This window comes from Pseudonocardia sp. CA-107938, assembly GCF_050936315.1.
Classification (GTDB): domain Bacteria; phylum Actinomycetota; class Actinomycetes; order Mycobacteriales; family Pseudonocardiaceae; genus Pseudonocardia.
The window spans coordinates 3331519-3442781 of the sequence record NZ_JBNJNA010000001.1; the positions used below are offsets into that span (position 1 = coordinate 3331519).

111 protein-coding genes, 2 tRNA genes and 1 pseudogene (2 of these 114 only partly in view) are annotated in these 111263 nt (G+C 73.2%); 58 read left to right on the forward strand and 56 right to left on the reverse strand.

Features of this window, described 5'->3' with window-relative positions; genetic code table 11:
- A protein-coding gene (locus ACQEVB_RS16635) for a class I SAM-dependent methyltransferase (RefSeq protein ID WP_432971677.1) crosses the window boundary here: on the reverse strand, window positions 1-641 show its 5' portion. Its footprint begins 532 nt before the window's first position; 641 of the gene's 1173 nt are visible here — the first part of the coding sequence; its start codon is at window positions 639-641; its stop codon lies beyond the left edge, outside the window.
- Window positions 642-734: 93 nt separating this feature from the next.
- Here ACQEVB_RS16635 and ACQEVB_RS16640 point away from each other — a divergent pair, with 93 nt between their 5' ends.
- Window positions 735-2285 (forward strand): DUF4139 domain-containing protein, encoded by a 1551-nt coding sequence (locus ACQEVB_RS16640; RefSeq protein WP_432971680.1) that lies wholly within the window; start codon window positions 735-737, stop codon window positions 2283-2285.
- Here the strand turns inward: ACQEVB_RS16640 and ACQEVB_RS16645 are convergent, their stop codons facing one another.
- Window positions 2286-3506: an FAD-dependent monooxygenase gene (locus ACQEVB_RS16645; RefSeq protein ID WP_432971683.1), complete on the reverse strand. Its 1221-nt coding sequence runs from the start codon at window positions 3504-3506 to the stop codon at window positions 2286-2288. It lies immediately after the preceding gene.
- Between the two features lie 70 nt (window positions 3507-3576).
- On the opposite strand from ACQEVB_RS16645, the gene ACQEVB_RS16650 reads away from it, so the two are divergent.
- Together ACQEVB_RS16650 and ACQEVB_RS16655 are read left to right on the forward strand one after the other, a co-directional pair.
- Window positions 3577-3996: a MarR family winged helix-turn-helix transcriptional regulator gene (locus ACQEVB_RS16650; protein WP_432971686.1), complete on the forward strand. Its 420-nt coding sequence runs from the start codon at window positions 3577-3579 to the stop codon at window positions 3994-3996.
- 26 nt (window positions 3997-4022) lie between these two features.
- Window positions 4023-4691, forward strand: a complete 669-nt coding sequence (locus ACQEVB_RS16655; protein ID WP_432971689.1) for an O-methyltransferase — start codon at window positions 4023-4025, stop codon at window positions 4689-4691.
- Here the strand turns inward: ACQEVB_RS16655 and fdxA are convergent.
- From fdxA to ACQEVB_RS16675, 4 genes are all read right to left on the reverse strand, one after another.
- Window positions 4666-5007, reverse strand: coding sequence for a ferredoxin (fdxA, locus tag ACQEVB_RS16660; RefSeq protein ID WP_432971692.1), 342 nt, complete (start codon window positions 5005-5007; stop codon window positions 4666-4668). The genes ACQEVB_RS16655 and fdxA overlap by 26 nt on opposite strands.
- Before the next feature lie 75 nt (window positions 5008-5082).
- Complete coding sequence (gene boxB / locus ACQEVB_RS16665; protein ID WP_432971695.1) at window positions 5083-6495, reverse strand: benzoyl-CoA 2,3-epoxidase subunit BoxB; 1413 nt, start codon at window positions 6493-6495, stop codon at window positions 5083-5085.
- 1 nt (window position 6496) lies between these two features.
- Window positions 6497-8179, reverse strand: a complete 1683-nt coding sequence (gene boxC / locus ACQEVB_RS16670; protein WP_432971698.1) for a 2,3-epoxybenzoyl-CoA dihydrolase — start codon at window positions 8177-8179, stop codon at window positions 6497-6499.
- A gap of 83 nt (window positions 8180-8262) precedes the next feature.
- On the reverse strand, window positions 8263-9708 hold the full coding sequence (locus ACQEVB_RS16675) for a S8/S53 family peptidase (protein WP_432971701.1): 1446 nt from the start codon (window positions 9706-9708) through the stop codon (window positions 8263-8265).
- A gap of 89 nt (window positions 9709-9797) precedes the next feature.
- Here ACQEVB_RS16675 and ACQEVB_RS16680 point away from each other — a divergent pair, with 89 nt between their 5' ends.
- Window positions 9798-12437, forward strand: coding sequence for a CHAT domain-containing protein (locus ACQEVB_RS16680; protein WP_432971704.1), 2640 nt, complete (start codon window positions 9798-9800; stop codon window positions 12435-12437).
- A 72-nt stretch (window positions 12438-12509) separates the two neighbouring features.
- On the opposite strand, the gene ACQEVB_RS16685 is transcribed toward ACQEVB_RS16680, so the two are convergent.
- Entirely contained in the window at window positions 12510-14063 is a 1554-nt protein-coding gene (locus ACQEVB_RS16685; protein ID WP_432971707.1) for a benzoate-CoA ligase family protein, read from the reverse strand.
- Window positions 14064-14247: 184 nt separating this feature from the next.
- On the opposite strand from ACQEVB_RS16685, the gene ACQEVB_RS16690 reads away from it, so the two are divergent.
- The 3 genes from ACQEVB_RS16690 (at window position 14248) to ACQEVB_RS16700 (ending at window position 18036) form a co-directional block, all read left to right on the forward strand.
- Window positions 14248-15372, forward strand: coding sequence for an NDMA-dependent alcohol dehydrogenase (locus tag ACQEVB_RS16690; RefSeq protein WP_432971710.1), 1125 nt, complete (start codon window positions 14248-14250; stop codon window positions 15370-15372).
- A gap of 31 nt (window positions 15373-15403) precedes the next feature.
- Window positions 15404-17233 carry an AAA family ATPase gene (locus ACQEVB_RS16695; protein ID WP_432971713.1) on the forward strand — a complete coding sequence of 610 codons (1830 nt, stop codon included), beginning with the start codon at window positions 15404-15406 and terminating at the stop codon, window positions 17231-17233.
- 203 nt (window positions 17234-17436) lie between these two features.
- Window positions 17437-18036 (forward strand): hypothetical protein, encoded by a 600-nt coding sequence (locus ACQEVB_RS16700; protein ID WP_432971716.1) that lies wholly within the window; start codon window positions 17437-17439, stop codon window positions 18034-18036.
- Here ACQEVB_RS16700 and ACQEVB_RS16705 read toward each other — a convergent pair.
- Window positions 17984-18763: an ABC transporter permease gene (locus ACQEVB_RS16705; RefSeq protein WP_432971719.1), complete on the reverse strand. Its 780-nt coding sequence runs from the start codon at window positions 18761-18763 to the stop codon at window positions 17984-17986. The genes ACQEVB_RS16700 and ACQEVB_RS16705 overlap by 53 nt on opposite strands.
- Window positions 18764-18867: 104 nt before the next feature.
- Between ACQEVB_RS16705 and ACQEVB_RS16710 the strand changes: the two genes are divergently transcribed.
- Complete coding sequence (locus ACQEVB_RS16710) at window positions 18868-19677, forward strand: PIG-L family deacetylase (RefSeq protein ID WP_432971722.1); 810 nt, start codon at window positions 18868-18870, stop codon at window positions 19675-19677.
- Here the strand turns inward: ACQEVB_RS16710 and ACQEVB_RS16715 are convergent.
- On the reverse strand, window positions 19661-20164 hold the full coding sequence (locus tag ACQEVB_RS16715) for a VOC family protein (RefSeq protein ID WP_432971725.1): 504 nt from the start codon (window positions 20162-20164) through the stop codon (window positions 19661-19663). The two genes, ACQEVB_RS16710 and ACQEVB_RS16715, sit on opposite strands and share 17 nt — an antisense overlap.
- Window positions 20165-20303: 139 nt before the next feature.
- Here ACQEVB_RS16715 and ctaD point away from each other — a divergent pair, with 139 nt between their 5' ends.
- From ctaD to ACQEVB_RS16735, 4 genes are read left to right on the forward strand one after another with little or no spacing between them, the layout of a single operon-like run.
- Window positions 20304-22058, forward strand: a complete 1755-nt coding sequence (ctaD, locus tag ACQEVB_RS16720; RefSeq protein ID WP_432971728.1) for an aa3-type cytochrome oxidase subunit I — start codon at window positions 20304-20306, stop codon at window positions 22056-22058.
- 5 nt (window positions 22059-22063) lie between these two features.
- Window positions 22064-23302, forward strand: a complete 1239-nt coding sequence (gene serB / locus ACQEVB_RS16725; RefSeq protein ID WP_432971731.1) for a phosphoserine phosphatase SerB — start codon at window positions 22064-22066, stop codon at window positions 23300-23302.
- Window positions 23299-23988, forward strand: coding sequence for a peptidyl-tRNA hydrolase (locus tag ACQEVB_RS16730; protein WP_432971734.1), 690 nt, complete (start codon window positions 23299-23301; stop codon window positions 23986-23988). Before serB ends, ACQEVB_RS16730 begins: the two co-directional genes overlap by 4 nt.
- A gap of 20 nt (window positions 23989-24008) precedes the next feature.
- Complete coding sequence (locus ACQEVB_RS16735) at window positions 24009-26147, forward strand: YecA family protein (protein WP_432971737.1); 2139 nt, start codon at window positions 24009-24011, stop codon at window positions 26145-26147.
- 268 nt (window positions 26148-26415) lie between these two features.
- Here the strand turns inward: ACQEVB_RS16735 and ACQEVB_RS16740 are convergent, their stop codons facing one another.
- Complete coding sequence (locus ACQEVB_RS16740; protein ID WP_432971740.1) at window positions 26416-26865, reverse strand: MarR family winged helix-turn-helix transcriptional regulator; 450 nt, start codon at window positions 26863-26865, stop codon at window positions 26416-26418.
- 34 nt (window positions 26866-26899) lie between these two features.
- Between ACQEVB_RS16740 and ACQEVB_RS16745 the strand changes: the two genes are divergently transcribed.
- Window positions 26900-27403 (forward strand): hypothetical protein, encoded by a 504-nt coding sequence (locus ACQEVB_RS16745; protein WP_432971743.1) that lies wholly within the window; start codon window positions 26900-26902, stop codon window positions 27401-27403.
- Window positions 27404-27550: 147 nt separating this feature from the next.
- Window positions 27551-28375, forward strand: a complete 825-nt coding sequence (locus ACQEVB_RS16750) for a hypothetical protein (RefSeq protein WP_432971746.1) — start codon at window positions 27551-27553, stop codon at window positions 28373-28375.
- An 81-nt stretch (window positions 28376-28456) separates the two neighbouring features.
- Here ACQEVB_RS16750 and ACQEVB_RS16755 read toward each other — a convergent pair whose 3' ends face one another.
- Both ACQEVB_RS16755 and ACQEVB_RS16760 read right to left on the reverse strand, forming a co-directional pair.
- Window positions 28457-29368 (reverse strand): SDR family oxidoreductase, encoded by a 912-nt coding sequence (locus ACQEVB_RS16755; RefSeq protein ID WP_432980403.1) that lies wholly within the window; start codon window positions 29366-29368, stop codon window positions 28457-28459.
- Window positions 29308-31332: an ATP-dependent DNA helicase gene (locus tag ACQEVB_RS16760; protein ID WP_432971749.1), complete on the reverse strand. Its 2025-nt coding sequence runs from the start codon at window positions 31330-31332 to the stop codon at window positions 29308-29310. Before ACQEVB_RS16760 ends, ACQEVB_RS16755 begins: the two co-directional genes overlap by 61 nt.
- An 86-nt stretch (window positions 31333-31418) precedes the next feature.
- Between ACQEVB_RS16760 and ACQEVB_RS16765 the strand changes: the two genes are divergently transcribed.
- Together ACQEVB_RS16765 and ACQEVB_RS16770 are read left to right on the forward strand one after the other, a co-directional pair.
- Window positions 31419-32303 (forward strand): thioesterase family protein, encoded by an 885-nt coding sequence (locus ACQEVB_RS16765; protein ID WP_432971752.1) that lies wholly within the window; start codon window positions 31419-31421, stop codon window positions 32301-32303.
- A gap of 129 nt (window positions 32304-32432) precedes the next feature.
- Window positions 32433-33323, forward strand: coding sequence for a type IV toxin-antitoxin system AbiEi family antitoxin domain-containing protein (locus ACQEVB_RS16770; protein WP_432971755.1), 891 nt, complete (start codon window positions 32433-32435; stop codon window positions 33321-33323).
- A 72-nt stretch (window positions 33324-33395) separates the two neighbouring features.
- On the opposite strand, the gene ACQEVB_RS16775 is transcribed toward ACQEVB_RS16770, so the two are convergent.
- The 4 genes from ACQEVB_RS16775 to ACQEVB_RS16790 form a co-directional block, all read right to left on the reverse strand.
- The gene (locus tag ACQEVB_RS16775) at window positions 33396-33881 is read right to left on the reverse strand and encodes a DUF4188 domain-containing protein (RefSeq protein WP_432971757.1); all 486 of its coding nucleotides are present in this window, start codon (window positions 33879-33881) and stop codon (window positions 33396-33398) included.
- Window positions 33882-34281: 400 nt separating this feature from the next.
- Window positions 34282-34815, reverse strand: a complete 534-nt coding sequence (locus tag ACQEVB_RS16780) for a DUF4262 domain-containing protein (protein WP_432971760.1) — start codon at window positions 34813-34815, stop codon at window positions 34282-34284.
- Complete coding sequence (locus ACQEVB_RS16785; RefSeq protein WP_432971763.1) at window positions 34812-35360, reverse strand: isochorismatase family protein; 549 nt, start codon at window positions 35358-35360, stop codon at window positions 34812-34814. Before ACQEVB_RS16785 ends, ACQEVB_RS16780 begins: the two co-directional genes overlap by 4 nt.
- A gap of 1 nt (window position 35361) precedes the next feature.
- A complete protein-coding gene (locus tag ACQEVB_RS16790; RefSeq protein ID WP_432971766.1) occupies window positions 35362-36663 on the reverse strand; it encodes a nicotinate phosphoribosyltransferase in 1302 nt (433 codons plus the stop codon).
- Window positions 36664-36718: 55 nt separating this feature from the next.
- Between ACQEVB_RS16790 and clpS the strand changes: the two genes are divergently transcribed.
- From clpS to ACQEVB_RS16805, 3 genes are read left to right on the forward strand one after another with little or no spacing between them, the layout of a single operon-like run.
- Window positions 36719-37015 (forward strand): ATP-dependent Clp protease adapter ClpS, encoded by a 297-nt coding sequence (gene clpS / locus ACQEVB_RS16795; protein ID WP_432971769.1) that lies wholly within the window; start codon window positions 36719-36721, stop codon window positions 37013-37015.
- A 4-nt stretch (window positions 37016-37019) separates the two neighbouring features.
- Window positions 37020-37580: a DUF2017 domain-containing protein gene (locus ACQEVB_RS16800; protein WP_432971772.1), complete on the forward strand. Its 561-nt coding sequence runs from the start codon at window positions 37020-37022 to the stop codon at window positions 37578-37580.
- A 45-nt stretch (window positions 37581-37625) separates the two neighbouring features.
- Entirely contained in the window at window positions 37626-38402 is a 777-nt protein-coding gene (locus ACQEVB_RS16805) for an SAM-dependent methyltransferase (RefSeq protein ID WP_432971775.1), read from the forward strand.
- 92 nt (window positions 38403-38494) lie between these two features.
- Here ACQEVB_RS16805 and ACQEVB_RS16810 read toward each other — a convergent pair whose 3' ends face one another.
- Window positions 38495-38821 carry a hypothetical protein gene (locus ACQEVB_RS16810; RefSeq protein WP_432971778.1) on the reverse strand — a complete coding sequence of 109 codons (327 nt, stop codon included), beginning with the start codon at window positions 38819-38821 and terminating at the stop codon, window positions 38495-38497.
- A gap of 410 nt (window positions 38822-39231) precedes the next feature.
- Between ACQEVB_RS16810 and ACQEVB_RS16815 the strand changes: the two genes are divergently transcribed.
- Window positions 39232-39792 (forward strand): hypothetical protein, encoded by a 561-nt coding sequence (locus ACQEVB_RS16815; protein ID WP_432971781.1) that lies wholly within the window; start codon window positions 39232-39234, stop codon window positions 39790-39792.
- Window positions 39793-39937: 145 nt separating this feature from the next.
- On the opposite strand, the gene ACQEVB_RS16820 is transcribed toward ACQEVB_RS16815, so the two are convergent.
- Window positions 39938-41578, reverse strand: a complete 1641-nt coding sequence (locus ACQEVB_RS16820; protein ID WP_432980406.1) for a bifunctional metallophosphatase/5'-nucleotidase — start codon at window positions 41576-41578, stop codon at window positions 39938-39940.
- A 147-nt stretch (window positions 41579-41725) separates the two neighbouring features.
- Entirely contained in the window at window positions 41726-42049 is a 324-nt protein-coding gene (locus ACQEVB_RS16825) for a YrdB family protein (RefSeq protein WP_432971784.1), read from the reverse strand.
- A gap of 154 nt (window positions 42050-42203) precedes the next feature.
- On the opposite strand from ACQEVB_RS16825, the gene ACQEVB_RS16830 reads away from it, so the two are divergent.
- The 6 genes from ACQEVB_RS16830 to murI all read left to right on the forward strand — a co-directional run bounded on the left by ACQEVB_RS16830 (window position 42204) and on the right by murI (window position 46725).
- A complete protein-coding gene (locus tag ACQEVB_RS16830; protein WP_432971787.1) occupies window positions 42204-42983 on the forward strand; it encodes an ACT domain-containing protein in 780 nt (259 codons plus the stop codon).
- Between the two features lie 51 nt (window positions 42984-43034).
- Complete coding sequence (locus tag ACQEVB_RS16835) at window positions 43035-43571, forward strand: Mov34/MPN/PAD-1 family protein (protein WP_432971790.1); 537 nt, start codon at window positions 43035-43037, stop codon at window positions 43569-43571.
- Window positions 43572-43620: 49 nt separating this feature from the next.
- Window positions 43621-43917: a MoaD/ThiS family protein gene (locus ACQEVB_RS16840; protein WP_432971793.1), complete on the forward strand. Its 297-nt coding sequence runs from the start codon at window positions 43621-43623 to the stop codon at window positions 43915-43917.
- A gap of 6 nt (window positions 43918-43923) precedes the next feature.
- Complete coding sequence (locus ACQEVB_RS16845) at window positions 43924-44871, forward strand: PLP-dependent cysteine synthase family protein (protein ID WP_432971796.1); 948 nt, start codon at window positions 43924-43926, stop codon at window positions 44869-44871.
- A 401-nt stretch (window positions 44872-45272) separates the two neighbouring features.
- A complete protein-coding gene (locus ACQEVB_RS16850) occupies window positions 45273-45887 on the forward strand; it encodes a rhomboid family intramembrane serine protease (RefSeq protein WP_432971799.1) in 615 nt (204 codons plus the stop codon).
- A gap of 10 nt (window positions 45888-45897) precedes the next feature.
- Window positions 45898-46725 (forward strand): glutamate racemase, encoded by an 828-nt coding sequence (murI, locus tag ACQEVB_RS16855; RefSeq protein ID WP_432971802.1) that lies wholly within the window; start codon window positions 45898-45900, stop codon window positions 46723-46725.
- A gap of 18 nt (window positions 46726-46743) precedes the next feature.
- On the opposite strand, the gene ACQEVB_RS16860 is transcribed toward murI, so the two are convergent.
- The 3 genes from ACQEVB_RS16860 to ACQEVB_RS16870 all read right to left on the reverse strand — a co-directional run bounded on the left by ACQEVB_RS16860 (window position 46744) and on the right by ACQEVB_RS16870 (window position 48230).
- Window positions 46744-47262, reverse strand: coding sequence for a pyridoxamine 5'-phosphate oxidase family protein (locus tag ACQEVB_RS16860; RefSeq protein WP_432971805.1), 519 nt, complete (start codon window positions 47260-47262; stop codon window positions 46744-46746).
- A 19-nt stretch (window positions 47263-47281) separates the two neighbouring features.
- Window positions 47282-47866, reverse strand: coding sequence for an NADPH-dependent FMN reductase (locus ACQEVB_RS16865; RefSeq protein ID WP_432971808.1), 585 nt, complete (start codon window positions 47864-47866; stop codon window positions 47282-47284).
- Between the two features lie 70 nt (window positions 47867-47936).
- Window positions 47937-48230, reverse strand: a complete 294-nt coding sequence (locus ACQEVB_RS16870; RefSeq protein WP_432971811.1) for a hypothetical protein — start codon at window positions 48228-48230, stop codon at window positions 47937-47939.
- Window positions 48231-48315: 85 nt separating this feature from the next.
- On the opposite strand from ACQEVB_RS16870, the gene ACQEVB_RS16875 reads away from it, so the two are divergent.
- Entirely contained in the window at window positions 48316-48927 is a 612-nt protein-coding gene (locus ACQEVB_RS16875) for a TetR/AcrR family transcriptional regulator (RefSeq protein WP_432971814.1), read from the forward strand.
- Here the strand turns inward: ACQEVB_RS16875 and ACQEVB_RS16880 are convergent, their stop codons facing one another.
- Window positions 48928-49248 carry an ArsR/SmtB family transcription factor gene (locus ACQEVB_RS16880; protein ID WP_432971817.1) on the reverse strand — a complete coding sequence of 107 codons (321 nt, stop codon included), beginning with the start codon at window positions 49246-49248 and terminating at the stop codon, window positions 48928-48930.
- An 81-nt stretch (window positions 49249-49329) separates the two neighbouring features.
- On the opposite strand from ACQEVB_RS16880, the gene ACQEVB_RS16885 reads away from it, so the two are divergent.
- On the forward strand, window positions 49330-50502 hold the full coding sequence (locus tag ACQEVB_RS16885; RefSeq protein ID WP_432971820.1) for an MFS transporter: 1173 nt from the start codon (window positions 49330-49332) through the stop codon (window positions 50500-50502).
- A 26-nt stretch (window positions 50503-50528) separates the two neighbouring features.
- Window positions 50529-51068, forward strand: a complete 540-nt coding sequence (locus ACQEVB_RS16890) for a DinB family protein (protein ID WP_432971823.1) — start codon at window positions 50529-50531, stop codon at window positions 51066-51068.
- Window positions 51069-51129: 61 nt separating this feature from the next.
- Here ACQEVB_RS16890 and ACQEVB_RS16895 read toward each other — a convergent pair whose 3' ends face one another.
- From ACQEVB_RS16895 to sbnA, 6 genes are read right to left on the reverse strand one after another with little or no spacing between them, the layout of a single operon-like run.
- Entirely contained in the window at window positions 51130-52209 is a 1080-nt protein-coding gene (locus ACQEVB_RS16895; RefSeq protein ID WP_432971826.1) for a M28 family metallopeptidase, read from the reverse strand.
- A 2-nt stretch (window positions 52210-52211) separates the two neighbouring features.
- The gene (gene sbnB / locus ACQEVB_RS16900) at window positions 52212-53228 is read right to left on the reverse strand and encodes a 2,3-diaminopropionate biosynthesis protein SbnB (protein WP_432980408.1); all 1017 of its coding nucleotides are present in this window, start codon (window positions 53226-53228) and stop codon (window positions 52212-52214) included.
- A 23-nt stretch (window positions 53229-53251) separates the two neighbouring features.
- Window positions 53252-54241 (reverse strand): TauD/TfdA family dioxygenase, encoded by a 990-nt coding sequence (locus ACQEVB_RS16905; RefSeq protein WP_432971829.1) that lies wholly within the window; start codon window positions 54239-54241, stop codon window positions 53252-53254.
- A gap of 38 nt (window positions 54242-54279) precedes the next feature.
- Window positions 54280-56724 carry a non-ribosomal peptide synthetase gene (locus tag ACQEVB_RS16910; RefSeq protein WP_432971832.1) on the reverse strand — a complete coding sequence of 815 codons (2445 nt, stop codon included), beginning with the start codon at window positions 56722-56724 and terminating at the stop codon, window positions 54280-54282.
- A gap of 17 nt (window positions 56725-56741) precedes the next feature.
- Window positions 56742-59795 (reverse strand): Pls/PosA family non-ribosomal peptide synthetase, encoded by a 3054-nt coding sequence (locus ACQEVB_RS16915; protein ID WP_432971835.1) that lies wholly within the window; start codon window positions 59793-59795, stop codon window positions 56742-56744.
- A 3-nt stretch (window positions 59796-59798) separates the two neighbouring features.
- Window positions 59799-60797: a 2,3-diaminopropionate biosynthesis protein SbnA gene (gene sbnA / locus ACQEVB_RS16920; protein WP_432971838.1), complete on the reverse strand. Its 999-nt coding sequence runs from the start codon at window positions 60795-60797 to the stop codon at window positions 59799-59801.
- A 196-nt stretch (window positions 60798-60993) separates the two neighbouring features.
- On the opposite strand from sbnA, the gene ACQEVB_RS16925 reads away from it, so the two are divergent.
- From ACQEVB_RS16925 to ACQEVB_RS16935, 3 genes are read left to right on the forward strand one after another with little or no spacing between them, the layout of a single operon-like run.
- Window positions 60994-61359 (forward strand): hypothetical protein, encoded by a 366-nt coding sequence (locus ACQEVB_RS16925; protein ID WP_432971841.1) that lies wholly within the window; start codon window positions 60994-60996, stop codon window positions 61357-61359.
- Entirely contained in the window at window positions 61352-61750 is a 399-nt protein-coding gene (locus tag ACQEVB_RS16930) for a hypothetical protein (protein WP_432971844.1), read from the forward strand. The genes ACQEVB_RS16925 and ACQEVB_RS16930 overlap by 8 nt, the downstream gene beginning before the upstream one ends.
- 9 nt (window positions 61751-61759) lie before the next feature.
- Entirely contained in the window at window positions 61760-62548 is a 789-nt protein-coding gene (locus ACQEVB_RS16935) for an MBL fold metallo-hydrolase (protein ID WP_432971847.1), read from the forward strand.
- A gap of 87 nt (window positions 62549-62635) precedes the next feature.
- Here ACQEVB_RS16935 and ACQEVB_RS16940 read toward each other — a convergent pair whose 3' ends face one another.
- Entirely contained in the window at window positions 62636-63274 is a 639-nt protein-coding gene (locus ACQEVB_RS16940; RefSeq protein WP_432971850.1) for a TetR/AcrR family transcriptional regulator, read from the reverse strand.
- Window positions 63275-63470: 196 nt separating this feature from the next.
- On the opposite strand from ACQEVB_RS16940, the gene rph reads away from it, so the two are divergent.
- On the forward strand, window positions 63471-64217 hold the full coding sequence (gene rph / locus ACQEVB_RS16945; protein ID WP_432971853.1) for a ribonuclease PH: 747 nt from the start codon (window positions 63471-63473) through the stop codon (window positions 64215-64217).
- The gene (gene rdgB, locus ACQEVB_RS16950) at window positions 64214-64807 is read left to right on the forward strand and encodes an RdgB/HAM1 family non-canonical purine NTP pyrophosphatase (RefSeq protein WP_432971856.1); all 594 of its coding nucleotides are present in this window, start codon (window positions 64214-64216) and stop codon (window positions 64805-64807) included. Before rph ends, rdgB begins: the two co-directional genes overlap by 4 nt.
- Before the next feature lie 95 nt (window positions 64808-64902).
- Here rdgB and pcaC read toward each other — a convergent pair whose 3' ends face one another.
- Window positions 64903-65274, reverse strand: a complete 372-nt coding sequence (pcaC, locus tag ACQEVB_RS16955; protein ID WP_432971859.1) for a 4-carboxymuconolactone decarboxylase — start codon at window positions 65272-65274, stop codon at window positions 64903-64905.
- 35 nt (window positions 65275-65309) lie between these two features.
- Here pcaC and ACQEVB_RS16960 point away from each other — a divergent pair, with 35 nt between their 5' ends.
- Complete coding sequence (locus ACQEVB_RS16960) at window positions 65310-65960, forward strand: TVP38/TMEM64 family protein (RefSeq protein ID WP_432971862.1); 651 nt, start codon at window positions 65310-65312, stop codon at window positions 65958-65960.
- Window positions 65961-65963: 3 nt separating this feature from the next.
- On the opposite strand, the gene ACQEVB_RS16965 is transcribed toward ACQEVB_RS16960, so the two are convergent.
- Window positions 65964-66037, reverse strand: a tRNA-Leu gene (locus ACQEVB_RS16965).
- A 19-nt stretch (window positions 66038-66056) separates the two neighbouring features.
- Window positions 66057-66524 (reverse strand): thioredoxin-dependent thiol peroxidase, encoded by a 468-nt coding sequence (bcp, locus tag ACQEVB_RS16970; protein WP_432971865.1) that lies wholly within the window; start codon window positions 66522-66524, stop codon window positions 66057-66059.
- Between the two features lie 92 nt (window positions 66525-66616).
- Here bcp and ACQEVB_RS16975 point away from each other — a divergent pair, with 92 nt between their 5' ends.
- A complete protein-coding gene (locus tag ACQEVB_RS16975) occupies window positions 66617-66838 on the forward strand; it encodes a DUF3618 domain-containing protein (RefSeq protein WP_432971868.1) in 222 nt (73 codons plus the stop codon).
- 80 nt (window positions 66839-66918) lie between these two features.
- Here ACQEVB_RS16975 and ACQEVB_RS16980 read toward each other — a convergent pair whose 3' ends face one another.
- Genes ACQEVB_RS16980 through ACQEVB_RS16990 form a run of 3 tightly spaced genes read right to left on the reverse strand, consistent with a single transcriptional unit; the run spans window position 66919 to window position 69363 of the window.
- A complete protein-coding gene (locus ACQEVB_RS16980; protein ID WP_432971871.1) occupies window positions 66919-68130 on the reverse strand; it encodes an NAD(P)/FAD-dependent oxidoreductase in 1212 nt (403 codons plus the stop codon).
- Window positions 68131-68146: 16 nt separating this feature from the next.
- Complete coding sequence (locus tag ACQEVB_RS16985; RefSeq protein WP_432971874.1) at window positions 68147-68926, reverse strand: SigB/SigF/SigG family RNA polymerase sigma factor; 780 nt, start codon at window positions 68924-68926, stop codon at window positions 68147-68149.
- Entirely contained in the window at window positions 68923-69363 is a 441-nt protein-coding gene (locus tag ACQEVB_RS16990) for an ATP-binding protein (RefSeq protein WP_432971877.1), read from the reverse strand. Before ACQEVB_RS16990 ends, ACQEVB_RS16985 begins: the two co-directional genes overlap by 4 nt.
- A 373-nt stretch (window positions 69364-69736) precedes the next feature.
- Between ACQEVB_RS16990 and ACQEVB_RS16995 the strand changes: the two genes are divergently transcribed.
- From ACQEVB_RS16995 to ACQEVB_RS17005, 3 genes are all read left to right on the forward strand, one after another.
- Entirely contained in the window at window positions 69737-70360 is a 624-nt protein-coding gene (locus tag ACQEVB_RS16995; RefSeq protein ID WP_432971879.1) for a hypothetical protein, read from the forward strand.
- Window positions 70361-70474: 114 nt separating this feature from the next.
- Complete coding sequence (locus ACQEVB_RS17000; RefSeq protein WP_432971881.1) at window positions 70475-70747, forward strand: hypothetical protein; 273 nt, start codon at window positions 70475-70477, stop codon at window positions 70745-70747.
- Window positions 70747-71766 (forward strand): saccharopine dehydrogenase NADP-binding domain-containing protein, encoded by a 1020-nt coding sequence (locus ACQEVB_RS17005; RefSeq protein WP_432971884.1) that lies wholly within the window; start codon window positions 70747-70749, stop codon window positions 71764-71766. Before ACQEVB_RS17000 ends, ACQEVB_RS17005 begins: the two co-directional genes overlap by 1 nt.
- A 53-nt stretch (window positions 71767-71819) precedes the next feature.
- Here ACQEVB_RS17005 and ACQEVB_RS17010 read toward each other — a convergent pair whose 3' ends face one another.
- From ACQEVB_RS17010 to ACQEVB_RS17020, 3 genes are all read right to left on the reverse strand, one after another.
- Window positions 71820-72113, reverse strand: a complete 294-nt coding sequence (locus tag ACQEVB_RS17010) for a WhiB family transcriptional regulator (RefSeq protein ID WP_432971887.1) — start codon at window positions 72111-72113, stop codon at window positions 71820-71822.
- A gap of 235 nt (window positions 72114-72348) precedes the next feature.
- A complete protein-coding gene (locus tag ACQEVB_RS17015; protein ID WP_432971890.1) occupies window positions 72349-72717 on the reverse strand; it encodes an STAS domain-containing protein in 369 nt (122 codons plus the stop codon).
- A 147-nt stretch (window positions 72718-72864) separates the two neighbouring features.
- Entirely contained in the window at window positions 72865-73641 is a 777-nt protein-coding gene (locus tag ACQEVB_RS17020) for a DivIVA domain-containing protein (RefSeq protein WP_432971893.1), read from the reverse strand.
- A 114-nt stretch (window positions 73642-73755) separates the two neighbouring features.
- On the opposite strand from ACQEVB_RS17020, the gene selD reads away from it, so the two are divergent.
- The 5 genes from selD (at window position 73756) to ACQEVB_RS17045 (ending at window position 79607) form a co-directional block, all read left to right on the forward strand.
- A complete protein-coding gene (gene selD / locus ACQEVB_RS17025) occupies window positions 73756-74778 on the forward strand; it encodes a selenide, water dikinase SelD (protein ID WP_432980411.1) in 1023 nt (340 codons plus the stop codon).
- Between the two features lie 23 nt (window positions 74779-74801).
- Window positions 74802-75887, forward strand: a complete 1086-nt coding sequence (locus ACQEVB_RS17030; protein WP_432980414.1) for a PLP-dependent cysteine synthase family protein — start codon at window positions 74802-74804, stop codon at window positions 75885-75887.
- Between the two features lie 124 nt (window positions 75888-76011).
- The gene (locus tag ACQEVB_RS17035) at window positions 76012-77415 is read left to right on the forward strand and encodes an alkaline phosphatase PhoX (RefSeq protein WP_432971896.1); all 1404 of its coding nucleotides are present in this window, start codon (window positions 76012-76014) and stop codon (window positions 77413-77415) included.
- A gap of 117 nt (window positions 77416-77532) precedes the next feature.
- A complete protein-coding gene (locus tag ACQEVB_RS17040) occupies window positions 77533-78048 on the forward strand; it encodes a PH domain-containing protein (RefSeq protein WP_432971899.1) in 516 nt (171 codons plus the stop codon).
- Window positions 78045-79607, forward strand: coding sequence for a PH domain-containing protein (locus ACQEVB_RS17045; protein ID WP_432971902.1), 1563 nt, complete (start codon window positions 78045-78047; stop codon window positions 79605-79607). Before ACQEVB_RS17040 ends, ACQEVB_RS17045 begins: the two co-directional genes overlap by 4 nt.
- 56 nt (window positions 79608-79663) lie before the next feature.
- Here the strand turns inward: ACQEVB_RS17045 and ACQEVB_RS17050 are convergent, their stop codons facing one another.
- From ACQEVB_RS17050 to ACQEVB_RS17070, 5 genes are all read right to left on the reverse strand, one after another.
- Window positions 79664-79828, reverse strand: a complete 165-nt coding sequence (locus ACQEVB_RS17050) for a hypothetical protein (protein ID WP_432971905.1) — start codon at window positions 79826-79828, stop codon at window positions 79664-79666.
- Window positions 79825-80439 carry a ferric reductase-like transmembrane domain-containing protein gene (locus ACQEVB_RS17055; RefSeq protein WP_432971908.1) on the reverse strand — a complete coding sequence of 205 codons (615 nt, stop codon included), beginning with the start codon at window positions 80437-80439 and terminating at the stop codon, window positions 79825-79827. The genes ACQEVB_RS17050 and ACQEVB_RS17055 overlap by 4 nt, the downstream gene beginning before the upstream one ends.
- The gene (locus tag ACQEVB_RS17060) at window positions 80436-81845 is read right to left on the reverse strand and encodes a HAMP domain-containing sensor histidine kinase (RefSeq protein ID WP_432971911.1); all 1410 of its coding nucleotides are present in this window, start codon (window positions 81843-81845) and stop codon (window positions 80436-80438) included. Before ACQEVB_RS17060 ends, ACQEVB_RS17055 begins: the two co-directional genes overlap by 4 nt.
- Window positions 81842-82510 carry a response regulator transcription factor gene (locus ACQEVB_RS17065; protein WP_432971914.1) on the reverse strand — a complete coding sequence of 223 codons (669 nt, stop codon included), beginning with the start codon at window positions 82508-82510 and terminating at the stop codon, window positions 81842-81844. The genes ACQEVB_RS17060 and ACQEVB_RS17065 overlap by 4 nt, the downstream gene beginning before the upstream one ends.
- A gap of 123 nt (window positions 82511-82633) precedes the next feature.
- On the reverse strand, window positions 82634-83680 hold the full coding sequence (locus ACQEVB_RS17070; protein WP_432971917.1) for an amidase family protein: 1047 nt from the start codon (window positions 83678-83680) through the stop codon (window positions 82634-82636).
- A gap of 166 nt (window positions 83681-83846) precedes the next feature.
- Between ACQEVB_RS17070 and ACQEVB_RS17075 the strand changes: the two are divergent.
- Window positions 83847-84884: pseudogene (locus ACQEVB_RS17075) on the forward strand (MFS transporter); the annotation flags it as partial.
- Window positions 84885-84976: 92 nt separating this feature from the next.
- Here the strand turns inward: ACQEVB_RS17075 and ACQEVB_RS17080 are convergent.
- Window positions 84977-85072 (reverse strand) — tRNA-Sec (locus ACQEVB_RS17080).
- A 9-nt stretch (window positions 85073-85081) separates the two neighbouring features.
- Window positions 85082-85474 carry an STAS domain-containing protein gene (locus tag ACQEVB_RS17085; RefSeq protein ID WP_432971920.1) on the reverse strand — a complete coding sequence of 131 codons (393 nt, stop codon included), beginning with the start codon at window positions 85472-85474 and terminating at the stop codon, window positions 85082-85084.
- Window positions 85475-85617: 143 nt separating this feature from the next.
- Here ACQEVB_RS17085 and ACQEVB_RS17090 point away from each other — a divergent pair, with 143 nt between their 5' ends.
- Window positions 85618-86907: a competence/damage-inducible protein A gene (locus tag ACQEVB_RS17090; RefSeq protein ID WP_432971923.1), complete on the forward strand. Its 1290-nt coding sequence runs from the start codon at window positions 85618-85620 to the stop codon at window positions 86905-86907.
- An 81-nt stretch (window positions 86908-86988) separates the two neighbouring features.
- On the opposite strand, the gene ACQEVB_RS17095 is transcribed toward ACQEVB_RS17090, so the two are convergent.
- On the reverse strand, window positions 86989-87579 hold the full coding sequence (locus tag ACQEVB_RS17095; protein WP_432971926.1) for a superoxide dismutase: 591 nt from the start codon (window positions 87577-87579) through the stop codon (window positions 86989-86991).
- A gap of 209 nt (window positions 87580-87788) precedes the next feature.
- Between ACQEVB_RS17095 and ACQEVB_RS17100 the strand changes: the two genes are divergently transcribed.
- Window positions 87789-88985 (forward strand): FIST signal transduction protein, encoded by a 1197-nt coding sequence (locus tag ACQEVB_RS17100; protein WP_432971929.1) that lies wholly within the window; start codon window positions 87789-87791, stop codon window positions 88983-88985.
- A 73-nt stretch (window positions 88986-89058) separates the two neighbouring features.
- On the opposite strand, the gene ACQEVB_RS17105 is transcribed toward ACQEVB_RS17100, so the two are convergent.
- Window positions 89059-90186 carry an epoxide hydrolase family protein gene (locus ACQEVB_RS17105; protein ID WP_432971932.1) on the reverse strand — a complete coding sequence of 376 codons (1128 nt, stop codon included), beginning with the start codon at window positions 90184-90186 and terminating at the stop codon, window positions 89059-89061.
- 49 nt (window positions 90187-90235) lie between these two features.
- The gene (locus ACQEVB_RS17110) at window positions 90236-90988 is read right to left on the reverse strand and encodes an IclR family transcriptional regulator (RefSeq protein ID WP_432971935.1); all 753 of its coding nucleotides are present in this window, start codon (window positions 90986-90988) and stop codon (window positions 90236-90238) included.
- Between the two features lie 70 nt (window positions 90989-91058).
- Here ACQEVB_RS17110 and ACQEVB_RS17115 point away from each other — a divergent pair, with 70 nt between their 5' ends.
- The 4 genes from ACQEVB_RS17115 (at window position 91059) to ACQEVB_RS17130 (ending at window position 94146) form a co-directional block, all read left to right on the forward strand.
- The gene (locus tag ACQEVB_RS17115; protein ID WP_432971938.1) at window positions 91059-92240 is read left to right on the forward strand and encodes a 4-hydroxybenzoate 3-monooxygenase; all 1182 of its coding nucleotides are present in this window, start codon (window positions 91059-91061) and stop codon (window positions 92238-92240) included.
- A complete protein-coding gene (pcaH, locus tag ACQEVB_RS17120) occupies window positions 92237-92962 on the forward strand; it encodes a protocatechuate 3,4-dioxygenase subunit beta (RefSeq protein WP_432971941.1) in 726 nt (241 codons plus the stop codon). Before ACQEVB_RS17115 ends, pcaH begins: the two co-directional genes overlap by 4 nt.
- Window positions 92955-93512, forward strand: a complete 558-nt coding sequence (pcaG, locus tag ACQEVB_RS17125) for a protocatechuate 3,4-dioxygenase subunit alpha (protein ID WP_432971944.1) — start codon at window positions 92955-92957, stop codon at window positions 93510-93512. The genes pcaH and pcaG overlap by 8 nt, the downstream gene beginning before the upstream one ends.
- A gap of 157 nt (window positions 93513-93669) precedes the next feature.
- Window positions 93670-94146 (forward strand): GtrA family protein, encoded by a 477-nt coding sequence (locus ACQEVB_RS17130; protein ID WP_432971947.1) that lies wholly within the window; start codon window positions 93670-93672, stop codon window positions 94144-94146.
- 3 nt (window positions 94147-94149) lie between these two features.
- On the opposite strand, the gene ACQEVB_RS17135 is transcribed toward ACQEVB_RS17130, so the two are convergent.
- From ACQEVB_RS17135 to ACQEVB_RS17145, 3 genes are read right to left on the reverse strand one after another with little or no spacing between them, the layout of a single operon-like run.
- Window positions 94150-95028, reverse strand: a complete 879-nt coding sequence (locus ACQEVB_RS17135) for an alpha/beta hydrolase (protein ID WP_432971950.1) — start codon at window positions 95026-95028, stop codon at window positions 94150-94152.
- Window positions 95025-95669 carry a TetR/AcrR family transcriptional regulator gene (locus tag ACQEVB_RS17140; protein ID WP_432971953.1) on the reverse strand — a complete coding sequence of 215 codons (645 nt, stop codon included), beginning with the start codon at window positions 95667-95669 and terminating at the stop codon, window positions 95025-95027. The genes ACQEVB_RS17135 and ACQEVB_RS17140 overlap by 4 nt, the downstream gene beginning before the upstream one ends.
- Before the next feature lie 19 nt (window positions 95670-95688).
- Window positions 95689-96831 carry an acetyl-CoA hydrolase/transferase C-terminal domain-containing protein gene (locus ACQEVB_RS17145; protein WP_432971956.1) on the reverse strand — a complete coding sequence of 381 codons (1143 nt, stop codon included), beginning with the start codon at window positions 96829-96831 and terminating at the stop codon, window positions 95689-95691.
- Between the two features lie 38 nt (window positions 96832-96869).
- Between ACQEVB_RS17145 and ACQEVB_RS17150 the strand changes: the two genes are divergently transcribed.
- Together ACQEVB_RS17150 and ACQEVB_RS17155 are read left to right on the forward strand one after the other, a co-directional pair.
- Complete coding sequence (locus tag ACQEVB_RS17150) at window positions 96870-97856, forward strand: glutathione S-transferase family protein (protein ID WP_432971959.1); 987 nt, start codon at window positions 96870-96872, stop codon at window positions 97854-97856.
- Window positions 97857-98150: 294 nt separating this feature from the next.
- Window positions 98151-99281: a glycoside hydrolase family 3 N-terminal domain-containing protein gene (locus ACQEVB_RS17155; RefSeq protein ID WP_432971962.1), complete on the forward strand. Its 1131-nt coding sequence runs from the start codon at window positions 98151-98153 to the stop codon at window positions 99279-99281.
- A gap of 82 nt (window positions 99282-99363) precedes the next feature.
- On the opposite strand, the gene ACQEVB_RS17160 is transcribed toward ACQEVB_RS17155, so the two are convergent.
- Window positions 99364-104994, reverse strand: a complete 5631-nt coding sequence (locus ACQEVB_RS17160) for a carboxyl transferase domain-containing protein (RefSeq protein ID WP_432971965.1) — start codon at window positions 104992-104994, stop codon at window positions 99364-99366.
- Window positions 104995-105148: 154 nt separating this feature from the next.
- Between ACQEVB_RS17160 and ACQEVB_RS17165 the strand changes: the two genes are divergently transcribed.
- From ACQEVB_RS17165 to ACQEVB_RS17175, 3 genes are read left to right on the forward strand one after another with little or no spacing between them, the layout of a single operon-like run.
- Window positions 105149-105997 (forward strand): alpha/beta fold hydrolase, encoded by an 849-nt coding sequence (locus ACQEVB_RS17165; RefSeq protein ID WP_432971968.1) that lies wholly within the window; start codon window positions 105149-105151, stop codon window positions 105995-105997.
- Window positions 105998-106009: 12 nt separating this feature from the next.
- Window positions 106010-106546, forward strand: coding sequence for a carboxymuconolactone decarboxylase family protein (locus ACQEVB_RS17170; protein WP_432971971.1), 537 nt, complete (start codon window positions 106010-106012; stop codon window positions 106544-106546).
- Window positions 106546-106926, forward strand: coding sequence for a VOC family protein (locus ACQEVB_RS17175; protein WP_432971974.1), 381 nt, complete (start codon window positions 106546-106548; stop codon window positions 106924-106926). The genes ACQEVB_RS17170 and ACQEVB_RS17175 overlap by 1 nt, the downstream gene beginning before the upstream one ends.
- Before the next feature lie 4 nt (window positions 106927-106930).
- On the opposite strand, the gene ACQEVB_RS17180 is transcribed toward ACQEVB_RS17175, so the two are convergent.
- Both ACQEVB_RS17180 and ACQEVB_RS17185 read right to left on the reverse strand, forming a co-directional pair.
- A complete protein-coding gene (locus ACQEVB_RS17180; RefSeq protein WP_432971977.1) occupies window positions 106931-107371 on the reverse strand; it encodes a winged helix-turn-helix transcriptional regulator in 441 nt (146 codons plus the stop codon).
- Window positions 107372-107511: 140 nt separating this feature from the next.
- On the reverse strand, window positions 107512-108942 hold the full coding sequence (locus ACQEVB_RS17185; RefSeq protein WP_432971980.1) for an MFS transporter: 1431 nt from the start codon (window positions 108940-108942) through the stop codon (window positions 107512-107514).
- A 219-nt stretch (window positions 108943-109161) separates the two neighbouring features.
- Between ACQEVB_RS17185 and ACQEVB_RS17190 the strand changes: the two genes are divergently transcribed.
- Window positions 109162-110466 (forward strand): ATP-dependent 6-phosphofructokinase, encoded by a 1305-nt coding sequence (locus ACQEVB_RS17190; protein WP_432980417.1) that lies wholly within the window; start codon window positions 109162-109164, stop codon window positions 110464-110466.
- A 105-nt stretch (window positions 110467-110571) separates the two neighbouring features.
- Here ACQEVB_RS17190 and ACQEVB_RS17195 read toward each other — a convergent pair whose 3' ends face one another.
- Window positions 110572-110751: a hypothetical protein gene (locus ACQEVB_RS17195; RefSeq protein ID WP_432971983.1), complete on the reverse strand. Its 180-nt coding sequence runs from the start codon at window positions 110749-110751 to the stop codon at window positions 110572-110574.
- Between the two features lie 88 nt (window positions 110752-110839).
- Between ACQEVB_RS17195 and ACQEVB_RS17200 the strand changes: the two genes are divergently transcribed.
- Window positions 110840-111263, forward strand: the start of a protein-coding gene (locus ACQEVB_RS17200; RefSeq protein ID WP_432971986.1) for a LysR family transcriptional regulator. It continues 455 nt past the right edge of the window; only the first 424 of its 879 coding nucleotides appear in the window; it begins with the start codon at window positions 110840-110842; its stop codon lies beyond the right edge, outside the window.

Here is a 111263-nt window from a genome sequence, read left to right on the forward strand (position 1 = left end):
GCCAGGTCGTGGTCGATGCCGGGCGCCGCCTTCACCCCGACGGCGCCGACGCGCTCGACGAGCGCCGCGCACCACGCCAGCGGCGGCTCGCTCTCCCCGACCCGGTGCCGGCGCCCGCCGGCGCGGCGCGCGGGATCGACGAACACCGCGTCCACGCCGGTGAGGTCGACCTCGCGCACGTCGGCCTCGACGGTGGTGACCCGGTGCCCGAGGCCGTGCGCGGCCGCGTTGCGGGCCGCCATCCACAGGTGCACGGGATCGCGGTCGACGGCACGGACGTCGTGGTCCGCGGCGAGGGCGAGCAGGTCGCCGCCGATGCCGCAGCACAGGTCGGCGACCGCGCCGGCGCCGGCGAACCGGGTGCGGCGGTGCTGCGCCACCACCTCGGTCGAGGCTTGCTCCAGCCCCGCGCGGGTGAACCACATCGCGTCGGCGCGGGCGAACTTGGCGCGCGCGGCGGCGCGCAGCTCGGCCTGCCCGAACGCGTCGACGACCAGCTCGGTCGGGTACCGCGCACGCAGCTGCGCACCGAGCCGCAGGCCGGCGGGGCCGGTCAGCTCGGCCGCGTCGAGAGCGGCCAGCTCGGCCAGCACGGCCTGCCCGTCCGGGGCGGCCAGCGCGTCGAGGCGCTCGGTGGTCACGACGGCGAGTCTCCCGTCCCGTTCGGTGGGTCCTGCGATCCGGTGTCCCCGAGCACCCGCCGCAGGCACCCGGGCTCGCGTACCTTCGCGGCCATGGAGCAGCCCGTGACCCTCGACGCGCCGATCGTCGCCGTGACCGTCCACCCCTCGCGGGCGCGCATCACCCGCCGCGGCCGGGTAGCGGTGCCGGCCGGCATCGGCGAGGTCGTGGTGGCCGACCTGCCTGGAGAGCTGGTGGAGGAGTCGGTGCGGGTCGCCGCCCGGGGTGCGGGGATCCGCGTCGTCGGCGTCGACGTGCGCCACCGCGACCTCGCGACCGTGCCCGATGCGCGGGTCCGGGCCGCCGAGGCCGCGCTGCGCGACGCCGAGCGGGCGCTGGCCGCCGTGGACGCCGCGGACGCCGGTGCCGCCGCCCGGCAGGAGCTGCTCACCCGGCTGGCCGACCGGAGTGGTGCCCGGCTCGCCGCCGCCCTGGCCGACGGCACGGCGCAGCTCTCGCGCATCAGCGAGATCGGGGAGTCGGTGGCCGCCGAGGTGGCCGAGGTCGCGACGCTGCGCCGGCAGCACGCCGAGCAGCGCACCGAGGCCCAGCACGCCGTCGACGCGGCGCGCGCCGAGCTGGACCGCCTCCGGCACTCCGGGCGCAGCCGCCGCGAGATCGCCGTCGGGATCGAGGCCGAGGCGGCCGGCGAGCTGGAGCTCGACGCCGTCTACCAGGTCCGGCAGGCCGGGTGGAGCACCGCGTACGACGTGCGGCTCACCGGCGCCGACACCGTGGCGCTGACCTGGTACGGGATGGTCTGGCAGGCCAGCGGCGAGGAGTGGCCGGCCTGCGAGCTGACGCTGTCGACGGCCCGTCCGGCCGTGTCGGCGACGGTGCCGGAGCTGGATCCGTGGTGGGTGGCGCCGCAACCGCCGCCGCAGGCGGTGATGCGCGTGGCGATGCCGATGGCGGCCGGGGCGGCGAAGGACCTGGCCTACACCGGAGCCGCGATGGAGGCCGCCCCGGTGCCCGACGACTCCGAGCACGCGGTGGCGGCGACCTGGCGGCTGCCCCGCCCGACGGCGGTGCCGGGTGACGGCGCCCCGCACCGCACCACCGTCACGACGGCGGAGCTGCCCGCGCGGCTCGACCACGTCGTCGCGCCGGCGGTGTCCACCGACGCGCACCTGCGCGCCACCGTCACCAACACCGGCGGGCACGTGCTGCTGGCCGGACCGGCCTCCTGCTTCCTCGACGACGCCTTCGTCGGCACCACCGCCGTCGAGCAGACGGCCCCTGACGGCGAGTTCGAGCTGGCCCTCGGCGTCGACGACCGGGTGGTGGTGGAGCGCGAGCTCGCCTCCCGCACCGCCCACAAGGCGCGGTTCGGCGCCAACCGGGCCTCGGTGGAGGAGTGGACCACCACCGTCACGAACCGGCGCGCCAACCCCGTCCGGCTGGTGGTGCGCGACCGCGTCCCGGTCACCCGCAGCGCCGACGTCAAGATCGTCGACGTGGCCCTGAAGCCCGAGCCGACCGAGCGCGACGACCTCGGCCGCGTCGAGTGGCGCACCACCGTCGCGCCGGGCGCGCAATGGAGCGCCACCGCGCGCTTCGGGGTGGAGGCGCCTCGCGACCTGCCGCTCACCGGCTGGAGGTGATCAGGCCGGCACCGGTGCGGCGACGGGCGCGTCCCAGTCGATCTCGTAGCGGTGCAGCCAGGCCAGCGAACCGGTGCCCGAGCCGGCCGCCCGGCGCAGGATGATCGGCAGCACCAGGTCGCGCAGGACCCGGCCGACCGGGCCGGCCGCCTTCTGGTTGCTCGACCGGGCACCGGCGGCCACGACGCGCTCCACGCGCTCGCGCCGCAGCCCGACGTACGCGGTGAACGCCGTCTCCGGGTCGGGGTGGTCGCGCAGGCAGCGGGCCAGCTCGACGGCGTCCTCGATCGCCATCGACGCGCCCTGCCCCGACGACGGCGACGTCGCGTGGGCCGCGTCGCCCACCAGCACCATGCGGCCCCGGTGCCAGTGCGGCACCGGCGGCATGTCGTAGGTGGCCCAGCCGCGCAGCTCGCCCGGTGTGGCGGCGACGATGCGGGCGGCGGGGGTGCGGTCGTCGGCGAACAGGTCGAGCAGCCAGGTCCGCCACTGCTCGGTGGTCATCGCCGCCAGCTCGCCCGGGGCGGGCTCGTCGCGCCGCGGCGGGTTCGCGAACCACCACACCGTGCCGTCCGGCGCCGGCCCGTAGCCGAAGAACGCGCGCTTGCCGAAGACCATCTGGAACTCGCCGGCCGGCAGGTCGACGTCGGGCACGCGGGCGAACCCGCCGACGTTGAGCACCGGCACGTAGCGGGCCGACGGGGCGTTCGGATCGATCGCGGTGCGCACCCGGGACCGGATGCCGTCGGCGCCGACCAGGATGTCGGCCGTCGCGGTGGTGCCGTCGGCGAACACCGCGGTCACGCCGTCCGGCGCCTCCCGGACCTCCACGAGCCGCTTCCCGTACGTGACGGTGAGACCACGCCGCTCCGCCTCCGCGCGCAGCACGCGGTGCAGATCGGCGCGGGCCACGGTGACGCCGACCGTGCCGTCGGGCAGCGGCTCGCCGGTGCCGACGGCGCCGAGCACCTTGCCCGATCCGCTGCGGAAGCTCATCGAGGTCGTCGCGAACCCGACCCCGGCCACGGCCTCGCCCGCGCCGATGGCGCGCAGCGCGGCGATGCCGTTGACCTGCAGGGTGAGGAACGCGCCCAGGTCCTCGTCGGGGTCGGTGCGGGCCTCGTGGACGGTCGCCGAGATCCCGGCCTTCTGCAGCGCCATGGCCACCACGGGCCCGGCGACGCCCCCTCCGATCACCAGTGCCGTGCGTGCCGCAGTCATGTCTTCTCCCGTAGAGTAGCTCGAACCAGCAAGTATCTTGGCCAACCAAGTCTCTTGGAGATCCGAGTTAATGTCAAGCGCTCTGCATGCCGAGATCGGCGTCGCCCTCCGGCGGTTCATCGCGAACGTCGTGCTGTTCAACCACCAGGTCGCGCAGGTGCTCGGGCTCGGCGCCAGCGACTCGCAGTTCCTGACGCTCCTTGAGGTGCACGGCCCGCTCACGCCCGGCCGACTCGCCGAGCTGACCCGGCTGACGACCGGCACCGTCACGGGCGTGCTCGACCGGCTGGAGAAGGGCGGTTACGTCCGCCGCGAGCGCGACCCGCACGACCGGCGCAAGGTCGTCGTCACGCTGCTGCCGGACCAGCTGGCCGGCGTCGGCGAGCACTACCAGGCGCACGCAGAGCACCTGGAGGCCGTCCTGGCCCGGCACAGTGACGCCGAGCTGGAGGTGATCCGCCGGTTCCTGGCCGAGATGCTGGAGGGCTGACCACGACCCGGTGGGACGATGGCTCCGTGCTGACCGTCATGAGCTCCGGCGCCCCGTCCGACGTGGTGAGCGAGTACCTCACCGACCACTCCACCCCGGCCGACGACGTGCTGCGCGACCTCGCTGCCGAGACCGTGCAGCGGTTCCCCGACGCCGCCGGCATGCAGATCGGACCGGACGAGGGCGCCCTGATCGGCATGCTGGTGCGCCTGGTGGGTGCGCGGACCGCGGTCGAGGTGGGCGTGTTCACCGGCTACTCGGGCCTGTGCATCGCGCGGGCGCTGCAGCCCGGCGGTCGGCTGCTGGCCTGCGACGTCAGCGAGGAGTGGACGTCCGTCGCCCGCCGCTACTGGGCGCGGGCCGGTGTTGCCGACCGCATCGACCTGCGCATCGGCCCGGCGCTCGACACCCTGCGCGCACTGCCACCCGACCCGGCCATCGACATCGCGTTCGTCGACGCCGACAAGTCCGGCTACCCCGACTACTACGCCGAGCTGGTGCCGCGCCTGCGCCCCGGCGGCCTGCTCGTGCTGGACAACGTGCTGATGGGCGGCCGGGTCCTCGATCCCGGCCAGGTCGACGCCGGCACGGAGGCCGTGCGCCGGCTCAACGACGTCATCGTCGCCGACGAGCGCGTCGAGTCGGTGATGCTGCCGGTGCGCGACGGCGTCACGCTGGCGCGTCGAGTCGGTTGACGAGCTCGGTGTCGACCCCGACGACGCCCAGCGCGGACGCCCCGCCCGGGTCGCCCAGCGGCGCGTCCCGGCCGGGCAGGACGGTCGTGAAGAATGCCTCGTTGTCGGCCAGGTGCACCTCCTGGTCGGGCTCCAGGGCCCGGTCCTGGCTGATCGCCTCGACCGGGCACGCCGGCTCGCACGCCCCGCAGTCGATGCACTCGACGGGGGAGATGTAGAGCTTGCGCGCGCCCTCGTAGATGCAGTCGACGGGGCATTCGTCGATGCAGGAGCGGTCCATCACGTCGATGCAGGGACCGGCGATCACGTACGGCATGAGGCCTCCAGTGGGCAGGCCGACGGCACGCGCGCCTGAGGGCGCGCGCCTTCCGGAGCGGGGTTCAGCTACTACTCAGGGGAAGTGCACGTACTCGTACTCGAACGGCTTGCCGTTGATGCCCTGCGAGGGCGGGGCGATCCAGCTGGCGATCTTCCCCGGCTCGTAGACGGGTCGCATCAACGAGCGGACGTGGGTCTTGTCGGCCTCGGTGGGCAGCCAGCGGTCGCGGTTGGCCTCCCACACGTCCGAGCTGACGAGGTCGCCCTTCGGGGTGATGTGGTGCTCGCTGAAGAGCCCGACCTGCCGGTTGAACCCGACGTGCGGCAGGGTGAGCCGGAAGTCGATGCCGTTCTGCTCGAGGATGCGGTTCCAGCGCTTCATGCCGCCGCGGCAGTCGGCCACGTACTCCGAGCGCAGGTCGTGGTTGAGCGCGAGCAGCGCCGGCACCTGCTCGGTGGTGACCTGCCCGTCCTTGACGACGTCGATGTCGGCGGCGTCCTCGGTGAGCACGTGGTCGTCCTTGCGGCGTTCCTCCTGCCAGCGGCCCTTGAGCCCGGCGGTGAAGTAGTTGGCGGCGTTGGTGCTCTGCTCGGAGCCGAACAGGTCGAGCGAGACGGAGTAGTGGAAGTTCACGTACTTCTGGATGACGTCGAGCGGGATGCCACCGTGCGGGGCGATGTCGTCGGTGTCGTGCTCGCGCATCAGCTCGGCGGCGCGCTGCACCACGCGGTCGACACCGGTGGTGCCGACGAACATGTGGTGCGCCTCCTCCTTGAGCATGAACTCGCAGGTGCGCGACAGCGGGTCGAACGCCGACTCCTTCAGCGTGCCCAGCTGGTACTTCCCGTCGCGGTCGGTGAAGTAGGTGAACATGTAGAACGACAGCCAGTCCGGCGTCTCCTCGTTGAACGCGCCGAGGATGCGGGGGCTGTCGAGGTCGCCGGAGTTGCGGTGCAGCAGCGCCTCGGCCTCCTCGCGGCCATTGCGGCCGAAGTAGGCGTGCAGCAGGTACACCATCGCCCACAGGTGGCGCCCCTCCTCCACGTTGACCTGGAAGAGGTTGCGCAGGTCGTAGAGGGAGGGGGCGGTCTCGCCGAGGCGGCGCTGCTGCTCGACCGACGCCGGCTCGGTGTCGCCCTGGATGACGATCAGCCGTTGCAGGTCGGCGCGGTACTCGCCGGGCACCTGCTGCCAGGCGGGCTCGCCCTTCTGCTCGCCGAACGCGATCCGCCGGTCGGTGTTGCGTTCGGCGAGGAACACGCCCCACCGGTACTCCTCCATGGCGACGTGGTCGAAGTGCGCCCAGCCCTCCCGGCCGACGGCGACGGCGGTGCGCAGGTAGACGTCCTCGGTGGGGATCGCCGGCCCCATCGTCTTCCACCAGGTCAGGAAGTTGGGCTGCCACGACTCCAGCGCGCGTTGCAGCCTGCGGTCGCCGGCGAGGTCGACGTTGTTCGGGATCTTCTCCGAGTAGTCGATGGACATGTCACACACGCTTCCGGTCGAAGTCGGCCTTGCGGCCCGTCCCGTACCTGCGCAGGGCCCCGTCCGGGCCCGACGCGTTCGGTCGCACGAAGATCCAGTTCTGCCACGCGGTGAGCCGGGAGAAGATCCGCGACTCCATCGTCTCCGGGCCGACGAACCGGTGGTTGGCCTCCATGCCGGTCAGCGCGTCGGGGGAGAGGGAGGCGCGTTCCTCCAGCATGATGCGGATGTCGTCGGCCCAGTCGATGTCGTCGAACGCGTCGGTGACCAGGCCCAGCTCCGCGGCCTCGACGGCCTCGATGCGCCGGCCGGTCTCCTGGCGCAGCTTCGCGACCGCGTCGTCGTCGCCGTAGAAGCGGCTCTCCAGGCGGGCGAGCCCGTTGCTCATCGGGAACGTGCCGAAGTTGGACGCAGAGAGCACGATCTGCGCGGGCTCGCCCTCCTCGTCGGCGTCCTCCATGAAGCCTTCGAGCATGTACTGGCGGTCGCACGCGAACGCCAGCTCCAGGAGCGCGCCGGCGAAGCACGAGCCCGGCTCGATCAGCGCGATCAACGACCGCGACGTGACGTCGAGCCGCTTGAGCACGCGCTTGAAGTAGTGGCGGATCTCGTTGACCAGCCAGTCCGTGCCGCTGTACTGCTCGATGACGCGCTCGAACGCCAGCGCGTCCTCGATGTCGCCCTTGGTGCGGAGCACCCACGTGCCCAGCTCCAGCTCGTTGGTGCGCAGCCGCAGGATCAGGTCGTCGAGCTCGCGGGTCATGGCCAGCGGCCAGAAGTCGGCGCCCAGCTCGTGCACGCGCTCGACGGTGTCGGGCACGTCGCCCTCCGGCCCGAACACCGTGATCTCGACGAGGCCCCGCGCGCGGTCGAGAGACGCCTCGACGTGCCGGTACTTCACGCCGTCCGCGGTCTCGGTGCGCTGCAGCGGCGGTAGGGCGATCCCGCTCGCGTCGGCCGGCCGGGTCGAGCGGGAAGCGGCCTCGGCGGCCCGCTCGGCCACCTTCTCGTTCCACAGACGCTTGGGGATCACCTCGTCGACCAGCTTCCACTCGACGGCCTGCTGGCCGCGCACCCCCTCGGGGCGGGTGGCGAACACGTCGGCGCGGTCCTTGCGCACCTTGCGCTTGTCGGTGACGCGGGTGAGCCCGCCGGTGCCGGGCAGCACGCCCAGCAGCGGCACCTCGGGCAGCGACACCGCCGACGAGTTGTCGTCGACGAGCAGGATCTGCTCGCACGCCAGCGCCAGCTCGTACCCGCCGCCCGCGGCGGTGCCGTTGACGGCGGCGATGTACGTCTGGCCGGAGTGCGTGGTGGCGTCCTCGATGCCGTTGCGGGTCTCGTTGGTGAACTTGCAGAAGTTCACCTTCCACGGGTGGCTCGACTGCGCGAGCATGCGGATGTTCGCGCCGGCGCAGAAGTTCTTGTCCTTCCCGCTGGTCACCACCACCGCGCGCACGCCGGGGTGCTCGAACCGCAGCCGCTGCGTCGCGTCGTACAGCTCGATGTCGACGCCCAGGTCGTACGAGTTCATCTTCAGCTCGTAGCCCGGCACGATCCCGCCCGCCTCGTCCACGTCGAGGCGCAGCGTCGCCACCTCCCCGTCGACGTCGAGCGTCCAGTGCTTGTAGGACGCCGGGTCGGTGTCGAACGAGACGGTGGGCGTCGGTTCGGGCTCGGGCATGGCGGGCTCCTCTGCGCGTCGACGGTAACTCTACAATGTCGTCGCACGGCGCGCCAGTTATGTAGAACGTCAGTCGTGGTCCGTCAGTGGATGACCTTCGTCAGGACGAAGCCGTCCTCGGCGTCGACGACCGATGGCAGGGTCCTCAGCAGGGCGCGTGCGGCGACCCTTGCGTTCTTCTCGCCGGTCGCGTGCATGAACGCCGCGATCCGGCCTGCCACGTAGGGCGTCGAGAACGACGTGCCACTCCATTCGGCCATCCCGTCGAACTCCTGCTCGGAGTGCTGCGGTGGCGCATCGGTGCACGAGCAGCCGCCGTACAGGGCCGGGGTGTAGTAGCGGCATGCGGGGGCGCCGGTCGCTGACAGCTGCGGGGGATCGATGTAGCGGTAAGTGCCCTTGAGATAGGCGTTGACCAGCCGCTCCCCGGGCGCGTACACGCTCACCCAGTCGCCGTAGTTCGTGAAACACGCCCGGCCCCAGCCGTCCCCACGCAGTGCGCCGACGCCGACGACCATGTCGGGCCGGTCCACCGCCAACGCGGCCGGATAGAACTTGTGAGTCTCGCCCTCATTGCCCGCGGCTGCGACGAGCAGCGTCGTGCAGTCGGGTCGCTCCATCTCGGTGAAGAATGCTCGCAGCCCGGCGTAGGGCAGGTCGCAGAATGTGGCGCTGCCAGCCGAGAGGCTGATGATGTCCGGCGGGTCGCCCTGTTCGATCGCCTGGACGAGCCCGCGAACCATGTCCTGGCCGAGGGTGTCCTCCATGACTGCGCCCGCCCATGCCAGGGCGTTCGAGACGAACACCCTCGTGCCGGGTGCGACGCATCGCAACACGCCGGCGACGAAGACGCCGTGCCCGACGTACTCGCCGATGACACCATCGACGATCGTCCCGGATCGCTTGTTGCCCCCGACCTCGAGCCGTCCGAGGCCACCACCCGACCGCGGGACTCCCGTCACCTCCTCGACGTCGAGGCCGGACGCGTCGTGGAACCAGGGTCGGCCGTCACCGAAGCCGTCCCAGATCCCCGTGTCCACGACCTGCACGAACACGCCGTCGCCGGCATCGTCGGGGCTCTGCCGCGGTAGCGGCTTCGCCGCGCCGTCGACCCGGATCGGTTCGGTGGCCGGGCAGACGCAGCCGCCCGTGATCGAGATCAGGTGGTTCGGCCGGAGAGCTCCACGCTCGACGCCGTCGCGCTCCAGCCGCTCGATCGTCTCAGGGGCGCGGTCGCCACCTGTGTTGACGAGGAGGAGGTCGTCGTCGGTGTTGCGGTCGGCGCGCGGTGAGCTGACCCCGCGCCCGCTGACGGCGTTGCCGCGGAGATCAGCGGGGAGGGAGTCGACGTATCGGGCGGGGACGAGGATCGCGTCGTGCTCGAAGAGGAGGTCGGGGGTGAGGGTCTCGCGATCCCGGCCTGGGGACCACTCGTAGCCGATGGTGATCCCCCGCTCCGCCGCCGCGGCCATGACGATGTCGAGCTGCGTCCAGAACCGTGGGTCGCGTGTCCGATCGGGGCTGGCCATGATTCCTCCGCTGGATGTGATGATGCGTACGACGTTCTGAACCCGAAGACCAGCATCTGATACCGGTTTCGCCCGGATAGCATGCTGGCGTGACGGCGGAGCCGCGGGAAGCCTTCACTCCCGAAGCGCTGTTGCTGATGGTGTTCGACCGGCCGCACGAGGCGATGACGGCGGCGCAGCAGGTGCTCGCGTCCCAGCCGGACCCGGTCGCCGCGTCCGGAGCCCACCAGGCGGTGGGGCTCGTCCATCGCGAGTTCGGAGATCTGCCACTGGCGATCCGGCACCTGCGCACGGCGGTGCGGTTGGCGCGGTCGGCCGGGTCGCGGGCACGTGAAGCGGACGCACTTGCAACGCTCGGCCACGCGCTGGTCCATGCCGGGCGCAGCGCGGCCGGCATCGCGACCCTCGACGAAGCACTGCGCCTCGCATCCGGCGTCGAGAAGGCGCGTATCCGGTATCGACGCGGGGCGACGTTCGAAGTCCTCGGCCGCCACGAAGAAGCGCTGTCCGACCTGCGGCTCGCGATCAAGGCGCTGCGCGATGCCGGTGACGACATCTGGACGGCACGGGCGCTCACCTTTCGCGGGCTGATCAGCCTCGCCGGCGGCCACATCGATCGGGCCGACCGCGACTTCCGGTCCGCCGAGGAGATCCATGGTCGGACCGGGCAGCGGCACGAGTACGCCGTGGCCCGCTGGAACCGCGGGCTCGTCGCGTACCGAGCAGGCGATCTACCTGCCGCGTTGGAACTGCTCGACGATGCAGATCAGCGCTGTCGTGCAGCGGGCGTCATGCCGCCCGACCTCGTCGCGGATCGGTGTTCCGTCCGGCTCGCCGCCGGGCTCGCGCCGGAGGCGCTCGCCGCGGCCGATCACGCCGTCGCCGACCTCGTCGAGAGGCGCGGGATGGCGACCCGCAGGGCAGAGCTGTTGTTCGTCGCAGCCCGTGCGGCGTACGCGTCGGGGGACCACGCCGGGGCCATCGCGCGTGCGACCGCGGCCGCCGACGCCTTCCGAAGACAGGACCGGCCCTGGTGGCGCGAGCACGCCAACCTGCTTTCACTACAGGCCAGGTTCCGGGCCTCCGGTGCGTCGCCGCGGCTCGGGATGAAGGCGCTCGGAGCGGCGGAGCGGCTGCGCGCAGTCGGCTCTCCCGAGTGCGTGCAGGCCGACCTGCTCGCCGGTCGGATCGCCATCGCCGTCGGTCGGCTCGACGACGCCGGTGCACATCTCGGCCGGGCCGCGTTGGCGCGCCACGGTGGTCCCGCGGTCTCCCGCGTCACGGGGTGGCTGGCCCGTGCCCTTCTGGCGGAGGCCGAGGGCCGGCAGGCGGACATGCTCGCCGCGTGCCGGCGGGGTCTCGCGGTCCTCGACGACTACCGGCTGACCCTGGGAGCGACGGAGCTGCGAGCCCGGGTGACGGCGCAGGGTGCCGAGCTGGCCGAGCTGGCGCAGCGCGCGGCGGCCCGAACCGGGACAGCTCGGCAGGTGCTCCTCTGGAGTGAACGATGGCGGGCGACAGCCTCCTCGGTCCCGCCCGTGCAGCCGGCCGAGGGCGAGGCGAGCTTCGTCGAGCTCGTCGCCTTGCGCGATGTCACCGCCCGCATCGACCAGGCCAGGAGGAACGGCGAGCCGTTCGCGGCACTCGCGCGGGATCGAGCACGGCTCGAGGCGCGGGTCCGGGACAGCGCGCTGCGCACACCGGCGAGGCTCGGCGTCGACAGGCTGCCGGCGGGGCTCGCGCTGCGTGACCTCCTCGACGAGCTCGGCGGCGCGCGTCTGCTGGAGATCGTCGAGATCGACGGGGACCTCCACGTGCTGGTCTGCGGCTCCGGCCGGGTGCGGCGGGTCGTCGCCGGGCGAGCTGCAACCGCAGCGAAGCTGGTCGAGCAGGCGCGATTCCTGCTGCGCTCGGCCGCGCACGCTGATCCGGACCGGGCAGGGGCGCTGGCGGCCCGGATGAGCAGCCTCGGTGTCAGGCTCGAGGCCGAGCTGCTGGGCTCGGCGTCAACCGACCTGGCCGACGAGCACGTCGTCGTAGTCCCGCCCGGTCGTCTCCACCACACTCCGTGGGCGCTGCTTCCCGCGCTCGCCGACCGTGCCCATGCTGCGGCACCCTCCGCTCGGGCCTGGCTGTCGGCGCGCCGCACCGCCCCGCCCCGGTCTCCGTCGGTCGTCCTCGTCCGTGGACCAGAACTCGGCAGCGGCGAGGCGGAGATCGACGCCATCGCCCGGATTCGCCCGGAGGCGACGGTGCTGAGGTCGGGGACTGCAACGGTAGGTGCTGTCATCGATGCGCTCGAGTCGAGCTCACTGGCGCACATCGCCGCACACGGCGAGTTTCGCGCAGACAGCCCGCTGCTGTCGTCGTTGCAGATGGACGACGGTCCGCTGACGGTCTACGACCTGGAACGGTTGCGCCGGGCGCCGCACCGGATCGTCCTGCCCTGCTGCGACTCCGCGCGACTGCAGCCCGTGGGCGCCGACGAGCTGCTCGGACTTGCCACAGCTCTGCTCCCCCTCGGCACCGCGGGAATCGTGGCCGGGGTGATCCCGCTCAACGATCTCGCGGCCGTGCCTGTCATGGTCACGCTGCACGAGGGACTCGCCGCCGGCGAGACCATGGCCGAGGCGTTGCTTCGGGCTCGTCGCGCCGCCGTCGGTGATCGTGGGCGCAGCGCGACGGCCAGCGCGACGGCCAGCGCGCTGGTCGCGTTCGGAGCTGCCTGACGCCGATGCCGCGGGCGTCCGGATGGAGGTCCGGCCTGCACCACCTGCGTGGTCGCGTCCTGTGTGCGGTGACTAACCCGAGCCCCGCGCCGCCTCCCGCAACCGGAACCGCTGGATCTTCCCCGTGGCGGTCTTGGGCAGCTCGCTGACCTGCACGACCTTCCGCGGCCGCTTGAACGAGGCGAGCTCCAGCTTGCAGAACGCGATGAGGTCGGCCTCGTCGACGGTCTGCCCGGGCATGGGCACGACGAAGGCGACGGGTTTGTCGAGGCCGTCCTCGTCCGGCACGCCGACGACGACGGCCTCCGCGACGGCGGGGTGGGCGAGGACGCGGGTCTCCACCTCGGTGGGGCTGACCCAGATGCCGCCGACCTTGAGCACGTCGTCGGCGCGGCCGAGGCAGGACCACGAGCCGTCGGCGTTGCGCACGTAGGTGTCGCCGGTGCGCATCCACTCGCCCTGGAACACCGCGCGGTTGACGTCGGTGCGGCACCAGTAGCCGGTGCAGATCGACTCGCCCGCCACGTACAGCATGCCGGGCTCGTCGGGCACGTCGATGACGGTGCCGTCGGCGCGGCGCAGCTCCACGCGGTAGCCGGGGACGGGGAAGCCGGAGCTGCCGGGCACGACCTTGCCGGGCACGTTGGAGATGAAGATGTGCAGCGCCTCGGTGGAGCCGATGCCGTCGAGGATCTCGAAGCCGTACTGGTCGCGGACGCCGTGCAGCATCCGCGCGGGCAGCGCCTCCCCGGCCGACACCCCGGTGCGGACAGTCGCGAACGTGTCGGTCGGCAGCTGCGCCGCCATGAGCGGGCCCCAGAAACTGGGGGCGGCGAAGAACAGCGTGACGCCGTGCTCCCGGGCGAGCTCGCCGTAGCGCTGCGGGGTCGGCCGGCTCGGCTCCAGCACCGCGCTCGCGCCCACCGACAGCGGGAAGAACATCGAGTTGCCGATGCCGTACGCGAAGAAGAGCTTGGCCGCCGACAGGCAGACGTCGTCGCGCTCGATGCCGAGCACCTGCATCCCGTAGGTCTCGGCGACGTAGCGGATGTCGGTGTGGCGGTGCATCGCGCCCTTGGGGGTGCCGGTGGTGCCGGACGTGTAGAGCCACAGGGCCGGCGACTCGTCCCACGTCGGGTACGCGGCCGGCATCGGCTCGTCGGCGACGAGGTCGGCGAACCGCAGCCCGGGCAGGCCGGGCACGTTCGGCGCTTCGGGACCGGACAGCACCACGTGCGCGAGGTCCGGGCCGGCCGCGGCCGCCGCCGCGGTGACGGACGGGGCGAACTGCGGGCTGCCGATCAGCAACCGAGCCCGCGAGTCGACGACGAGCTTCGCCAGCTCGCCCCCGGTCAGCATCGTCGAGCACGGCACGGCGACGGCGCCGAGGTACATCGTCGCCAGCACGGCGACGGCGAGGTCGACGTCGTCGGCCATCGCGAGGACCACCCGCTCCTCGGGGTGCACGCCCAGCGCGGCGATGCCGGCGGCGACCCGGCGGACCTGCTCGGTGAGCTCCGCGTAGGTCGTGCTGCCGCCGGGGTGGTGGAAGGCGACGCGGTCGCCGTCCCCGGCGGCGAGCCGGCGTTCGGTGAGGTACACGGCGGCGTTGAACGGGTCGGTCATGGTGCGCGCTCCACGTCCGGTTCGGGGTGTTGTCACTCTACGTGGCGATCGACCGGCGTCAAGGTTTCGTAGAAGATCTTGGCCTGTTCCCCAAGTGGGAACGGGATCTTTTCAACATATGCGCATGCTGCTAGGACTGGCTGTGGTCGGGCACACACGCCGAACGTTCAAGGGAGAACAGAGGATGCAGACCCGAGGAGCAGTCATCCGTCAGGCGCCGGGCAAGTACGAGGTGGTCGACCTCGAGGTCGACGACCCGGGACCGGGCGAGATCCAGGTCAAGATGGTGGCGTCGGGGCTGTGCCACTCCGACGACCACGTCGCGACGGGCGACATCCCGGTCGGCGTCTACCCCTTCGCGGGCGGCCACGAGGGTGCCGGCGTCGTGGCCAAGGCCGGCGCGAACAACAAGGGCATCAAGGAGGGCGACCACGTCGTCTTCTCGTTCCTGCCCTCGTGCGGGCACTGCCGCTGGTGCGCCAGCGGCATGCAGAACCTCTGCGACCTGGGCGCCGGGCTGCTCGCCGGATCCCGCTGGGAGGACCCCACCTCGTACCGGCTCAAGCTGGCCGGCACCGACACGCCCGTCGGCCAGATGTGCGGCATCTCCACGTTCGTCGAGACCACGACGGTCGCCCAGGACTCGTGCGTGAAGGTGCCGGAGGACATCCCCCTGGAGGTCGCCTGCCTCGTCGGCTGCGGCGTCGGCACGGGCTGGGGTTCGGCCGTCAACTCCGGCGAGGTCAAGCCGGGCGACACCACGATCGTGATGGGCATCGGCGGCATCGGCATCAACGCCGTGCAGGGCGCGGCGCACGCCGGCGCGTCCAACATCATCGCCGTCGACCCGGTGGCCTTCAAGCGCGAGAAGGCCCAGGAACTGGGCGCCACGCACGCCGTGGAGACGATGGAGGAGGCCACCGAGCTGGCCCACCAGTTCACCAACGGGCAGGGCGCCGACCAGACGATCGTCACCGTCGGCGTGGTCAAGCCGGCGATGATCGGGCAGGCGATGGCGTCGATCCGCAAGGCCGGCACCGTCGTCGTCACCGCGCTGGGCAACATCGCCGACACCGAGCCGCTGCCCGTCTCGCTGGCCGACATCACGCTCTTCCAGAAGCGCATCCAGGGCGCGCTGTTCGGGGCGTCCAACCCGAACTGGGACATCCTGCGCCAGCTCGAGCTCTACCGCTCGGGCGTGCTGAAGCTCGACGAGCTGGTCACCAAGACCTACTCGCTCGACGAGGTGGCGCAGGGCTACCAGGACATGCACGACGGCAAGAACATCCGGGGCGTCATCCACTACTGAGTGACCCGCCCACTGGCCGAAGGGATAGCCGTTGTCGACGCCCGTCGTGGGGCTGCGCCGGGAGCGCGAAGTGCTCACCGTCGCGCTCGCGACGGGCCGGCACGTCGTCATCGAGGGGCCGCCGGGCACCGGCAAGTCGACGCTGCTGCGCGCCGTCGCCCGCGAGGCCGGGCAGGGCGTGGTGTTCGTCGAGGGCAACGCCGAGCTGACCCCGGCCCGGCTCGTCGGCCAGTTCGACCCCGCGCAGGTGCTGGCGTCGGGCTACCGGCCGGAGCACTGGGTGGACGGGCCGCTGCTGCAGGCCATGCGCGAGGGCTCGCTGCTGTACGTCGAGGAGCTCAACCGCATCCCCGAGGAGACGCTGAACGTCCTCATCACCGTGCTCACCGAGGGCGAGATCGCGGTGCCCCGGCTGGGCACCGTCGCAGCCGGCAAGGAGTTCCGGCTGATCGCGGCCATGAACCCGTTCGACGCCGTCGGCACCGCGCGGGTCAGCCAGGCGATCGCCGACCGCATGTGCCGCGTCGTGCTCGGCTACCAGGACGAGGACGGCGAGCGCGCGATCACCACGTCGGTCACCGGGCTGGACGGCGAGTGGACGGCGTTCGCGGTCGCGCTGACCCGTGCCACCCGCAGCCACCGTGACGTGCGGATGGGCTCGTCGGTGCGCGGCGCGATCGACCTCGCGCTGCTCCTGGGTGCGCTCGCCGAGCTGCGCGGCGAGCCGGCGCCGTCGCGCGAGACGGGGCGCGACGCCGCGTACGCCGCGCTGTCGGGCCGCATCCGCGTGGCCGACGGGGTGGACCGCACCCCCGAGTCGATCCTGGACGAGCTGCTCGACGCGAACTGGCCGACCGATCCGGCCGATCCGACCGATCCGGGCGAGGCGGACGACCCGGGAAAAGCTGACGGCCTGCCGACCCCCTCGGCAGGCTTCCAGCCCCGGCAGCGACCCGGCCGCGAGCACTCCGCGCGCACGCAGAGCCGGCAGCTGATCGCCGCCCGCCACCCGGACCTCGAGGAGGTGTCGCCCGAGGCCGGGCAGCTCGACGTCGACGCGTTCGAGGCGCTCGCCGCGCGTGACCCGGACGCGGCCGCCGCCCTGCTCGCCGACCTCGCCGTCGCCACGGACGCGTCGCTGCGGGCAGCCGCGCGCCGGCTGGCCGGGCGGGTGTTCCTGCGGCTGGGCCGGATCGGGCCGGCCCGCTCCCGCGGCACGCGGCGCCTCGGCCACACCCGCGACCTCGACGGCGACCTCGACCTCGACCGCACCCTCGACGGCTGGAACCCGACGCACGCCCGCCGGCCCGGCGCCGACGACGTCGTCACCCGCGGGTGGACGGCGCACCGCCGGGCCGTCTGCCTCGCGGTGGACATGTCCGGGTCCATGGAGGGCCTCGCCGTCGCGCTGGCCGCCGTCGCCGCGGCCGGCGTGGTGGTGGCGAACGAGCGCGGCGCCCCGGCTCTGCAGCCGTCGGTCGTCGCGTTCGCGGCCGGGGTGCGGGTGCTGCAGGCGCAGGGGGTGCGCCGGCCGCCGGAGGAGCTGCTCGCGGACCTGGTCGGGCTGCGCGGGCACGGCACCACCGACCTCGCCGGTGCACTGCACGTGGCGTCGGCGCAGCTCGCCGCGGCCGTCGCCGACGAGCGGATGGTGGTGCTGTTCTCCGACTGCCTGCACACCACCGGTCGCGACCCCGCCGAAGCCCTCGGCGGCATCGACCGCCTGCACGTCCTCGTCCCGCTCGGGGGCGCGGAGGCCGAGGCAGCAGCGGCGGCGCTCGCCGCGCGGGGTGGTGGCCGCGCCCAGACCGTGCGACGGCTGGCCGAGATCGGCCCCGCCCTCACCCGCATCCTGTCCTGACCACGCCGTCGCCCGCCCCGTCCTGCGCCGGCGGTACGCGTCGAGAACGACGTTGTGGTGATCGAACTGCCCTGTTGATCACCGTAACGTCGTTCTCGACGGGGGTGCCGTCGAGCGTCGGCAACGGGAGGGTGGGCGAGCCACGTCCCCTTGAGTAGTCCACTACACATGCGCGGAGGCCGCGCGCGCGTCATCCTGAGCAGGTGTCCGGTTTCGGCCGTGTGGCGGCCTCCTCGAGCGTCCTGGCGGGCATCGCGGCGGCGGGGGCGAACGCGTTGCTGGTGGCCTACCTGGTGCTGCAGTTCCTGCGGCCGGGCGACGTCTCGACGAGTCTCGGACCGCTCGCGGGCGGGCTCGGCGCGTTGGGTGCCGCGCTGCTGATCCCGGTCGCGGTGGCCCTGGGTGAGGGGCTGCTCGCGGTGCTCGGGGTGGCGGCGATGGTGGTACTGGCGGTCGCGTGGGCGCTGGTCGCCGGCCAGGTGCTCACGCTGTGGGCGGCGGCGCCGGTCGTCGCCGGGGCGGCGACGCTGCTGGCGTGCTGGCTGGTCGTCGTCAACGACCGGACGGAGCGGCTGCCACCGCACCTCATCCGGTTCGGTCGCCGCAGCGGCGCCGCCGCGTTCGCGGGCTCGCTGGTGATCGTGCTGGCGCTGGCCCTGCTGCCGCCGATGTCGACGGTGCAGCTGGGCGCGCTCGCCGTCGGCGGGGTGCCGGCCGGGTTGGCGTGGCTGGCGGTGCCGGCGTGGTCGATCAGCGTCGGCCGCGCGCTGGGTCGGGCCCCGACGGCCGAGCAGCCCGGGTGATCCATCCCCGGCACACCAGCTCCACCACGACGGCGACGGCGAGGGTCTCGACGAGCAGCAGCAGGATCAGCACCAGCAGCTGCACCGCACCGGCCTGCACCGGGGACGCGCCGCCGAGCAGCATCCCGACGAACGCGCCGGGCAGCGTGACGAGCCCGACGGTGCGGGTCTGGTCCAGGGCGGGGGACAGCGCCTGCGCGGCCGTGGGCCGGGCGACCTCGATCGCCGCGTCGCGGGGGAGCAGCCCGAGCGACAGCGCGGCCTCCACCTCGCCGCGCCGCGTCGTCAGCTCGTCGAGGGCGCGGCGCCCGGCCAGCACCGTCGCCGTCATGGCGCCGCCGACGAGGATGCCCGCGGTGGGCACGATCGCGAGCCCGGTGGGCGGCACCACCCCGCCGACGACCAGCACGGCGACCACCGGCAGCGGCAGCACCACGGGCAGCAGCGCCCACCAGCCGCTGCGGTGCCGCGTCATCCGCCGGGCCCCGGTGCCGCCCGCCACCAGCACCATGACCAGCACGAACGCCGCGCTGAGCCAGACCGAGCCGATGATCGCGCCGATGAGCAACGAGACGGCCGCCAGCTGAACCGTGGCCCGGACCGCCGCCGTCACCGTCGCCCGTCCGGTGCCGAGCCGGGCCCAGACCGCGGCCAGCGCGGCCAGCGCGGTGGCGAGCACCCCGGCCACGGCGAGCGGCCATCCGAACAGGACGGTGGTGGACCCCACCGGCGAAGCCTAGTAGCGCGCTGTAGAGCTCGGGCCTACTGCGCGACGCTCCCTACGGCCGGAGCTTCTCAGCACCCTCCTAGGCCGCTCATTAGGGTGGGCCCGTGGGCACCATCGTGAGTTTCCATGCGCATCCCGACGACGAGTCGATCGCCTGCGGCGGCACCCTCGCGCGCGCCGCAGCAGCCGGCCACCGGGTCGTCCTCGTGTTCGCCACCCGCGGTGAGCTGGGTGAACCGGTTCCGGGTGTGCTGGCGGACGGCGAGCCGCTGTCGATGCGCCGCTCCGCCGAGTGCTACACGTCGGCGGCGGCGCTGGGCGCGAAGCGCGTGGAGTTCCTGCCGTTCACCGACTCCGGGATGATGGGCGAGCCGTCCAACGACGCCCCGTTCTGCTTCTGGAAGGCCGACGTCGAGCACGCGGCCCGCATGCTCGCGGTGATCCTCGACGAGGAGGACACCGACGTCCTCACGATCTACGACGACAACGGCGGCTACGGCCACCCCGACCACATCCAGGTGCACCGGGTGGGCCGCCGCGCCGCCGAGCTGTCCGCCGTGCCCGTCGTCGCGCAGAGCACGATCAACCGGGACTGGCTGACCCGCGGCATGAAGGGGATGGCCGACTCGGGCACCCTGCCCGAGGGATGGAGCGTCCCCGACGGGCCCCCGCCGGAGTTCGGCAAGCCGGAGTCGGTGATCACCCACCGGGTCGAGGCCGTCGACTTCACCGAGCAGAAGCGGGCCTCGATGCGCGCGCACGCGAGCCAGATGGGCCCCGACCACTTCATGCTGGCCATGCCCGACCCGATCTTCGCCATGGGCATGGGCACCGAGTTCTTCATCGTCGACCCGCTGCCCAGCCCCGCCGCGACGCCGGACGTGTTCGAGGAGCTGTTCACCCCGCTGCGCTGAGCGGCACGCTCTCGTCGACGGTGTCGATCCGCGCGTGCGGTCCGGGATCGTGGACGCGTCGGCGCTGCCCCGGCGCGAGGGGTCCGTCGTAGGTCTCCCACGTGTAGAAGCGCAGCTCGTGGCCGTCGGGGTCACGCAGCATCGGGAGGATCCAGCCCACCGGAGTGGCGTGGACCCCGCCGTGGTGCTCGCCGCACGCGTCGAGCCGGGCCGCGAGAGCGCGCATCGCCTCCTCCGATGCGACGGCGATCGCGAAGTGGTCGAAGCCGGCGGCGCGGGCGGCCCACTCGGGGTCGTGCCGCAGTGCGATCGGCGGGCCGCCGGCCGGGTGCGCCATCGCCAGCCCGGCCAGCCGCCCCTCCTCCACGAACTCGACCTCGATCCGGTAGCCGAGGACGCGCCGGTACCAGGCCAGCGAGCGGGCGAGGTCGGTGACCGGCAGTTTCAGGTGGTGAACCCCGTCGAGGGCGGGCACGTCGTCGACCATGCGGTGATACTGGCCCGACGCGGGTCGCCGCAGCACCGGACGCGCTGCCCATATCGGTCTGCTCCGGCCCCGGGGCGCGCCTTCGACAACGGGTAGAGCTACGATCGGGCCCACCACCTGGACGTTGGAGGATGGACCCGTGACAGACGTCGCCCCACAGCCGATCGCGTCGCGTCCGTACCCGGCGCGCCGGACGGCCAAGGGCTCCGTGTTCCTCAAGATGCTGCGGACGACGGACCCCAAGGACATCGCGATCCTGTACCTGGTCACGTCGTTCGGCTTCTTCCTCGCCGGCGGCGCGATGGCGCTGCTGATGCGCGGCGAGCTGGCCGTGCCGGGCATCCAGTTCCTGTCCAACGAGCAGTACAACCAGCTGTTCACCATGCACGGCACGATCATGCTGCTGCTGTACGCGACGCCGATCCTGTTCGGCTTCGCGAACTACATCGTGCCGCTGCAGATCGGCTCGCCCGACGTGGCGTTCCCGCGGTTGAACGCGTTCTCGTACTGGCTGTTCCTCTTCGGTGGCCTCACGGTCCTGTCGGGCTTCCTCACGCCGGGCGGCGCGGCCGACTTCGGCTGGTTCGCCTACACCCCGCTCGCCAACGCGATCCACTCGCCGGGCGCCGGCGGCGACCTCTGGATCGTCGGTCTGATCGTCGCCGGTCTGGGCACCATCCTCGGTGGCGTCAACTTCATCACCACGATCGTCTGCCTGCGCGCGCCGGGCATGACGATGTTCCGGATGCCGATCTTCACCTGGAACATCTTCGTCACGGCGATCCTGGTCCTGATCGCGTTCCCGGTGCTCACCGCGGCCCTGTTCGGCCTGCTCGCCGACCGCCACCTCGGCACGCACGTGTTCGACCCGGCCAACGGCGGCGTCATCCTGTGGCAGCACCTGTTCTGGTTCTTCGGCCACCCCGAGGTCTACATCGTCGCGCTGCCGTTCTTCGGCATCGTGTCGGAGATCTTCCCGGTGTTCAGCCGCAAGCCGGTGTTCGGCTACAAGACCCTGATCTACGCCACGATCTCGATCGCCGCCCTGTCGGTGGCGGTGTGGGCGCACCACATGTACGCCACGGGCGCGGTGCTGCTGGCGTTCTTCTCCTTCACCACGTTCCTCATCGCGATCCCGACGGGCATCAAGTTCGTCAACTGGATCGGCACGATGTGGAAGGGCCAGATCACGTTCGAGACGCCGATGCTGTTCTCGGTCGGCTTCCTCGCCACGTTCCTGTTCGGTGGCCTCACCGGCGTGCTCCTGGCCAGCCCGCCGATCGACTTCCACGTCTCCGACACGTACTTCGTGGTGGCGCACTTCCACTACGTGCTGTTCGGCACGATCGTGTTCGCCACCTACGCCGGCATCTACTTCTGGTTCCCGAAGATGACGGGCCGGATGCTCGACGAGACGCTCGGCAAGGTCCACTTCTGGCTGACGTTCTTCGGCTTCCACATGACGTTCCTCGTGCAGCACTGGCTGGGCAACGAGGGTGCGCCGCGCCGCTACATCGACTACCTGCCCATCGACGGGTTCGCCACGCTGAACCTGATCTCGTCGATCGGTGCGTTCGTCCTGGGCGCGTCCACGCTGCCGTTCATCTGGAACGTGTTCCGCAGCTACCGCTACGGCAAGGTCGTCACGGTCGACGACCCGTGGGGCTTCGGCAACTCGCTCGAGTGGGCCACCAGCTGCCCGCCGCCGCGGCACAACTTCACCGAGCTGCCCCGGATCCGTTCGGAGCGTCCGGCGTTCGAGCTCCACTACCCGCACCTGGTGGAGAAGTTCCGGGCCGAGGCGCACATCGGGCACCAGCCCGATCCTGGTGAGCTCGTCACGCAGTCGGTCGGCCCGGAGTCGCAGCCCGACAGCGACCCGAAGTCCCGCTGAGGCCGGTGCCCACTCCCGCAGGCACCAGCGTTCTCGTCACCGTCACGGGCCCGGACCGGCCCGGCGTCAGCTCCGTCCTGTTCGCGGCACTGATCCGGCACGGGGTCGACCTGCTCGACGTCGAGCAGGTGGTGATCCGGGGCCGGCTCACGCTGGGTGCGCTGGTCTCCACGCAGCACGATCCCGAGGCCCTGCAGGAGGCCGTCGAGCAGGCGATGGCGTCGATCCACATGCACGTGGAGACGTCGGTGCAGCCGGCGGAGGACCCGGCCGAGCGGCGCCACCCCACGCACGTCGTCGTGATCACCGGGCAGCCGATCACGGCCCGCGCGTTCGGGGCGATCGCGCAGGCCCTGGCCGACGTGGGCGCCAACATCGACGCGATCCGGCGGGTCGCGGACTACCCGGTGACGGGTCTGGAGCTGCTCGTCTCGCCCGATCCGGGGCGGGGCAGCGAGCACTACCCGCCGGGCACGCTGCGCAAGCGGCTCGTCGACGTGGCGCGCACGGCCGGTGTCGACGTCGCCGTCGAGCGGGCCGGGCTGGCGCGGCGCAGCAAGCGGCTGATCGTGTTCGACGTCGACTCCACGCTGATCCAGGGCGAGGTCATCGAGATGCTCGCCGCGCGGGCGGGCGCCGAGGCCGAGGTCCGCGCCGTCACGGAGGCGGCGATGCGCGGTGAGCTGGACTTCGCGGAGTCCCTGCGCCGGCGGGTCGCCGTGCTGGCCGGGCTCCCCGAGTCGGTGCTGGCGGACGTGGCCGGCGAGCTGGAGCTCACCCCCGGCGCCCGCACCACCATCCGCACGTTGAAGCGGCTGGGCTTCCGCTGCGGCGTGGTCTCCGGCGGGTTCACGCGGGTCATCGAGGGTCTGGTCGACGAGCTCGGCATGGACTTCGTCGCCGCCAACGAGCTGGAGGTCGTCGACGGGCGGCTCACCGGCCGCGTCCTCGGCGAGATCGTCGACCGGCCGGGCAAGGCCACGGCGCTGCAGCGCTTCGCCGACGAGTCCGGGGTGCCGCTGGAGCAGTGCGTGGCGGTCGGCGACGGCGCCAACGACATCGACATGCTCTCGATCGCCGGCCTGGGCATCGCGTTCAACGCGAAGCCGGCCCTGCGCGCGGTGGCCGACACCGCGCTCTCCCACCCGTACCTGGACGTGGTGCTGTTCGTCCTCGGCATCACCCGGGACGAGGTGGAGCGCGCGGACGCGGCCGAGGGCGTGCTCCGTAGGGTGCCCCTGTGACGTCTGTGCTGGAGCCCGTGGCGGCGCGCTACCTCGCTCGGGTGCGGCACGTCCCGCCGGAGCCGGACGGGATCGTGCGCGCGATGCCGATCGTGCTGCGCCTCGAACGCCCGCCGGCCGCCCGCACCGAGGTGCTGGAAGCTGCCGCGGCAGCCGCGCTGGCGCTGTGCCTCGACCCGCGGTCGGAGCCCGGCGGCGAGTGGCACGAGCCCGTCGCGACGTGGATCGAGAACCGGATCCGCAAGATCGCCCGCCGCGCACGGGGCGCGCACTGGGCGGCCGTCGAGCAGCTGCCGGGCGTCACGTGGACCGTCGGCGACGCGCAGGCCCGCGCGCTCGTGCCCGGCCCGGTCGACGACGTGCCCCGTGAGGTGTCGCGGCTGCAGATCGGCGGCACCGAGCTGGCCCCCGACGAGCCCGGTGCACCCGCGCCCGGAGCGCCGGTGATCTGGGTGAACGCCGCACTGGGGATGACCGTCGGCAAGGCCGCGGCGCAGGTCGGGCACGCGTCGATGCTGTACGCGGCCGCCCGCGGGCTCTCCGCCGTGCCCTCGTTCGCGGTGCGGGACGCCGAACCCGACCACTGGGCGTACCTCGTGGAGCAGGAGTCGTCGGTGTGCGTCCGCGACGGCGGGTTCACCGAGGTCGCGCCGGGCACGGTGACCTGCCTCGCCGTCGACCCCTGAGGGCTGACTAGCCTCGCGGCGTGGCATCCCCAGAAAGCCCGCCCGACCTCGACGACCGCCTCCGGTTCCTGTTCGGGAAGCTGCCCGCGGCTGCCGACCGGGTCGGGCCCGAGCAGTGGACCTACCTGCTGCTGGACGACCGGCCCGAGATCGGCGACAGCATCAGCGGGATGATGCTGCGGGTGGGCATCGCCGCCCGCCTGCTGCGCGCGGACCCGACGGGCACGTGGGCCGAGGTGCAGCGCCGGCTCGCCGCCGGCACCGAGCGGCACGCCGTCATGGACGAGCTGGTCGCCGAGCTGACCCCGCTCTTCGACGCCGCCTACGACGCGTGCGTCGAGCTGGTGCAGGCGCAGGGCGTGATCGCCGGTGCCGACCTCGAACGCGCCTTGCACGAGCGTCTGGCCCTCGACCCGACCGACCCGATCACCGACGCGGTGCTGCGGGACGCGCTGGAGCGGCTGCTCCTCGACCCGCACTCGGACGTCGCAGGCGTGCCGTCCGGTGCGCTCGTGCACGTGCCGACGCTGCTGGGCGGGTGCGTGCTCACCCACCACTTGTCGGACGTCGAGGCCGCCGAGGGTCGGCTCGTGTTCGATCCGGATCTTGCGGTGTTCGGCGTGGCCGAGGAGCTGCGCACGGCGGCAGGCCCGCTCGCCGCCGAGGTCGACGAGGCCGGCCTCCTGCAGTGCACGGGTCCGGCGGGTTGGCTGCCGCAACTCGGCGCGGGCGAGGTGCTCACCGTCCGTACTGGGGACGGCGGGCTGGAGCTGGGGACCGCCCCGGGGGACCTGCCGGCGCCGCCCGAGCTGGTGAGCGCCCTGCGGGCGGTGTACGACGGCCAGATCGCGGACCCCCCGCTGCCGCTGACCGGCGACCTCCTCACCCTGGGCGTGCTCGCCGCCGACCCGGCCGCGTTCGCGCAGCCCGTCGCGCCGCTGGCGGAGCTCGCCGCGGCCGCCGGCCTGCAGCAGCGCGGCCGCGAGTTCGGCCACTCCGACGACGCGTGGACCGCCGCCGAGCAGCTCGCCCAGTCGAACCGGCTGGCCGCCCGCCTCGACGATCACCAGGTCGCGCGTGCGGAGGCCGCGCTGGACCTCGTCGCCGCAGGGGCGCCCACCGACAACGACCTGCGCACCGTGCTCGGCCTGCTGGACGACGCCGACGTGCTGCTCGCGGTGGCCGACGAGCTGCTGGGATCCGACGGTGACGCCGAGCAGGTCGCGGCTGCTGTGGCGCTCGGCGACCGGTTCGTGAGCGCGGCCGGCAGCTCGGCGCGGTCCGCCGCCGCCCACGCGTTCGCGTCGCTCGCGGTGGAGCGGGCCGGCCGGCTCGACGACGCCGAGTCGCACCTCCGCGCGGCCGCCGCGGTGAGCCAGTGGTGGCTCGTCGACGAACGCCTGGCCTGGTACGCGTCCGACCGCGGCCGCGCCGCCGAGGCGCTCGGCTACCTGCAGGACGCCGGGCTGACCGAGGCGCACCAGCCCGTCGAGGTGCTCACCCGGTACGCCGTGCCCGTCGCGGTGCCGGGGCGCAACGACCCGTGCTGGTGCGGGTCGGGTCGCAAGTTCAAGCAGTGCCACCGCGACCAGCCACCGCTGCCCCCGCTCGCCGAGCGGGTGCCCTGGCTGGAGCAGAAGACCTTCATGTACCTGGATCTCCGCAGCGGCGCCGCCGACGTCCTCGTCGACGGGCTCGCCGACGTGCTGGCCGGCGGCGACGGCGACCCGGAGAGCGTGCTCGACGATCCACTGCTGGCCGACGTCGCGTTGGTCGAGGGCGGCTGGCTGGCCCGGTTCGTCGAGGAGCGCGGACCGCTGCTCCCGCAGGACGAGGCCGTGCTCGCCGCCGCGTGGGCGGCGACGTCCCGGAAGATCTACGAGATCGTCGGCATCGGGTACGGCACCGGCGTCACCGTGCGTGAGATCGGCGCGGACGGCGACGGCGTCCGCGTGGCCGACCAGGACGTCGCGAAAGCCGTGACAGCGGGCGAGCTCGTCAGCGGCCGCGTCGTCGCGGACGGGGCCGGCGGCCTGCGCTTCTCCGGCGTCGTCACGGCGGTCCCGCGCGGCCGCGAGGACGAGCTGCGCGAGGTCCTCGACGCCGGCGACCCGTACGCGGTGCTCGACTGGCTCGCGGAGGCGGAGTACCTGGGCTGAGGTCCGCAGGGGTTGCGGCCAACCCCCGCGAGTCGTGGTTCCGGTGCCCGCGAGTTGCCCGTCTTGGTTCGGCGAGTTGCCCGTCTTGGTTCGGCGAGTTGCCCGTCTTGGTTCGGCGAGTTGCCCGTCTCGGTACGGCGAGTTGCCCGTCCTGGTTCGGCGAGTTGCCCGTCTCGGTACGGCGAGTTGCCCGTCTCGCCGGGCACGAAATCCGCAACTCGCGGGCACCAGACCCACGACTCGTCGGCGCCGGAGCCACGACTCGCGGTCAGGTGCCGCGCTCGGCCCGGCGCAGGGCCGCCGCCAGGGCGGCGAGGGTGGTGGCGGCACGGGTCAGGTCGTCGGGCGTGAGGCCGGCGTCGTCCAGGACCGCGAGGCGGGCGGGGCGGCTGCGGGTCCACAGCCGGTCCAGCCGGGCGGCACCGGCCGGCGTGATCTCCAGCAGCGGGGACCGCGCGTGGTCCGGGTTCGACGCGGTGCGGACGTCGCCGCGCGCGCGGAGGTCGTCGACGACCCGCTGCACGGACTGGCGGGCTTGGCCGAGCCGCCGCGCGACCTGCGGCGCGGTCGCCCGCCCGCCGGAGAGAACGCTGAGCACGTGCCACTGCGCGGCCGTGGCGCCCTCGGCGGCGGCGTCGCGGTCGCTCTGCCGCCGCGAGAGCCCGGCCAGCTCGTAGACGTGCGCGACGAGCGTGCGGTACGCGGTGTGCGGATCCACGCCGTGAAGCGTAGCAACCTGTCATACTGACAGCATGCTGTCATTTCCGACCGAGGTGCTGCTCTCCGCCGACCCTCGCCCCGACCTGCCGGGAGCGGAGGCGTTCGCGCCGCTCATCGGCAGCTGGGACCTCACCGTCACCGACATCGCCGACGACGGCACCGAGACCGTCCGCGACGGCGAGTGGCACTTCTCCTGGGCACTCGACGGGCGCGCGCTGGTCGACGTGTGGATCAGCCCGCGCCGCTCGGCCGACCGCGATCCTGCGGGCGAGTGGGGGATGTCGGTGCGGTACCCCGACCCGGGGACGGGCCGGTGGCGGTCGACGTGGCACGGGCCCGCCCGCGGGTGGCTGATCCCGTTCGAGGCCGCCGTCGACGGCGCGCCGGTGCTCACCAGCGAGCTGAACGGGATCACCCGGCGCTGGATCTTCTCCGACGTCACGCCCAGCGGGTTCCGGTGGCGGGCCGAGGAGAGTGACGGGGGCGGACCGTTCCGGGTGCGCCAGCGGTTCGTGGCCACCCGACCGAGCGGCTGAGCGGCTGCGCACCGTCGCCGGCACTGGGCCGAACGGGTCCCGGGTGACGCTCGGGCCGGGTATCATCGCTGGTCAGCGCCTTGATCGTCGCTAGTGTCCTGTTGTACGTATGCCGTGCGCCGGGTGTCGACGAGAGAGGACCCGTCCGTGGCGCTTCGAGGTGCGCAGCCCTCCGACGATCCCGAGCTGGACGGGATCGTCCGCCTCGCCGCGCACGTCGGCGGCTCGCCGGCCTTCGTGGCGCTCGGCGCGCGCTCCGCCCCCGGACCCCGGACGTGGCTGCTGCGCGGGCTGGACGGCGAGGTCCGTGGCAGCCTGACCGTGGGGGCCGGGGCTCTGGACGCGACGCGCCGGGCAGGGCTCGACCTCGTCGCCGCTCAGGCAGGTGCGCTGCTCGAACGCCGCGACCGCGAGGAGCGGATGCTCGACGTCATCGACGTGCTGCAGCACGGCGACGACCAGCTCACCACCGTCGTCGACCGGGTGGGGACCGAGCTGGAGGGCGAGCTGGCCGCCGTGCACGGACACCTCTCGCTCGCGAGCGGCCCGCTGCGCGGGGAGGCCCCCGCGGCCGCGTGCGTGTCCGCCGCACTGGGCGCGATCGACCGGATGCGGCACCTCGTCGTGGAACTGCTCGGCAGCGCGGCCGCCGACCTGCCCCCGTCGACGGACCTGCGCGCGCTCGTCGCGGAGACGCTCGGGCACGACCCGGACTACGCCGGCCCGGAACGGGTCGGCGGCGATCCCGACGCGCTGCGCGACCTGGTGCGGGCCCTGCTCGGGTCCTCCCCCGACGGCCGGGTGCGCGCGGGGCTGCGCGGCGGCGGTGGCTGGTGGATCGAGGTGGCCCCGGCCGACGGTGCCGAGCCGGACGCCTGCGTCCGCGCCGCCGAAGCGGCCGGTGGTGTGCTCGACCTCGCCGAGCAGCCCGACGGCACGACGGCCGTACGGGTCACGTTCCCGCCTGGATGACCCCGGTTCCCCGGCACCCCCGGCCGGGATGAGCGCCGCCGTCCGTGTCGTCGTCACCGGGCGGCGGCGCTGCGTCGGGGGTCACCGGGTGAACGCAGCGGCGTGCTCGGCGAAGAACACCTCCATCGGGCGCGCCGGCCGTCCGGTGACGGCGGCGACGTCGGGGGAGACCTCCGCCGCCTCGCCCCGGGCGTAGTGGGCGTAGTCCTCCAGGAGTCCGGCGAGCTGCCACGGCGGGAGCACTCCCCGCAGCTGCTCCTCGAACACTGCCGGCGGAAGGTCGGCGAAGGTGATCTCCTGGCCGGTGGCGGCGCTGATCGCGGCAGCGATCTCCGCGTGCGTGACGGCGGCCGGCCCGGTGATCGTGTACGTCGCCCCGCCGTGGCCCGGCTCGGTGAGGGCGGTTGCGGCGACGGCCACGATGTCGCGCACGTCCACCACGCTCACCCGCGCCGCGCCGATCGGCGCCGGCAGCACGCCCATGCCCTGCACGATCGGGCCGAAGTCGAGGAAGGCCTGCAGGAACAGGTTGGGCCGCAGGAACGTGAACGGGATGCCGAGCTCGCGGACCCGCTGCTCGACGGCGGCGTGGTAGCGCAGGAACCGCACCGGCGAGTCGGCGCTCGCCGCGTACTGCGACAGCTTGACCAGGTGGCTGACGCCGGCCGCCGCGGCGAGCTCGACGAACTGCAGCTGCTGGGCCTCTGCCCGCTCCGAGGAGCGCGTGACGAGGTACGCGCGGTCGACGCCTTTGAGCGCTGCGCCGACGGCTGCCGCGTCGTCGAGATCGGCCTCGACGAGCTCGACCCCTGGCGGTAGCCGGGCAGGGTCGGTGCCCGGCCGCACCATCGCGCGCACGCCCGTCCCGCGCCGCAGCAGCTCGTCGACCAGCGGCCGGCCGGTGTTGCCCGTCGCGCCCGTGACCAGGACCGTCAGGCGCCGCGGAGGCGGCGCAGCGCCGCGTGCACGACCTCGCGGTCGTCGGTGGGCCAGAACGGCGGCAGCGACGCGCGCAGGAACCCGCCGTACCGGGCCGTGGCCAGGCGCGGGTCGAGGATCGCGACCACGCCGCGGTCGTCCATCCCGCGCAGGAGCCGGCCGGCGCCCTGCGCGAGCAGCAGCGCCGCGTGCGTGGCGGAGACGGTGAGGAAGCCGTTGCCGCCGCGCGAGTCGGTGGCCTTCTGCCGCGCCGCGACGAGCGGGTCGTCCGGGCGCGGGAACGGGATGCGGTCGATGATCACGCACGACAGCGACGGGCCGGGCACGTCGACGCCCTGCCACAGCGACAGCGTGCCGAACAGGGTGGTGGCCTCGTCCTCGGCGAACCGCTTGACCAGCAGCATCGTCGAGTCGTCGCCCTGGCACAGCAGGGGAGTGGAGAGCTTGCCGCGCAGGGCCTCGGTGGCCTGCTTGGCCGCCCGCATCGACGAGAACAGGCCCAGCGTGCGCCCGCCCGCGGCCTCGACGAGCCCGGCGATCTCGTCGAGGTAGGCCTGGGGGAGGCCGTCGCGGCCGGGCGGCGGCAGCTTCTTCGCGACGTACAGGATGCCGCTCTTGGCGTGCACGAACGGCGAGCCGACGTCGATGCCGGTCCAGCGCGGCGCGTCGGGGTCCGGCACGGGGTCGGTCTTGTCGGTGCTCTTCTCCGGCGGCAGGCCCCACTGCCGGGCCAGCGCGTCGAACGTGCCGCCGAGGGTGAGGGTGGCCGACGTGAGCACCACGGTGGAACGGCCGAACAGCCGCTCCCGCAGCAGCCCACCCACCCACAGCGGGGCGATGTGCAGGACCTTGTGGCGCGCCGAGTCGGGGCCCTGCTCGCCCAGCCACACGACGTCGCGGCGCTTGGCGGGGTCCGGCTCCTCGAACGCGCCGAGCAGCCGGGTGGCGGTCTCGGCGATCTCGTCCAGGGCCGCCTGCGCGATCTTCCGGCCGGTCGCGGCGTCGGGGTCCTCGCGGCGTTCGGAGCCCATCGAGCTCTTCGCGTCGGCGGTGGCGTTGGCCAGCGCGGTGAGCGCACCGGCCGCTGCCTGCGGCAACGCCTCCCAGCGGGCGACGGGCAGGTCGTCGAGGATCGCGCCGATGCCCTCGCCGGCCTCGGCCAGGCGGTCGGCGACGGCCTGGTCGACGAGCTTGCCCAGCCGTCGCGCGGCGGCCAGGACCGAGCCCGCCGAGAGCTCGGCGGTGGCCACCCCGGTGACCCGGTCGACCAGCTCGTGCGCCTCGTCGATCACCACGACGTCGTGCTCGGGCAGCACCTGCCGCCCCTCCATCGCGTCGATGGCGAGGAGCGCGTGGTTGGTGACGACGATGTCGGCGCGGCCGGCCTCCTGGCGGGCGCGCTCGGCGAAGCACTCGTCGCCGACCGGGCACTTGGCGGCCCCGAGGCACTCCCGCGCGCTCACCGACACCTGCCGCCACGTGCTGTCGGGCACGCCGGGGACCAGCTCGTCGCGGTCGCCGGTCTCGGTGTCGTCGGCCCAGTCGTGGATCCGCTTCACGGCCCGGCCCATCGCCGAGACCTGGAAGGGGTCGAACAGCTCGTCGGCCGGGTCGACGTCGTCGGGGCCGTGGAGCTTGTTGAGGCACAGGTAGTTGCGCCGGCCCTTGAGGATCGCGAACGACGGCGCGCGTCCCAGCAGCGGCTTGAGCGCCTTCGCCACGCGCGGCAGGTCGCGGTCGACGAGCTGGCGCTGCAGCGCGATCGTCGCCGTGGAGATCACGACGGTGGTGTCCTTCGCGATCGCGTGCCGGATCGCGGGCACCAGGTAGGCCAGCGACTTGCCGGTGCCCGTGCCCGCCTGCACGGCCAGGTGCTCGCCGGTGGTGAGGGCCTTGCGCACCGCGTCGGCCATCGTGTCCTGGCCCTCGCGGCGGGCGCCGCCGACCGCCGTGACGGCCGCCTCCAGCAGCTCGGCGACCCCGGGCAGATCGCGGGTGGAAACGGGAGCGGCGGCCACCTCGCGAGGTTACCGGGCACGTCCGACAACCTGGGGTGGTCACCCTGCACCGCCCGTGACCTGCGCAACAGGTCAGAATGTCTGGAGTGACGACTTCGCAGACCGCTGCTGCGCGCCCCCGCCCGGTACCGGCGGACTTCCCCGTCCTCATCGAGGAGACGCCCCGCTACAGCGATCTCGACTCCAGCCGGCGCATCGGTCGCGACGCGCTCGTGCGCTGGTTCGAGGACGCCCGCGTGGCCGTCGAGTACCGCTCGTTCGGCGCCGACATCACCTCCCGGGAGCGCAGCCAGATCCGGCTGCTGCTCGCGTCGGTGCAGGTGGAGGTGCTGGCACCGCTCACCGTGGCCGGCTCGTACCGGGTCGGGGTCGGCATCACGCACATCGGGCGGTCCTCGTTCACCTACTCGTACGCGGTGTTCGCCGGCGCCGAGTGCGTGGCCACCGGGTCGTCGGTGAGCGTGCACGTCGGCGACCTCGGGGCCGCTCCGCTGCCCGACGGGCTGCGCAGCTCGCTGGAGACCCTGCGCACGGGGACCGAGGGCGAGACCACCCGGCCGCTGCGCGAGCCGGCGCGGCTGGTGCGCGAGAACTACCCGTTCCGCCTCGACGTGCGCACGCGCTTCAGCGACGTCGACACCAACCGGCACGTCAACAACGTGGCGCTGGCCCGCTGGTACCTCGACGGGCTCGCCGAGCTGCACCTCGACGTGCTCGGCTACCCGACGGGCGGCCCGCTCGACGGCCTGTCGCCCAGCTCGCTGCGCGTCGACTACCTCGCCGAGGTGCACTACCCGGGCATCTACCAGCTGCGCGTCGGCGTCGCCGCGATCGACGAGAGCACCGTGCGGTACCTGTGCGGCCTGTTCGACGGGCCGCGGTGCGTGGGCCTGGCCGAGGCCACGGGCGCGCACCGGGCAGAGGGTGTCGGGCTGGCCGACAGCCTCGCGCCGTGGGCGATGCGCGGCTGATCCACCTCACACAGCGCGCGGCCACGTCACACAGGTTGTGACGTGTGTGAGGTGGCCACGCGCTGTGTGACGTCGACCGGTTTCGGCGAAGCCGCCCGCGGGTCGCCCTCGGCCGGGCACCGTGTGCGCATGAGCATCTTCCTGCGGGCCCACCTCCTCCACGACGGCTTCTCCGAGAAGGAGGTGCGCCGGCTGCGCAGCGCCGGGCACCTGTGCTCGATCCGGCGAGGCGCCTACGTGCACGGCCCGCCGCCCGACGACGCCGTGGAGCGGCACGTCCTGCTGGTTCGCGCCGCGCTGCCGCACCTGAACAGCCAGGCGGTCGTCAGCCACGTGTCGGCGGCCGTGCTGCACGGGCTGCCGCTGTGGGGGCTCGGGCTGGACCGGGTGCACGTCACGCGGCCGGGGCGGCGTCGCGGCGGCCGCTGCCACCCGCTGGTGCACGTGCGCACCAACACGCTCGACCCGGCCGAGGTCGTCGTGATCGACGGCATCCCGGTCACCTCGATCGAGCGCACGGTCGTCGACCTGGCCCGTGCCGTCCCGTTCACGCAGGCCGTCGTCGCGGCGGACGGGGCGCTCGCCCGGGACGCCTTCGACGTGCAGCGGGCGTGGGGGCTGCTCGGCGAGATGAAGCGGTGGCCGGGGGCGCCGGCGGCGCGGCGGGTGTTGGAGTTCGCCGACGGGCGCAGCGAGAGCGTCGGCGAGTCGCGCAGCCGGGTGCTGATCGCCGCGGCCGGGCTCCCGGACCCGGTGCTGCAGTGGAACGTGCCCGGCACCGGCTTCGAGACCGACTTCGGGTGGGAGAAGCTGCGCACCGTCGGCGAGTTCGACGGCCGCGTCAAGTACGGGCGGCTGCTGAAACCCGGCCAGGACCCCGGCGACGTCGTGTTCGAGGAGAAGCGGCGCGAGGACGCCATCCGGGACACCGGGCTGGCCGTGGTCCGCTGGACGTGGGCGGAGCTCGACGAGTTCGGCGCGGTGGCGCAGCGCCTGCGCCGCAGGTTCCGGCCGGGCTGAACGACCTCACACAGCGCGTGGCCACGTCACACAGGTTGGGCGGTGTGTGCGGTGGCCGCGCGCTGTGTGAGGTCACCTCTTGCCGGCCGCGAGGCGGTCGCGGGCCTGCCGCATGCTGCCGCTGACCGGCACCGACCCGACCGCTGCCGCCAGACCCACCACGGGCATGTCCACGTAGACGCTTTCGGCCGCCGCCACCGGGAACGTCTCGTGCCACACCCCGACGGCGTCCGGCGCGGCGCGGGCGGCCTTGTTGAACCGCGCCCACGCCGACCGGTGGTGCGCGTCGGTGGCCGAGGCGTACCGGTAGAGCGACTCGGCGTCACGCCAGTACTGGACGATCACCGGCCCGGTGCGCCCCACCAGCGTGCGCGTGCCCAGCACGCCCAGCTCGGGACGGCGGTGCTGCTCCACCAGCATGGGCAGCATCGCGACGAACGTCGGCCACCACCGGTCCGGCCGCCACCACTTGGTGACGGTCATGCCGATGAGGAACACCACCATCCCCTCCGGGACCGCGGCGGAGTCGTGCGTCCATCGGCCGGCTCGGGTGCGCATGCAGCCATGGTGGGCCGGAATGTTGCCACTGTCAAGATTGCGGATCGCCGGCAACGCGGGCCCAGCTCGGTCTGCGGCCGCCACCGCAGCCTTCCGCCCGCCCACCACCCGGCCGCGCACCCGCCCCTGGCGCGTTGATCATGGGCAAAACGTTGCCGACGAAGATCGACTGACGACGTTCTGCCCATGATCAACGCGGCAGAGCGGAGCAGGCCGGCCCGAGCCTCTCCGCGGCCCTGCCCGGCCGCACCGCGCTCGACCCGGGCCCGGCCACCGTCGGCACGGCGCGCGGCCGGGCGACTCCGTGATCAAGGACAAAGTGTTGTCGCACAAGATCAACCAGCGACATTCTGCCCTTGATCACCGCAACCGCCGCCGCAACCGTGCCGCCACCGCCACCTCAGTCGGCCTGCGACGGCTGCGGGAAGCCGTGGTACTCCGGGTCCTCCGGCCAGCGGCCCCAGCGGTCGGGCAGGACGAGCTGCAGCGCCTCGAAGTACGCGCGGTGCACGGCCCAGTGCGCCAGGGTGAGCAGGCCCTGGCGGGGTTTCACGCCGACGTCGTCGAAGCGGACGACGTAGTCCTCGAGCACCTCGGTGGAGGTGTCGCCGGGGGAGAAGCGGTGCCCGTCGCGGACGAGGTCGCCGACGGCGTTGAGGAAGTGCCCGGCCGCGCTCCACCCGCCGACCAGCAGGATCTCGGGGTGGCCGTACCGCGGGGTGAGGCCGACGGTGTACGCGAAGGTCGCGGCGTAGGCGGCCTCGACGCGCGGGTCGTCGTGGCGGACGGCGTCGTGGGAGTGGTCGAGGTCGCCCTCCGCGCAGTACTCGCAGTTGCCGTGCACCATGCAGACGTGCCAGCCGTGCTCGCGCACGTTGGTGACGACGTCGGCCTCGATCCAGTCGGTGGGCTCCGGCAGCCCGAGCGGGATCATCGGACCGTGACGCCGGCGGCGCGCAACTCCCCGATCGCGCGCTCGGTGGACTCCGGCGCCACCCCCGCGCACAGTTCCAGCAGCACCGTGACCTGCAGGCCGGCCGCGGCGGCGTCGAGGGCGGTGGCGCGCACGCAGTGGTCGGTGGCGATGCCGACGACGTCGACGTCGGTGACCCCGCGGTCGGCCAGCCACTCGAGCAGCGCCGTGCCGCCCGGCTCAGTGCCTTCGAAGCCGGAGTACGCGGCGGTGTAGGCGCCCTTGTCGAAGACCGCCTCGATCGGTGCCACGTCCAGCTCCGGGTGGAACGACGCGCCCGGCGTGCCGACGCGGCAGTGCGGCGGCCACGAGTCGACGAAGTCGGGGGTGGCGGAGAAGTGCGCACCCGGGTCGACGTGGTGGTCGCGGGTGGCCACGACGTGGTCGTAGCTCGCGGTGCGCAGGTGCTGCGACACGTCCTTCGCCACCTGCGCCCCGCCCGTCACGGCGAGCGAGCCGCCCTCGCAGAAGTCGTTCTGCACGTCGACGATGATCAGCGCACCCATGTCAGAACCCTTCGAAGACGGTCGGGATCGCGGGCTCGCCGCGGGAGAGCTTGAGGCCCTCCCACGGCACCGACACCAGCGCGCGGCGCAGGTGTTCCCGGGACTGTTCCAGGCTCGGCAGGTCGGGCACCAGCTCACCGCCGCGGATCAGCGGCACCTGGACGGGACGGTCGTGCTCACCGGCCTCGACGGCGTGCCCGACCGGGTGCACGACCTCCTCGATCGCGGTGCCCGTCGGCTTGAACCGGCGCAGCGCGCCCTTGCGGCCGCCGCGCGACTCCTTCGACGCGCTGCGCTTGGCCACCGGCCGCCCGTCGACCTCGACGAGCTTGTAGACCATGCCCGCGGTCGGCGCGCCCGAGCCGGTGACCACCGAGGTGCCGACGCCGTAGGAGTCGACGGGTTCGGCGCGCAGCGCGGCGATGGCGTACTCGTCGAGGTCACCGGAGAGCACGATCCGCGTGCTGGTGGCACCGAGCTTGTCGAGCTGGTCGCGGGCCTGGCGGGCGAGCTCGCCGAGGTCGCCGGAGTCGATGCGCACCGCGCCCAGCTCCGGCCCGGCCGCCTCGATGGCCAGCTCGATGCCGCGGCGGATGTCGTAGGTGTCGACGAGCAGCGTCGTCTTCGGGCCGAGCGCCGCGATCTGCGAGCGGAACGCCGACAGCTCGTCGTCGTGCAGCAGGACCCAGGCGTGCGCCGCGGTGCCGGCGGTGGGGATGCCGTGGCGACGCTCGGCCTCCAGGTTCGACGTCGTGGCGAACCCAGCCAGGTACGCCGCCCGGGCGGCCGCCACGGCCGCGGCCTCGTGGGTGCGCCGCGAGCCCATCTCGATCAGCGGCCGGCCGGCGGCGGCGGTGACCATCCGCGCGGCCGCCGACGCGATGGCCGAGTCGTGGTTGAGGATCGACAGCGCGAGCGTCTCCAGCAGCACCGCGTCGGCGAACGTGCCGGTCACGGTGAGGATCGGCGAGCCGGGGAAGTACAGCTCGCCTTCGGGATAGCCGTCGATGTCGCCGGAGAAGCGGTACGCGGCGAGCCGGTCGAGCGTGTCGGAGTCGACGATGCCGCCGAGCGCGTCGAGCTCCTCGGGGCCGAAGCGGAACCGGGTGATCGACTCGAGCAGCCGGCCGGTGCCGCCGACGACGCCGTAGCGGCGGCCGTCGGGCAGGCGGCGGGCGAAGACCTCGAAGACGCACTGCCGCTGCGCGGTGCCGTCGGCGACCGCTGCGGCGAGCATCGTCAGCTCGTAGCGGTCCGTGAGCAGGGCGGTGCTCACGCCCGTCGACGAGGGGCTTCCAGTCATGGAGCAAGCGTATGGGGCCCTGCGCGGTGTCGGGGCGGGGTGTCACCATAGGGGTATGGCCGGACCGCTCTCCGCCCCCACCACGCAGGTCGACCCGGTCGTCGAGGACAGCGCAACGCCGGATCTGCCCTGGCAGGCGGTGGTCTGGAACGACCCGGTCAACCTGATGTCGTACGTCACCTACGTACTGCAGAAGATCTTCGGCTACCCCGAGCCCAAGGCCACCGCGCTGATGCTCGACGTGCACCACAAGGGCAAGGCGGCCGTGTCGGCCGGCGACAAGGACAAGATCGAGGCCGACGTCGCCAAGCTGCACGCCGCCGGGCTCTGGGCCACGATGCAGAAGGCATGACCTGGTGAAGGGCTGGAAGAAGACCGGCCGCGGCGAGCGTCAGGTGCTCGTCACGGAGTTCGAGCCGCAGGAGATCGCGGTGCTGCGCGGGTTGCTGCGCGAGGTCCGGCAGATGCTGGAGGGCCGCGCCGGAGAGGCGCCCGTCGACGAGCTGGCCGAGCTGACCGGCATGCGCACCGGACCGTCGAAGCGACCGGCCGACCGGGTGGTCGCGCGGCTGCTGCCCGACTTCACGTTCGAGGACGCCGACCTCGCCGCCGGGCTGCGCTCGCTGCACGAGCCGGAGCTGATCACCGCGAAGCTCGAGGCCAATGAGCACGTGCTGGCGTCGCTGCCGGAGGCGGGTGGGCGCGTCGAGCTGCGACCCGACCTGGCCGACGAGTGGCTCACTGCCCTCAACGACGTCCGCCTCGCGCTGGGCACCGCCCTCGACGTCAGCGAGGACATGCCCGACGAGCTGCCCGACGGAGACCCGCGGGCCGAGCACCTCGGCGTCTACCAGTGGCTCACCTTCGTGCAGGACTCCCTGGTGCATGCCCGCATGCGCATCCGCGACCCTCGCTGACCGACACGATGGTGTGACGGCGCGGTGGCTTCTACGCTACGCAACGTGGCCGACGCGACAGAGCTGAGATTCGACATCCCCCATTCCGCCCGCGTGTGGAACTACTACCTGGGCGGCAAGGACAACTACCCGGCGGACCGCGAGCTGGGCGATGCCGTGATCGCCAAGTTCCCCGAGATCAAGCTGATCGCCCAGCACGCGCGCCAGTTCCTGGTCAGGGCCGTGCGGTACCTGGCAGGGGAGGCCGGCGTCGACCAGTTCCTCGACATCGGCACCGGCCTGCCGACGATGCAGAACACCCACGAGGTGGCGCAGTCGATCGCGCCCGCCTCCCGGATCGTCTACGTCGACAACGACCCGCTCGTGCTCGCGCACGCCCGGACCCTGCTGGTGAACACGACCCCCGAGGGCGTCACGACCTACGTCCACGCCGACGTGCACGAGCCCGAGCAGATCATCGCCGACGCGCGGAACGTCCTGAACTTCAACCGGCCGATCGCCGTGCTCCTGCTCGGCATCCTCGGGCACACCGCGCCGGAGTTCGCCGACATGCTCTCGATCATCCGGCGGCTGGTGGACCCGCTGCCGTCGGGCAGCTACCTCGTCCTGCTGGACGGCGCCGAGGCCGGCGCGGCAGCGCAGGCAGCGTCCACGGTCAACGGCTACACCATGCGCACGCTCGACGAGTTCCGCGAATGCTTCGCAGGCCTCGAGATCATCGAACCGGGGATCGTCCAGACGCCGCAGTGGCGGCAGGACCCGAGCGTCCTCGGCTCGGTGCCCTCGATCGACTCCTACTGCGCGGTGGGGCGCAAGCCGTAGCCCGCGCTCGCCGTCAGGGTGACTGCCTCGGCACGTGGTCATGCGCCGTCCCTCGGTGAACTCGCCGGTGAAGCCGTCCGGGTCCCGCACCTTCATCTGCCGTTCCCATGGCCGGTCCTCGGCGGGCGCACCGGCAGGCCGCGGGCGAGCAGTTCCTGGTACAGCCCGTCGAGGTCGTCGGTGAACAGTTCGACCTGCACCAGCCCGCGCAACCCGCGGGCCATGTTCTCCGCGTCGGCCACGACCGGGCCGACGCGGAGCAGGCCGATCGGCGCTTGAAGGATCGTGGGGGACCGATTGGCGACGAAGGTGCGCCGTTCCAAGGACAGCCGTGTGGAACTCCAGATCGAGAACGAGCCGTGGCGTGCCGAGCACGTCGCCCTCAACATCGAACGGCGTTCCGACAGCGTGCGGCGCACCGCACGATCCGCCGATCCGCGACGTCGAGTTCCTCGCTGACCTCCCGGGGCCTGGCCTCGTCCAGTTTCATCGCGGCGTGGCCGACTGCTCGGCGGGCGGTCGGCGAGCATCGACATCCTGGAGTTCGTCGAGCGCTGCCCCGACCTCGGCGCGCTGGAGCTGGACAGACGCGGCATGATCGACTCACTCGGTCCGCTGCGTGGGACGAACGACTCCGAGCAGCGGGACAGAGGAATCGGCCGACCAGAGTTTCCGTATGTTCGGCCGCGCAATCGATCATTTTCGAACAGGCGTCGATCCGCGGATTTCCCGACACCTCGACCTCCGAACAGCTGTGCCGACGTGTCGCGGGCTCCGCCGGCAGCGCGGTCTGCGATCATGGTCTGATCCGGCGTGGCACGATCCGCACGTGGATCTCTCGACCGTGCTGCCCTACGTCAAGCCTGCCCTTGACCCGAGCGCGCCGCGCGGAAATCCGGTCGGACTGCACGACGGAGGCGTGCCTGTTTCGCGGCCGTTCGTCGGTTCGCTGCTGACGACCTACGTGGTGGATGAGGGTGACTGGTTCCGATACGTCACCGACACTGACATGAGGGCGGTCGGACACTCGGTCGAGCAGCTGCACGGACATGCGGTGGAGAACTTCGCCCGTTTCGCTACAGGCCGGCTCGACATGCCTCGCTACGGTGCGATCACGCCGGTGCTGTTGGACGGCAACCTCGAAGTGAGCGTCATGTTCCTCGACGACGTCTGGGAGTGGTGCGCGGCGGAGTTCGGCACGGCTGAGATCGTGGCCGTGGCGCCGTGCCGCGAGGTCCTTGCGTTCTGTCCCGCAAGCAGCGTCGACGGGCGGGCCGAGCTGGAGGAGCTGATCGAACGCGTCTGGTGCAGCGCCGACCATCCGCTCACGAAAGACTTCTACCGGCGTGCCGGCCGAACCTGGGTGCTTGACAGCGGCTCCACTGCATGACGCACTCGCACGCGGGACTGTCTCGTTGACAGTCTCTGGGCTGCGTGGACTTCGGGCCGGAGTTCCCGGACCCGCCGCAGGTCAACCGGGGCGACGATGGTCGCGCACCCGACCCGTCGTGCTCGCCTACCTCGGCCGGCGGCTGTCAGGGGGTCGTCGTGATCCGGTCGGCCGGCGGCGGGGCGAGCCCGGGGTGCGCCTTCAGGTACTCCAGCAGCGCGTCCAGGTCGACCGGGCCGCCCTGCAGGCCGGTGCCCTGGGCGAAGACGGTGAAGTTGTCGCCGCCCGCCGCCAGGAAGTTGTTCAGCGCGACCCGGTAGTTGGCGGCGGGGTCGACGGGCGTCCCGTTCACCGTGATCGCGGTGATCTTGTTGCCGGGTTGCGCCGACTGCGACCAGGTGAAGTGCAGCGTCGAGGACACCTGCAGGATCCGCGGGCTCGACTGGCCCTGCCACTGCTGCTCCAGCACCGCCTTGAGCTGGGCGCCGGTGAGCGTGATGGTCTGCATGATGTTGCCGAAGGGCTGCACGGTGAACGCCTCGCCGTAGGTCACCACGCCGTCCGGGGCGAACGGGATGTCCGCGCGGATGCCGCCCGGGTTGGTGATGGCGACCTGCGCCCCGGTCGCGCGGCTCGCCTCGAGCTGGGCGTCGGCGATGACGTCGCCGAGGCTCGACTCGCCGCTCGGCCCGCCGGCCCGCAGCAGGTCGGCCGTGATCGACCCGACGGGCCGGTTCGCGATCGGCGCCGCCTTCGACTTCGCCTCGTCGACGATCTTCTGCACGGCGGGGTCGGCCGGCACGTCGCGGCCGACGATCTCGTTGCGGGCCGCGGTGCGGTCGCGCACCACCTCGTCCGTACCCGGGTCGACGGCGAGGTCGACGACGGAGAGCAGCCGCCCGAACGACAGCCCCTGCACGAGCGGCCGCTTGCCGCCCGCCGGGTCGGTCACGGTGCACACGTACTGCTGGTGGCTGTGCGCGCTGAACACCGCGTCGACGGCGGGGGAGACCTTCGTCGCGATGGCGGTGGCCGCGCCGTTCGGCTTCACCGCGCAGTCGGACGGGGCGCCGCCCGCACCCTCGTCGCCCTGGTGGACGACCACGATCTGCGCGTTCACGCCCTGCTTGGTCAGCTCGGCTGAGGCCTTGTCGATCGCGGCGACCTCGTCGCCGAACTGCAGCCCCTTGATCGCCTCCGGGGTGACGACGCTGGGCAGGTCGCGCAGGGTGGCGCCGATGACGCCGAGCTTCACCCCGCCGACCTCGACGACGGTGCTCGCCGGCAGTGCCGGCGCCCCGTTCGCGTCGGTGACGTTCGCGCCGAGGATCGGGAACTTCGCGCCCGGGAAGTCCGGGCGGAAGGCGCAGCCGTCGGTCGGGTGGCAGCCGCCCTTCTGCATCCGCTGGAGCTCGGCGAAGCCCTCGTCGAACTCGTGGTTGCCGACGGCGGACGCGGCCACGCCCAGCTCGTCCATCACGTCGATGGTGGGCTCGTCGTGGAAGAGCGCCGACGCGACGGGCGAGGCGCCGATGTTGTCGCCCGCGGACACGAGCACCGAGTTCGGCGTCTGCGCCCGCAGCTGGGCCACCTTCGTCGCGAGGAACGCGGCGCCACCGGCGTCGACGCTCGCGCCGCCGCCCTGCTGCACCTTGCCCGACGAGCCGCTGGGCGGTTCCAGGTTGCCGTGCAGGTCGTTGAAGGCGATCACGCGCACCGCGACGGGTTCGCGACCGGCAGCGGCCGGTGCGGCGGCGTTCACGCGGTTCACCTCGATCGCGACCATCGCGGCGACGATCAGGACGGCAACCACGCCGAGCACCACGATGGCACGGCGGGAGATCTTCGCGTCGGGCACGGCGGCAGTATCGCGAGTCGGCCGGCGTTGCTCCACCCGGACCAGCCCGAGATCACACGGTTGCCGGCCCTCGGCTCAGGCGAGCAGCCGATCGGCCACCACGACGACGGCGGCGACGACGCCCAGCGCCGACGCCCACCAGCCGCCCCCGACCGACCACCACGCCACCGCCGCCCCGACGAGCACGACGAGCTGGAAGATCAGCAACGCCGGATCGGCCAGGCGGGTGGTGGAGGTCGGTGCGGCGAGGAAACCCCAGGCCACGGCCATCGCCAGCGGCGCGGCGACGACGAGCAGCCAACTGCTCCAGCCGCTGCCCACCCGCCAGCCCCAGATCCCGAGCGCGACCAGCGCGGCCAGCTCGCACAGGAAGAACAGGCCGTCGTTCACGGGCTTCACCGGGCCACTGTTCCGCATGGTCGCTGCCCCGTCAGCCGGACGGGTCCGGGATCACGCCGCCGCCGACGTCGATCAAGGGGAGATCGTCGTCGCCGAAGATCCACTGGCGACGTTCTGCCCTTGATCACCGCAACGCCGCCACTACCGTGGAGCCGTGCGCGACCTGAAGCCCCACCTGCACGACGGCGTCCACGTCTTCGCGTCCGTCCCGCCCGGCACCCCGGTTGACGCCCCGGTCGTCGCGGCGATCGAGGAGGCGGAGGGCCGCACGGTGGTGCTGCGCGAGGAGGACGCGCGCCGGCTGGGGCTCGCCGCGCAGTACCCGTCGGCGCGGATCACCCTCACCGCCGCCACGGCGCTCTCCGACGTCGGCGTCCTCGCCGGTGTGACGGCCGCGCTGGCCCGCGCGGGCATCAGCGTCAACCCGTTCGCGGGGGTGCACCACGACCACCTGTTCGTGCCGCACGAGCAGGCCGCGGCGGCGATGGCGGTGCTGCAGGGCGGCGGATCGCGGCGCACCGCCGCCGGCGACTTCGAGACCGACGACGACCCGGCGCGCATCGACCGCGACGTCGTGTGGGGGTACCTGTCCACCGAGGCGTACTGGGGCCGGTCGCGGGTCCGCGCCGACGTCGAGGCCCAGCTCGACTCGGCGTGGAAGGTCGTCGGCGCCTACCGCCGCGGCACCGGCGAGATGGTCGGGTTCGCCCGCGCCGTCGGCGACGGCGTCTCGTTCGCCTACCTCGCCGACGTGTTCGTGCTGTCGTCGGCACGGGGCGCCGGGCTGGGGAAGGCGCTGGTCGCGGCCATGATCGACGACGGGCCGCCGCTGATGCGCTGGACGCTCTTCACTGACGACGCCCACGGCCTGTACGCCCGGTTCGGGTTCGTCGCCACCGATGCCACGGCGATGGTGCGACCGCCGCAGGTGTGAGACGTCCCGCCGGAATGTCCGTACAGGCCACGCACCACGTACGCTGGGGGCGTGCTGCGGATCCGAGCCGATCTCGTCGACGAGATCGTCGCGCACGCCCGTCGGGAGCACCCGAACGAGGCGTGCGGCATGGTCGCGGGTCCTGAAGGCAGCGACCGCCCCGAGCGGTTCCTGCCGATGCGCAACGCGGCGGCCGATCCCGACTACCCGGGCCTGCCCAACACGCGGACCGACCCCGAGACCGGCGAGCGGATCGAGGAGCTGCGCTTCGGCGACACGTTCTTCGTCTTCGACTCGAAGGAGCGCCTCGCGCTGCACCGGGACATGACCGCGCGCGACGAGGAACCGGTGGTCATCTACCACTCGCACACCCAGACCTACAGCGAGGCCTACCCGTCGGCCATCGACGTCGAGAGCGCGCTGGAGCCCCACGCGCACTACGTCATCGTCGGCACGAAGGACCCGGTCCGCCACGAGCTGCGGTCGTTCCGCATCCTCGACGGCGTCGTGACCGAGGAAGAGATCGACGTCGTGGAGAGTTACATGTTCGCCCACACAGGTGCGGACGACGTCCCTGACCGGGACTGATCTCTCGCATCGCTCGTCCGATCCACCTTCTTCCCTGGGAGTTTCCGGCATGGCCACCGTCTCGATCCCCACGATCCTGCGCACGCACACCGGGGGTGAGAAGACCGTCGAGGCGAAGGGCGCCACCGTCGCGGAGATCATCTCCGACCTCGACGCCAACCACTCCGGCATCGCCGGACGCCTGGTCAACGACGGCAAGCTGCACCGCTTCGTCAACATCTACGTCGACGACGAGGACGTGCGCTTCTCCGGCGGTCTCGACGCGCCGGTGAAGGAGTCGTCCACGGTGACGATCCTTCCGGCTGTCGCCGGGGGGACGATCCTCCCGGCTGTCGCCGGAGGCTGATCCGCGGTGCGGTACGACTCGCTGCTGCACGCGGTCGGTGACACGCCGCTGGTGGGTCTGCCGAACCTCGCCCCGGCGCCGGACGTGCGCCTGTGGGCCAAGCTCGAGGACCGCAACCCCACCGGCTCCGTCAAGGACCGGCCCGCGCTGGCCATGGTGGAGCAGGCGGAGGCCGACGGGCGGCTCACGCCCGGGTGCACGGTCCTGGAGCCGACGTCCGGCAACACGGGCATCTCGCTGGCCATGGCCTGCAAGCTCAAGGGCTACCAGCTCGTCTGCGTGATGCCGGAGAACACCTCCACCGAGCGGCGCCAGCTGCTGGAGATGTACGGCGCGCGGATCATCTCCTCGCCCGCTGCAGGCGGCTCCAACCAGGCCGTCGCCGTGGCGAAGCAGCTGGCCGCAGAGCACGACGACTGGGTCATGCTCTACCAGTACGGCAACCCGGCCAACGCCGACGCGCACTACCGCACCACCGGCCCGGAGATCCTGCGCGATTGCCCGGAGATCACCCACTTCGTCGCCGGGCTCGGCACCACCGGCACGCTCGTCGGCACCGGCCGCTACCTGCGCGAACACAAACCGGACGTGCAGATCGTCGCCGCGGAACCGCGCTACGGCGAGCTCGTGTACGGGCTGCGGAACCTCGACGAGGGCTTCGTGCCCGAGCTGTACGACCCCGAGGTGCTGACCGGGCGCTACTCCGTCGGCTCCTACGACGCGCTGCGCCGCACCCGCGAGCTCGTCGAGAAGGAAGGCATCTTCGCCGGCATCTCCACCGGCGGCATCCTGCACGCCGCCCTCGCCGTCGCGGAGAAGGCCGCCGGGGCGGGGGAGCGCGCCGACATCGTGCTCATCGTGGCCGACGGGGGCTGGAAGTACCTCTCGACGGGTGCCTACGCCGGCACCGTCGAGGAGGCGGCGGAGCGGATCGACGGGCACCTCTGGGCCTGATCGGGGAAGCAGTAGTGATCACGCGGGCCGCCGTCGCGGTTGCGGAGCTGGGCCCGGGCTGCGGCCGAGGCTGATGCGCGGGAACGACTGGACCGCTTCCGCGACGTTCCGCACACCGACGCGATGGCGCTGCGGACCGACGTCGACGCGAGTCGCGCGTTCTGCCGGGCGAGTCGCGCGTTCTCCCGCGCGAGTCTTGCGTTCTCCGGGGCGTGTTCGGCGTTCCGCCCGGCGGCGGCCGCCGCGTCTTGGCCGGGTAACCGCGGAACTCGCCCGGCAGAACGCAAGACTCGCCCCGCGATACGGGGAACTCGCCCGGCAGAACGCGAGACTCGCGGCGCGGCGCGGCGCGGAAACCTGAAGATCCGCTGCTCGGCGCGGGGTTCTGGCACTCTGGACCCATGACCGCACCCGTCGCGCCGCGCCGGCTCAACCGCGTGCTGCCGCCGCACCCGGTGTCCGCCGCGCTCACCATGCTGGTGTTCACCGCGGCGCTGTACGTGGTGGAGGTGCTCGACCTCGCGAGCGGGGGCACGCTGGAACGCGAGGGCGGCATCGTCTCCCGCGAACCCGACGGCCTCGACGGGATCGTGTTCTCCCCGCTCCTGCACGGCAGCTGGGATCACCTGTGGGCCAACACCGTGCCGTTCCTGATCTTCGGCTTCCTCGCGATGGCCGGTGGCATCGGGCAGTTCGTGATGATCACCGCCACCATCTGGGTGCTCGGCGGGGCCGCGGTGTGGGCGTTCGGGCCGGACGGCGTGTACACCGTGGGCGCGTCCGGGGTGATCTTCGGCTGGCTGGCGTTCCTGCTGGTCCGCGGCTTCTTCGCGCGGAGCGTCAAGCAGATCCTGCTGGCCGTCGTCCTGTTCCTGATCTGGGGCGGGGTGCTGTGGGGCGTGCTGCCCACCGACCCGCACGTCTCGTGGCAGGCGCACCTGTTCGGGGCGCTGGCCGGGGTGCTGGCGGCGTGGCTCGTGGCGCGCGCCGACCGGCCCGGGGCGCGCGCTCACTAGACTCGACGGCGTGCCGCAGCCCCCACCTGACGTCGACGCCCCGATCGGGATCTTCGACTCCGGGGTGGGTGGCCTGACCGTCACCCGCTCGATCATCGACCAGCTGCCCGCCGAGCGCGTCGTGTACGTCGGCGACACCGCACACGGTCCCTACGGCCCGCTGCCGATCGCCGAGATCCGCCGGCACGCGCTCGCGCTCGGCGACATGCTGATGGACCGCGGGGTGAAGGCGATGGTGGTCGCGTGCAACACCGCGTCCGCGGCCTGCCTTCCCGACATCCGCGAGCGCTACCCCGTGCCCGTCGTCGAGGTGGTGCGACCGGCCGTGCGGCGCGCGGTGGCCGCCACCCACACCGGGCGGGTCGGCGTCATCGGCACCGTCGCGACGATCGCCTCGGGCGCCTACCAGGACTCCTTCATGGCCGCCCGCGACGTCGAGGTCACGGCGGTGGCGTGCCCGCGGTTCGTCGACTTCGTCGAGCGCGGCATGACCACCGGCCGGCAGATCCTCGGCCTCGCGCAGAGCTACCTGGAACCGCTGCAACGAGCGCGGGTCGACACCCTGGTGCTGGGCTGCACCCACTACCCGCTGCTGTCCGCGGTCGTGCAGCTGGCCATGGGACCCGACGTCACGCTCGTGTCCAGCGCCGAGGAGACGGCGAAGGACCTCGTGCGGGTGCTGATGGAGCGCGACCTCGTCCGCGAGGCGGGCAGCCCGCCCGCCGGCCCGCACGAGTTCGTCGCCACCGGCGACCCCGAGCCGTTCGAACGGCTGGGCCGGCGGTTCCTCGGCCCGGAGATCGGCCGGGTGCTCGGCGTGGAGCCGGCCGCCACCTGACCGCTGTGCGAGATCGGTTCACGGCCGGAAGCGCCAGCGGGTCGCGCTGAACCCGTCCTCCTTGCCGAACGCGAACACCTGCGCGGGCTCGACCGCGTAGACGTGCTGCGGATCGGAGAGGTCGGTGTCCGCCGGGTCGTGGAGCTCGCCGTCCCTGACGAACGGGTGCCACCACGGGTACTTGGGCGGGAACAGGTCCGCGATCTCCTGCAGCCGGGCGGCATCCCGGACGAGGTGGGCGGTCCCGTCGACGATCACGTCGAGGTCCTGACCCGGCACCGTGACCGTGCACCTGGCGTTCCGGGTGAGGTTGCGGACCTTGCGGGACTGCCGCGAGGTGACGAAGCAGACCGCTCCGCCGTGCCACACCGCGAGCAGGGGCACGACGTGCGGTTGCCCGTCCCGGCCGGTGGTCGCGAGCAGGTAGTCGCCCGCCCCAGCCACCCGGGTCTGCGCGTCGTCCCAGCTGAGCGCGGTCAGAGGGGTGCCGCGCGGGCTGGACAGCGGCTCGATGGTCGGCGTGGCGTGGGTCGTCATGCAGCCACGCTAGGTGCGTTCATCGCATCGGGAAAAGCGATGAATCCCGATCGAGGCGATCGCCCGCACCTATGCTCTCGCGGGCCCGGGTCACCAGCTCGTCGAGCACGGCGATGAGGCCCTGTTCCTGCGCGTCGCGCGGGCTGAACCGTGTGTGGTCCGCGAAGTCCTCGCGGAGCGTCAGCGCGACGGCCGGTTCCACGCCGGAGACGCCGACGTCGCCCATGACCCGGCGCAGGTCCTCCACAGCGCGGCGGCCTCCGTGGATCCCGTAACCGACGAAGCCCGCGACCTTGTCGTTCCACTCGGCGTAGAGGAAGTCGATGGCGTTCTTGAGGACGCCGGGGATCGAGCCGTTGTACTCGGGAGTGACGAACACGAAGGCGTCGAACGACCTGATGCGCTCGGCCCAGCCGTGGGTGTGGGCGTGGGTGTAGCGGCCGGCGCGGGGTGGGACAGGTTCGTCGAGGTGGGGCAGGACGTGGTCGGCGAGGTCCACGACCTCGAACGTCGCGTCGTCACGTCGGGAAGCGACGGCGAGGATCCATCGGGCGACGACGTCGGCCTTGCGGCCCGGACGGGTCGTGCCGACGACGATCGCCACGCGGGGCACGGTCGGGCCTGTTGGTGATGTCATGATCAACTCTCTGAGGTCGTACGGCGGGTGCGGCAGGTCAGTGGAAGCGGTAGGCGCCGACCTCCTGCAGCACGGCCGTGACGGGCGGTTCGACGCACGCCTGGGCCAGCTCCGTCCGGTAGCGCTGGAACGCGGGGAGCTGCTGCAGCGTCTGCGGGCCGTGCTCCAGCTCCACGAACGACACCAGGCTGACGCCGTCGTCGAGCTGGAAGCTCGCGTAGCGCAACCCGTCCGGCTCGACCGTCGCCAGCTCCTCGTAGACGGCCCGGAGCAGCTCCAGCACGCGCTCGACCTCTCCGGGCTTGATCGTGCATCGGGTCATCACCTGCATGGGCTGCTCCTCGGGCGGTCGTTCATTTCGGACAACAGCCTGTATTTCAGAATTCGGTCTGTCAAGCGAATGCTAAGGTTGAGCCGTGGCCCGCAAGTACGAGCAGCGCCTGCGCGCAGAGGCGGCGGAGGAGACGCGCCGGCGCATCCTGGACGCGGTGTACGCACGACTGCGCGAGGCGCCCGGGGAACCGGTGAGCATCGACCGCATCGCCACGCTGGCGCGCGTGGCGCGCCCCACCGTCTACCTGGTCTTCGGGTCCCGGTCCGGGCTGTTCGACGCCGTGGGTGCGGACCTGCTGCAGCGCGGCGGGTTCGAGCGCGTGCTCCAGGTGTCGGCCGATCCGGACGGCCGGGAAGCCCTGCGCGGCACCATCCGCGCCGTCGTCGAGATGTACGCGGTGCACGGCGACGTGCTGCGGGTCCTGTCCGCGATGGCGCTGCTGGACGCCGCCGCGGTCGGCGGGGCGATCCGACGCCTCGAGGACGGTCGCGCCGCCGGCATGGCCAGGCTCGCGCACCGCCTGGCCGAGCAGGGGGTGTTGCGCCCCGACGTCACGGCCGACCGGGCTGCCGACGTGCTCTGGCTGCTGACCAGCTTCGACGGCTTCGACCTGCTGCACACCGGCAGGCAGCGACCCGTCGACGAGGTCGTGACGGCGCTGATCACGACAGCTGAGCGCAGCCTGCTGCGCTGATCAGTGCGGCGCCGCGAGCACCCCGTCGAGCAGGCCGGGGAAGAGCGCGTCGAGGTCGGCCCGGCGCAGCTGGGAGATCTTGCGCGTGCCGAGGGGGATCGTGGAGATCACGCCGGCCTCACGCAGGGTGCGCAGGTGGTGCGTGCGCGTCGACGGGCTGACGGTCAGCGCGACCTCGCCGCACGCGATGCCGTCGGGCCGCGGGGCGAGCGCGCGGACGATGTCGAGGCGCACGGGATCGGCGAGCGCCGCCAGTACGGCCTCGATGCGGATCTCCGCGCGACTCGGCTGCGGCAGCGGTGCCGCCTCGATTGTTCCCACGTCAGGAATATTACGAAATCCATCGTACTTTGACCAGTGTCGTAGTACGGTCGTCGTCGAAGTTCGATGACAGGAGTATCTGTGTCCGCTCGTACGATCCTGCTCGCGGCCGGCGCGTTCGCCGTCGGCACGAGCGCCTACGTCGTCGCCGGCGTGCTGCCGGAGATCAGCGCCGAGACCGGGGTGTCGGTCGGCGCCGCCGGCCAGCTCGCCACCGCCTTCTCCCTGGCGTACGCCATCGGCGCGCCGATCGTCGCGACCGTGGCCGGGCGCTGGGACCGCCGCACGCTGCTGGTCGCCGCCCTGCTCACCGCCGCGGTCGGCAACGCGATCACCGCACTCGCCCCCACCTACCCGCTGCTGTTCGCCGGCCGGATCGTCGCCGCCCTCGGCGCGGCGGCCTACACCCCGGCCGCCACCATGGTGGCCACGTCGTTCTACCCGCCGGAGCACCGCGGCCGGGCCGTGTCGATCGTGTTCGGCGGGCTCACCGTCGCGCTCGCGCTCGGCGTTCCCGCAGGGTCGATCCTCGGCGCCTCGCTGGGCTTCCGCGGGGTGTTCGCGCTGGTCGCGGCGGCCGGGCTGGTCGCAGCGGTCGGGGTGCAGCTGCTCGTTCCGGCTGTCGCCGCGCCGCCGCACGTCACGCTGCGCGAGCGGTTCTCGGTGATCCGCGACCGCACCGTGCAGACCGTCCTCGTCGTCACGGTGTTCGGCGTGCTCGGCGTGATGAGCGTCTACACCTACGTGGTGCCGCTGCTCGCCGCCTACACCGGCGTCACCGGCCCGCTGACCAGCGCCCTCCTGCTCGTGTACGGCGTCGGCGCGCTCATCGGCAACAACCTCGGCGGACGGGCCACCGACCGGTTCGGGGCGCGGCGCACGGTGCTCGTCGTGCTCTCCGCGACGATCCTCGCACTCGCCACCCTGCCGCTCACGCTGAGCACGGTGCCGGGCGCGGCGCTCGCGCTGTTCGTGTGGAGCGTCGCCACCTGGGCGTTCAACCCGCCGTTCCAGAGCCTGATCCTGGAGGTGGCGGGGGAGCAGGGCGCGCTCGCCCTGTCGCTCAACGCCTCGGCGATCTACTTCGGCGCCGGGCTCTCCGGCGTGGTCGGCGGGCTCGTCGTGAGCGGGCCCGGCGTGGCGGTGCTGCCGATCGTCGGGGCCGCGCTGGGGCTGGTCGGCGGCGCGGTGTTCGTCGCCAGCTCGCGCAGCCGGGCGCGCGTCGAGCGGGAGCCCGCGGTGTCGCTGGGCTAAGAATGCCCTCTAGCTACGTTGGCGGCATGGACTACACCGACGTCGCGCCGGCGGCGGAGTGCGTCGACGGGCCGGAGAAGGACATGCTGGCCTTCGCGCTCGACCGGGTGCGTGCGCAGTTCGCGTGGAAGACCGGCGGGCTGACCGCCGAGCAGCTGCGCCGCACGCACCCGCCGTCGACGCTGACGATCGCCGGTCTGATCAAGCACATGGCGTTCGTCGAGGAGCGCTACACCCGCATCCACCTGCAGGGACGGGCGCCGGGCCGGCCGTGGTCCGAGGTGGACTGGAACGCCGACCTGGAGTGGGACTGGCACTCCGCGGTCCACGACGAGCCGGACGAGCTCTACGCGCTCTGGTACTCGAGCGTCGCCCGGGCGCGGGCGATCTGGGCCGAGACCGACCTCGATGCCCCGTCGACCCTCATGGCCGAGGGCACGCCGGCCAGCGCCCGCCGCCTCCAGATCGACGTGCTGGAGGAGTATCTGCGCCACACCGGCCACGCCGACCTGCTGCGCGAGGCGATCGACGGGCTCGTCGGCAACGACCCGCCCCGGCGGGACTGACGAGACGGTGCCGACGGGCGCGACCGGTCCCGGATCCCCACCGGTCGCGCCCGTCGGCTGCTCAGGTGCGCGTCGTCGCGAGCTGCAGCACGGTGGCTGCGGTCGCGTCGACGCTGCGGTCGAACGCCACCGCGTCGACGTTGGCGATCGTGTCGCAGGCCTTGTGGTAGCAGCGGTCGAACGGCTCGCCCTGCTGCCCGCCCCACCGCGCGGCCTGCTCGCCGGACTTGCGCTTCTTGTCCCCGGACTGCAGGGCGCCCGTCGGGATGCCGGCTTCGACGAAGGCGGCGAAGTCGGAATCGCCGTCGAGCCGGACGTTCTCGGCCGGGACGCCGACCGCGGCCAGCTGCTCGACCAGCACCTTCGCCACGGCGGCCGAGCCAGGTGGACCGGCCTCCTCCCCGGCGTCGCCGACCCCGCCGAGCACGAAGAAGCCGGGGTTGGGGGAGGCGAGCATGTCGAGGTTCACGTAGGCCGCGATCTGCTGGCGCTGCGCAGGCGGCAACGCGGCCACGTACGCGGTGGAGCCGTACAACCCCAGCTCCTCGCCGCCCCAGAACGCGAAGCGCACCGCGTTCGGCGTGTTCGGTGAGCCACCCATGGCGGTGGCGGTCTCCAGCAGCGCCGCGACCCCCGTGCCGTTGTCGTTGATCCCCGGGCCGTCGGGCACCGAGTCCAGGTGGGCGCCGGCCATCACCACGCGCGCCGGGTCGCCGGTGCGGGTCTGGGCGATGACGTTGAGGTCGGTCGTCGGAGCTGCATCGTCATGGTCGCCGTCGCCGGTGTGCGTGAACGTCTCCGTGCGCACGTCGAACCCGGCCCGCTGCAGCACGCCGACCACGTAGTCGACGCTCGCCCGGTAGCCCGGGGTCCCCGACGCCCGGTTGCCGCCGTTGGCGTCCGCGATGCGCTGCAGCGCCTCCAGGTGCGTGCGCGCGGACGCGCCGCTGACCTGGGCGGCGATCCCGGTCTGCGGCCCGGCAGGCCCGAGGGGGGTCGCCACCGACCGCGGCGTGGAGACGGCGTGCGCGAACCCCCAGCCGACGCCCAGGACCAGCAGCCCGGCGACGGCGACGAGCGCGATCAGGCCGCGCCGGCGCGGCCGCCTGCGGTCAGGGGCGGGGGCGGTCAGGGTGTCCATGGCTACCCGTGCCGGCTCAGGTCGTGGAAGAAGTCGGCGATCACGTTCAGCTCGCCCGCCTGGACCACCGCGTCGTAGACGTGCTTGCCGACGGCGAGGTCCAGCACGCCCAGCCCGAACGGCGAGAACACCACGGTGCGGTCGGCCGGGATCGCGACCGTGCCGGTCATGACGTCGTCCAGCGTGCCGGCCAGGAAGTCCCGGTTGCCCGTGAGCTGCTCGACGAGGTGCGGCGACGTGTTGGCCTTCAGGCAGTGCTCGACGTCGTCGACGATGTTGACGGCGTCGAGCAGGATCTCCGGCGCCAGGTCGCGCAGCGAGATGTGCAGCACCAGCGGGTGGTGGTCGAACCACGCCGGGTCGCTGACGTGCGGCGTGGCTGCCACCGTCGCGAACACCACCAGGTCGGACGAGCGGATCAGCGACTCGGCGCTGTCGTGCACGGTCACCGCGTCCGCCCCGGACTGCTCCAGGTAGCCGGAGAACCCGGTAGCGCTCTCCGCGTGCGTGTCGTGCACGCCGATCTCGTCGAACGTCCAGCCGGTGCCGGCGAGGAACGTGTGGATGTAGCGGGCGATGAGCCCGGTCCCGATGAACCCGACGCGGCGCGGCCGCGGCCGACCCGCCGACAGCACGTCGGCGCCCAGCGCGGCCGAGGCCGCGGTGCGGGTGGCGCTGATGATCGAGCTCTCCAGGCAGGCGAACGGGTAGCCGGTGTCGTGGTCGTTGAGGATCAGCACGGCCGAGGCGCGCGGGATGCCGGCTGCCACGTTCTCCGGGAAGCTGGAGATCCACTTCAGGCCGTCGACCCGCACCTTCCCGCCCAGCGACGCGGGCAGCGCGATGATGCGTGCCGTCGGGCGGTCCGGGAACGTCAGGAAGTACGACGGCGGGTTCACCGAGTCGCCCTCGCCGTGCCAGCGGTACGCGCCCGCGACGACGTCGACGATCTCCTGCTCGCGACCGGCGAGCACGGCCTGCACCTGCGCCCCCGGGATCACGGCGAACGGTGGTGGCATCTTCTTCTCCCCCTCAGTGTTCTTCACGCCGACACCCGCATGGGCTCGGCCATCCCGACCAGCACCTCGCGCCGGCCCTCGAACGCCTCGCGGCTGTGCGCGGTGCGGATGTTGTCCACCAGCAGCAGGTCGCCGGGCTGCCAGGCCTCCCGGCGGGTGTGCGCGGTGTAGACCTCGCCGATCAGCTCGACGATGCCCTTGTTGACCGGCTCCCCGTTGCCGAACAGCGTGGTGAACGGCAGGCCCTGCGGGCCGTAGCTCTCCACCAGGAACTCGCGGACGTCGGGATCCATCGTCCACTCGTTGAGGAACGCGATCTGGTTGAACCAGCAGCGCCGCCCCGTGACGGGGTGCACGGTCACCGCGCGCCGCCGCTGCCAGGTGCGGAGGCCGCCGTCGGGCTGCCACTGGAAGTCGATCTTGTTGGCGCGGCAGTACGCCTCGACGGCCTGCGGGTCGTCGGTGCCGAACGCGTCGGCGACGGAGGCGCCGATCTCCTCGTTGTAGTTGCGGGCCAGCACCCAGCCCTCGCGCTCGAACCGCTCGACGAGCGGGCGCGGCAGCGCGTCGAGCACGGCGGCGGCGTCGGCGACGCCGGTGGCGCCGCCCGAGGTCGCGGCGGTGAGCGCGGCGAACATCATCAGGCGCGGCACGTCGAGGGCGTAGCTGAGCTCGTGGTGCATGCACATCGGCTGGTTCGCCGGCCACGCGCTCGACGAGTAGACGCCGCTCGGGAACCGCTCGCGCGCCGCGAACGCCTCGCGCTCGGTCATCAGCTCGCCGCCGAACAGCCGGAAGACGGCGGCGACCTGCTCCTGGCTGCGCAGGCCCAGGCCGCGGACCAGCACGGTGCCGAAGTTGGCGAGCACGTCGCGCAGCGCGCCGCGGTGGTAGGCGATCCAGCCCTCGGCGTCGGGCCCGCAGTTGGCGAGCACGAGCGGCGGGCGGCCGGGTGCGGTCTGGACGGGCAGGGCGGGCCAGGCGGTCGGCGGCGCCTGGTGGGTGGCGGTCATCGGGTTCTCCTTGCTCGTTCCGTACTGGGGTGAGGTGGTCATGCGGAGGTGCGCGCGTCGACGAGGGCCGCGAGATCGGCGAGCACCGGGGCGCCGGCGATGTCCTTCAGCGACACCGCGCGGCTGGTCGCGATGGCGAGCTTCACCGCGGTGAGGGAGGTGCCGCCGAGGTTGAAGAAGTGGTCGGTGCGCCCGATGCGGGCCACCGGCACGTCGAGGACCTTGGCGAACGCCGCCGCGAGCAGCCGCTCGGTGGGCGTGGCCGGGGCCGTGGCGCCCGCGGTGTCGGCGCCGGCGTCGGCCAGCTCGACGGCGAGCGCCCGCAGCGCCTTCGTGTCGATCTTGCCGTTGGCGGTGAGCGGCAGGGCGTCGCGCTGGTGGAACTGCGTGGGCACCATGTACTCGGGCAGCTTGGCGCCGATGTGGGCGGCCAGCGCGTCGGCGGCGATCGGCGCGTCCGCGGCGAGGAACGCCACCAACTGCTTGCTGCCGTCGGCCCGCTCGGCCACGACGACGGCCCCGTCGCGGACGCCGGGGAAGGCGAGCAGCGCGTTGTCGATCTCGCCGATCTCGATGCGGAAGCCGCGGATCTTGACCTGGTTGTCGCGGCGGCCGAGGAACTCCAGCTTGCCGCCGGGCAGCCAGCGGCCGTAGTCGCCGCCCAGGTAGAGCCGCGCGCCGGGCTTGTGCGGGTCGTACATGTAGCACTGGCGGGTGCGCTCGGGGTCGTTGATGTAGCCGCGGCCCACGCACACGCCGGAGAACGCGATCAGGCCGGGCGCGCCGAGCGGCACCGGGTCGAGGTTCTCGTCGACGACGTACACGCGGACGTTGCGCACGGCCGGGCCGAGCGGCACCCGACCCGACTCCGGCACCGTCCGCATGACCTCGTGGTTGGTGTCGTCGGAGGTCTCGGTGAGGCCGTAGGCGTTGACCAGCGGAACGCCCGGCATGAGGGCGAACCACCGCTGGATCAGCTCGAACTTGAGCGCCTCGCCGGTGGCCGAGATCGCGCGCAGGTCGGGCAGCTCCCGCGGGTGCTGCTCCAGGTAGGTCGCGACGACCTCCAGGTAGGAGGGCACCAGCTGCAGGATCCCGACGCGCCGGGCGGCGATCTCCGCGACGAACCGCTCGACGTCGAGGATCGTCTCCTGCGCGACGATCACCGTGCGGCCGCCGACGAGCAGCGCCGACACGAGCTGCCACAGCGAGATGTCGAAGCACTGCGGCGCCGTCTGCGCGACGGCCTGGCCCTCGACGAACCCGAAGTCCTCGATCTTGGCGTAGAGGTGGTTGAGCATGCCGGCGTGCTCGCACATGGCGCCCTTGGGCTCGCCGGTGGAGCCGGACGTGAAGTAGATGTAGGCGAGCTGGTCGGCGGCGACGGGGATGCCGAGGTCACCGTCGGGGTGCTGCTCGGCGTAGGCCTGCTCGAACGGCACGACGAGCGCGCCGGGCGCCAGCTCGAGTGCCGCGCGCAGCGTGGTGTCGCTGCCGGTCTCGGTCAGCACCAGCTGGGCGCCGGAGCGGGCGAGCGTCTTCGCGATCCGGTCGGCCGGGAAGTGCGGCTCGATCGGCAGGTACACGCCGCCCGCCTTGAAGATGGCGATCACCGCTGCCATCCAGTCGAGGTTGCGCTCGGCGACGACCGCCACCACGCCCTCCCGGCGCAGGCCGCGGACCAGCAGCGCCCGGCCCAGCCGGTTGGCGCGGGCGTTCAGCTCGGCGTAGGTCCACTGCCGGCCTCCGTGCTCGGCGGCGATCGCGTCCGGGTGGGCGGCGACCCGCGCCTCGAACAGCTCGTGGAAGCGCTGCGCGGGCAGCTCCCGCGCCGGCCCGGCGAGCCCGTCGATCTGGAAGGCGCGCTCGGCGGCCGACACCAGGTTGGCCGGCAGCGCGTCGGGGGCGGCGACGAGCTGGAGCAGCGCCGTCACGTGGTAGCCGGCGACCCGCGCGGCGGCGTCGGCGTCGATCAGGTCGGACCGGTAGCTGACGTGCAGCGATCCCGAGCGGAGCGCGACCCGCCATACCGTGCCCGCGGCCAGCGGGCCGGCACCGCCGTCGAGGTCGAGCTCGGCCTCGAACAGCGGGCCGGTGCGGCCGAGCTCGGCGGCCAGCGCGTCGACGGGGAAGTCCCGGTGGGCGTGCAGGCGCTGCTCGGCGTCAGAGGCCGCGGCGGCGATCTGCCGCCACGACGCCGACCCGGTCGCGATCCGCATCGGCAGCGCCACGGCGCCGGCGACGTACCCGGTGGTGACATCGCGCTCGCCGCTCACTGCCGCCAGGACGGCAGCGTGCGCGGCGATCATGACGCCGGGGATCCCCAGCACCTCGGTGAGGTGCGCGGGAAGCGGCTCGACGTGCTCGGCGACGCCCGGCACGGGCGCGGCCGTGAAGCGCGGCACCGCGGTCAGGCCGGCGCCGTCCAGCACGCGCTGCCAGTAGGCGCGCCGGGCGTCCGGTGTGGTCTCGATGATGGTCATGTCAGGCTCCCGGGAGGTCAGTGCGCGCGGGTGGGGATGAGTTCGATCGCGGGGTTGCCACCCCACCTGGTGTTGGCCGGCATCTCCTCGCCCTTCATCAGGAAGGAGTCGGCCTCGAGGACGGACGCGTCGCCGAGCTGCGTCCCGTAGTGGACGAAGGCGCCCACGCCGACGGTGACGCCCGAGCCGATCGTGACCCGGTCGGACTTGAACGCGTCGTTCTCCTGCGAGTGGCACTGGACGACGCTGCGCTCGTTGAGCATGCAGTTGTCGCCGAGGGTGACGAACTTGCGCTCGGTCATCATGCAGCCGTCGTCGTAGAGGCGGCGGCCCACGCGGACCCCGAGCGCCCGCCACATCGCGCCCTTCAGCGGGGTGCCGTTGAGCAGCGTGAAGTAGCTGTCCTCGGCGACCTTCCAGTAGCGCTCGTGCCGCCAGAACGTGCGGTCGTAGATCGACACGCCCTGCGGCTCGTGCGCCGCCATCCAGCGCACGGCCGCGTCGAGCAGGATGAAGTAGCCGAACGTCAGCACCAGCTCGGCGGCGCCCAGCACGGCGATCGCCGCCGGCCCGAACGTCGGGTGCAGGTCCAGCGCGACGCGGAACAGCAGCACGAACAGCGTGAGGTACACCCACCGGCTGAGCAGCATCAACGCGATGCTCAGCAGGTTGTGCCGGGCCTTGACGGCGACGCCGCGGCGGCGCTGCTCCGGGCCGAGGGCCAGCCGCGCGTCCCGGTCGACGCCGCGCGGGATCACGAAGCTCGGCGATCCGAGCAGCCCCACGTTCTGCCGCACCGGCCCGTCGACGGGCACCATGACCTTCGTCGCGAGCAGGACGTTGTCGCCCACGCGCGCCCGGGCCGGGTAGAAGATCGCGTTGCCGAAGAAGCTGCGCGCCCCGATCCGCACCGGCGACGCGACGAAAGCGCTGCTGGAGTAGTCGGTGTTGAGCATCGTGAGCCCGTCCGCGACGACCGTGCCGCTGCCGACGTGGCAGAGGAACGGGACGTCGTGCGCGACGGCCGTGCCGAAGTTGGAGCCCGTCTGCTCGACCCGCCCGAACTTGTAGCCGATGGCCCGCAGGTAGCCGACGATGTAGGAGCTGTCGCCGAACACCCGCGTCGCGAACTTGCTGTTGGACAGGCGGGTGATCGTCCGCAGCGCCCAGTAGGAGATGCCGTACAGGCGGTGCACCCGGTCGGGCCGCACCAGCAGCGCAAGCACCCGAGGCACGATCGTGATCACCAGCAGACCCAGCAGCAGCGCGCCGACGAAGATCGTGCTCGACAGGATCAGCACGTCCAGGTACAGCGGCACGTTCCCGGCGGCGGTCTCGTAGTCGACGAGCAGCGTCTGCACCTGCGGGACCTCCCGCACCAGCAGCGCGAGCCCACCGATGCCCAGCGGCAGGACGACGCCGAAGAGCGTCACCAGCTGCACGACCGAGTAGGCGAACCGGCGCAGCGCGCTCCCACCCACGGTCGGGACGGCGCGGTAGTCCACCGAGGTCGGCTCCGCGGGTGAGCCGTGCCAGCGCTGGCCGGCCGGGATCGACTGCCCGGCGTGCAGCGCGGAGGTGTGCCCCAGCTGGGCGTGATCGCCGATCGAGCTGCCGACGTCGAGGACGGTCGCCTCGCCGACCAGTGCACCCGCGCCGATCGTGACGCGGCCGGTCTCGATCATGCCGTTGTGGGCGCGGTAGCCGGTGAACGACGACGCCTTGCGGATGATCGTGCCGGCCCCGATGGTCAGCAGGTCGGTCGCGACCGGAACGGTCGGCGACAGGATCGTCACGCCCTTGCCGATCTTCGCGCCCAGCAGGCGCAGGTAGAACGGGTAGAGCGGGGTGCCGACGAACCGGACCAGCGGGTTCGTCCTGATCATCGTCTTGACCAGCCAGAACCGGTAGTACCGCAGGCTCCAGACGGGGAACTGCGTCGCCTTCCAGCGCCCGACCAGCAGCCACTTCACCGCGATGGGCAGCAGCGCCGTACCGAGGAACAGACCACCGGCGACCTCGGTCGAGCGCACGTAGATGTCGAGCGGCGTGGCCGCGGTGAGCACCCACTGCGCACCGACGGCGAAGGCGTAGGAGACCAGCGCCGGGTAGCCGAGCAGGAACAGCAGCTGCAGGGTCCCGCACAGCAGGTAGCCCAGCGTGCCCACCCGCTTCGGTGCTGCGACCGGCGCGGCCGGCTCGTTCAGCAGGGCGAGCGCGAGCTTCACCGTCGCCGGGTCGAGGTCGGCGGGCGTGGGGGAGGGCCGGCCGGGGCCCACCACGGACACCGGGAGGGCGTGCGTCCCGGTCGCCACGGCCGCGGCCTGCACGACCTTCGCGCCCCCGGCCGCGGCCAGCGCCGCGACCGTCGGGGCCTGGTAGATGTCCTTGATCGCGACGTTGGGCAGGTCGGGCCGGTTGCGCACCTTCGCGCAGAAGCGGGCCATGACCATCGAGTCGGCGCCGAGGTCGTCGAAGAAGTTGCTGGTGGGCGCCACCTGCGGGACGCCGAGGACCTCCGCCAGCACCGCCGCGTAACCGGCTTCGAGACCGCCCGGGGCGGCCTTGGCCGCCGGCGCGGGAGCGGGCTTGGCCGCCGGGGCCGGGGCGGGCTTGGGCGCCGGCAGCCGCGGCGGCGTCGGCCGCACGATCGCCTGCGCGATCGGCCGGGCGACCGGCCGCGCGACCGGCTGCGCGACCGGGCGCGCGACGGGCATCGGCGCCTGCGGGCGGCGGGTCGGGGCCTGTGGCTGCGGACGGACCGGGGCGGGCCGCGGGACGATCGCCGTCGGCTGGGCGGACGGGTCGGGGCGGACCGGGGCGGCCGGCGCCGGGCGGGTGGCCGGAGGCGGGAGGGACACCGTGCGGTCGGGGTCGCCCTCCAGCCGCTCCAGCTGCTGGAGCAGGCCGGCGACCTCCGCGCGGAGCCGACCGACGGCCGCGCGGGCGGCGGTCAGGTCACCGGCGAGGTCCGTGCGGTCGCCCTGCTCGGCGAGGCGCAGCTTCCGCATGCGGGGCACGACGACGGTCTCCTCCTCGGCGGGAGGAACGGGCGGAGATGCGGAGGTCATGGCTCAGGCCGCCTGGATGGGCTGGGTGAGGTGCGGGTCGGCGAGGGTGTGGCGGCCGAACTCGGCGCTCACCCACTCGTCGTCGTAGACGGTGTCGAGGTAGCGCTCGCCCATGTCGGGGGCGATGGCGACGGCGGTCAGACCCGGCGCGCCGTACTCCTTCAGCCAGCGCATCGCGCCGCTGACGACGGTGCCCGTCGAGCCGCCGAACAGGAAGCCCTTGGTGGCCATGCGGCGGCAGGCGCGGATCGTGTCCGGCTCCTCGACGTGGACGACCTCGTCGATGTAGGACTCGTCGAGCTGCGCCGGGCGGACGCTCGTGCCCAGGCCGGGGATCATCCGCGGCGCCGGCGGGGTGCCGAACGTGACCGAGCCGACGGCGTCGACGGCGACGATGTGCACCCGACGGTTCCACGCCCGGTTGCGCTGCTTGAAGAACCGCGCGCAGCCCATCAGCGTGCCCGTGGTGCCGGCACCGACGAACAGCACGTCCAGCTGCGGGAACTCCCGCGCGATCGCCGGGGCGGTGGTGCGCATGTGCGCGCCCCAGTTGTTCGGGTTGGCGTACTGGTTGAGCCAGACGTTGCGCGGGTCGGCCACGCACAGCGCCTGCACGTAGTTGATGCGCGCGCCCAGGAAGCCGCCGTGCGGGTCGGGCTCGCGGACGACGTGGACCTGCGCCCCGAGCACCTCCATCATCTGGCGGGTCGCCGGGTTGCAGCGGGAGTCGGTCACGCAGACGAACCCGTAGCCGCGGGTGGCCGCGATCATCGCGAGCGCCACCCCGAGGTTGCCCGACGACGACTCCACGATCACCGAGCCCGGCCGCAGCACACCTGCGCGCTCGGCTGCCTCGACCATCCCCAGCGCCGCCTTCACCTTGATGGAACCGGCGAAGTTGAAGCCTTCGCACTTCAGGTAGAGGCGCCGCCCGAAGGTTTCGGACAGATCGACGAAGAGCTGCTCCGCGTTGAAGTCCAGCGGACTTGAGATGACTGCCATGACCTTGCCCCCTTCTCGTCGGTGGCTGTGCCCCGAGCTCGAACTGGCCGCCCGGTGAGTCCCCTGACGTGACTCCCATCGTGTCTGCGGCGCCTCGGCGCAGACAGATCCGCGATGGGCAGGAAGCGACTGCAAGGGGGTAGTGATCACCTATCCATCCGGCAACCCCGCGGCGCGCTCCGGTACCGTCGCGCCCGTGATCACGGCCCTCGTCGTCGCACTGTGGGTGGCCACCGGCGCGCTCGCCGTCTACGGGCTGGCGCTCAGCGCGACGCGCCGACCCCTGCCGGGCCACACCCGCATCGCCGTCGGCGTCGTGGTCGCTCTGCTCGTCGTCCAGGCGGCGATCGCGGCGGTGCAGCTCGCGACGGGCGTCCGGGTGGCCGATCCCACCGAAGTGCTCATCTACCTGGTCGTGGCCATCTGCGTGCTGCCGTTCGTCACGCAGTTCGCGCTGGCCGAGCCCGACAACCGGTGGGGCGGCGCGATCATCGCCGCGGGCGCGATCGCCACCGGCATCGCCGTGTGGCGGCTGCAGGTCCTGTGGGTGCCGCTTGCCTGACCGCCCCGCCACCGCCACGGGGGCCGGCCGGGTCCTCATCGCCGTCTACGGCCTGTTCGCCGTGGCCGCGACCGCCCGTGCCGGCTACCAGATCGCCACCAAGTTCGCGGTCGCGCCGCTCGCGTACACGCTCTCGGCGGTCGCCGCCGTCGTCTACGTGCTGGCGACGGTCGGGCTCGCCGCACGCGGCTCGTGGGCCCGCCCGCTGGCCTGGGCCGCGGTGTCGTTCGAGCTGCTGGGGGTGCTCGTCGTCGGCACCCTCACGCTGCTCGACACCGGCGACTTCCCCGCCGACACCGTGTGGTCGATCTACGGTCGCGGGTACGGCTTCGTGCCGCTCGTCCTGCCCGTCGTCGGTCTCTGGTGGCTGCGGCGCACGCGAGCGGGTTAACGTTCCCGAATGCTGTTGACGGTGCTCGGATGTTCGGGGAGCGGACCGGGCCCGGAGGGTCCGGCGTCGGGGTACCTCGTGGTCGCCAACGGGGTCGCGGTCACCCTCGACCTGGGCAACGGCACGTTCGGCGCGCTGCAGCGCCACCTCGATCCGTGGGCGCTCGACGCCGCACTGCTCACGCACCTGCACCCCGACCACTGCTCCGACGTGTCGCCGCTGGTGGTGTGGCGGCGCTACCACCCGCGCCCGCCGTTCGACGCGCTGGAGCAGCGGTTGCCCGTCCTCGCCCCGGCCGGCGCGGCCGACCGCCTCGCGTGGGCGTACGCGGCGTCCCGCCAGGAGCTGGGGGAGACCGACCTCGCCGACGTGCTCGACTTCCGCGCCATCACCGACGGCGGGAGCACCGCCGTCGAGACCGTCACCGTGCGGTCGGCGCTGGTCGACCACCCCGTCGAGGCGTACGCGCTGCGGCTGGAGCACGGCGGCCGGTCGCTGGTGTACAGCGGCGACACCGGACCCAGCGCCGGGCTCGTCGAGCTCGCCCGGGGCGCCGACGTGCTGCTGTGCGAGGCGACCTGGCCGCACGTCATCCCCGGCGGGTGGGAGGAGCCACCGCCCGGCGTGCACCTGTCGGGACGGCAGGCCGGCGAGCACGCCGCCGCGGCCGGGGTGGGCCGGCTGCTGCTCACCCACGTGCCGGCCTGGTTCTCCGCCGCCGACCTGCTCACGGAGGCGAAGGAAGCCTTCGACGGCCCGGTCGAGGTGGTCCGGCCGGACGCGTCGTACGAGATCTGACCCGGGGGCCCGCGTCGAGAACGACGTTGTGGTGATCAACAGGTCTATTTGATCACCACAACGTCGTTCTCGACGGGCGCTTGGGCCTCAGCCGGCGGGGGCCAGCCAGATGCTCGTGACCGCGTCGATGATGCCCGTGCCGGCGTCGGCCCAGGTCGCGCGCGGGGTGGGGGTGCCGTCGGCGAGCGCCCGCTCGCGCTCGGCCGTCATGTGCACCATCAGCAGCCGCGTCATGGCGGCGCGTTCCAGCTGGACGTCGTCGGGCAGGGCGGGCAGGCAGGCCCGCAGCCGATCGCGGATCTCCGTCAGCGCCGGTGAGGCGAGCGACTCCTCGGCCATGATCTCGCGCAGCGCGGGGTCCGTCGTCACTTGAGCGACGAACCGCGCGAACCAGGTCGGGCTGCCCAGCTCGGCGAGGTGGTCGGTGATCGGGCGGACCATGCAGGCCGCCCAGTCGCGCACCTCCCGCGAGTCCGCCATCGCGGCGACGAGTGCGGCGCGGCGGTGCTCGATGTCCGCGTTGTGCTTGCGCGCGATCGCCCTGACCAGGTCGGTCTTGGTGCCCACGTGGTAGCCGACGGCGGCGTTGTTGCCCTGACCTGCGGCTTCACTGATCTGCCGGTTGGAGACGGCGAAGACGCCGTGCTCGGCGAACAAGCGCTCCGCGGTGGCCAGGATGAGGTCGCGGGTCGCGCCGGCCCGGTCGGTGCGCGCTCGTGCAGCCATCTCCACCCCTGTTCTCCTGATCGTCCGGATCGTCCCCGGGCCGCCCACGTGACTGCGCACCGGCCCGGCGTTGCGGCTGTGAGCCGACGTCACACAGCGCGCGGCCACCGCACACAGGTTGGGCGGTGTGTGAGGTGGCCGCACTCTGTGTGACGTCGCCGGCGGCGCGTCCGCGTGCCGGTTCTATGGTGGCGCGGTGACCCGAGCAGACGGCCGATCCGACGACGAGCTCCGCCCCGTGACCATCACCCGCGGATTCCAGAAGCACCCGGCGGGCTCCGTGCTCGTCGAGTTCGGCGACACGAAGGTGCTGTGCGCGGCCAGCGTCACCGAGGGCGTGCCGCGCTGGCGGAAGGGTTCCGGCCTGGGCTGGCTGACCGCCGAGTACGCCATGCTGCCCTCGGCGACGAACACCCGCAGCGACCGCGAATCGGTGAAGGGCCGCATCGGCGGGCGCACGCACGAGATCAGCCGGCTGATCGGGCGCTCGCTCCGCGCGTGCATCGACCTCAAAGCGCTCGGCGAGAACACCATCGCCCTGGACTGCGACGTCCTGCAGGCCGACGGCGGCACCCGCACCGCCGCCATCACCGGCGCCTACGTGGCGCTCGCCGACGCCGTCATGTACCTGGGTGCGCGGGGCAGGCTCTCCGACCCGAAGCCGCTGTCGGGCCGGGTCGCCGCCGTCTCCGTCGGGGTCGTCGACGGGCGGGTGCGGCTGGACCTCCCGTACGAGGAGGACTCCCGCGCCGAGGTGGACACCAACGTCGTCGCCACCGACGCCGGCACGCTCATCGAGGTGCAGGGCACCGGCGAGGGTGCCACGTTCTCCCGCGCCACCCTCGACACCATGCTCGACGTCGCACTGGGCGGGATCGCGCAGCTCGTGGAGCTGCAGGCCGAGGCGCTCGCCCAGCCGTACCCGGGGGAACTGCCGGCATGACGAAGGTGCTGCTCGCCACCCGCAACGCCGGGAAGCTCGTCGAGCTGCGGCGGCTGCTCGACTCCGCCGGCATCGAGGTGCTCGGGCTCGCCGACGTCCCCGAGTTCCCGGAAGCGCCGGAGACCGGCGCGACGTTCGCCGAGAACGCGCTGGCCAAGGCACGTGACGCGGCCGCCGCCACCGGCCTCCCCGCCGTCGCGGACGACTCCGGCATCGCCGTCGACGCGCTCAACGGCATGCCGGGCGTGCTGTCGGCGCGCTGGTGCGGCCGGCACGGCGCCGACCTGGAGAACCTGCAGCTCGTCCTCGGCCAGCTGCAGGACGTGCCCGACGAGCGCCGCGGCGCGCGGTTCGTGTGCGCCGCCGCGCTCGTGCTGCCCGACGGCACGGAGACGGTGGTGCACGGCGAATGGCCCGGCCGGCTCGTCCGCGCCCCGCGCGGCACCAACGGCTTCGGCTACGACCCGATCTTCGTGCCGGACGGGGAGGAGCGCACCTCCGCCGAGCTCTCGCCGGAGGAGAAGGACGCCGCCTCGCACCGGGGCCGGGCGATGCGCGCGCTCGTCCCGCACCTGCGCGCGCTCGCCTGACGTCACGCGGCCGCCGCGTCCGGCCGACGTCACACACCCCGCGGCCGCTTCACACAGGTTGCAACCTGTGTGAAGCGGCCCCGCGCTGTGTGAGGTCATTCCTCGGCGAGCACCGCCCGCGCCACGCGAAAAGCCGAGTTGGCCGCGGGCACCCCGCAGTAGATCGCCGACTGCAGCAGCACCTCGACGATCTCCTCCCTGGTCAGCCCGTTGCGCAGGGCTGCGCGCAGGTGCAGCTCCAGCTCCGCCCAATGCCCGTGCGCGACGAGCGCGGTGAGCGTCACGGCGCTGCGCATGCGGCGGTCCAGGCCCGGCCGCGTCCAGATGGCGCCCCACGCGTAGCGGGTGATCAGCTCCTGGAAGTCGGTGGTGACGTCGTCGGCTGCGGCCAGCGCCGCGTCGACGTGCTCGGCGCCGAGCACCTCGCGCCGCACGGCCAGCCCGTCGGGATCGAGAGAGGGGGTCACAGGGGCACGTTAGTGCGCCCGGTAACGTCGAGCGGGTGACGACGTGGGGGCGGGTGCTCGCCGGCGTGGCGCTGACGGCGCTCGTCGGCGTCGGCGCGCTGCTCGCGTGGCGGCTCGGCGGGGCCGCCGACATCCGCGCGACGGTCGCGGCGGCCGGCATGTGGGCGCCGCTGCTGTTCCTCGGCGTGCACAGCCTGGTCACGGTCAGCCCGTTCCCGCGCACGATCTTCACGGTGGCCGCCGGGGTGCTGTTCGGCTCCACCGCCGGCCTGCTGCTCACCGTCACCGCCACCATGGTGTCGGCGGCCGCGGCGTTCTGGCTGGTCCGCGCCGCCGGTGCGGGGTTCGTCGAGCGGCACGCCCCGCGCGCCGCCGTTGCCTGGGTGGGCGAGCGCGTGGAGCGCCGCGGCCTGCTCGCGATGGTGTCGCTGCGGCTGATCCCGATGCTGCCGTTCTCGGTGGTCAACTACGCGTCGGCGCTGTCGGGGGTGCGGTTCCTGCCGTTCCTCGTCGGCACCCTGGTCGGCGTGCTGCCGGGCACGGTCGCGGTCGTCGTGCTCGGCGACGCCGCGCTCGGCGGCAACCCGCCGCCGGCGCTGCTCGCGGTGTCGGTGGCCGGCGCGCTGGTGGGTGTCACCGGCGCGGTGCTGGCGGCACGCCGCCCGGAGCCCGTGGTGGCCGAGTAGGGGTGCCGGCGGCGGGAGTCGAACCCGCACTGTCGGGTACCTAAAACCCGTCCCTCTGCCTGTTGGGGTACGCCGGCGTCGGCCCCAGCCTATCGGTCAGACCGCGAGGTCCTTGCGCAGCTTCGCGACGTGCCCGGTGGCGCGCACGTTGTACTGCGCCTCCTCGACCTTCCCCTCGGCGTCGATCACGAAGGTGGAGCGGATCACGCCGGTGACGGTCTTGCCGTACATCTTCTTCTCGCCGAACGCGCCGTACGCCTCGAGCGTCGCGCGGTCGGGGTCGGACAGCAGCGGGAAGGTCAGGCCCTCCTTGTCGCGGAACTTCGCGAGCTTGGCCGGCTTGTCCGGCGAGATCCCGACGACGTCGAGGCCGGCGTCGTTCAGCTCGGCGAGGTTGTCGCGGAAGTCGCACGCCTGCTTCGTGCAGCCCGGCGTGGACGCGGCCGGGTAGAAGTAGACGACCACGCGGCGGCCGCGGTAGTCGGCGAGCGAGACCTCCTTCTCGTCGGCGTCGAGGAGGGTGAACGAGGGGGCGGTGTCGCCCGGCTGAAGGCGGGTGGTCATCGCCAGATCGTGGCATCCTGCACCGACAGGGGCGCCCTCACCCTCTACGGTGTGCGCTACGCACTACCGGTACCACCCAGAGGAGAGACGTCGTGGCGCGCGACCCGGACACCATCCAGCGAGAGATCGAGAGCGCCCGTGACGCGCTCGCCGAGACCCTCGACGTGCTGGGCGAGAAGGCCAGCCCCCGCCGCCTCGCGGACAACGGCAAGCAGGCCGTCCTCGCGAAGTTCGAGGACCCGAAGATCAAGTACGGCCTGATCGCGATCGGCGCGATCCTGGCGCTGGCGATCCTGCGCAAGCTGTTCCGCTGAGCGCTCCGTCGAGAACGACGTTGTGGTGATCAAATAGCCCTGTTGATCACCACAACGTCGTTCTCGACGCGGCGATCGGGTCAGCTGAGGGCCGCGCGCGTGTGTTCCAGGGCCGCCCGGTCCGCCCCCTCCGCGACGAGCGGGCGGTAGCGCGCGATGAACCGCGCGGCGCCGAACCCCGCCACCGCGACGAGCCGGTCGCCCGCCAGGTAGCCCGCGACGGTGCCGCGGACGGGGCCACCGTCGAACCCGGACCCGTGCAGCGGGACGACGGAGTCGGCGAGCTCCGGCCGGCCGATGAGCTGGATCTTCAGGCCGAACTGATCCGACCAGAAGTAGGGCACGGCAGGGGGCGGCAGCTCCGCACCGAGGATGTCCCTGGCCACGACGGCCGCCTGGTCGCCGGCCGACGTCCAGTGCTCGTGCCGGTGTCGTCGCCCCTCGCGGTCGGTCCACGAGGCGACGTCGCCGACGGCCCACACCCCGTCCAGCCCTTCGACGCGGCCGGTGGCGGTGCACGGCAGCCCGGCAGTGGTGTCGACACCGGTGTCGGCGAGCCAGTCCAGGTCGGGCCGCCCGCCGATCCCGACGACGCCGAGGTCGCCGCGCACCTGCTCGCCACCGGCGAGCTCGACGGCGACGCCGGCCTCGCCCGGATCGGTGAAGCCGGTGATCGACACGCCGGTGCGCAGGTCCACCCCGGCCTCGGCGAACAGCCGCGCGGCGACCGCGGCGACCTCGGCGCCCAGTGCCCGCTCGGCCGGCGCGGCCGCCGCCTCCAGCACCGTGACGTCGACGCCGCGTCCACGCGCCGCGCTCGCCACCTCGGCGCCGATGAACCCGGCCCCGACGACCAGCGCCGACGCCGCCTTCTCCAGGTCGGTGCGCAGGGCCAGCGCGTCGTCGAGCGTGCGCAGCGTGTGCACCTGCGCGGGCTGGCCGGGCAGGGTGCGCGCGACCAGCCCGGTCGCGACGACGATGGCGTCGGCGTAGAGCGACGCCCCGTCCGACAGCTCCACCTCGCCCGGCCGCAGCGCGACCGCGCGCAGCCCCAGGTGCGTGCGCACGCCGAGCTCGTCGAGCCCGTCCTCGGTGCGCAGCACCACCCGCTCGGCCGTCCAGTCACCGGTGAGCAGCTGCTTCGACAGCGGTGGCCGGTCGTACGGCGGGTGCACCTCGGCCCCGGCCAGGCTGATCCGGCCCTGGTAGCCCGCGGCGCGCAGCTGCTCCACGGTGCGCAGCCCGCCGAGCCCGGCGCCGACGACGAGGACGTGCTCGGGTTGTGCGGTCATGTCGTCCCCCGTCTGGTCAGCCGCTGCGCGTCTCGGGATCCAGCCGTTCCCGCAGCCGGTCCAACGTCTGGGAGAGCAACCGGGACACGTGCATCTGCGAGATGCCGACCTTGTCGGCGATCTGCGTCTGGGTGAGGTTGCCGAAGAACCGCAGCATGACGATGGTGCGCTCGCGCTCGGCCAGCTCGGCGAGGAGCGGCCGCAGGGTCTGCCGGAACTCGACGCGGTCCAGCGCGGCGTCGGCCTCGCCGACGAGCTCGCCGACGGTGGCGGTGCCCTGCTCGGAGGAGAGCATCTCGTCCAGGGACGAGCTGCGGTAGGCCTCCGACGCCTCCAGCCCTTCCAGCACGTCCGCGACCGGGATGTCGAGGTGCTGCGCGATCTCCGACGGCTTCGGGGCCCTGCCGAGGTCCTGCGACAGCTGCGACACCGCCGCGTTGATCGACACGTGCAGGTCCTTGAGCCGCCGGGGCACCCGCATCGACCAGCCGAGGTCGCGGAAGTGCCGGCGCACCTCGCCGCTGATCGTGGGCACGGCGAAGGAGAAGAAGTCGGCACCCCGATCGGGGGTGAACCGGTCGATCGCGTGGATCAGCCCGACGGTCGCGACCTGCACGAGGTCGTCGATGGGCTCTCCGCGGTTGGCGAACCGGCGGGCGATGTGCTGGGCCACCGGCAGGTACCCCGTGACCAGCTGTTCCCGCAGAACCTCCCGGGCCGGGTCGTTCTCGTCGAGCGACGAGTACTGCTCGAGCAGGGGCGCCAGGTGCCCGTACTCCTCGTCCGAGCTCGTCACCGCGACAGGTCGCCCGCCCGCTTGTCGAGCCGGATCCCGAGGACTGCCGAACCGCCGTTCCCCTCGCTGCGCTGGGCCTCGACGTGGTCGGCGAGGGTCTGCAGGACGCGCCAGCCGAACGTGTCGGTGGAGACGGCGATGCCGTTCTGCGCCGCCTCGACCTGGGCGTTCACCTCGATCCGCTCGGCCTGCACGCGGAAGATGCAGGTGAGCGAGCTCGTCGGGGCGGCGAGGTCGACGAGGGTGGCGCACGCCTCGTCGACCGCCATGCGGAGGTCGGAGATGGCGTCGAGGTCGAAGTCGGCGCGCGCGGCCAGATCGGAGGCGACGGCCCGGATGGTCGGGATCAGCGCAGCGCTGGCGGCGGTGCGGACCTCCACTGTGGACGTCCCGTCGGCCGGATCGGCCACGGTCGGAGAATCGTCCGGCTCGGTCACGCTTCCGGGCCCTCCCTCTCTGGCGACGGTGCGGCGTCCGACCGGTCGTGATCAGCAGCGACATCAGCAGCGACGCCGGCTGGACCGGGTGGAGCACCGGAATCACCCTACCGTTCCCGCCCGGAGCCGCCGCGGACGACCGCTGGCCGCGCAACCCGCCGATCGGCCCCTGCAGAATATGTGACCGCACACACATCTGGCTTCCGCTCGCGGATCCGCGCCTGCCGCTGGGCGTAATTCATCGGGCCATTACGTCGTCGGAGGCTTCGTGTGGAGTTGACTCCGCCGCAGGTGCGGATGTCGTGGACGGCGACGCCGGCGTGCAGGGGAAGACAGGGTCGGGATGGTCGCGCTACCTGAGGGGTGTGCTCCGGTGCACACCGCCTCCGTCGGCGACTCCGCCGCACGGCTCGAGCCGGTGGCGGGTCGTCGGGTCGTCGCGGTCGTCGTGAGCGCCACCGAGCTGCTGCGCCCGCGGTCCGACCTCGCGAGGATCCTCGAGTCGTTCGACGAGAGCGACGTCCTGTTCGTCGCCGACGAGGACCGGCACGGCGGCGGAGTGGTGGCCCTCCCCGTCGCCGGCGTCGACCAGGCGGTCACGGAGCTCGCCGACCTCGACGACACGTTCGACGACGATCTCGGCGATGACGATCCGGACGATGACGATCAGGACGACGACGTGGATCCCGGCGAGGAGCTGGACCGCGCGGTCGCCGCGCTGGGCCTGCCGGACGTGCGCGCCCACCGCCTCGGGCTGCCCCCCACGTTCGGCGGGGAGGCGGAGCCCGACATCGTCGCCGCACTGAGCGAGCTCGTCGGGTTCGACCCCGAACCCGGCGTGTACTGCCTCGCACCGGCGACCGTCGGCGGCGACTCCGCCGGGAGCACGGTCACCCGTGCCGCCCGGCGCATCGCGCAGGTCTACGGCCTGCCGCTGCTCTCCTACCGCTGCCTCGAGCTCGCCGTGGTGGACGGGGAGCGCGCCGACCGCCGGTAGGAGCTCGGCTGTAGCCGCGTCCAGCGAGATCTCGCCGGGTTCGAGCTCTGGTCGAGGAGCGGACGGCGGACAGGGGTGCGCGCGTGCGCGCTGCCGCCGCGGGGGGAGCTGTTCGTGCGCAACGGCTACGCGGCGATCGCCGGCCGGGCCGGCGTTGCCGTGCAGACGCTCTCATCGACCTGGCTGTCGCCGGGCACGCCGATCAGGTGGCGACACTCGACCGGCGACGTCGCGACGGGGATGCTCGCGCCCGAGATGTACCTCCACTTCGTCGGGGATCGCGGCTGGCTGCCCGAGGAGTGGTGGCGATGGGCGCCGGACGCCCTCTCTGCTCTGCTCCGCCCGCGCCGTTCGGCCAGAGCATCGCTCAGTATGAAGGTGGAGTGATGAACGCGTCCCGGATCCTCGTCGTCGGCGGTTACGGTGCGGTCGGCTCGTCGGTCGCCGCCGAGCTCGGACGCCTGTACCCGGGCCGGGTGTGGGTCGGCGGCCGCGATCCACGGCGAGCCCGACCGGCCCCCGGCGTCGCAGGAGCACTGCGCGTGGACGTGGCAGACGTCGCCGGCTTCGGTCGCCTGCTGGACCGCGAGCGCATCGCCGTGGTGGTGATGTGCGTCGAGCCGGCCGGTGCCGACGCCGTGTCGGCTTGTGTCGGCCGCGGCGTGCACGTCGTCGACCTCGGCGCGTCGGACGAGAGGTTGGCGCTGATCGAGGCGGTGGACGCCGGGTCGGCGACGGTGATCCTCAGCGTCGGTCTCGCCCCGGGGATCACGAACCTGCTCGCGAGACGGGCGAGCGAGCGGTTGGGCGGGGCCGAGTACGTGGACATCGCGATCATGCTCGGCGCCGGCGAGCGGCACGGCCGGGAAGCAGTGCGGTGGACGGTCCGCGGCCTCGCCGCGCCGGCGTCCGGGACCGCGCGGATCAAGGTGGGTCTACCGGGGATCGGGCGGCGGACGGCGTACCCGTTCCCCTTCTCCGATCAGCACACGCTGCGGCGCACCCTGGGCGTGGACCGGGTGACGACCCGGCTCTGCCTGGAGAGCGAGGCGCTGGGGGCCGCCCTGTTCGGAGCCCGGAAGCTGGGCGTGTTCCGGCTCGCCCGGCAACGACGGGGGGAGGAGCTGCTGACCGGCGTGCTCCACGGCGCGCACCTCGGTGGAACCGATGCGTTCGCCGTCCGCGTCGACGCCCGCCGCGGGCGCCGACGCGTGGCCTGCGGCATGAGCGGGCACAACCAGAGCCGCATGACCGCCCGCGTCGCGGTGGAGGTGATGCGCCTCCTCGAGGAGGGCGCGCTACCGCCCGGCGTGCAGCACATCGACCAGGTGCCGGTCCTGGCCGAGATCCCCGATCGGCTCGCCGGTGCCGGGACGACGTCCTGGACGTTCGACGAGACGGCCTGACCCCTAGGAGGGTGCTGAAAAGCTCGCTACGGCCGGAGCTTTTCAGCGCGCTCCTAGCTCGCGATCGCGATCCCGCGGCTCTCCAGGATCGTCTTGCGCTCGGCCTCGGCGAGGCCGCCCCACACGCCGAACGGCTCGCGGGTCTGCAGGGCGAACTCGCGGCACTGGGCCATCACGGGGCAGCGGCCGCAGATCTCCTTGGCGTGCGCGGTGCGCCGGGCACGTGAGGGGTTGCGCTCGCCGTCCGGGTGGAAGAAGACGGCGCTGTCCATGCCCCGGCACGCCCCCAGGCGCTGCCACTGCCAGGCGTGATCCATGGGACCGGGAAGCCGGGACACGTCGCTCATCGTCACCTCACGTCCGTTCGTGCCCGATGTTTGGCCGGGCGGTCGACGGCGGCATTCCCGGCGGCATGGCCTGCCAAACGTCCGTCATGGACGGTCGGGGCAGCACGGGACCGCCGTGGCGCCTCCCGGATCGGTCGGTGACGGCAAAAGTGCAGCTCAACGTCGTTCACTTGGCAGGTCTGACCGCACACCTTCAGTCGAATGTGATGCGGGTCACATCCGATCGGGGTGTGGGTCAGGTCGAGCGGGCGCTCTCCACGCTGTCGCGCACGTCGAACAGGCCCACGAGACCGGCGATCGTCAACGGTCGCAGCACCCGACGGGTGGTGCACACCAACCGCAGCGGCACGTCCGCGGCGCGCGCCGCGTCGCGCAGCTCGACGAGGACGGCGAGCCCGCTGGTGCCGAGGAAGGTGATGCCCTCCATGTCCACCACGAGCAGGGCGGCCGACTGCAGCTCGTCCAGGAGGAGCGTGCGCAGCTGCGGCGAGGTGAGCATGTCGACCTCGCCGCCGATCGAGACGATCCGGACGCCGTCGTCCTCGGCGCGGGTCGTGAGGGTGATCTGGCCGTCCGTGTCGGCGGGCGGTCGCACCGAAGTCATGTGTGCTCTCCCGGGTCGGCGACGGCGACCACGGTAGGACGCCCGCTGCTTCCGCGCATCTTGGGAGCGTCGGCCGCGAACACGAAGATCGCGCCGGGCCCGAGGTCGGAACCTCGGGCCCGGCGCGATGTCGGGCTGTGCGCGGGATCAGCTCGTGCCGGAGCTGATCTCCTTCGTCTCGGCCACGATCGGGGAGGCCTTCTCGATCTCGCTGCCCAGCAGCTTGTGCAGGCGCGCCATCTCGGAGCGGACGCCGTCGTGCAGGCCCCCGATGCGGCGCAGCTCGTGCTCGGCGGCCTCGCGGCGGCGGCGGGCCTCCTGCTCACCCCGGGAGCGCAGCTCCTCGGCGCGGTTGCGGGCGTCCGTGACGAGCGCCTCGGCCGAGCGCTGGGCCTCCTCGGTGATGCGGGTGGCGTCCTCGCGGGCGGCGGCCAGGGTGACCGCGGCCTGCTGTTCGCGCTCCTGGATGGCGACGTTGCGCTGCGCGGCCTCCTGGTCGAGCTCTGCGGAGCGGGCGATCAGCTTCTGCTCGACCTCGTGCCGGTGCCGCTCCGCCTCGGCGCGGGCCTGCTCGACCAGCGCGGTGGCCTCGTTGGCGGCGCGGTTGCGCACGTCGGCGGCCTCGTGCTCGGCCAGGCGCAGGATCTTCTCCGCGCGGAAGCCGAAGCTCTCCTGGGACATCGCAGGCTCTGGAGTGGCCACCTGGCTGCGCGCCGCGCGCAGGTCGCTCTCGAGCTTCTGGGCGTGCTGCTCGGCGGACTGGCGGGCCGATTCCGCGGCGGCGACGCGGTCGCGCATCTCGCGCAGGGCACGGTCGACCTGGTCGCGGTCGTAGCCGCGTCGAACGACCTCGAAGGACGAGCCGGCGGGTGTGGGTACGCCACCACTGCTCTGGACTGGCTGTTGCGCCGGAGTAATCGTCACGTGGCGGAGTGTCTTACCCCGATCGGGGGCCGGGCCACTGCCCTTCGGCGGGCGGCCCCGTCGAAGCGGTCGACGGTGAGTGGTCACCGTAGGCTCCTGACCGTGTCCACGTCACTGTCCGGTCGTCGCCTCACAGCGTTCAGTCACGGCGCGGGGTGCGGCTGCAAACTCGCCCCTGGCCTGCTGGCGGACGTGCTGGGACAGGTGGCCGTGCCGGCCCACGGCGACCTGCTCGTCGGCACCGAGACGGGTGACGACGCCGCGGTCTGGCGCATCGCACCCGACCGGGCGCTCGTCGCCACCACCGACTTCTTCACCCCCGTCGTGGACGACGCGCGCACGTGGGGCCGGATCGCCGCGCAGAACGCCGTCTCGGACGTGTACGCGATGGGCGGGCGCCCGCTGTTCGCGCTCAACCTCGTCGCGTGGCCGAGCGTGGACCTGCCGGTCGCGCTGCTCGGTGAGGTGCTCGCCGGTGGGGCGGAGATCGGTCGCGAAGGCGGGTTCCCGATCGTCGGCGGGCACTCGATCGACGATCCCGAGCCCAAGTACGGGCTCGCCGTCGTCGGCGAGGTCGACCCGGCGCACCTGCTCACCAACGCCGGCCTGCGCGACGGGGACGCACTCGTGTTGACCAAGGCGCTCGGCGTCGGCGTCGCCACCACCGCGATCAAGGCGGGCACGGCGACCCCCGAGCTGGCTGCGGCCGCGATCGCGTCCATGACCGCGTCGAACGCGGCCGCCGCTGCGGCGGCGCGCGCTGCGGGTGCCACCGGAGCCACCGACGTCACCGGCTTCGGCCTGCTCGGGCACCTCACGAAGATGGCCGCGGCGTCGGGCGTCGACGCGGAGCTCGATGTGGCCGCCGTCCCGTTCCTGGACGGGGTGCGCGAGCTGGCGGCGGCCGGCACGGTGCCCGGCGGGTCGCGGCGCAACCGTGACTGGGTCGCGGCGGCCGTCGACGCGGGGGAGCGCAGCGAGCTGGACGTGCTGCTGCTCGCGGACGCCCAGACCTCCGGCGGGCTGCTCTTCGGCGCGGCACCGGAGCGGGCCGCCGCGGCGGTCGCGGAGCTGGGTGCACCGGCAGCCGTCGTCGGCCGGGTGCGGGCCGGTTCCGGGAAGGTGGTGCTGACGTGAGCGAGCTTGCAAGCGAACCATCGATGCGGTCGCGCGACTGGGTGATCGAGGCGATCCGGCGGGTCGAGGCCGACGCCAACCGCTCCGCCGACACGCACCTGCACGTCCTGCCGCTGCCCGCGCAGTGGGGCATCGACGTCTACCTCAAGGACGAGTCGGTGCACCCCACCGGCAGCCTCAAGCACCGGCTCGCCCGCTCCCTGTTCCTCTATGCGCTGGCCAACGGCTGGATCGTCGAGGGCACCCACGTCGTGGAGGCCAGCTCGGGCTCCACCGCCGTGTCGGAGGCCTACTTCGCGCAGCTGATCGGGGTGCCGTTCACGACGGTGGTGCCGCGCTCGACCAGCGCGGAGAAGATCGCGCTCGTCGAGCGGTACGGCGGGAAGTGCCACTTCGTCGACAAGCCGCTGGAGATGTACACCGAGGCGCAGCGGCTGGCCGCCGAGTGCGGCGGCCCGCAACGGGGCCACTACATGGACCAGTTCACCTTCGCCGAGCGGGCCACCGACTGGCGCGGCAACAACAACATCGCCGAGTCGATCTTCGAGCAGCTGGCGCTGGAACCGCACCCCGTGCCGGAGTGGATCGTGATGGGCGCCGGCACCGGCGGCACGTCCGCGACGATCGGGCGCTACCTGCGCTACCGCCGCCACCGCACCCGGCTCGCCGTCGTCGACCCGGAGAACTCGGCGTACGCGCCCGGCTGGGCGGCCGGCATCCCCGACTACGCCACCGGCATGCCGTCGCGGATCGAGGGGATCGGCCGCCCGCGCATGGAGCCGAGCTTCATGCCGTGGGTGATCGACACGATGATCGCGGTGCCCGACGCCGCGAGCGTCGCCGCCGCCCGGCACCTGCTCGACACCACCGGCCGGTTCGTCGGCGGCTCCACCGGCACCAACCTGTGGGGCGTCTACCAGCTCGTCGCGCGGATGCTGGCCGACGGCGTGCGCGGCAGCATCGTCACGCTGATCTGCGACGGCGGCGAGCGCTACCGGCACAGCTACTTCGACGACGAGTGGGTCGCCGCGCAAGGCATGGACCTGCAGCCCTACCGCGAGACGATCGAGCGGTTCCTCGTCACCGGGGAATGGGCACCACCGGCCTGACGTGTCATCTCGGACACAGGCCCGCCGCCGTTGGCCCGCCGTTCACCTTCCCGTCGTCCGGGTGGGCGAACGTGGCGCCCGGCCGGGCGACACGCGCCCGCCGGCCAGCGAACGGGAGTGATCCATGAACGTGTCCCGGCGGGGACTGCTGCGGGGCGCCGGCGCCGGCGTCCTGCTCATCGGCAGCACCGAGATGCTCGCGGGATGCGCCCCCGCTGCCTCGACTGCCCCCGGCGCGGTCGGGGCGGGGGAGACCTTCACCGGCTACGGCGAGCTCGTCGCCGACCCGAAGGGCATGCTCGCGCTGCCGAAGGACTTCCGGTACACCGTCGTCACCCACGCCGGTGTCACGAAGCTGGACTCCGGCGAGCCCACACCGCGCAACCACGACGGCACCGGCGCGTTCGCCCGTCCCGGCGGCGGCGTCGTGCTCGTCAACAACCACGAGATCCGCGACGGGTTCGGCACCGAGCTGCCCGTCCCCCACCACGACGGACTCACCTACGACCCGGGCGCCGCCGGCGGCTGCACCGTGGTCAGCACCGACGCGCAGGGCAACCGCACCGGCGAGATCGTCGGCGTCGCCGGGACCGCCACCAACTGCGCGGGCGGCGTCTCGCCGTGGGGCACGTGGCTGACCTGCGAGGAGATCGACGCGCTCGCCGGCAAGGACAGCTTCCAGAAGGACCACGGCTACGTCTTCGAGGTCGACCCGTTCGACGCCGCCGCCAACCGCGACCCGCAGCCGATCAAGGCGCTGGGCCGGTTCGAGCACGAGGCCGTCGCCATCGACCCGCAGCGCGGCCACATCTACCTCACCGAGGACTCGTCCAAGCCCAACGGCATGCTCTACCGCTGGACGCCGCCCGCCGGCTACTCCGCCGGCAAGGGCGCGCTGCGCAAGCTGGGCCCGACCGACGGCGAGCTGGCCGTGATGAAGGCCAGCGACGGGCAGGGGCGGCACGTGTCCGACCTGTCGATGGCCACCGCCGTCGGCACGCAGTACAAGCTCGAGTGGGTGCCGGTGCCCGACCGGGACGGCCGCACCAAGCCCGTCCGGCAGCAGTTCGGCGACGCCGACGCCACCCGTGCCCGCAAGCTCGAAGGCGCCTGGTGGGACGCCGGCGGCGCGTGGATCGTGGCGAGCTACGCGCGGGAGGAGAGCCCGGTCGCGCACGACGGGCAGGTGTGGTTCTACGACCCCGCCACCTCGATGCTGACGCTCAAGCTGCTGCTCGCCCGCAACCCCGCGCCCGGCAGCGACGGCTCCTTCGACGGCCCGGACAACATCTCGATCTCCCCGCACGGCGGCGTGATCATCGCCGAGGACGGCGAGGGCGTGCAGCACCTCATGGGGGCGACGCCCGCGGGAGCCACGTTCCCGGTGGCCCGCAACGACTTCACGGACAAGACCAAGGACGTCGAGTTCACCGGGCCCGTCTACTCGCCGGACGGCAGCATCCTGTTCGCCAACATCCAGGAGCCCGGCTACATGTTCGCGATCACCGGGCCGTGGCAGAAGTCCTGACGGTCCCGCCCGCCGCGTCGAGAACGAACTTACGGTGATCAACAAGCCCTGTTGATCACCACAACGTCGTTCTCGACGCGGTGATCAGGTGCGGCCGGTGTGCGGCAGACTGCGGGTGTGAGCCTGCCGTCCGCCGAGACCGTCCCGCCCGCCCGCGTGCGGTTGCGCCCGCCGACCCACCAGGTGCACCCGCGTGCCGTCACGTGGTGGCGGTTGCAGGACGGTGCCGTCTACGGGGTGCTGCTGCTCGCGGGTGTCGTGGCCCTGCTGTTCACGCAGCCGGTGTGGCTGGTCCTGCTCGTCGTGGCGCTCGCCGTGATCGCCGCGGTCGACACCGCGCTGCTGCCGCGGGTCCGCTACGCGCGGCACCGCTGGGAAGCCACCGACCAGGCCGTCTACGTGCGGGACGGGGTGCTGTTCGAGGACTGGCGGGTGGCGCCGCTGTCCCGCGTGCAGACCGTCGACACCCAGCGCGGGCCGCTGCAGCAGTGGCTGGGGCTCTCCACGGTCACCGTCACCACCGCGTCGACCGCGGGCTCGCTGAAGATCCACGGCCTGGAGAAGGAGGCCGCCGCCGAGCTCGTCGAACGGCTCACGGCCGCCACGGAGGCCACCCCGGGCGACGCCACATGAGCTCCCCGGAATCCGCCACGGCCGAGGCGCCCGCCGTCGATCCCGAGGACGGGTGGCGGCGGCTCGACCGGCGCACCATCTGGGTGGCGCCGCTGCGCCCGCTCGGCACCCTGCTGCTGACCGGGCTGGTCGTCATCACGTTCCGCGGGTGGGACAAGGTCGGCTTCGTCGAGCCCGTGATCGGACTCGTGCTCGCCGCCGGCGGGTTCGCGCACTCGGCCTGGTCGTGGGCCACCACCCGCTACCGCATCACCGCGACCCACGTCGAGCTGCGCGGCGGCATCCTCGTGCGCACGCACCGGGCCGTCGCGCGCGACCGGCTGCGCACCGTCGACATCACCGCCGACCTCCTCCACCGCATCGCCGGGCTCGCCGTCGTCGCCGTCGGCACGGGGCGGCAGGGCGGGGAGTCCGACGACGAGCTGAAGCTCGAGTCCCTCGCTCGCCGCGACGCGGACGAGCTGCGCACCGTGCTCCTCGCCCGGCGGACGGTCGCGCCGGCGCCCGTGGCGGACGCCGCTGCCCCCACCCCGCCGCCTGCGGACGAGCTGAGCCGGTTCGACCCGCGCTGGGTGCTGCTCGCGCCGCTGTCGCTGATGGGGCTCGTCGCCGTCGCCGTCGTGGCCGGTGCAGGGGCCCAGCTGCTGCGGACGGCGCTCGGCGACGAGGTCTTCGCCTCCGCCCCCGTGCGGGCCCTGTGGGACTGGGTCACGTCGTTCTCCGTGCTGCTCGTCCTGGGCCTCGCCGCGGTGGTGCTGCTCGTGGCCAACGCGGTGCTCTCACCCGTCCTCTACGTGCTGGTGTACGGCGGCTTCCGGCTCACCCGTCACGACGACAGCCTGCACGTCAGCTACGGGCTGATCACCCAGCGCTCGGTCACCATCGAGGAGCGGCGCATCCGCGGCGTCCGGCTGGCCGAACCGCTCCTGCTGCGCGCGGTCAAGGCCGGCCGGCTCGCCGCCGTCGCGGCCGGGCTGGGGGCCAAGAAGGACTCCGAGGGGAAGGAGAAGGGCGAGAACGACATGCTGCTGCCCACCGCGCCCGTCGCGGAGGCGCACCGGGTCGCCGCGGCCGTGCTGCGCAGCGCGGAGTCGCCGCTGGCCGCGCCCCTGCGCCGGCACCCGGTCGCGGCGCTGCGGCCGATCGCGCTGCAGTGGTCGGTGTTCGCGCTCCCGGCGGTCGTGCTCGGCATCCTCGCCGCCCTCGACGTCGTCGCCGCGTGGCTGCCGGAGGCGGCGCTCGTGCTCGTCGTCGCCGGGGTGCTCGGGGCAGCGCTGGAGTACGCGAACCTCGGCCACGCCCGCTCCGGCGACTACCTCGTCGCCCGGCACGGCTCCGGGGTGCGCACCACCACGGCCGTCCGCTGCGACGGGATCATCGCCTGGCAGTTCCGGCGCTCGGTGTTCCAGCGCCGCCCCCGCCTCCTCACCGCCACCGCCGCCGTCGCGGCCGGGAAGGGCGCCCACACCATCAGGTACGCCGACCAGGACGGCGTCCTGCTCGTGGCCCGCGACGCCGTCCCCGGCCTCCTCGACGCGTTCCTGGAGCCCGACACGTAACCCGCGCGAGTCGCGGTTCCGGTGTCGACGAGTCGTGGATTCCGGACCCTCCGACGTCAGTCGTCGGCGGTGCGGCCTTCGCGGAAGGTCTCCGTGCTCGCCCACGTCGACAGACCCTGCCGCGCGATCTCGGTCGCCGTGGGCACGGCACCGGCCAGCACGCAGATGACGGTCAGCGTGACGGCCACGACGCGGGCGGTCCGGCGGCGCGCGCTGATCATGCCCGCACCTTCCGCGCGCGGGTGACCCACTGCCGGACCGGGCGCAGGCGCAGGGCCCAGAGCACGCTCGTGACACTCACGAAAGCGACGGCGAAGGCCTCGCTCCCGATGAACACGAGGTGCAGTGCGACCAGCAGCATCACGGGGAGGACGAGCAGGTGCAGCCGTTTCCAGTCGCGGCCGAGCAGCCGCATGGACCAGCGGTTGGACGTGAGCGCGAGCGGGACGAGCAGCAGCGTGGCCATCGTGCCCGCGGCCTGCCCCGCGGTGCCGGCGATGCCGGTTCGCCAGCCGTGCTCGTCGAGGGTCGCGGCGAGCACCAGGTCGGTCATGGCGATCGCGAAGGTCCAGAGCCCGTAGTCGCGCCGCAGGATGACGTGCCACCGCCATCCGGTGACGGTCGCGATCGGGGTGATCGCGTACGAGCCGACGAGCGTGCAGAGCGCGGCCTTGCCCAGGACGTCGGGCGCCCGGCGGTGCAGCTCCTCCAGAGCGCCGGGCTCGCCGAACGCGACGTCGAGCAACAACGGTGCCGCGAGCAGCACGACGGCGGCCGGGGCGAGCCGGGCGACGGCGAGTGCCACCTCGGCCCGGGCGGTGCTTGTGGTCATGAGCCGAGGGTGGGCCGTCGCGGTGAGACCGGTGCTCGACCGGGGTGAGAGTCGGGTGAGAGCGTGAAGCCGATCGCTGCTCCACCGCCGGCGCGGCTCTCGACGAAGACGGTGCCGCCGTGCGCGGCCGCGACGGTGCGGACGATGGCCAGTCCGAGCCCGGATCCGGGTCGGGACCGCGCGTCGTCGGCCCGGTAGAACCGGTCGAAGATCCGGTCACGGTCCTCGTCGGCGACGCCCGGACCGCGGTCGAGCACGACGATCCGCCCGCTGCTGACGACGATCTCGATCGGCGACCCGTCGTCGTCGAACTTCGCCGCGTTGTCGACGAGGTTGGTGAGGGCCCGATCGAGCGCGCCGGGCCGGCCCTCGACGACGACGGGCTCGGCGTCGACGGTGATCGTGCGGCCGGTGCGGGTCCGTGCCCGCGCCGCGACGGCTTCGGCCAGCTCGGCGAGCGGGACGCGCCGCACCGGTTCGGTGGTGTGGCGCTCGCTCGAGATCCCGACGAGCTCGTCGACGAGGAGGGTGAGCTCGCGGGTCTCGTTGTCGAGGTCGTCGAGCAGTGCCGCCTGCGCGTCGGGCGTGAGCTCGGCGAAGCGGCGCAACACCGTGACGTTGGTGCGCATGCTGGTGAGCGGGGTCCGCAGTTCGTGTCCGGCGTCCTCGATGAGCCGGCGCTGGTCGGCGCGGGCGCGGGCGAGCTCGTCGAGCATGGTGGTGATGGCGGCGCCGAGCCGGCCGACCTCGTCGCGGCCGGCCGGGGGCACCGGGGTGTCCAGGCGGCCGCTGGCGGCGACCCGTTCGGCCGTGACCGTGAGGCGGTGCAGCCGGCGGGTGACCCGGTCCGCGACGCGCCATCCCGCGAGCGCGGCGAGCCCGAACAGCACGACCCCGACCCCGAGCATGAGCTCCGCGAGGTGCCCGAGGAGTCGCACCGCCTCGGTCGTCCGGTGCGCGATCTGCACCGCGCCCCGGCCGCCGCCCAGCGCCACGGCGACCACCCGGTAGCTCTCCCCGTCCGCGTCGAGGACGTGCTCGGCCTGGTCGCCGGGCACGGACGCGGCAGCGACGGCGACGTCCGCCGGATCGACCGGCAGCAGCGGCCGCCCGGCGTCGCGCACCGCGATCGTCCCGCCCGGTCCGAGCACCTGCGTGATGACCAACCGCGAGGTCATCACCCGGAACTCGGCGCCGGCGTGGTCGGGCGGCGCATCGAAGGCGGCGGTGCCCAGCTCGGCGTGCCGGGCCCGGTCGGCAACGGCATCGACCAGCGCCCGGAAGGACTGCTCGGTGTCGACGGTCAGCACGCTGCGGAACGCGGCGTAGCTCAGCACGAGCGCCGCCGCGATCGCCACCCCCGCGACGGCGACGCAGGCGGCGGCGAACCGCGCGCGCAGCGTCATCGGCCGCGGATCGTGTAGCCCACACCGCGCACGGTGTGGATCAGCCCGTCGCCGAGCTTGCGGCGCAGGTACCCGATGTAGACCGCGAGGTTCTTCGAGTCGGGACCGAACTCGTACCCCCAGATCCGGTCGTAGATCGTGCTGTGCTCCAGCACGACCCCGACGTTGCGCACGAGCAGCTCCAGCAGGTCGAACTCCGTCTTCGACAGCTCGACCTCCGCCGGTCCGCGCCACGCCCGCCGCGCGGCCGGGTCGATGCGCAGCTCGCCGACCGTCAGCGGCGTGCCCGCGGCGCCCGGCTCGGCCCTGCGCAGTAGCGCCCGCAGCCGCGCGAGCAGCTCGTCGACCTCGAACGGCTTGACGAGGTAGTCGTCGGCGCCCGCGTCGAGGCCGGCCACCCGGTCCTCCGTCGCGTGGCGGGCGGTCAGCATGAGGATCGGCGTCCGATCGCCGTGGCCGCGCAGAACCCGGCAGACCCCGACACCGTCGACGCCCGGCAGCATCACGTCCAGGACGACGACGGCCACGCCGGCCCGCCGCCGCGGGTCGAGCGCCTCCACCCCGTCGGCCGCCTGCACGACGTCGTACCCCGCCAGCTCCAGCGCCCGGGTCAGTGCATCCCGGATGGCCCGGTCGTCGTCGACGAGCAGCACCTTCGTCCGCATCCGATCATGATGGTCCCGGCGGGTAAGAGTTCGGCAAGCCGCAACTCGCCGACGCGAGAACCGCGACTCGCCGACGCGAGAACCGCGACTCGCGCGCACCGAAACCGCGACTCGCGCGCCGCGTCAGGCGTAGACGCGGGGGGCTGCGGCGCCCGTCGCCGGGACAGCTCGGCGTTCGAGCACCGCGGCCGCGGCGAGCAACGCGCCTTCCGCGCCCGGTCGCCCGACGAGCTGGACGGCGGCGAGGCGGCCGTCCACCAGCACCGGCGCGACGACGGCGGGGAGTCCGGCGGCGCTCCACGCGCGGGTGAGCACGGTGCGGCGCAGCGGGCCGGCGTCGGCCGGGAGCGGGCCGGTGACGGCGGGGCAGAGCAGGAGGTCGAAGCGGCCCGCGTCGAGCCAGGCGATCGCCCGCTCGCGCCATGCGGCGCGGCGCCGCATCGGGTACGGCGGGTCGGCGAGCACGATCGCGGCCTCGCCCGGCCAGGCCCGCAGCCGGGCGGCTGCGCCGATGACGGCGGCGCGCTGGTCGGCGTGCAGTCGCCGGGACCGGCCGAACGGGGCCGGCACGGCCAGCGACAGCGCCACCCGCGCCGGGTGGCCCGGGTCGGCGAGCGGCGCGTCCCCCAGGACGCCGAGGAGCAGCGCGGCATCGCGGGCAGACCTGGCCAGCACCCCGGTGCGACCCGGGTCCGGTAGGCCGGCGACGGCGGCGACGAGACCGCGCTCGGCGGCGCCGACGCGCAGCCCGTCACCGTGGTCGGTCCCGACCGCGAGCGTGGCCAGGCGCTCCCCGACGGCGTCGGCCTCCGCGCGCGTGCTGCCGACGACGACCGCCCCGGCCGCGCGCAGGCGCCGGACCAGCTCGTCGTCGCGCCGCGCCGGTTCGGGCCCGTGGCGGGTGGCCCAGCCGGACACGTCGATGGTGTCGGCGACGGCGATCGGCACGCCGGCCAGCGGCAGGGCGAAGCGGTCGTGGCGGGTGTCGACGGCCGCGGCCTCGAGCATGACGCGCTCCCGGTCGTGCGCCACGAACGGGCTGGGGCCGGGGCGGGCGGCGATGCGGGTCAGGTGCGCCTCGGCGACGTCGACGGCGCAGCTGAGCCCGTCGTGCACGCGCGTGACCAGCTCGACCGCGTCGAGCGCGGTGAGGTCGGCTGCGTCGTGCATCCGCTCACCTTGGCACAGCGACGTCGGTGGACGGGCAACACCGCAGGTCGTGTCGCGTCCCGACCGGATATTGAGCCTGTTCGACTCAAGTACGGTGTGACAGGGTTGAGCCGTGGGGGCTCAAGTGATTCCGGGGCGGTTCCGCGCGTGGGTGGCAGCGGCGACGGTGTCCCAGGTCGGCGACGCGATCCTGTACTTCGCCTTCGGCTGGTACGCCTCGGCGCACGGGGGCGGCGCGGCCGGGCTGGTGCTCGCCGCGGTGACGGTGCCGCGGGTGGTGCTCATGCTGGTGGGCGGCGCGGTGTCGGACCGGTTCGGCCCGCGTGCGGTGCTGCTGGCCGCGGATCTGGGGATGGCCGCGGTCGCGCTGGTGGCCCTCGCTGTGGCCGCCGGGCTGGGCACGCCGCTGTGGTTCCTCGTGGCACTGGCCGCGGCGACGGGCACGTTGACGTCGTTCGCGTTCCCGGCCGCGGGCGCGTATCCGGCGCTGGTCGTGCCGGCGACGGCGCTGCCGAAGGCGCTGGCGCTGCGCAACGCGGGAGCCCAGCTGGCGATGCTCGCCGGGAACCCGGCCGGCGGTCTGGTGGTCGCGGCCGGCGGGATGGTCGCGGTGCTCGGCCTGGACGCGCTGTCGTTCGTGGCCGTCATCGCCGTGGTGCTGCTCGTGCCGACCGCGCCGGTCCCACCGCGGGCGACGCCGTCGCTGGCCGGCGAGATCCGGGAGGGCCTGCGGATCGCGGCCGCCGACCCGGCGCTGCGCTGGGTGTTCGGGCTCTACGCGGCAGCGGGCGGCCTGGTGCTGCCGCTGGAGACGTTGCTGCTGCCGTTGCTGGCCAGGGGTGCCGGCTGGACGTCGACCGCGACGGGCCTGGTGGCCGGGGCGGTCGGGGTCGGTGCGTTCATCGGGGCGTTGGTCGTCGCGCGCACCGGCACGCATCCCCGCGCGGGGTTGCTGGCGGGCATCGGGCTGGCCGGGACGGCCGCCGGGGCCGTCGGTCTCGCGCTGGCGCCGTCGCCGGCCTGGGGGATCGCCGCCGGGCTCGTCGACGGGCTCGGGCTGGCCCTGTTCATCGCCCACGCCGGTCCGGTGATCGTGGCGCGGTCACCGGCCTCGCACCTGTCGCGGATGCAGGCGCTGCTCGGGGTGGTCCAGTCGGTCACGCTGGTCGTCACGAACGCGACGATCGGCCAGCTCGCGTCCGCCGTCGGGGCGGTGCCGGCGACGATCGTCGTGGCAGCGGCCCTGGCGACGGCTGCACTGTCCGCCGGCACCCGGCGGGTGTTCGAAGGGGGTGCTGGCGGAGGCGGACGGGAATCGAACCCGCCTGACCGAGATGCTCGGCCACGTCGGTGTTGAAGACCGCGGGGGCCACCAGGCACCCAGACGCCTCCTCGGCTACCTCAGCGGGCGGCGGCCAGCGCCTCCGGCACGTCGTCGGCCACCTGGAAGAGCCCGAGCAGGCCGGTGGCCTCCAACGCCCGCTTCGCGATCCGCGAACCCGGCACCAGCCACAGGCGGACGGAACGGGCGTCGGCGTCGTCCTTCGCCCCGACGAGCACGGCGAGCCCCGCGGAGCCGAGGAAGGTGATCTCGGAGAGGTCGATCACCAGCGAGCGCGCGTCGGCCAGCTGCTCGGCCACCCGCGCCTGCAGCAGCGGGGACGTGAGCGTGTCCAGCTCGCCGACGGCGTGCAGCACGCGCAACCCGTCACCGTGGTCGACGACGTCGAAGCGGATGATCTCGCCGATGTCGCCGAAGTCGGCATCTCCGGACCCGGGCGGATCGACGTTCATTCCTTGCGGCTCCTCGGTGTCGTGGCGGCAGTGGGTCGGCTGTCGAACCCTACGACCGCCCCCGAACCGGCACAACCAGACCCCCCGTTGGCTGATGACCAGCGGCGACAGCGGTGCGGTGACACGCACACTAGGTTCACCGTGTGTCGGAACCACGCCCCGCCCGTCCGCGTGCCGGAATCGTCCTGACCGGGAGCGAGCTCGTGACGGGCGCCGTCGCGGACGCGAACGGGCCGTTCCTCGCCCGCGAGCTGGACGGCCTCGGGTTCGAGGTGGTGCACACGGTCGTGGCCGGGGACCGTCCGGACGACCTGGCCCGGGCGCTGGAGTTCCTCGCGGCGGCCGGCTGCGCGCTGGTGGTGACCAGCGGCGGGCTCGGTCCCACCGCCGACGACCTGACGGCAGCCGTCGTGGCCGGGTTCGCCGGCGTCGACCTGGTGCTCGACGAGGCGATGCGCGCGCACATCGAGCAGCGCATCGCCGGGTGGGCGCAGCGGTCCGGGTTCGCCGGGCCCGCCCTGGACGCCGCGACCCGCAAGCAGGCGACGGTGCCCGTCGGTGCGACCGTCCTGCCGCCGACCGGCACCGCGCCCGGGCTGGTGGTGGACCGCCCCGGCGGCCCGCTCGTCGTGGTGCTGCCCGGCCCGCCGCGCGAGCTGCGCGGCATGTGGCCGTCCGCGGTCGCTGCGGCGCCGGTGCAGGCGCTCCTGGCCGGCGTGTCGGCGCCGAAGGCGCTGCACCTGCGGTTCTTCGGCACCCCGGAGTCGGAGATCGCGAAGACCCTCGCCCAGCTGGACACGAGCGGCGTCGAGGTGATCACGTGCCTGCGCCGTTCGGAGCTGGAGGTGGACCTGCGGCCCGCACCCGGCGCGGAGGACGCGGCGCAGGCGCTGCACGCGGCGATCGCCGCGGCCCACGGCCGCCGGCTGATCAGCGACGACGGTGCCACGAGCGACGAGCTGCTGGCCCGGACGCTCCTCGACCGCGGCTGGACGGTCGCGACGGGCGAGTCGTGCACGGGGGGCATGCTGGCGTCTCGGCTGGTGGACCGCGCCGGCTCGTCCGCCTATGTGGCCGGCGGGGTCGTGGCGTACTCGAACGAGGCGAAGACCGCGCTGCTCGGCGTGCCTGCCGACATGATCGAGGCGCACGGCGCGGTGTCGCCGGAGGTGGCCAGGGCGCTGGCCGACGGCGCCCGCGAGCGGTTCGGTGCCGACGTCGGGGTGGGGATCACCGGGGTCGCGGGGCCGGGCGGCGGCACGGAGGCCAAGCCCGTCGGGTTCGTGTGCTTCTGCGTCACGACCGCCGACGGGCAGGTGGTGGCGAGGGAGGCGACGCTGCCCGGCGAGCGCCAGGACATCCGCGAGCGCTCCACGGACACGGCGATGCACCTGCTCCTGCGCGCGACGGGTGCGCTGCCCGGCCGTCGCTGAGGTGCCCACGTCGCAGCAAAGCCACCTTCGCCGCAAGGAACTTGCAGGAAAGTGGCTTTGCTGCGACGGGACCAGGCGTGCTCAGGCGCCGAAGCGCTCTCCCGCGTCGGCCCAGTTGACGACGTTCCACCAGGCCTTGACGTAGTCGGGCTTGACGTTCTTGTACTGCAGGTAGAACGCGTGCTCCCACATGTCGAGCATCACCACCGGGGTGATCCCGACCGGGACGTTGGCCTGCTGGTCGAACAGCTGGAAGATCAGCAGCTTGTTCGCGATCGGGTCCTTGCCCAGGATCGCCCACCCCGATCCCTGGATCGTGGTCGCGGCCGCGGTGAACTGCCCCTGGAACGCGTCGAACGACCCGAACTGGTCGTCGATGGCCGCGGCCAGCTCACCGGTGGGCTTCCCGCCGCCGTCGGGGGAGAGGTTCTTCCAGAAGATCGAGTGGTTGATGTGGCCACCCAGGTTGAACGACAGCGTCTTCTCCAGCCCGACGATGGCGCCGAAGTCGCCCTTCTCCCGGGCCGCGGCGAGCTTCTCCAACGTGTCGTTGAGCGCGGTGACGTAGGTGTTGTGGTGCTTGGAGTGGTGCAGCTCCATGATCTCCGGCGCGATGTGCGGCGCCAGAGCGCCGTAGTCGTACGGAAGATCCGGAAGCGAGTACTCGGCCACGAGTTCCTCCTGCTCTCTGCTCTGCTGGCAGCACTGATCCTTCCCCAGTGGACACCTGCCCTGCATCCGCGGGGTGGGCCTCGTTCGGGGGAGCTGCCCGCTGGTGCTGGCCAGTCTGCCGGGTACCCGGGCCCCGCCGGGTGAAACGCGGACGTGACCATGCAGACATCGCCGGTGCCCGGTGGCCGGGCCGGGTTCGATGCACCAGGATGACCGGCGAGAGGACGTCGGGGGAGCAAGGACGAGACGTGATGATGGACGGGCCGGGTGACGGCCGACGGTTCGGCGACGGTCTCGCAGCCGGCCCGGACCTGGAGGGCGCCGCCGAGGTGGCCGTCGCCCAGGCGGTGGCCGCGCTCGACGGGGCGCGGCCGGACCTGCTGGCCGTCTTCGTCGCCGCCGGTCCCCGCCAGGACCCCGACCTGGCGGCGGCCGCCGGCCTGCGGGCCATGGAACTGGCCGGGGCGCGTGCGGCGTTCGGGTCGACGGCGACCGGCGTGATCGGCGACGGGCACGGTCGCGAGCAGGGCCCCGCCGTCGCGGTGTGGGCGGCGGTCCTGCCGGACGTGCAGATCGAGACGATGCGGCTGGCGGCGCGGCTCGTCGACGGCGAGGTCCACCTGGACGGGCTGCCCGCGACGGACACGGGCATCCTCGCCGCCGTCCTCGACCCGTACACGTTCCCGGTGACGACGTTCCTGCAGCAGGTGGGCCCGCGGCTACCGGTCGTGGGTGGGCTCGCCGGCGCGACCGGCCCCGGCGCCACGCGGCTGTTCTGCGACGGCGAGGTGGTCAGCCGCGGCGGTGTGGCGGTGCGGCTCGACGGTGCCGTCGGGGCGCGTGCGGTGGTGAGCCAGGGCTGCCGGCCCATCGGCGACCCGATGACGGTCACCCGCGCCGACCGCAACCTCGTGATGGAACTGGCCGGCGTGCCCGCCTACCAGCGGCTCGTCGAGATCGTGACGGCACTGCCGCCCGCCGAGCAGGAGCTCGTCGCCCGCGGACTGCACGTCGGTGTCGCGATCGACGAGTACGCCGATGAGCACGGGCGCGGCGACTTCCTCGTCCGCGGCGTGCTCGGGGTGGACGAGCTGGGTGGCGCGGTCGCCGTCGGCGACGTCGTCGAGGTGGGGCAGACCGTGCGCTTCCAGGTGCGTGACGCGGCCGGCGCCGGCGAGGACCTGGTGGAGCTGCTGGGCAGCCGCCCGGCCCGCGGCGCGCTGCTGTTCTCCTGCAACGGCCGCGGCACGGCGATGTTCCCCGACGCCGACCACGACGTCCGCACGGTGCGCGCGGCACTCGGGGCCGACGGGGTGGCCGGCTTCTTCGCGGCAGGCGAGCTGGGCCCGGTGGGCGGGAAGAACCACCTGCACGCCTTCACGGCGTCGGTACTGGCCTTCGACTGACCTCGCAGACCGGAGGGTGTCCTCGCAGAGGTTCCACCTACTGCGAGGACGATCTCCGGTCTGCGAAGTGGGCTCATCGCAAAGTGCGGAAGAACGCGCGCAGCTCGTCCACGTACGTCTCCGGCTCCTCCAGCGACGCGAAGTGGCCGCCGCTGGGCGCCTCGTTCCAGTACCGCAGGTCGGTGAAGCGGCGCTCCACCCAGGATCGGGGGAGCCGCACGATCTCCTGCGGGAACTGGGTCACTCCGGTCGGCACGGTGACGTCGTCGCTGTTGCGGCTGCGGTAGCTCTCCCAGTACAGCCGCGCCGACGAGGCGCCGTTGTTGGGGAGCCAGTAGTGCATGACGTTGTCGAGCAGCCGGTCGCGGGAGATGGCGTTCTCCGGGTGGCCGGCGCAGTCGGCCCAGTCCCAGAACTTCTCCACGATCCACATGCACTGGCCGACGGGGGAGTCGGCGAGGGAGTAGCCGAGCGTCTGCGGGCGGGTCGACTGCTCCGCGGAGTAGCCGGTGCCGACCTTGCGGAACACCTTGGTGGCCTTGAGCGCCTTCTGCTCGGCCGGGGTGAGCGAGGGGGCGTCGTCCGGGGGCGCGACCAGCGGCATCGTGAGGTGGATGCCGTAGAGCATCTCCGGCGCGCCGGTGCCCAGCGCCGAGGTGATGATCGAGCCCCAGTCACCGCCCGCCGCGGCGAACCGGTCGTAGTCGAGGCGGTCCATGAGCTGCGCCCATGCCGTCGCGATGCGCTCGACGCCCCAGCCGTTGATGCTCGGCTTGCCGCTCCACCCGTACCCGGGCAGTGACGGCGCGACGACGTGGAAGGCGTCGCGCGGGTCGGGCGGGTCGGTGAGCGCGTCGATGATGTCGAGGAACTCGACCACGGAACCGGGCCAGCCGTGCGTGAGCAGCAGCGGCATCGCGTCGGGGTGCGGCGAGCGCCGGTGGATCAGGTGCACGGTGACGCTGTCGTCGCCGCCCCCGTCGAGCCGGGTGACGAACTGCGGGAGCGCGTTGAGCTCGGCCTCGCAGCGCCGCCAGTCGTAGCGGTGGGCCCAGTAGTCGACCAGCTCGCGGGCGTAGTCCAGCGGCAGGCCCTGGGTCCAGCCGCCCACGGTGGCGGCCTCCGGCCAGCGGGTGCGGGCGAGGCGCTCGCGCAGGTCGTCCAGCTCGGACTCGGGGACCTCGACGGTGAAGGGGCGCATCGCGGGTGATCGTCGCGGGCACGGGGGCTCCGCCGCAAGCGCAGACCGCTCATCGTGCCGCTGTACGGGCGACCGTGCGCGAGATGGCCCGGGCGGCTGCCACGACGACCGGCACGTACCGCTGCGCACCGTCCTCGACGGGGGCGACGACGGAGATCGCGGCCACCACCTCGCCGCCGGCGTCGCGGACGGGTGCCGCGACCGACAGCGACACCAGCTCGACCTGCCGCAGCGTGATCGCCACCCCGGTGCGCCGCACCTCGGCGAGCTTGCTGCGCAGCCGGTCGGGGTCGGTCTCGGTCGCGGTGGTGAACCGCTGCAGCGGCCGGCTCAGCACGGCTTCCTGCAGCTCGCGCGGGCCGTGCGCGAGCAGGACCCGACCCACCGCGGTCGCGTGCACCGGCATCCGCCCGCCGACGCGCGTCACCACGCTCACCGCGTGGCGCGGCGCCAGCCGCTCCAGGTAGACGACCTCGGCGGCGCCGGCGTCGGTGGCGAGGACGGCGAGCTGCACGTTCTGCCGGGTGGCCTCGTAGACGTCCTCGAGGAACGGCATCGCGGCCTCGCGCAGCCCGAAGCCGCGCGGGGCGAGCGAGGCGACCTCCCACAGCCACAGCCCGATGCGGTAGCGCCCGCCCACCCGTTCCAGCGCACCTCCGGCGACGAGCTCGCTCGCCAGCCGGTGGGTCGTGGTCAGGGGCAGCCCGCTGCGCCGGCTGAGCTCGGTGAGCGTCAGCTCGGGATGGTCGGCGCGGAAGGAGGCCAGCAGGGCCAGCGCGCGCTCGGTCACGGACTGGGACATCGGGCGCCATCCTTCCGCTCATCGGAAGGACGGTCGAGCATCGTGCCCCGATCGACCACGCTGACCGGTCATGCGCACCCAGGTGGCTGTCATCGGTGCGGGTCCGGCCGGGTTGCTCCTGTCGCACCTGCTGGCCCGGCACGGCATCGACTCGGTGGTGCTGGAGACCCGCAGCCGCGCGTACGTGGAGCAGCGCGTGCGCGCGGGCGTGCTCGAGCACCCGACCGTGGAGCTGCTGCGCGAGGTCGGGCTGGGCGAGCGCCTCGATCGCGAGGGCATGCCGCACGAGGGCATCTCGCTGCGCTTCGGCGAGCTCGGCGAGCGCCGCGACCGCCGCATCGACTTCACCGACCTCGTCGGCCGCGGCATCACCGTCTACGGGCAGCAGGAGGTCGTGAAGGACCTCGTCGCCGCCCGCCTCGCCGACGGCGGTGACCTGCGCTTCTCCGTCTCCGACGTCACGATCGACGGCATCGACGGGGATGCGCCCGTCGTCGGGTTCACCGACGCCGACGGCACCCGCCACGAGCTGGCGTGCGCCGCGGTCGCGGGCTGCGACGGCTACCACGGCATCAGCCGGCCGATCGTCGCGCCGCGGACGATCGAGCGCACCTACCCGTTCGCGTGGCTCGGGATCCTCGCGCAGGCCCCGCCCACCCACCACGAGCTCGTCTACAGCCACCACCCGGAGGGGTTCGCGCTGTACTCGATGCGCAGCCCGGCGATCACCCGGCTCTACCTGCAGGTGCCGCCCGACACCGACCCGGACTCCTGGTCGGACGCCCAGATCTGGGACGCGCTCGGCACCCGTCTCGCCGCCGAAGGCTTCGCCCTCAAGGAGGGCCCGGTGCTGGAGAAGGGTGTGACCGGCATGCGCAGCATGGTGGCCGAGCCGATGCGTCGCGGCCGCCTGTTCCTCGCCGGCGACGCCGCGCACATCGTGCCGCCGACGGGCGCCAAGGGCATGAACCTGGCGATCGCCGACGTCACCGTGCTCGCCGGCGCGTTGCGCGACCTGCTGCGCGGCGACGAGCGGGCCGCCGACGCCTACTCCGCGACGTGCCTGGCCAGGGTGTGGCGGGCCGAGCACTTCTCCTGGTGGATGACGTCGATGCTGCACGTCTTCGACGGAGACGACGAGTTCCAGCGGCGGCTGCAGCAGGCGCAGCTGGCGTACACCGTGTACAGCCGCGCCGCGGCGACGACCTTGGCGGAGAACTACACCGGCCTTCCCCACGGAGCGATCCTGTGACGATCCAGAACCTGTCCGACGCGCTGCCCCGGTACCGGCCCGTACCCCCCGGTACCCATCCCGACCTGGCCGATCCCGGCTACCGCAGCACCGCGCTGCGGCACCCGACGCAGGCCCCGATCGTGCTGCCGCAACGGCTCACCGAGGTCACCGGGCCGCTGCTGACCGGCCCGCTCGGCCCGTCCGACCACGACCTGACCACGCAGCACGCCGGCGAGCCGCTCGGCCAGCGGATCGTCGTGTTCGGGCGGGTGCTCGACTCCGACGGCCGCGCGGTGCCCGACACGCTCGTCGAGATCTGGCAGGCCAACGCGGCCGGGCGCTACGCGCACCGCAACGACGACTGGCCCGCCCCGCTCGACCCCAACTTCACCGGCGGCGGTCGCGTCCTCACCGACGCGCAGGGGCGCTACTCGTTCACGACGATCAAGCCCGGCGCCTACCCGTGGGGCAACCACCACAACGCGTGGCGGCCGGCGCACATCCACCTCTCGCTGTTCGGCCGCGCGTTCACCCAGCGGCTCGTGACGCAGATGTACTTCCCGGACGACCCGCTGTTCGCCCAGGACCCGATCTTCAACTCCGCCCCCGAGGGCGCGCGCCAGCGCATGGTGTCGACCTTCGACCTGGACGCGACCCAGCCCAACTGGGCGCTCGCCTACCGCTTCGACGTCGTGCTGCGCGGCCGCGAGCAGACCCCGTTCGAGGAGCCCCATGCCTGAGCAGACCCTGGGGCTCACGCCCTCGCAGACCGTCGGGCCGTTCCTGTCGATCGGGCTGACCTGGCCCGGGCGGCACCTCGTCGTGCCCGAGGACGCGCCGGGCGCGATCACCATCACCGGCGTCGTCACCGACGGTGCCGGCGCCCCGCTCCCGGACGCGGTCGTGGAGACCTGGCAGGCCGACCCCGAGGGCCGGTTCGACCACCCCGACGACCCGCGCGGGGCGAGCGGGACCGGGTTCACCGGTTTCGGCCGCGCCCTGACCGAGCCCGACGGGTCCTACCGCATCGTCACCGTCAAGCCGGGCGCGATCGGCGACGGCCAGGCGCCGCACATCGACGTATCGGTGCTGGCCAGGGGCCTGCTCGACCGCGTCGTCACCCGCATCTACTTCCCCGACGAGGAGACGGCCAACGCCGCGGACCCGGTGCTCGCCGCCGTTCCGGAGGAGCGCCGGCACACGCTCGTCGCCGTCGCGGAGGGGCCGGGAGTGCTGCGGTTCGACGTCCGGCTGCAGGGCGACGGGGAGACGGTGTTCTTCACGACCTGAGCACCCCTGCCGGCCCCGGCTACGATGACGGACAGGCCGTGGGACGGAATCACCCACCGCGCACAGCGTTTGCACAGGCGACCGACAGCGCGGGCACGGGCCGCCGTGGGACAACAGAGTCCGGCGGTCGTGGTGGGGAGAGGGTGTGGTCGAGGCGATGGTGTCAGCGTCCGCGGCCCCGTTCTCGGCCCGGCACCCGCTGGTCGTGCAGGCGTTGCGGTACCTGATCGTCGGCGGCCTCGGCACGGGCGTGAACGCGCTGATCTACCTGGTGCTGCGCACCTGGATCGACGCGGTGCCGGCGAACCTCGTCGCGCTGGTGCTCTCCACGATCGCGTCCACAGAGGCGAACCGCCGGTTCACCTTCGGCGGGGCGGCCGTGCGGCACTGGCGCAGCTACGTGCAGAGCGGCGGCACCGTGCTCTTCTACGCGTTCTACAGCTCGACGGTGCTGCTCATCCTCGCCGCGCTCGTGGACAACCCCGGCCCGACGCTGGAGGCCAGCTGCGTGGCCACCGCCAGCCTGCTCGGCGGCACGGCCCGGTTCCTGGTGATGCGCTACTGGGTCTTCGGCGGCGAGGAGACCGTCCCGGAGCCCGTCCGGTCGGACGGGCCGCGCGCCCTGCAGACCTGACGGTCAGGCGGCGGCGAGCTCGGCGATGAAGGCCGCCGTCTCGGCGGGCTTCTCCTCCGCCATGAAGTGGCCGGCCTGGATCGGCCGATAGGTCAGGTCGGGCGCCCAGGCACCCCAGAGCGCGGCGGCGTCGAAGCCGAGCCGGGAACCCCAGTCCTGGGAGAGCACGCCGACGGGCATGGTCAGCTGCGCGCCGGCCGCGCGGTCGGCCTCGTCCATCTCCAGGTCGATGCCGGCCGACGCGCGGTAGTCGGCCACGATGGAGTCGACCGCGGCGACCGAGCTCTCGACGTAGTGCTGGCGGACCTCGGGCGTGAAGGTGGCGCCGTCCGGGTCCCACGCGTCGAGGAAGGACGCGAAGAACTCGGGCGCGACGGCGGCGATCATCCGCTCGGGCAGGCCGGCGGGCTGGGCCATCAGGTACAGGTGCCAGGCGACCTTCGCCTGCACGCCGTGCAGCACCGCCCACATGTCCAGGGTCGGCAGCACGTCGAGGATCCCGAGGTAGGCGACGGTCTCGGGGTGGTCGAGGCCGGCGCGGACCCCGACCAGCGCGCCGCGGTCGTGCCCCACGACGCCGAACCGGTCGTGCCCGAGCGCGGCGGCGACCTCGACGACGTCGCGCGCCATCGTGCGCTTCGAGTACGTCCCGGGGTCGGTGCCCGCCGGCTTCGCGCTGCTGCCGTAACCGCGCAGGTCGGGCACGATCACGCGGTGCCGCTCGGCGAGCCGGGTCGCCACGTGCCGCCACATGTAGTGGGTCTGCGGGAAGCCGTGCAGCAGGACGACGGCCGGGCCGTCGCCGCCGACGGCGACGTGGAGCTCCACGCCGTCCGCTCCGGGCAGCGTCCGGTAATCGAATCCGTCGATGACAGGGTTCACGAGATCTCCTTCTGGGGGTGGCCGGAGAAGATGCCGGCCGGCAGTGCCCGGCCGGCGGAGGCGCGGAGCGCGGGCACCAGCACCGCATCGACGAGCGCCTCCAGGTAGCGGTCGTCGGCCTGCAGGCCGTTGAGCCGGCGCAGCAGCAGCGCCGAGCCGACGACCTCCTCGTACGGGAACGGGTCGGTGCCGGCCGGGAGCTCGCCCCTGGCCACGGCGGCGTCGATCACCGTCCGCGGCAGCCGCGCCCCGGTCGGACCCGTGGCCGTCTCGATCGCGTCGCACAGGTCCGGGTCCTCGAGACCGGCCTGGAGCAGGAGCATCGCCGTGCGGCTGTCGGCCGAACGCATCGTGGTGTCCAGGCGGCGGCACAGGGCGAGCAGGTCGCCGTGCAGGCTGCCGGTGTCGATCCCGTCGGCTCCGCTGCGGCGCGCGGGACCGGCCCGCAGTGCCGCGACGACCATCTCCCGCTTGGTCCGCCAGCGGCGGTACAGGCTGGCCTTCGACGCGCCGCAGCGCCGCGCGACCTCCTCGAACGACACCCCGTCGTAGCCGGACTCGGCCAGCACCTCACCGGTGGCGGCGAGGATCCGCTGCTCCAGCTGCTCGTCGCGGGGACGGCCACCATTCCGATACGGCACGAGTCGTATCGTAACTCACTCATCCCCAGAGGGCCGCCAGCGCGTGCCGGCGCTCGGTGCGGTCCAGGCCGCGCAGGTCGGCGACACCGCGCTCGGTGACCACCACGTCCACGTCGTGGCCGGCGGTCGTCACGGGGCGGGACAGCCGCTCCACGAGCGTCGGCCGGCCGCCGTGCGTGGCCGCCAGTGCGATCACCGAGAGGCCGCCGGGGCAGCGCGAGCCGGCCATCGCGTAGTCGGGGTGCCCACCGATGCCGCCCATCGCGGAGGTCGCCGTGCCCTCGACGTTCACCTGCCCGTCCGGGTCGATCTCCAGCGCGGTGTTCACCGCGACCAGCGGGGGCTGTGCCGCGGCCAGCCGGGTCGGGTCGTGCACGGTCTCGACCGGCCCCAGCAACGGGCGCCCGTCCGCCCAGTCGTAGAGCCGTCGCGTGCCCACCAGGTAGGCGGCGGTGGCGTCGAGCAGCAGGCCGCGCTCGTCGAGGTCGACGACCGACTCGGGCAGCAAACCCGAGTCGACCCGCACCGGCACCTGGAGGGCGGCGAGCACGGCCGAACCGAGCCGGCCCGGCGCCACCTGCACCCGGGCACCCTCGGGCACCAGCGCGGCGACGTGCGCGGCGATCGCGGTCTCGACCGGGCCCGGCTCCGGGACGGCGATCTCGGCCGGCCGGTCGTCGTTCTCGGCGACGACGGTGATGGCCGCGTCCGGGAGCGGGTCGCCGGCGTCGGCGCAGGGCGCGGTGCGCGAGACGACCGCGGCGACCGGCACGCCGGACTCGACGAGCCCGCGCATCCACGCCACCTCCGTGGGGAAGCGCAGCCCGTCCGGGCGGCGCACCAGCGTGGCGACCAGCAGGTCGGGCCGCAGCCGTCCGGCCAGCAGCGCCGGCACCGCCGAGATGCGCACCGGCAGCACGCGCAGGGCGCCCGCGTCGACGTGCCGGCGCAGCCCCCAGCCCGGCATGATCGTGCGGGCGTCGGCGAACGCGCCCGGGTCGAGCCCCGGGTCGGCGGCCGGCAACCAGCCCGTCAGCAGCCGCAGGTCGCCGCGGCGGCGCGCCAGCTCGGACAGTTCGGGGGTGAGGGAGCGCGGCGACCCCGTGCCGTCGGCGAGGGCGACCAGGGCGCCGGGATGGACGAGGTCGGCGAGAGCGGTCACCGGGTGATCCTGACAGCCGCCGTGGGTACGTTCGGGTCATGGTCACCACCGGCGCGTTCGAGCGCAAACCCGTCGCCCTCGACGAACGGATCACTGCCGACGGATCGTCGGCGTGGCCCGTGGAGGCGGGTCGCTACCGGCTCGTCGTCGCGCGGGCGTGCCCGTGGGCGAACCGCTCGGTGATCGTGCGGCGGCTGCTCGGCCTGGAGGACGCGATCTCCATGGGCATCACGGGGCCGTTGCACGACGAGCGCAGCTGGCGGTTCCACCTCGACCCCGACAACCGCGACCCGGTGCTCGGCATCGAGTGGCTCGGCGAGGCCTACCGGGCGGCCGACCCGGACTTCGACGCCGGCATCACCGTGCCCGCGATGGTGGACATCGCGAGCGGCAAGGTCGCGACCAACGGGTTCCAGCAGCTCACCCTGGACTTCTCCACGCAGTGGAAGGCGTTCCACCGCGCCGGCGCGCCCGACCTCTACCCCGAGCCGCTGCGCGACGAGATCGACGCCGTCATGAAGCCGATCTACACCGAGGTCAACAACGGCGTGTACCGCTGCGGCTTCGCGTCCACCCAGGAGGCGTACGAGGAGGCGTACGCGCGCCTGTTCGCGCAGCTCGACGCGCTCAGCGCGCGGCTGTCGACGCAGCGCTACCTCGTCGGGGACACGATCACCGAGGCCGACATCCGGCTGTGGGTCACGCTCGTCCGCTTCGACGCCGTCTACCACGGGCACTTCAAGTGCAACCGGGAGAAGCTCACCGAGATGCCGGTGCTGTGGGAGTACGCGCGCGACCTCTTCCAGACCCCCGGCTTCGGCGACACGATCGACTTCGAGTCGATCAAGCAGCACTACTACGGGGTGCACAAGACGATCAACCCGACGGGCGTGGTGCCCGTGGGCCCGGACGTGCGCAACTGGCTCGAACCGCACTCCCGCGCAGACCTCGGCGGCCGCCCGTTCGGCGACGGCACCCCGCCCGGGCCGGTGCGGGAGGGGGAGCGGGTGCCGGCGTTGGGGTGAGGGTCGGGTGGGTGATCGCGGAGCCGGCTGGCGGTGTCGTTGATCATGGGCAAACCGTGGCTTGTTGATCTCCACGGGCGACGTTCTGCCCATGATCACCGGCCCCGGCCCCGGCCTCCGGCGCGGGGTTGGCGCGTCGATCAAGGGCAAACTGTCGTCCCACAAGATCGGCGAACGACACTTTGCCCTTGATCACCGACTCCCCGCGCGGACCACACGGCGCCGCTCCCGACCGCCGGTGACCGCACTACCCCGCCGCGCCGAACGGGGTGCATCGCGGGGATGATGGCTGCGATGGGTTCGTCCGTTGCTCGCCGCTGCCTCACCGCCCTCGCCGCCGGTGCTGTGCTGTGCGGGCTGGTCACGCTGCCGGCGCTGGCGGCCACCCCGGCGCTGCCGCCACCGGCACCCCCGGCGCCGGCACCCCCGGCGGAGCCCTCCTGCGCCGCGGTCGTCGCCGGCATGACGCCGCAGGCGAAGCTGGCGCAGCGGCTCGTCGTCGGGGTGGACGCCGCGGACGTCGCCGGCACCGTGGCGACGGTGCGCGACACCCAGGTCGGCGGGATCTTCCTCGGCGGCAACGCCACCGCCCTGCTCAAGAACCAGGCGTTGCAGCAGGTGCAGGCGGTGTCGCGGGTGCCGATCGCCGTCGCCGTCGACGACGAGGGAGGCCGCGTCCAGCGCATCGACGACCTCGACGGGCAGCTGCCCAGCGCCCGCTCGATGGCGAAGCAGACCCCGGAGGCGGTGCGGGCGCTCGCGGAGAAGCGTGGCCGGCAGCTCGTCGCCCGCGGGGTGACGGTCGACTACGCGCCGTCGGTGGACGTCAGCAACCAGCCGGCGACGGCCGTGATCGGGGACCGCTCGTTCTCGAACGACCCGGCCGTCGTCACCACCTACGCCGCGGCGTTCGCCGACGGCCTGCGCGCGGCCGGCGTCACCCCGGTCTTCAAGCACTTCCCCGGCCACGGGCACAGCAGCGGCGACTCGCACAAGGGCCGCGTCTCCACCCCGCCGCTCGACCAGCTGCGCGCCGCCGACCTGCGCCCCTACGAGACGCTGCCGCAGGCGAAGGACCAGGTGATGGTCGGCCACCTCGACGTGCCCGGCCTCACCACCGACCTCCCCACCTCGCTGACCCCGGCGGCCTACGCGTTGCTGCGCGACGACTACCGCTTCGACGGCGTCGTAGTCACCGACGACCTCGGCGCGATGAAGGCGATCACCGACCGCTTCACCGTCCCGCAGGCCGTCACCAAGGCACTGGCGGCCGGCGCGGACCAGGCGCTGTGGTCGGCCGGTGGCGACGCCCGCCCCGTCCTCACGGCACTGGAGAAGGCGCTCGCCGACGGCACCCTCGACGCCGCCGCGAACGACACCGCGGTGGCGCGGGTGCTCGCCGGCAAGGGCACCTGCGCGCGCTGACCCACCCCCGTCGAGAACGAAGTTACGGTGATCAACAAGGCCTGTTGATCACCACAACGTCGTTCTCGACGGAGTACCCGGGCTACTGCGCCGCCTTCGCCATCCCCCGCTGCACCGCGTCGACCAGGTAGGGCCGGAGCCGTTCGGGCGCCACGATCTCGTCCACCGAGCCGACCTCCTGCGCCCGCTGGATGGAGTGCTTGGCGTCGAACTCGTCGGCCACCTCGCCCAGCTTCTCCGACCGCACCCCGGGCCGCACGGACGCGAGCTCGGCGGTCAGCGCGGACGCCTCCGTGTCGTTGCCGGCCCGGCGGGCCTCGGCGATGCGCCGCTCCAGGTCGGCGACGCGCGGGTCGGCCGCCGTGCGCTTGTTCACCTCACCGGCGAAGACGACGGCCGCGGCCGGCGCCCCACCGAGCACAGAGGCGTACGAGCCCTCGACGGCCGCGATCTCCATGTTGTCGTTGAGCGTGCCGGAGAAGACCACGAACGCGCCGCCGTGGTACCGCGACACCACGCAGAACACGATCGGCCCGTCGAAGTTGACGACCGCGCGCCCGATCTCCGCGCCGTACTCCAGCTGCAGCAGGCGCAGCGACTCCGGCGACCCGTCGAACCCGGACAGGTTCGCGAGGATCACCAGCGGCCGGTTCCCGCTGGCCGCGTTGATCGCCCGCGCCGTCTTCTTCGACGACTTGGGGAACAGCGTGCCCGCGGTGAACGTGGTCGGCCCGTCGACGGGCAGCCGGCCGCGCCGCGGCAACGGCCGCGACTCGATGCCGATCAGGCACACCGGCTGCCCACCCAGGTGCGCGTCGAGCACGACCGCGCCCTCGGCGTCGATCATGTCGACCCAACGCTCCAGGGTCGGGTGGTCGGCGTCCACGACCGACGCGAGCACCGACCGGATGTCGAACGGCTTCTTGCGGCCCGGGTTCTCCCGGAACACCTGCCCCACCGTCGTGAAGTCGGTGCCCGCCCCCGAGTGCGGCGACGGGGAGATGTCGCGGTCGACCGGGTCCGTCGTCGGGGCCGGCCGCGGGAACCGCTCACCCGGTGCCTTGTACGTGTGGGCGTAGTGGGCGAGCAGCACGTCCATGGCAGCGGACAGGTCGGGTGCCCAGTACTGCGCCTGCCCGTTCGGGCCCATGATCCGGTCGTAGCCGCCGATGCCGAAGTTGTCCTCCGCCGACACCCCGCCCGAGTAGTCCAGCGACTGCTTGCCGGTGAGCACCATCGCGCTGTCCGGCGTCATGACGAGGATGCCCTTGGTGTGCATGAGCATCGTCGCCTCGGCGTTCCAGTACGGCTGCGCCCCGACGTTGATGCCGGTCACGACCACGTTGATCTCGCCGCCGTCCTGCGTGAACTCGACGATCGACCGCAGCGCGCGGGAGATCCAGTCCATGTTCTCCGTGCCGGAGTCCATGGCGATCTTCGCGCCGGCGGAGACGGCGAACCACTCCAGCGGGGCGTCGAGCTTGCGCGCCAGGTCGATCGCGGCGCACACCCGCGCGCACTCCGGCTCGGCCAGCGCGCCCAGCGCCTTCGTCGGGTCGCCGAGCAGCACCACCCGCGTCATGCCTTCCGGGTAGCGCTGCGTCGGCGTGCTCACCACGCCCATGACGAGGTTGGCGGTGTTGCCGCCGGGCGCGCGGGTGACCGGCACCGCGGCACCGGTCTCGTCGAGGTCGTACTCGACGAACGTGCCGTTCGCGCCGCCGTCCGGGTTGCGCGTGAGCACCGGCACCAGCTCGTACGGGTAGACGGCCCCGCGGCGCTGCGCCCGGATGACCTTCTGGTGGTACGCGTCCAGCTGGGCGAGCGGCGTGGTCGGCGGCTCGGTGATGCGCAGGGTGAGGCCCGCGCCCGGGGGCCGCGACATCCGCAGCAGGTACTCGGTGGCTTCGGCGTCGGGGCTCGGCCGGTGCCGGAACTGGACGAGCACCTGCTCCAACCCCAGGTTCTCCGACCGCGGCGCGAGCGAGCGCACGACCGCGTCCAGCTCCTCCAGCGGCGACTCCACCACGGGCCACACGTAGAGCAGCACCCGGTTCCAGTCGAGCCGGGCCGCGCCGCGGCCCTGCGCCTGCTCGGCCGTGCGGGCCGAGCGGAGCGCGTCCATGCAGGTGTCGAGCACGTGCTCCAGCTGCGGCAGGGCCCGGATGCGGCCGTCCTCGCCGCGCTGGATCGTCAGCTCCCGCACGTCGGACAGCACGATGAGCCGCACGTCCTCCGGCACGTCCCGGCCGACCGCGCGGAACAGGTGCACGTCGACCGGCGACGGCAGCCGCGTGAGCTCGAAGCCCTCCAGCCGCCACAGTCCCAACCGCTCGGCCACCATCGGGTGCAGGCCGCGCAGCGTGCGGTTCTCCACCGGTCGGCGGCCCTCACCGGCACCGAACGTGAACCACGCCGAACGCTCGTCACCGCCGGGACGCCGGACCGCGACAGCGACGCGTTCCAGCTTGTCGGGCAGCCGGCCCAGCATCATCTTGATCTTGTCGGCCGAGCGCTCGGGATCGGAGTCCGGCGCCTCCCCGGCGATCACGTACAGGTCGAGCGCGACGAGCGTGTCGGCCGGCAGGCCGGCGATGATCCGGCGCAGGTCGCCCTGGACGGTCATCGGGTCGCCCCACGGCGGCGCGTCCGCGGCCGTGTGCACGGTGGTCGCGAGCACCGTCACCTCGCGGCCGTTGTGGGTGTAGTGCGCGGTGAGCAACGGACGTCCGCCGCGGTCGGTGTCGTCTGCTCGCTCCGGCAAGCTCCGCTCGGTCACCTCGACGTCCCGCAGCTCCCGAACCCGGTAGTAGCGCCGCGTCATCACCTCGAGCATCGCGGCGTGGTGCTGCGCGCCGAACACCCCGAGGATCGGTTCCCCGGCCGACACGATCCGCTCGATCTGCCGCGCCCGCTCCACGGGCTCGGTGGACAGGCGGTCCAGCTCCGCGCGCACCTCGCGCTGCCCTCGCGCGCGCTCGGCCGCGATCAGCGGCGCGCCGAAGCAGACGTGCCGCACCCGCCGCGCCATCCCACCGACGACGGGGTGCCGCAGCTGCGTGGCCGTCACCAGCCGCTCCAGCACCCGCTGGTAGCGGTCGCGGGCCGCGGCGGGCAGGGAGTCCGGGTGCGCGAGCCGCCACTGCAGCAGGTCAAGAAGGACGGGCACGTGCGCGGTGGCGCGGCGGTGGGCGAGGAACATCCGGTACAGCGCGGTGTCCAGCTCGTCCGCTGCGCCGTCCGACGGCGGCTCCAGCTCGGTGACCCCGTAGTGCGCGAGCGCCCGGCGCAGCTTCGCCCGGAACGACTCGGGCAGCCCTTCGGCCTCCGCGTCGCGCGAGCGTAGGTAGGCGTACAGGTACTCCTGCGGGTTGCGCGCCTCCTCGCCGCCCGGGTCGATCTGCTCGCTCTCGTCCTCCGGCCCGCGCCGGTTGCGCGACAGCGAGCAGAGGTCGGCGAAGATCTCGAAGATCGCCATCTCGCCGGCGAGCACCCGCGAGTCGTCGGGCGCCAGGTGGTCCCGAGCGCCGGTGAGCGCGGCCAGCAGCGGGCGGGCGTCGCGCTCGTCGATGTCGAAGCCGAGCACCAGGTAGCGCAGCGAGATGAGCGCGTCGGCAGCCGTCCGGGCGGGGTCGCGCCGGGCCCGACCGCGCGGCGCGACCAGCGCCGAGACGTCGACGCGCTCGCCACCCACGGCGGCGCCGTCCGTGTCCGGTTCCAGGCGGACGAGCTTCGTACCGCCGTCGACCTGCGTGTTCGCCGCGACCAGGATCTCCCGCACCCGGCCCGACACGGGCGCGCGCAGCGCCGTCTCCAGCTTCATGGACTCGACGACGGCCACGACGTCACCGGCCTCGACGGTGTCGCCCTCCGCCACCGGGATCGCGATCACCATCGCCGGCGCGGGCGCGCGCACCATGCCGGCCTCACCGCCGGAGATGCGGTGCACCGCGCCGTCGACCTCGACGAGGTAGTCGCTGCCCTGCGGCACCGACAGCACCGCGAAGGGCTCGCCCCCGACGGTCAGCTTGCGCTCGAAGCGCCCGGTGCGCTCGACGTCCACGTCGACGGGAGCGCCGTCGACCTCGACGTGGTAGCGGTCGCCGCGGCTCTGCGCGACGCGCATCCGGTAGGACTGCCCGCCGGCGCGCACGTCCACCTGGTGCCAGGTCTCGTGGCCGACCTCGGGACGGCCGCGCTCGGCGGAGGCGAACAGCCGCGCCCGCTGCCGGGCGACGTGGGCGTCCTGGGCCTCGACGGCGGTCGCGAGCAGCGCCACGTCCAGCCGGCGGGGCGGGGTGTACCCGTCGGCCATCATCGTGTCGAGCCAGGTGGTCTCCAGCTCGCCGGAGCGGACCTCGGGCCGGTCGAGGATGTCGAGCAGGAACGACTTGTTGGTGGTGCCGCCGTCGATCACCGCGGCGGTCTGGCGCAGGGCCCGCGACAGCCGCGCGCGGGCCTCGCCGCGGTCCCGGCCCCACGCGATGATCTTGGCGATCATCGAGTCGAACTGCGGCGGGATCGTGTCGCCCGCAGCCACGCCGGTGTCGACGCGGATGCCCGGACCCACCGGCAGTGCCAGGTGCTCGATCCGGCCGGGCGCGGGCGCGAAGCCCTGCTCCGGGTCCTCCGCGGTGAGCCGCGCCTCGATGGCGTGGCCGCGCGCGAGCGGCTGCGCACCGAAGTCGGCCAGCCGCCCGCCCGACGCGATGTGCAGCTGCAGCTTGACGATGTCGGCGCCCGTGGTGGCCTCGGTGACGCAGTGCTCCACCTGCAGCCGGGTGTTGACCTCCAGGAACGACAGCAGCCGCTCCTTCGGCTCGTACAGGAACTCGACGGTGCCGGCGTTGACGTAGCCGGCGGCCTTCGCGAGCGCTGCCGCGGAGCTGCGCAGCAGCTCCTCCTGCTCGGCGTCCAGCGCGGTGGACGCCGACTCCTCGAGCACCTTCTGGTTGCGCCGCTGCACCGAGCAGTCGCGGATGCCGAGCGTCCACACCTCGCCGGAGCTGTCGGCGACGACCTGCACCTCGACGTGCCGGCCGCCGGAGATCGCGCGCTCCATGAACACGGTCGCGTCACCCGCGGTCTTCGCGCCTTCGGACGCCGCCCGCGTGAACGCCTCCTCCAGCTCCTCGGCCGCGTTCACCTTGCGGATGCCGCGCCCGCCACCACCGGCGGTGGCCTTCACCATGAGCGGGTAGCCGATCCGGTCGGCCTGCTCCCGGGCCGCGGCGACGTCGGGCACCGGCCCGCCGCTCCACGCCGCCATCGGGACGCCGACCTCCTCGGCCAGCTTCTTCGACGCGATCTTGTCGCCGAGCCGCTCCATGACCTCCGGCGACGGCCCGATGAACACGATGCCCAGCTGCCGGCACATGCGCGCGAAGTCGGACTTCTCCGAGACGAAGCCCCAGCCCGGCCACACCGCGTCGGCGTCGCACTCGCGCAGCGCCCGCGCGAGCTCGGCGTAGTCGAGGTACGGGCTCGACGCGAACGCCTGGTCCGGGTCGTCGGGCCCGATCAGCACCGCCTCGTCCGCCTCGCGGACGAACATCGAGTGCCGGTCGACCGCCGTGTGCACCGCGATGGTGCGCAGTGGCCTGCGGCCCTCCGCGTTCCACTCGCGGACCGCGTTGATGAGCCGCATCGCCGGCTCCCCGCGGTTGACGATCGCGACCCGTCCGAACGACCGTGTCGATTCCTGGCCCGTCACCGTTCTCCTCCCCGTGCCCACAACGCCGTGCTGCATCGTTCCATGGCGGGCAGGGGCGCTGGAGGGCTCGGCGCTGAGCCGGCTGCGGACGTCACAGCGCCCACCCAAGCGAAGACCGGCGGCGGAACACAAGTGGAGGGGCCATGATGTGGTCGTGTCGAATTCAGCGCTGACGGCGACGCGCGGCGACCTCCGGTTCGACCTCCGCACCTGGGGCCCGTCGGACGGGGAGCCGGTGCTCCTCCTGCACGGGTTTCCGCAGTCCGGCCGGTCGTGGGAGGCGGTGGCGAGCCGGCTGGCCGACGCCGGGTTCTTCTGCGTCGCGCCCGACCAGCGCGGCTACTCGCCCGGCGCCCGGCCACCGCGGCGCCGCGACTACGTGCTGCCGGAGCTGGTCGCCGACGCCCTCGCCGTCGTCGACGACGTGGTGGGGCCGGACGCCCGCGTGCACCTGGTCGGGCACGACTGGGGCGCGGCCGTCGCGTGGTCGCTGGCCGCGCGGCACCCGGACCGGATCGCCACCCTGACGGCGGTCAGCGTGCCGCCGCCCCGGGCGTTCCTGCGGTCGTTGCTGACCAGCCGGCAGGGCCTCGCCTCCTGGTACATGTACGTGTTCCAGCTGCCGTGGCTGCCCGAGCGGGCACTGGGCTCGGTCGAGCGGATGCGCGGGGTGCTGCGCCGGATCGGGCAGTCCCGGGAGGCGGCCGACCGCGACGCGGCGCTGTTCGCCGAGCCGGGCCGGCTCACCGCGGCGCTCAACTGGTACCGCGCATTGTTCCTCACGCCCCCGTCGTTCGGCCCGCGCGTGGCGGTGCCCACCCGGTTCGTCTGGAGCGACGGCGACACCGCGCTGACCCGCCAGTGCACCGTGCACGCCCAGACCGAGGTCACCGGCCCGTACGAGTTCATCGAGCTGGCCGGCGTGAGCCACTGGATCCCCGACGAGGTGCCCGACCAGCTCGCCGAGATCGTCGCGGCGCACGCGAAGGCGCACCCGGCCTGACACGATCGCTCCATGGCCCGCGTTCCCTACGTCGACCCGTCGTCCGCCCCGCCCGCCACTGCCAAGGCCCTGGGCGGGCTGCCCGACCTGCACGTGTTCACCCTCATGGCCAACGCGGAGACGGCGTTCGTGCCCTGGCTGCGGCTCGGTGGTGCGCTGCTCGCCGACCTCGCCCTCGATCCCGTCCTGCGCGAGCTGACCATCCTGCAGGTCGGCCGGCTCGCCGCCCGCTACGAGTGGGACCAGCACGTCCCGATCGCGCAGGCGTGCGGGATCACCGACGAGCAGCTCGCCGCGCTCGACCGCGGCGACCTCACCCCGTTCACGGACGCGCAGCGCGCGGTGCTGGAGTTCGCCGCGGACATGGTGCGCGACGGCGAGGTGCCCGACGACCGCTTCGCCGCGCTCGCCGCGCACCTGGGGCCGCGCGAGATCGTCGAGGTGTCGCTGGTGGCCGGCACCTACCTGGGGCTGGCGCGGGTCATGACCGCGCTGCGCATCGACCCGGACGCGCCGGTGCCCGTCGGCGTGCTGGGGGTGCGCACCTGATGGAGATCCTCGCCAGCCGCGTCCTGCTGCGTTCCGCCGACCCCGAGCGCCTGCTCGCCTTCTACCGCGACACGCTCGGCCTCGCGATCGCCCGCGAGTTCCCCGGCGGCACCGTGTTCTTCCTCGGCAACGGGCAGCTGGAGATCTCCGGGCACGCCGAAGCCGCCGGCCCGCCGTCGCCAGGAGCGCTGTGGCTGCAGGTGCGCGACCTCGCCGCCGCGCACGAGCAGCTCGCCGCGCACGTCGTCCGCGGGCGGCAGCTGGAGCCGTGGGGCCTGCACGAGATGTGGATCACCGACCCGGACGGCACGCGCATCGTGCTCGTCGAGGTCCCGCCCGAGCACCCGATGCGCCGGGACCCGCGCCCGGCGCCGGAGTGAGGATCTACTGCGGGATCGACAGCAGCTCCCGCGGTGGCACCTCGTGGCCGTGGGAGCAGCGCAGCTCCAGCCCGACGCGGCCGCCGCAGCCGTCGTGCTCGAAGCGCACGGGCGGGCCCTGCGGGTCGGGCCGGTGCGCGTCGCCCCACGCCACGAGGGCGAGCAGGACGGGCCGCAGGTCGCGACCCGCCGCGGTGAGGCGGTACTCGTGCCGCTCCCGGCTGCCCGGCTCGCGGTAGGGCGTGCGGACGGCGACGCCCGCGTCGACCAGGCCCGCGAGCCGCCGAGTGAGCACGTTGCGGGCCACCCCGAGGTGGCTCGCCAGCTCGTCGAAGCGGCGGATGCCGTTGAACAGGTCGCGCAGGATGAGCACCGTCCAGCGGTCGCCGAGCACCTCCGTCGCGCGCGCGATCGAGCACCGCGCCGAGTCGACCTCTCCCAGCATCTGCCCAGGCTAACCGGCCTGGGTTGCGGAAGCGATCCCAGACGACGAACGCCGGCCCCCGGCCTCCCACAAGCCCGCGGCCGACACCGTCGAGGGCGAGGACGTCGAACCGGTCACCACGACCGGCTGACCGGGGCCACTCAAGCCGCGACGCGCTCCTCCTCCAGCACCTCGACGTCCGCCGAGCGCTTCCCAACCGCCACCCGGACGACGAGCGCCGCGACGACCGCCGCGCCGGCGGCGGCCGCGAAGATGGCCGTGTACGCGCCGGCCGAGGGCAGGACGTGCCCGTCGACCCGGGTGACCAGCGCGGCGCTCAACGCGGCGACGACAGCGCTGCACGACGAGGTGCCGAGCATGCGCATGAGCGCGTTGAGGCTGTTGGCCGACGCGGTCTCCCCGGGCGGGACGGCGTCCATGATGATCAGCGGGATGGCGGAGTAGGCGAGGGCGGCACCGGTGGCGGTGACGGTCGTGGCCCCCATGACCAACGGGAGCGAGTGCGGCAGTGCTGCCTGCGCCGCGTTGCCGGCGAAGAGCAGGACGAGGCCGAGCAGCACGGTCGTGCGGGCGCCGCGGGCGCGGGACAGCCGCGCCGAGACCGGCGAGAAGATCGTCATCGCCGCCCCGACGGGCAGCAGCGCCAGGCCCGCCGCGACGAGCGAGAGGCCGAACCCGTACCCGGTGGCGGCGGGTGCCTGCAGCACCTGCGTCGTCACCAGGAACCCGGCGAACATCGAGAACCCGGTGAGCACGGACGCGACGTTCGTCCACAGCACCGCGGGCCGGGCGCTGACCCGCAGGTCGACGAGCGGCGCCCGGACGCGCCACTCCCACGCCCCCCATGCCGCGAACAGCGCGAGGGAGCCGGCGAAGAGGCCGAGCACGAGCGGCGACGTCCAGCCCCACTCGGCACCCTTGGAGATCGCGAGCAGCAGGCACACGAGCGCTGCGGCGAGCCCGAGGCCACCGGGCAGGTCGAACCGTCCGCCGCTGCGGTGCACGGACTCGGGGACGAGCCGCAGCAGGAGTGTGATGAGCACGACGGCGAGGACGGCAGCGCTGCCGAAGAGCCACCGCCAGCTCGCGTTCTGGGCGACGAGCCCGGTGAGCGGCAGTCCGATCGCGCCGCCGATGCCCAGCGACGAGCTCATCAGCGCGATGCCGGCGCCGATCCGGTCGGGCGGCAGCACGTCGCGCATCACGCTGATGCCGAGCGGCACGACAGCGAGCGAGGTGCCCTGCAGCGTGCGGGCGACGATGAGGGTGCCGACGTCGGGTGCGACGGCGCCGAGCGCTGACCCGATCGTGACGAGGCCGAGCGCGACGAGCAGCATGCGGCGCTTGCCGTACATGTCGGCGAGCCGGCCCAGCAGCGGGGCGGCGACCGCCCCGGCGACCAGGGTCGCCGTCACCAGCCAGGTGACCGTCGCGGGCGTGGTGTGCAGCAGTTCGGGGTAGCGGGGCAGCAGTGGCACGACGAGCGTCTGCATGAGCGAGACGGCCAGGCCGCACGTCGCGAGGACGCCGATCACGAGCAGGGGGCGGGCGGGCACTCCCCAGGTGACCACGAATTAGTTCGCATACGCAAGCAAAAAGCCTGGCGACCGGCTCTTGGCTCCTCGGGGGCGGCAAGGCACACTGGAACGGTTCAGAGGCCGGCTCCCCACCGTCGCGGATCGGCCCCTCCGCTCGATCTCCGCAGGAGAGCGCGCCCGATGAGCACAGCAGCCGACGGTTCCCACGACGGCACGGTCGTGGAGTTCCACCGCCCCGTGCCGGCCCCCGACATGACCATCACCACGCTCGGCCCGGCCCGCATCGACTCGCCGATGGCCGGCCTGCTCGACTCGCGCCGCACCAGCGAGCACTACGTCGACGAGAACGACCGCGTGCTGCTCGACGACACGCTCGCCGGTCTCAGCTCGCGCGGCGTGCCGGCGGACCAGCTGCCCGGCATGGAGCCCTGCGGGCCACGGCGCAAGATCTTCTTCGACCCCGCGAAGACGCGCGCGGCGATCGTCACCTGCGGTGGCCTGTGCCCCGGCCTGAACGACGTGATCGCCGGCCTCACCCGCACGCTCACCTACCACTACCGGGTGCGCCGCGTGGTCGGCATCCGCAACGGCTACCAGGGCTTCGTCCCGCGCTACGGGCACGATGTGGTCGACCTCACACCCGAGTCGACCCGCGACATCGCGACCGACGGCGGCACCGTCCTCGGCACGTCGCGCGGCCCGCAGGACCCGGACGAGATCGTCGACTGCCTGGAGCGCCTGCACATCAACGTGCTGTTCGTCATCGGCGGCGACGGGTCGATGCGCGGCGCCATGCGGATCGCCGAGACCGTCGCGGCGCGCGGTCTCTACATCGCCGTCGTCGGCATCCCGAAGACGATCGACAACGACATCCCGCACATCGACCAGAGCTTCGGCTTCCAGACCGCGTTCTCCCACGCCAGCGACGCGATCCGGGCGGCGCGCGTGGAGGCCACGTCCACCGCGAACGGGATCGGGCTGGTCAAGCTGATGGGCCGGCACTCGGGCTTCATCGCCTGCTACGCGGCGCTGGCCCGCAGCGGCGCCGACGTGGTGCTGATCCCCGAGGTCCCCTTCGCGCTGGACGGGGAGGGCGGGCTGCTCGCGCACCTGCGCCGGCGCGTGTCGGAGCGCGGCCACGCCGTCGTGGTGGTGGCCGAGGGCGCCGGGCAGGACCTGATCGCCGGTCACGACGAGGAGCGCGACGCCTCTGGCAACGCCCGCCTCGGCGACATCGGCCCCTACCTGCGTCGACGCATCGCCGACCACTTCGCCGACGCCGGCGTGGAGACCTCGATCCGCTACATCGACCCCAGCTACGCGATCCGCTCGGTGCCGGCCAACCCGTACGACAGCGTGTACTGCGTGCGGCTGTCGCAGGCCGCGGTGCACGCGGCCATGTCGGGGCGCACGGGGATGGTCGTCGGCCGCTACCGCCGTCGGTTCGTGCACGTGCCGATGGCGGCCGCGGTGAGCCGGCGCAACATGGTCGACCCGCACGGTGACCTGTGGATGGCCGTACTGGAGTCGACAGGACAGCCGGTCACCTTCGCCTGAGGGGGTGCCCGCCGGCACCTCGCAGAGGTAAGGGCGACCTCGCAGAAGGCCGAACCTCTGCGACGACATCTCAACCTCTGCGAGGACCTCCGCGCCGGCGAGCGCTCACCGCCTCCTGAGCACCTCGTCCGTCCACTGCGCCTCGACGGCGGCCCACTGGCGGTCGCGCAGGCGTGCGCGGCACGCGTCCTCCCACGCGGCGGCCCGCCGTGCGGCCGAGACGACCGAATGCCGCACGAGCGCGGCGGCCGCGATGAAGGCTGAGGCGGCGAGGAGTGTGCTCATGGCGAGGATCCTCCGCTGGTGAGTCCCTTGTCGGGAGGCCTGCTCTGCATGTTCTGCCTTCGGTGATCCTGAAGGCTACGATCGCGTCGTGCCCTTCGAGCTGGACGATCTCCGGCTGTTCCTCGACGTCGTCGACCACGGCTCCATCACCCGCGCCGCAGCGCTCGCGCACCTGTCGCTGCCGGCCGCGAGCGCCCGCATCCGCGTGCTGGAGGCGGACGCGGGCTCGCCCCTGCTGCTGCGCCACCGCCGGGGCGCCACACCCACCCCGTCCGGGTTGCTGCTGGCCGGGCACGCGCGCGACGTCCTCGCCCGGCACGAGCGGCTGCGCGCCGAGCTCGCGGAGGGCGCGGGCGCCACCGTCGTGCTGCCGGCCATCAGCGCCGTCGGGACCACCGTGCTCGTCCCGGTGATCACCGCGTTCCTGCGCGCCCAACCCGACATCGACGTGGCCGTCGTGATGCGGACGAGCCGGCGGATCGTCGCCGACGTCGCGTCCGGGCGGGTGGAGG

Bases quoted from the DNA above. Each gene is read 5' to 3' on its own strand.
- ACQEVB_RS17190 (WP_432980417.1), top strand. From the start codon at position 109,162: ATGACCATCACCACGCTCGGCCCGGCCCGCATCGACTCGCCGATGGCC.
- ACQEVB_RS17170 (WP_432971971.1), top strand. From the start codon at position 106,010: ATGGCCCGCGTTCCCTACGTCGACCCGTCGTCCGCCCCGCCCGCCACT.
- fdxA (WP_432971692.1), bottom strand. From the start codon at position 5,007: ATGCCGTACGTGATCGCCGGTCCCTGCATCGACGTGATGGACCGCTCC.
- ACQEVB_RS17180 (WP_432971977.1), bottom strand. From the start codon at position 107,371: ATGCTGGGAGAGGTCGACTCGGCGCGGTGCTCGATCGCGCGCGCGACG.
- sbnB (WP_432980408.1), bottom strand. From the start codon at position 53,228: ATGCCACCACCGTTCGCCGTGATCCCGGGGGCGCAGGTGCAGGCCGTG.
- ACQEVB_RS16675 (WP_432971701.1), bottom strand. From the start codon at position 9,708: ATGGCCAGCCCCGATCGGACACGCGACCCACGGTTCTGGACGCAGCTC.
- ACQEVB_RS17055 (WP_432971908.1), bottom strand. From the start codon at position 80,439: ATGACCACAAGCACCGCCCGGGCCGAGGTGGCACTCGCCGTCGCCCGG.
- ACQEVB_RS17105 (WP_432971932.1), bottom strand. From the start codon at position 90,186: ATGCGCCCCTTCACCGTCGAGGTCCCCGAGTCCGAGCTGGACGACCTG.
- ACQEVB_RS17115 (WP_432971938.1), top strand. From the start codon at position 91,059: ATGCGCACCCAGGTGGCTGTCATCGGTGCGGGTCCGGCCGGGTTGCTC.
- ACQEVB_RS16650 (WP_432971686.1), top strand. From the start codon at position 3,577: ATGTCAAGCGCTCTGCATGCCGAGATCGGCGTCGCCCTCCGGCGGTTC.
- ACQEVB_RS16895 (WP_432971826.1), bottom strand. From the start codon at position 52,209: ATGGACACCCTGACCGCCCCCGCCCCTGACCGCAGGCGGCCGCGCCGG.
- ACQEVB_RS17065 (WP_432971914.1), bottom strand. From the start codon at position 82,510: ATGCGGACGAAGGTGCTGCTCGTCGACGACGACCGGGCCATCCGGGAT.
- ACQEVB_RS16915 (WP_432971835.1), bottom strand. From the start codon at position 59,795: ATGACCTCCGCATCTCCGCCCGTTCCTCCCGCCGAGGAGGAGACCGTC.
- ACQEVB_RS17005 (WP_432971884.1), top strand. From the start codon at position 70,747: ATGAACGCGTCCCGGATCCTCGTCGTCGGCGGTTACGGTGCGGTCGGC.
- ACQEVB_RS17155 (WP_432971962.1), top strand. From the start codon at position 98,151: ATGGGTTCGTCCGTTGCTCGCCGCTGCCTCACCGCCCTCGCCGCCGGT.
- ACQEVB_RS17130 (WP_432971947.1), top strand. From the start codon at position 93,670: ATGGTGTCAGCGTCCGCGGCCCCGTTCTCGGCCCGGCACCCGCTGGTC.
- ACQEVB_RS17010 (WP_432971887.1), bottom strand. From the start codon at position 72,113: ATGAGCGACGTGTCCCGGCTTCCCGGTCCCATGGATCACGCCTGGCAG.
- ACQEVB_RS16780 (WP_432971760.1), bottom strand. From the start codon at position 34,815: ATGATCCCGCTCGGGCTGCCGGAGCCCACCGACTGGATCGAGGCCGAC.
- ACQEVB_RS16770 (WP_432971755.1), top strand. From the start codon at position 32,433: ATGAGCATCTTCCTGCGGGCCCACCTCCTCCACGACGGCTTCTCCGAG.
- sbnA (WP_432971838.1), bottom strand. From the start codon at position 60,797: ATGGCAGTCATCTCAAGTCCGCTGGACTTCAACGCGGAGCAGCTCTTC.
- pcaG (WP_432971944.1), top strand. From the start codon at position 92,955: ATGCCTGAGCAGACCCTGGGGCTCACGCCCTCGCAGACCGTCGGGCCG.
- ACQEVB_RS16685 (WP_432971707.1), bottom strand. From the start codon at position 14,063: ATGACCGACCCGTTCAACGCCGCCGTGTACCTCACCGAACGCCGGCTC.
- ACQEVB_RS17015 (WP_432971890.1), bottom strand. From the start codon at position 72,717: ATGACTTCGGTGCGACCGCCCGCCGACACGGACGGCCAGATCACCCTC.
- ACQEVB_RS16785 (WP_432971763.1), bottom strand. From the start codon at position 35,360: ATGGGTGCGCTGATCATCGTCGACGTGCAGAACGACTTCTGCGAGGGC.
- ACQEVB_RS17035 (WP_432971896.1), top strand. From the start codon at position 76,012: ATGAACGTGTCCCGGCGGGGACTGCTGCGGGGCGCCGGCGCCGGCGTC.
- ACQEVB_RS16690 (WP_432971710.1), top strand. From the start codon at position 14,248: ATGCAGACCCGAGGAGCAGTCATCCGTCAGGCGCCGGGCAAGTACGAG.
- ACQEVB_RS16935 (WP_432971847.1), top strand. From the start codon at position 61,760: ATGCTGTTGACGGTGCTCGGATGTTCGGGGAGCGGACCGGGCCCGGAG.
- ACQEVB_RS17175 (WP_432971974.1), top strand. From the start codon at position 106,546: ATGGAGATCCTCGCCAGCCGCGTCCTGCTGCGTTCCGCCGACCCCGAG.
- ACQEVB_RS17110 (WP_432971935.1), bottom strand. From the start codon at position 90,988: ATGTCCCAGTCCGTGACCGAGCGCGCGCTGGCCCTGCTGGCCTCCTTC.
- ACQEVB_RS17050 (WP_432971905.1), bottom strand. From the start codon at position 79,828: ATGATCAGCGCGCGCCGCCGGACCGCCCGCGTCGTGGCCGTCACGCTG.
- ACQEVB_RS16910 (WP_432971832.1), bottom strand. From the start codon at position 56,724: ATGACCATCATCGAGACCACACCGGACGCCCGGCGCGCCTACTGGCAG.
- ACQEVB_RS16870 (WP_432971811.1), bottom strand. From the start codon at position 48,230: ATGCAGGTGATGACCCGATGCACGATCAAGCCCGGAGAGGTCGAGCGC.
- ACQEVB_RS16850 (WP_432971799.1), top strand. From the start codon at position 45,273: ATGACCGCACCCGTCGCGCCGCGCCGGCTCAACCGCGTGCTGCCGCCG.
- ACQEVB_RS17060 (WP_432971911.1), bottom strand. From the start codon at position 81,845: ATGACGCTGCGCGCGCGGTTCGCCGCCGCCTGCGTCGCCGTCGCGGGG.
- ACQEVB_RS16860 (WP_432971805.1), bottom strand. From the start codon at position 47,262: ATGACGACCCACGCCACGCCGACCATCGAGCCGCTGTCCAGCCCGCGC.
- ACQEVB_RS16890 (WP_432971823.1), top strand. From the start codon at position 50,529: ATGGACTACACCGACGTCGCGCCGGCGGCGGAGTGCGTCGACGGGCCG.
- ACQEVB_RS17045 (WP_432971902.1), top strand. From the start codon at position 78,045: ATGAGCTCCCCGGAATCCGCCACGGCCGAGGCGCCCGCCGTCGATCCC.
- ACQEVB_RS17070 (WP_432971917.1), bottom strand. From the start codon at position 83,680: ATGCACGACGCAGCCGACCTCACCGCGCTCGACGCGGTCGAGCTGGTC.
- ACQEVB_RS16715 (WP_432971725.1), bottom strand. From the start codon at position 20,164: ATGGTCGACGACGTGCCCGCCCTCGACGGGGTTCACCACCTGAAACTG.
- ACQEVB_RS17085 (WP_432971920.1), bottom strand. From the start codon at position 85,474: ATGAACGTCGATCCGCCCGGGTCCGGAGATGCCGACTTCGGCGACATC.
- ACQEVB_RS16905 (WP_432971829.1), bottom strand. From the start codon at position 54,241: ATGACCGCCACCCACCAGGCGCCGCCGACCGCCTGGCCCGCCCTGCCC.
- rdgB (WP_432971856.1), top strand. From the start codon at position 64,214: ATGACGAAGGTGCTGCTCGCCACCCGCAACGCCGGGAAGCTCGTCGAG.
- ACQEVB_RS16980 (WP_432971871.1), bottom strand. From the start codon at position 68,130: ATGACCGCACAACCCGAGCACGTCCTCGTCGTCGGCGCCGGGCTCGGC.
- ACQEVB_RS16940 (WP_432971850.1), bottom strand. From the start codon at position 63,274: ATGGCTGCACGAGCGCGCACCGACCGGGCCGGCGCGACCCGCGACCTC.
- ACQEVB_RS17030 (WP_432980414.1), top strand. From the start codon at position 74,802: ATGCGGTCGCGCGACTGGGTGATCGAGGCGATCCGGCGGGTCGAGGCC.
- ACQEVB_RS16645 (WP_432971683.1), bottom strand. From the start codon at position 3,506: ATGACTGCGGCACGCACGGCACTGGTGATCGGAGGGGGCGTCGCCGGG.
- ACQEVB_RS16840 (WP_432971793.1), top strand. From the start codon at position 43,621: ATGGCCACCGTCTCGATCCCCACGATCCTGCGCACGCACACCGGGGGT.
- ACQEVB_RS17150 (WP_432971959.1), top strand. From the start codon at position 96,870: ATGGTCACCACCGGCGCGTTCGAGCGCAAACCCGTCGCCCTCGACGAA.
- ACQEVB_RS16640 (WP_432971680.1), top strand. From the start codon at position 735: ATGGAGCAGCCCGTGACCCTCGACGCGCCGATCGTCGCCGTGACCGTC.
- ACQEVB_RS16745 (WP_432971743.1), top strand. From the start codon at position 26,900: ATGCTGTCATTTCCGACCGAGGTGCTGCTCTCCGCCGACCCTCGCCCC.
- ACQEVB_RS17195 (WP_432971983.1), bottom strand. From the start codon at position 110,751: ATGAGCACACTCCTCGCCGCCTCAGCCTTCATCGCGGCCGCCGCGCTC.
- ACQEVB_RS17100 (WP_432971929.1), top strand. From the start codon at position 87,789: ATGACCGGCGAGAGGACGTCGGGGGAGCAAGGACGAGACGTGATGATG.
- bcp (WP_432971865.1), bottom strand. From the start codon at position 66,524: ATGACCACCCGCCTTCAGCCGGGCGACACCGCCCCCTCGTTCACCCTC.
- boxB (WP_432971695.1), bottom strand. From the start codon at position 6,495: ATGTCCATCGACTACTCGGAGAAGATCCCGAACAACGTCGACCTCGCC.
- ACQEVB_RS16790 (WP_432971766.1), bottom strand. From the start codon at position 36,663: ATGACTGGAAGCCCCTCGTCGACGGGCGTGAGCACCGCCCTGCTCACG.
- boxC (WP_432971698.1), bottom strand. From the start codon at position 8,179: ATGCCCGAGCCCGAACCGACGCCCACCGTCTCGTTCGACACCGACCCG.
- clpS (WP_432971769.1), top strand. From the start codon at position 36,719: ATGGCCGGACCGCTCTCCGCCCCCACCACGCAGGTCGACCCGGTCGTC.
- ACQEVB_RS16820 (WP_432980406.1), bottom strand. From the start codon at position 41,578: ATGGTCGCGATCGAGGTGAACCGCGTGAACGCCGCCGCACCGGCCGCT.
- ACQEVB_RS16775 (WP_432971757.1), bottom strand. From the start codon at position 33,881: ATGCGCACCCGAGCCGGCCGATGGACGCACGACTCCGCCGCGGTCCCG.